The 115,343-nt window shown below is 37.5% G+C and carries 102 protein-coding genes, 2 tRNA genes and 4 pseudogenes (1 of these 108 running past the window's edge); 59 read left to right on the top strand and 49 right to left on the bottom strand.

The genetic code is table 11. From position 1 onward, the window contains the following. Together K2F26_RS05130 and K2F26_RS05125 are read right to left on the bottom strand one after the other, a co-directional pair. Nucleotides 1–392, bottom strand: the 5' portion of a protein-coding gene (locus tag K2F26_RS05130; protein WP_220610605.1) for a DnaJ domain-containing protein. The gene continues 1,411 nt to the left of window position 1, outside the view; the window shows 392 of its 1,803 coding nt (coding positions 1–392); the start codon lies at nt 390–392; the stop codon falls past the left edge of the window. 178 nt (nt 393–570) lie between these two features. Beyond that, nucleotides 571–643 (bottom strand) — tRNA-Ile (locus K2F26_RS05125). A 292-nt stretch (nt 644–935) separates the two neighbouring features. Between K2F26_RS05125 and K2F26_RS05120 the strand changes: the two genes are divergently transcribed. Continuing rightward, the gene (locus tag K2F26_RS05120; protein ID WP_220610604.1) at nt 936–1,634 is read left to right on the top strand and encodes a hypothetical protein; all 699 of its coding nucleotides are present in this window, start codon (nt 936–938) and stop codon (nt 1,632–1,634) included. 217 nt (nt 1,635–1,851) lie between these two features. Continuing rightward, nucleotides 1,852–3,192, top strand: coding sequence for a hemolysin family protein (locus K2F26_RS05115; RefSeq protein WP_220611784.1), 1,341 nt, complete (start codon nt 1,852–1,854; stop codon nt 3,190–3,192). A gap of 411 nt (nt 3,193–3,603) precedes the next feature. On the opposite strand, the gene K2F26_RS05110 is transcribed toward K2F26_RS05115, so the two are convergent. Together K2F26_RS05110 and K2F26_RS05105 are read right to left on the bottom strand one after the other, a co-directional pair. After that, nucleotides 3,604–4,536, bottom strand: coding sequence for a cobalamin-binding protein (locus tag K2F26_RS05110; protein ID WP_220610603.1), 933 nt, complete (start codon nt 4,534–4,536; stop codon nt 3,604–3,606). Between the two features lie 466 nt (nt 4,537–5,002). Then, on the bottom strand, nt 5,003–5,503 hold the full coding sequence (locus tag K2F26_RS05105) for a hypothetical protein (RefSeq protein WP_220610602.1): 501 nt from the start codon (nt 5,501–5,503) through the stop codon (nt 5,003–5,005). A 128-nt stretch (nt 5,504–5,631) separates the two neighbouring features. On the opposite strand from K2F26_RS05105, the gene K2F26_RS05100 reads away from it, so the two are divergent. Genes K2F26_RS05100 through K2F26_RS05090 form a run of 3 tightly spaced genes read left to right on the top strand, consistent with a single transcriptional unit; the run spans nt 5,632 to nt 6,957 of the window. Next, nucleotides 5,632–5,898, top strand: coding sequence for a hypothetical protein (locus tag K2F26_RS05100; protein ID WP_220610601.1), 267 nt, complete (start codon nt 5,632–5,634; stop codon nt 5,896–5,898). Between the two features lie 10 nt (nt 5,899–5,908). Further along, nucleotides 5,909–6,145 carry a protochlorophyllide oxidoreductase gene (locus K2F26_RS05095; RefSeq protein ID WP_194055952.1) on the top strand — a complete coding sequence of 79 codons (237 nt, stop codon included), beginning with the start codon at nt 5,909–5,911 and terminating at the stop codon, nt 6,143–6,145. Nucleotides 6,146–6,162: 17 nt separating this feature from the next. Further along, a complete protein-coding gene (locus K2F26_RS05090; protein WP_220610600.1) occupies nt 6,163–6,957 on the top strand; it encodes a PIN domain-containing protein in 795 nt (264 codons plus the stop codon). Between the two features lie 243 nt (nt 6,958–7,200). Here K2F26_RS05090 and pruA read toward each other — a convergent pair whose 3' ends face one another. Further along, nucleotides 7,201–10,185 carry an L-glutamate gamma-semialdehyde dehydrogenase gene (gene pruA, locus K2F26_RS05085; RefSeq protein ID WP_220611783.1) on the bottom strand — a complete coding sequence of 995 codons (2,985 nt, stop codon included), beginning with the start codon at nt 10,183–10,185 and terminating at the stop codon, nt 7,201–7,203. A 271-nt stretch (nt 10,186–10,456) separates the two neighbouring features. Between pruA and K2F26_RS05075 the strand changes: the two genes are divergently transcribed. The 5 genes from K2F26_RS05075 (at nt 10,457) to K2F26_RS05055 (ending at nt 15,370) form a co-directional block, all read left to right on the top strand. Next, on the top strand, nt 10,457–11,485 hold the full coding sequence (locus tag K2F26_RS05075; protein WP_220610599.1) for a molybdopterin-dependent oxidoreductase: 1,029 nt from the start codon (nt 10,457–10,459) through the stop codon (nt 11,483–11,485). Beyond that, nucleotides 11,482–12,945, top strand: coding sequence for an adenylate/guanylate cyclase domain-containing protein (locus tag K2F26_RS05070; RefSeq protein WP_220610598.1), 1,464 nt, complete (start codon nt 11,482–11,484; stop codon nt 12,943–12,945). Before K2F26_RS05075 ends, K2F26_RS05070 begins: the two co-directional genes overlap by 4 nt. Before the next feature lie 36 nt (nt 12,946–12,981). Continuing rightward, nucleotides 12,982–13,188: a hypothetical protein gene (locus tag K2F26_RS05065; RefSeq protein ID WP_096572855.1), complete on the top strand. Its 207-nt coding sequence runs from the start codon at nt 12,982–12,984 to the stop codon at nt 13,186–13,188. A 124-nt stretch (nt 13,189–13,312) separates the two neighbouring features. After that, a complete protein-coding gene (gene purM, locus K2F26_RS05060; RefSeq protein WP_220610597.1) occupies nt 13,313–14,341 on the top strand; it encodes a phosphoribosylformylglycinamidine cyclo-ligase in 1,029 nt (342 codons plus the stop codon). Nucleotides 14,342–14,683: 342 nt separating this feature from the next. After that, nucleotides 14,684–15,370: a PHP domain-containing protein gene (locus tag K2F26_RS05055; protein ID WP_220610596.1), complete on the top strand. Its 687-nt coding sequence runs from the start codon at nt 14,684–14,686 to the stop codon at nt 15,368–15,370. 104 nt (nt 15,371–15,474) lie between these two features. Here the strand turns inward: K2F26_RS05055 and K2F26_RS05050 are convergent, their stop codons facing one another. From K2F26_RS05050 to K2F26_RS05040, 3 genes are all read right to left on the bottom strand, one after another. Beyond that, on the bottom strand, nt 15,475–15,726 hold the full coding sequence (locus K2F26_RS05050) for a retroviral-like aspartic protease family protein (RefSeq protein WP_367890324.1): 252 nt from the start codon (nt 15,724–15,726) through the stop codon (nt 15,475–15,477). Between the two features lie 290 nt (nt 15,727–16,016). Next, the gene (locus K2F26_RS05045) at nt 16,017–17,114 is read right to left on the bottom strand and encodes an McrC family protein (RefSeq protein WP_246605524.1); all 1,098 of its coding nucleotides are present in this window, start codon (nt 17,112–17,114) and stop codon (nt 16,017–16,019) included. 204 nt (nt 17,115–17,318) lie between these two features. Then, on the bottom strand, nt 17,319–17,708 hold the full coding sequence (locus tag K2F26_RS05040) for a GxxExxY protein (RefSeq protein ID WP_220611782.1): 390 nt from the start codon (nt 17,706–17,708) through the stop codon (nt 17,319–17,321). 291 nt (nt 17,709–17,999) lie between these two features. On the opposite strand from K2F26_RS05040, the gene K2F26_RS05035 reads away from it, so the two are divergent. Continuing rightward, complete coding sequence (locus K2F26_RS05035) at nt 18,000–18,890, top strand: DUF5895 domain-containing protein (protein ID WP_220610594.1); 891 nt, start codon at nt 18,000–18,002, stop codon at nt 18,888–18,890. A 99-nt stretch (nt 18,891–18,989) separates the two neighbouring features. On the opposite strand, the gene mltA is transcribed toward K2F26_RS05035, so the two are convergent. The 4 genes from mltA to ybiA form a co-directional block, all read right to left on the bottom strand. Beyond that, nucleotides 18,990–20,240 (bottom strand): murein transglycosylase A, encoded by a 1,251-nt coding sequence (mltA, locus tag K2F26_RS05030; RefSeq protein WP_194056007.1) that lies wholly within the window; start codon nt 20,238–20,240, stop codon nt 18,990–18,992. After that, a complete protein-coding gene (locus tag K2F26_RS05025; protein ID WP_220610593.1) occupies nt 20,240–20,488 on the bottom strand; it encodes a hypothetical protein in 249 nt (82 codons plus the stop codon). The genes mltA and K2F26_RS05025 overlap by 1 nt, the downstream gene beginning before the upstream one ends. 257 nt (nt 20,489–20,745) lie before the next feature. Next, the gene (locus K2F26_RS05020; protein ID WP_220610592.1) at nt 20,746–21,516 is read right to left on the bottom strand and encodes a hypothetical protein; all 771 of its coding nucleotides are present in this window, start codon (nt 21,514–21,516) and stop codon (nt 20,746–20,748) included. A 998-nt stretch (nt 21,517–22,514) separates the two neighbouring features. Further along, nucleotides 22,515–22,988, bottom strand: a complete 474-nt coding sequence (gene ybiA, locus K2F26_RS05015; RefSeq protein ID WP_194055926.1) for a riboflavin biosynthesis intermediates N-glycosidase — start codon at nt 22,986–22,988, stop codon at nt 22,515–22,517. A gap of 239 nt (nt 22,989–23,227) precedes the next feature. On the opposite strand from ybiA, the pseudogene K2F26_RS05010 reads away from it, so the two are divergent. From K2F26_RS05010 to K2F26_RS04985, 6 genes and pseudogenes are all read left to right on the top strand, one after another. Further along, nucleotides 23,228–23,499: pseudogene (locus K2F26_RS05010) on the top strand (DUF2243 domain-containing protein); the annotation flags it as partial. A 38-nt stretch (nt 23,500–23,537) separates the two neighbouring features. Further along, nucleotides 23,538–24,146: a DUF4129 domain-containing protein gene (locus K2F26_RS05005; protein ID WP_220610591.1), complete on the top strand. Its 609-nt coding sequence runs from the start codon at nt 23,538–23,540 to the stop codon at nt 24,144–24,146. 86 nt (nt 24,147–24,232) lie between these two features. Next, nucleotides 24,233–25,345, top strand: coding sequence for a DUF4350 domain-containing protein (locus K2F26_RS05000; protein WP_220610590.1), 1,113 nt, complete (start codon nt 24,233–24,235; stop codon nt 25,343–25,345). Between the two features lie 102 nt (nt 25,346–25,447). Further along, nucleotides 25,448–26,398 carry an AAA family ATPase gene (locus tag K2F26_RS04995; RefSeq protein ID WP_220610589.1) on the top strand — a complete coding sequence of 317 codons (951 nt, stop codon included), beginning with the start codon at nt 25,448–25,450 and terminating at the stop codon, nt 26,396–26,398. A gap of 349 nt (nt 26,399–26,747) precedes the next feature. Then, nucleotides 26,748–27,680: a DUF4344 domain-containing metallopeptidase gene (locus K2F26_RS04990; protein ID WP_220610588.1), complete on the top strand. Its 933-nt coding sequence runs from the start codon at nt 26,748–26,750 to the stop codon at nt 27,678–27,680. A 254-nt stretch (nt 27,681–27,934) separates the two neighbouring features. Continuing rightward, complete coding sequence (locus K2F26_RS04985; RefSeq protein ID WP_220610587.1) at nt 27,935–29,263, top strand: DUF58 domain-containing protein; 1,329 nt, start codon at nt 27,935–27,937, stop codon at nt 29,261–29,263. An 80-nt stretch (nt 29,264–29,343) separates the two neighbouring features. On the opposite strand, the gene K2F26_RS04980 is transcribed toward K2F26_RS04985, so the two are convergent. Continuing rightward, nucleotides 29,344–30,309, bottom strand: a complete 966-nt coding sequence (locus tag K2F26_RS04980; protein WP_220610586.1) for a stage II sporulation protein M — start codon at nt 30,307–30,309, stop codon at nt 29,344–29,346. 81 nt (nt 30,310–30,390) lie between these two features. On the opposite strand from K2F26_RS04980, the gene K2F26_RS04975 reads away from it, so the two are divergent. Both K2F26_RS04975 and K2F26_RS04970 read left to right on the top strand, forming a co-directional pair. Next, complete coding sequence (locus K2F26_RS04975) at nt 30,391–31,239, top strand: DUF975 domain-containing protein (protein ID WP_220610585.1); 849 nt, start codon at nt 30,391–30,393, stop codon at nt 31,237–31,239. 27 nt (nt 31,240–31,266) lie between these two features. Continuing rightward, entirely contained in the window at nt 31,267–32,046 is a 780-nt protein-coding gene (locus K2F26_RS04970; RefSeq protein ID WP_220610584.1) for an RDD family protein, read from the top strand. A gap of 141 nt (nt 32,047–32,187) precedes the next feature. On the opposite strand, the gene K2F26_RS04965 is transcribed toward K2F26_RS04970, so the two are convergent. After that, nucleotides 32,188–32,976 carry a DUF1868 domain-containing protein gene (locus K2F26_RS04965; RefSeq protein WP_220610583.1) on the bottom strand — a complete coding sequence of 263 codons (789 nt, stop codon included), beginning with the start codon at nt 32,974–32,976 and terminating at the stop codon, nt 32,188–32,190. A 157-nt stretch (nt 32,977–33,133) separates the two neighbouring features. On the opposite strand from K2F26_RS04965, the gene holA reads away from it, so the two are divergent. After that, the gene (gene holA / locus K2F26_RS04960; protein ID WP_220610582.1) at nt 33,134–34,120 is read left to right on the top strand and encodes a DNA polymerase III subunit delta; all 987 of its coding nucleotides are present in this window, start codon (nt 33,134–33,136) and stop codon (nt 34,118–34,120) included. A gap of 206 nt (nt 34,121–34,326) precedes the next feature. Next, nucleotides 34,327–34,821 (top strand): DUF4168 domain-containing protein, encoded by a 495-nt coding sequence (locus K2F26_RS04955; protein ID WP_220610581.1) that lies wholly within the window; start codon nt 34,327–34,329, stop codon nt 34,819–34,821. 107 nt (nt 34,822–34,928) lie between these two features. Here K2F26_RS04955 and K2F26_RS04950 read toward each other — a convergent pair whose 3' ends face one another. Further along, complete coding sequence (locus K2F26_RS04950) at nt 34,929–37,637, bottom strand: DUF3536 domain-containing protein (RefSeq protein ID WP_220611781.1); 2,709 nt, start codon at nt 37,635–37,637, stop codon at nt 34,929–34,931. A gap of 483 nt (nt 37,638–38,120) precedes the next feature. Between K2F26_RS04950 and cax the strand changes: the two genes are divergently transcribed. After that, nucleotides 38,121–39,215, top strand: coding sequence for a calcium/proton exchanger (gene cax, locus K2F26_RS04945; protein WP_220610580.1), 1,095 nt, complete (start codon nt 38,121–38,123; stop codon nt 39,213–39,215). 267 nt (nt 39,216–39,482) lie between these two features. On the opposite strand, the gene K2F26_RS04940 is transcribed toward cax, so the two are convergent. The 3 genes from K2F26_RS04940 to K2F26_RS04930 form a co-directional block, all read right to left on the bottom strand. After that, entirely contained in the window at nt 39,483–39,788 is a 306-nt protein-coding gene (locus tag K2F26_RS04940; protein ID WP_437441043.1) for a hypothetical protein, read from the bottom strand. Nucleotides 39,789–39,821: 33 nt separating this feature from the next. After that, on the bottom strand, nt 39,822–40,490 hold the full coding sequence (locus K2F26_RS04935; protein ID WP_220610579.1) for a glutathione S-transferase family protein: 669 nt from the start codon (nt 40,488–40,490) through the stop codon (nt 39,822–39,824). Nucleotides 40,491–40,781: 291 nt separating this feature from the next. Next, the gene (locus tag K2F26_RS04930) at nt 40,782–41,012 is read right to left on the bottom strand and encodes a hypothetical protein (protein ID WP_220610578.1); all 231 of its coding nucleotides are present in this window, start codon (nt 41,010–41,012) and stop codon (nt 40,782–40,784) included. A 535-nt stretch (nt 41,013–41,547) separates the two neighbouring features. Between K2F26_RS04930 and K2F26_RS04925 the strand changes: the two genes are divergently transcribed. Together K2F26_RS04925 and K2F26_RS04920 are read left to right on the top strand one after the other, a co-directional pair. After that, the gene (locus tag K2F26_RS04925; RefSeq protein WP_246605523.1) at nt 41,548–42,123 is read left to right on the top strand and encodes a hypothetical protein; all 576 of its coding nucleotides are present in this window, start codon (nt 41,548–41,550) and stop codon (nt 42,121–42,123) included. Between the two features lie 103 nt (nt 42,124–42,226). Further along, on the top strand, nt 42,227–44,056 hold the full coding sequence (locus K2F26_RS04920; RefSeq protein ID WP_220610576.1) for a peptidoglycan D,D-transpeptidase FtsI family protein: 1,830 nt from the start codon (nt 42,227–42,229) through the stop codon (nt 44,054–44,056). A gap of 269 nt (nt 44,057–44,325) precedes the next feature. Here the strand turns inward: K2F26_RS04920 and K2F26_RS04915 are convergent, their stop codons facing one another. Next, nucleotides 44,326–45,438 (bottom strand): glutamate--cysteine ligase, encoded by a 1,113-nt coding sequence (locus tag K2F26_RS04915; RefSeq protein WP_220610575.1) that lies wholly within the window; start codon nt 45,436–45,438, stop codon nt 44,326–44,328. 250 nt (nt 45,439–45,688) lie between these two features. On the opposite strand from K2F26_RS04915, the pseudogene K2F26_RS04910 reads away from it, so the two are divergent. Continuing rightward, nucleotides 45,689–46,005: pseudogene (locus tag K2F26_RS04910) on the top strand (Mo-dependent nitrogenase C-terminal domain-containing protein). A 619-nt stretch (nt 46,006–46,624) separates the two neighbouring features. On the opposite strand, the gene K2F26_RS04905 reads toward K2F26_RS04910, so the two are convergent. The 3 genes from K2F26_RS04905 to K2F26_RS04895 form a co-directional block, all read right to left on the bottom strand. Then, entirely contained in the window at nt 46,625–46,858 is a 234-nt protein-coding gene (locus K2F26_RS04905) for a TniQ family protein (RefSeq protein WP_220610574.1), read from the bottom strand. Next, on the bottom strand, nt 46,827–47,027 hold the full coding sequence (locus K2F26_RS04900; RefSeq protein WP_220610573.1) for a hypothetical protein: 201 nt from the start codon (nt 47,025–47,027) through the stop codon (nt 46,827–46,829). The genes K2F26_RS04905 and K2F26_RS04900 overlap by 32 nt, the downstream gene beginning before the upstream one ends. A gap of 77 nt (nt 47,028–47,104) precedes the next feature. After that, a complete protein-coding gene (locus K2F26_RS04895) occupies nt 47,105–47,485 on the bottom strand; it encodes a hypothetical protein (RefSeq protein ID WP_220610572.1) in 381 nt (126 codons plus the stop codon). A 113-nt stretch (nt 47,486–47,598) separates the two neighbouring features. Here K2F26_RS04895 and K2F26_RS24595 point away from each other — a divergent pair, with 113 nt between their 5' ends. From K2F26_RS24595 to K2F26_RS04880, 4 genes are all read left to right on the top strand, one after another. Beyond that, the gene (locus K2F26_RS24595) at nt 47,599–47,844 is read left to right on the top strand and encodes a transposase domain-containing protein (RefSeq protein ID WP_246605522.1); all 246 of its coding nucleotides are present in this window, start codon (nt 47,599–47,601) and stop codon (nt 47,842–47,844) included. Nucleotides 47,845–47,925: 81 nt separating this feature from the next. Next, the gene (locus tag K2F26_RS24590) at nt 47,926–48,300 is read left to right on the top strand and encodes a hypothetical protein (protein WP_246605521.1); all 375 of its coding nucleotides are present in this window, start codon (nt 47,926–47,928) and stop codon (nt 48,298–48,300) included. A gap of 154 nt (nt 48,301–48,454) precedes the next feature. Next, nucleotides 48,455–49,597 carry an IS4 family transposase gene (locus K2F26_RS04885; RefSeq protein WP_220610571.1) on the top strand — a complete coding sequence of 381 codons (1,143 nt, stop codon included), beginning with the start codon at nt 48,455–48,457 and terminating at the stop codon, nt 49,595–49,597. A 5-nt stretch (nt 49,598–49,602) separates the two neighbouring features. Next, a complete protein-coding gene (locus K2F26_RS04880) occupies nt 49,603–49,776 on the top strand; it encodes a hypothetical protein (protein ID WP_246605520.1) in 174 nt (57 codons plus the stop codon). A gap of 303 nt (nt 49,777–50,079) precedes the next feature. Here K2F26_RS04880 and K2F26_RS04875 read toward each other — a convergent pair. From K2F26_RS04875 to K2F26_RS04860, 4 genes and pseudogenes are all read right to left on the bottom strand, one after another. Further along, nucleotides 50,080–50,322: pseudogene (locus tag K2F26_RS04875) on the bottom strand (transposase); the annotation flags it as partial. 475 nt (nt 50,323–50,797) lie between these two features. Beyond that, on the bottom strand, nt 50,798–52,189 hold the full coding sequence (locus K2F26_RS04870) for a malic enzyme-like NAD(P)-binding protein (RefSeq protein ID WP_220610570.1): 1,392 nt from the start codon (nt 52,187–52,189) through the stop codon (nt 50,798–50,800). Between the two features lie 149 nt (nt 52,190–52,338). After that, nucleotides 52,339–53,142 carry a Uma2 family endonuclease gene (locus tag K2F26_RS04865; protein ID WP_220610569.1) on the bottom strand — a complete coding sequence of 268 codons (804 nt, stop codon included), beginning with the start codon at nt 53,140–53,142 and terminating at the stop codon, nt 52,339–52,341. A gap of 1,130 nt (nt 53,143–54,272) precedes the next feature. Beyond that, complete coding sequence (locus tag K2F26_RS04860) at nt 54,273–54,842, bottom strand: DUF1802 family protein (protein ID WP_220610568.1); 570 nt, start codon at nt 54,840–54,842, stop codon at nt 54,273–54,275. A gap of 146 nt (nt 54,843–54,988) precedes the next feature. Here K2F26_RS04860 and K2F26_RS04855 point away from each other — a divergent pair, with 146 nt between their 5' ends. After that, entirely contained in the window at nt 54,989–55,948 is a 960-nt protein-coding gene (locus K2F26_RS04855; RefSeq protein ID WP_220610567.1) for an aldo/keto reductase, read from the top strand. Nucleotides 55,949–56,738: 790 nt separating this feature from the next. On the opposite strand, the gene K2F26_RS04850 is transcribed toward K2F26_RS04855, so the two are convergent. Beyond that, the gene (locus K2F26_RS04850) at nt 56,739–57,653 is read right to left on the bottom strand and encodes an alpha/beta fold hydrolase (RefSeq protein WP_220610566.1); all 915 of its coding nucleotides are present in this window, start codon (nt 57,651–57,653) and stop codon (nt 56,739–56,741) included. Nucleotides 57,654–57,751: 98 nt separating this feature from the next. Further along, nucleotides 57,752–58,489, bottom strand: coding sequence for a sterol desaturase family protein (locus K2F26_RS04845; RefSeq protein WP_194057718.1), 738 nt, complete (start codon nt 58,487–58,489; stop codon nt 57,752–57,754). A gap of 586 nt (nt 58,490–59,075) precedes the next feature. Here K2F26_RS04845 and K2F26_RS04840 point away from each other — a divergent pair. Together K2F26_RS04840 and K2F26_RS04835 are read left to right on the top strand one after the other, a co-directional pair. Beyond that, entirely contained in the window at nt 59,076–59,522 is a 447-nt protein-coding gene (locus K2F26_RS04840; RefSeq protein WP_220610565.1) for an Hsp20/alpha crystallin family protein, read from the top strand. 336 nt (nt 59,523–59,858) lie between these two features. Beyond that, nucleotides 59,859–60,767 (top strand): shikimate dehydrogenase, encoded by a 909-nt coding sequence (locus tag K2F26_RS04835; protein WP_220610564.1) that lies wholly within the window; start codon nt 59,859–59,861, stop codon nt 60,765–60,767. A 170-nt stretch (nt 60,768–60,937) separates the two neighbouring features. On the opposite strand, the gene K2F26_RS04830 is transcribed toward K2F26_RS04835, so the two are convergent. Further along, the gene (locus tag K2F26_RS04830; protein WP_220610563.1) at nt 60,938–62,965 is read right to left on the bottom strand and encodes a hypothetical protein; all 2,028 of its coding nucleotides are present in this window, start codon (nt 62,963–62,965) and stop codon (nt 60,938–60,940) included. Nucleotides 62,966–63,548: 583 nt separating this feature from the next. Here K2F26_RS04830 and K2F26_RS04825 point away from each other — a divergent pair. The 3 genes from K2F26_RS04825 (at nt 63,549) to K2F26_RS04815 (ending at nt 66,268) form a co-directional block, all read left to right on the top strand. After that, the gene (locus K2F26_RS04825) at nt 63,549–64,766 is read left to right on the top strand and encodes a succinate--CoA ligase subunit beta (RefSeq protein WP_220610562.1); all 1,218 of its coding nucleotides are present in this window, start codon (nt 63,549–63,551) and stop codon (nt 64,764–64,766) included. 128 nt (nt 64,767–64,894) lie between these two features. Next, nucleotides 64,895–65,779 carry a succinate--CoA ligase subunit alpha gene (locus tag K2F26_RS04820; protein WP_220610561.1) on the top strand — a complete coding sequence of 295 codons (885 nt, stop codon included), beginning with the start codon at nt 64,895–64,897 and terminating at the stop codon, nt 65,777–65,779. A 33-nt stretch (nt 65,780–65,812) separates the two neighbouring features. Beyond that, nucleotides 65,813–66,268 carry a DUF29 domain-containing protein gene (locus K2F26_RS04815; RefSeq protein WP_194057706.1) on the top strand — a complete coding sequence of 152 codons (456 nt, stop codon included), beginning with the start codon at nt 65,813–65,815 and terminating at the stop codon, nt 66,266–66,268. Between the two features lie 144 nt (nt 66,269–66,412). Here K2F26_RS04815 and K2F26_RS04810 read toward each other — a convergent pair whose 3' ends face one another. After that, nucleotides 66,413–68,245, bottom strand: coding sequence for a tetratricopeptide repeat protein (locus tag K2F26_RS04810; RefSeq protein WP_220610560.1), 1,833 nt, complete (start codon nt 68,243–68,245; stop codon nt 66,413–66,415). Nucleotides 68,246–68,567: 322 nt separating this feature from the next. Here K2F26_RS04810 and K2F26_RS04805 point away from each other — a divergent pair, with 322 nt between their 5' ends. From K2F26_RS04805 to K2F26_RS04770, 8 genes and pseudogenes are all read left to right on the top strand, one after another. Next, entirely contained in the window at nt 68,568–68,789 is a 222-nt protein-coding gene (locus K2F26_RS04805; RefSeq protein ID WP_496560033.1) for a hypothetical protein, read from the top strand. A 189-nt stretch (nt 68,790–68,978) separates the two neighbouring features. Continuing rightward, nucleotides 68,979–69,920: pseudogene (locus K2F26_RS04800) on the top strand (ABC transporter ATP-binding protein); the annotation flags it as partial. A gap of 109 nt (nt 69,921–70,029) precedes the next feature. Beyond that, nucleotides 70,030–70,842 carry an ABC transporter permease gene (locus K2F26_RS04795; protein WP_220610557.1) on the top strand — a complete coding sequence of 271 codons (813 nt, stop codon included), beginning with the start codon at nt 70,030–70,032 and terminating at the stop codon, nt 70,840–70,842. A gap of 28 nt (nt 70,843–70,870) precedes the next feature. Beyond that, nucleotides 70,871–71,089, top strand: a complete 219-nt coding sequence (locus tag K2F26_RS04790; RefSeq protein ID WP_220610556.1) for a hypothetical protein — start codon at nt 70,871–70,873, stop codon at nt 71,087–71,089. Continuing rightward, a complete protein-coding gene (locus K2F26_RS04785; RefSeq protein ID WP_220610555.1) occupies nt 71,073–72,782 on the top strand; it encodes a GldG family protein in 1,710 nt (569 codons plus the stop codon). Before K2F26_RS04790 ends, K2F26_RS04785 begins: the two co-directional genes overlap by 17 nt. Nucleotides 72,783–72,880: 98 nt before the next feature. Beyond that, nucleotides 72,881–73,654 (top strand): DUF4340 domain-containing protein, encoded by a 774-nt coding sequence (locus K2F26_RS04780; protein WP_220610554.1) that lies wholly within the window; start codon nt 72,881–72,883, stop codon nt 73,652–73,654. 151 nt (nt 73,655–73,805) lie between these two features. Then, nucleotides 73,806–74,657, top strand: coding sequence for a formyltetrahydrofolate deformylase (purU, locus tag K2F26_RS04775; protein ID WP_220610553.1), 852 nt, complete (start codon nt 73,806–73,808; stop codon nt 74,655–74,657). A gap of 189 nt (nt 74,658–74,846) precedes the next feature. Then, complete coding sequence (locus K2F26_RS04770) at nt 74,847–75,500, top strand: hypothetical protein (RefSeq protein WP_367890323.1); 654 nt, start codon at nt 74,847–74,849, stop codon at nt 75,498–75,500. A gap of 172 nt (nt 75,501–75,672) precedes the next feature. Here K2F26_RS04770 and K2F26_RS04765 read toward each other — a convergent pair whose 3' ends face one another. From K2F26_RS04765 to K2F26_RS04745, 5 genes are all read right to left on the bottom strand, one after another. Then, nucleotides 75,673–76,941, bottom strand: coding sequence for a RodZ family helix-turn-helix domain-containing protein (locus K2F26_RS04765; RefSeq protein WP_246605519.1), 1,269 nt, complete (start codon nt 76,939–76,941; stop codon nt 75,673–75,675). A 214-nt stretch (nt 76,942–77,155) separates the two neighbouring features. Then, on the bottom strand, nt 77,156–79,093 hold the full coding sequence (gene mnmG, locus K2F26_RS04760; RefSeq protein WP_220610552.1) for a tRNA uridine-5-carboxymethylaminomethyl(34) synthesis enzyme MnmG: 1,938 nt from the start codon (nt 79,091–79,093) through the stop codon (nt 77,156–77,158). Between the two features lie 479 nt (nt 79,094–79,572). Continuing rightward, complete coding sequence (locus tag K2F26_RS04755) at nt 79,573–80,232, bottom strand: type II restriction-modification system restriction endonuclease (protein ID WP_220610551.1); 660 nt, start codon at nt 80,230–80,232, stop codon at nt 79,573–79,575. Nucleotides 80,233–80,248: 16 nt separating this feature from the next. Then, nucleotides 80,249–80,515 (bottom strand): DNA cytosine methyltransferase, encoded by a 267-nt coding sequence (locus tag K2F26_RS04750; RefSeq protein ID WP_246605591.1) that lies wholly within the window; start codon nt 80,513–80,515, stop codon nt 80,249–80,251. A 99-nt stretch (nt 80,516–80,614) separates the two neighbouring features. After that, on the bottom strand, nt 80,615–81,421 hold the full coding sequence (locus K2F26_RS04745) for a DNA cytosine methyltransferase (RefSeq protein ID WP_220610550.1): 807 nt from the start codon (nt 81,419–81,421) through the stop codon (nt 80,615–80,617). A gap of 325 nt (nt 81,422–81,746) precedes the next feature. On the opposite strand from K2F26_RS04745, the gene K2F26_RS04740 reads away from it, so the two are divergent. Further along, the gene (locus K2F26_RS04740) at nt 81,747–82,574 is read left to right on the top strand and encodes a D-alanyl-D-alanine carboxypeptidase family protein (protein ID WP_220610549.1); all 828 of its coding nucleotides are present in this window, start codon (nt 81,747–81,749) and stop codon (nt 82,572–82,574) included. Nucleotides 82,575–82,723: 149 nt separating this feature from the next. Here K2F26_RS04740 and K2F26_RS04735 read toward each other — a convergent pair whose 3' ends face one another. Continuing rightward, the gene (locus K2F26_RS04735) at nt 82,724–82,918 is read right to left on the bottom strand and encodes a type II toxin-antitoxin system HicB family antitoxin (protein ID WP_220610548.1); all 195 of its coding nucleotides are present in this window, start codon (nt 82,916–82,918) and stop codon (nt 82,724–82,726) included. A 372-nt stretch (nt 82,919–83,290) separates the two neighbouring features. On the opposite strand from K2F26_RS04735, the gene K2F26_RS04730 reads away from it, so the two are divergent. After that, the gene (locus tag K2F26_RS04730) at nt 83,291–83,866 is read left to right on the top strand and encodes a TIGR04376 family protein (protein WP_220610547.1); all 576 of its coding nucleotides are present in this window, start codon (nt 83,291–83,293) and stop codon (nt 83,864–83,866) included. Nucleotides 83,867–84,167: 301 nt separating this feature from the next. Here the strand turns inward: K2F26_RS04730 and K2F26_RS04725 are convergent, their stop codons facing one another. Together K2F26_RS04725 and acsF are read right to left on the bottom strand one after the other, a co-directional pair. Beyond that, nucleotides 84,168–85,637, bottom strand: a complete 1,470-nt coding sequence (locus tag K2F26_RS04725) for a collagen-like protein (RefSeq protein WP_220610546.1) — start codon at nt 85,635–85,637, stop codon at nt 84,168–84,170. Between the two features lie 319 nt (nt 85,638–85,956). Then, nucleotides 85,957–87,033, bottom strand: coding sequence for a magnesium-protoporphyrin IX monomethyl ester (oxidative) cyclase (gene acsF / locus K2F26_RS04720; RefSeq protein WP_220610545.1), 1,077 nt, complete (start codon nt 87,031–87,033; stop codon nt 85,957–85,959). Nucleotides 87,034–87,302: 269 nt separating this feature from the next. Between acsF and K2F26_RS04715 the strand changes: the two genes are divergently transcribed. Then, nucleotides 87,303–87,797 (top strand): TM2 domain-containing protein, encoded by a 495-nt coding sequence (locus tag K2F26_RS04715; protein WP_220610544.1) that lies wholly within the window; start codon nt 87,303–87,305, stop codon nt 87,795–87,797. Between the two features lie 55 nt (nt 87,798–87,852). On the opposite strand, the gene K2F26_RS04710 is transcribed toward K2F26_RS04715, so the two are convergent. Further along, nucleotides 87,853–88,308 carry a DUF2996 domain-containing protein gene (locus K2F26_RS04710; RefSeq protein ID WP_194056557.1) on the bottom strand — a complete coding sequence of 152 codons (456 nt, stop codon included), beginning with the start codon at nt 88,306–88,308 and terminating at the stop codon, nt 87,853–87,855. 116 nt (nt 88,309–88,424) lie between these two features. Between K2F26_RS04710 and K2F26_RS04705 the strand changes: the two genes are divergently transcribed. After that, on the top strand, nt 88,425–88,784 hold the full coding sequence (locus K2F26_RS04705; protein ID WP_220610543.1) for a hypothetical protein: 360 nt from the start codon (nt 88,425–88,427) through the stop codon (nt 88,782–88,784). 215 nt (nt 88,785–88,999) lie between these two features. Then, nucleotides 89,000–89,989: an adenosine kinase gene (locus tag K2F26_RS04700; protein ID WP_220610542.1), complete on the top strand. Its 990-nt coding sequence runs from the start codon at nt 89,000–89,002 to the stop codon at nt 89,987–89,989. A 204-nt stretch (nt 89,990–90,193) separates the two neighbouring features. On the opposite strand, the gene K2F26_RS04695 is transcribed toward K2F26_RS04700, so the two are convergent. The 3 genes from K2F26_RS04695 to K2F26_RS04685 all read right to left on the bottom strand — a co-directional run bounded on the left by K2F26_RS04695 (nt 90,194) and on the right by K2F26_RS04685 (nt 92,312). Further along, nucleotides 90,194–90,469 carry a MoaD/ThiS family protein gene (locus K2F26_RS04695; RefSeq protein WP_220610541.1) on the bottom strand — a complete coding sequence of 92 codons (276 nt, stop codon included), beginning with the start codon at nt 90,467–90,469 and terminating at the stop codon, nt 90,194–90,196. A gap of 106 nt (nt 90,470–90,575) precedes the next feature. Then, nucleotides 90,576–91,880 carry a threonine synthase gene (gene thrC, locus K2F26_RS04690; RefSeq protein ID WP_220610540.1) on the bottom strand — a complete coding sequence of 435 codons (1,305 nt, stop codon included), beginning with the start codon at nt 91,878–91,880 and terminating at the stop codon, nt 90,576–90,578. Nucleotides 91,881–92,051: 171 nt separating this feature from the next. After that, nucleotides 92,052–92,312, bottom strand: coding sequence for a MoaD/ThiS family protein (locus tag K2F26_RS04685; RefSeq protein WP_194056599.1), 261 nt, complete (start codon nt 92,310–92,312; stop codon nt 92,052–92,054). Between the two features lie 76 nt (nt 92,313–92,388). Here K2F26_RS04685 and K2F26_RS04680 point away from each other — a divergent pair, with 76 nt between their 5' ends. After that, nucleotides 92,389–93,717 (top strand): aromatic ring-hydroxylating dioxygenase subunit alpha, encoded by a 1,329-nt coding sequence (locus tag K2F26_RS04680; RefSeq protein WP_220610539.1) that lies wholly within the window; start codon nt 92,389–92,391, stop codon nt 93,715–93,717. Nucleotides 93,718–93,779: 62 nt separating this feature from the next. Here the strand turns inward: K2F26_RS04680 and K2F26_RS04675 are convergent, their stop codons facing one another. From K2F26_RS04675 to K2F26_RS04660, 4 genes are all read right to left on the bottom strand, one after another. Continuing rightward, nucleotides 93,780–94,394 carry a J domain-containing protein gene (locus K2F26_RS04675; protein ID WP_220610538.1) on the bottom strand — a complete coding sequence of 205 codons (615 nt, stop codon included), beginning with the start codon at nt 94,392–94,394 and terminating at the stop codon, nt 93,780–93,782. Nucleotides 94,395–94,489: 95 nt separating this feature from the next. Further along, a complete protein-coding gene (locus tag K2F26_RS04670) occupies nt 94,490–95,083 on the bottom strand; it encodes an ATP-dependent Clp protease proteolytic subunit (RefSeq protein ID WP_096571907.1) in 594 nt (197 codons plus the stop codon). Between the two features lie 341 nt (nt 95,084–95,424). Further along, on the bottom strand, nt 95,425–96,087 hold the full coding sequence (locus tag K2F26_RS04665) for an ATP-dependent Clp protease proteolytic subunit (protein ID WP_187041865.1): 663 nt from the start codon (nt 96,085–96,087) through the stop codon (nt 95,425–95,427). A gap of 86 nt (nt 96,088–96,173) precedes the next feature. Continuing rightward, nucleotides 96,174–96,247, bottom strand: a tRNA-Pro gene (locus tag K2F26_RS04660). 125 nt (nt 96,248–96,372) lie between these two features. Between K2F26_RS04660 and lipA the strand changes: the two genes are divergently transcribed. The 4 genes from lipA (at nt 96,373) to K2F26_RS04640 (ending at nt 100,971) form a co-directional block, all read left to right on the top strand. After that, nucleotides 96,373–97,242, top strand: a complete 870-nt coding sequence (gene lipA / locus K2F26_RS04655) for a lipoyl synthase (RefSeq protein ID WP_220610537.1) — start codon at nt 96,373–96,375, stop codon at nt 97,240–97,242. 143 nt (nt 97,243–97,385) lie between these two features. Next, nucleotides 97,386–98,309, top strand: coding sequence for an NAD(P)H-dependent glycerol-3-phosphate dehydrogenase (locus K2F26_RS04650; protein WP_220610536.1), 924 nt, complete (start codon nt 97,386–97,388; stop codon nt 98,307–98,309). A 738-nt stretch (nt 98,310–99,047) separates the two neighbouring features. Further along, on the top strand, nt 99,048–100,298 hold the full coding sequence (sigC, locus tag K2F26_RS04645; protein ID WP_220610535.1) for an RNA polymerase sigma factor SigC: 1,251 nt from the start codon (nt 99,048–99,050) through the stop codon (nt 100,296–100,298). A gap of 217 nt (nt 100,299–100,515) precedes the next feature. After that, a complete protein-coding gene (locus tag K2F26_RS04640; RefSeq protein ID WP_194057250.1) occupies nt 100,516–100,971 on the top strand; it encodes a Fur family transcriptional regulator in 456 nt (151 codons plus the stop codon). A gap of 271 nt (nt 100,972–101,242) precedes the next feature. On the opposite strand, the gene cobN is transcribed toward K2F26_RS04640, so the two are convergent. Then, on the bottom strand, nt 101,243–105,097 hold the full coding sequence (gene cobN / locus K2F26_RS04635; protein ID WP_220610534.1) for a cobaltochelatase subunit CobN: 3,855 nt from the start codon (nt 105,095–105,097) through the stop codon (nt 101,243–101,245). 215 nt (nt 105,098–105,312) lie between these two features. Between cobN and K2F26_RS04630 the strand changes: the two genes are divergently transcribed. Together K2F26_RS04630 and K2F26_RS04625 are read left to right on the top strand one after the other, a co-directional pair. Beyond that, on the top strand, nt 105,313–107,274 hold the full coding sequence (locus tag K2F26_RS04630) for a GAF domain-containing sensor histidine kinase (RefSeq protein WP_220610533.1): 1,962 nt from the start codon (nt 105,313–105,315) through the stop codon (nt 107,272–107,274). Between the two features lie 88 nt (nt 107,275–107,362). Beyond that, nucleotides 107,363–108,043, top strand: a complete 681-nt coding sequence (locus K2F26_RS04625; protein WP_220610532.1) for an N-acetylmannosamine-6-phosphate 2-epimerase — start codon at nt 107,363–107,365, stop codon at nt 108,041–108,043. Nucleotides 108,044–108,410: 367 nt separating this feature from the next. Here the strand turns inward: K2F26_RS04625 and K2F26_RS04620 are convergent, their stop codons facing one another. Beyond that, nucleotides 108,411–108,650 (bottom strand): hypothetical protein, encoded by a 240-nt coding sequence (locus K2F26_RS04620; RefSeq protein ID WP_220610531.1) that lies wholly within the window; start codon nt 108,648–108,650, stop codon nt 108,411–108,413. A gap of 71 nt (nt 108,651–108,721) precedes the next feature. On the opposite strand from K2F26_RS04620, the gene K2F26_RS04615 reads away from it, so the two are divergent. From K2F26_RS04615 to K2F26_RS04600, 4 genes are all read left to right on the top strand, one after another. After that, nucleotides 108,722–109,327: a DUF3318 domain-containing protein gene (locus K2F26_RS04615; protein ID WP_220611776.1), complete on the top strand. Its 606-nt coding sequence runs from the start codon at nt 108,722–108,724 to the stop codon at nt 109,325–109,327. Nucleotides 109,328–109,457: 130 nt separating this feature from the next. Then, on the top strand, nt 109,458–109,796 hold the full coding sequence (locus K2F26_RS04610; RefSeq protein WP_246605518.1) for a carbon dioxide-concentrating mechanism protein CcmK: 339 nt from the start codon (nt 109,458–109,460) through the stop codon (nt 109,794–109,796). Between the two features lie 197 nt (nt 109,797–109,993). Continuing rightward, nucleotides 109,994–113,248 carry a type ISP restriction/modification enzyme gene (locus K2F26_RS04605; RefSeq protein WP_220610530.1) on the top strand — a complete coding sequence of 1,085 codons (3,255 nt, stop codon included), beginning with the start codon at nt 109,994–109,996 and terminating at the stop codon, nt 113,246–113,248. Nucleotides 113,249–113,466: 218 nt separating this feature from the next. Beyond that, nucleotides 113,467–113,670, top strand: coding sequence for a hypothetical protein (locus K2F26_RS04600; protein WP_246605517.1), 204 nt, complete (start codon nt 113,467–113,469; stop codon nt 113,668–113,670). Nucleotides 113,671–114,064: 394 nt separating this feature from the next. Here K2F26_RS04600 and K2F26_RS04595 read toward each other — a convergent pair whose 3' ends face one another. Next, on the bottom strand, nt 114,065–115,195 hold the full coding sequence (locus tag K2F26_RS04595) for an aldo/keto reductase (RefSeq protein ID WP_220610528.1): 1,131 nt from the start codon (nt 115,193–115,195) through the stop codon (nt 114,065–114,067). Nucleotides 115,196–115,343: the final 148 nt, after the last annotated feature.

Genomic DNA, 115,343 nt, shown 5'->3' with positions numbered 1-115,343 from the left:
TGAGAATTATCTAATACTTTAAAAACGCCATAAGCAGCAAGTCCCAAAACCGCACCTATTCCCGTCATTGATGCAGCACCAATACCATAGGCTAAACCAATTTTAGGTGCTACAAATCCTATGCTACCAACAATTTGCGAAAAACCAAAACCACCAATAGCACCTATTCCCATTGTGCTAAAAGGGGCTTGATCACCTGTGGTTATACCTGTAAATGCACCGTAGAGAGCAGCACCCACAACCCCACCCGCAGCAGTAACAGCAGTTGCACCTATTCCCACTGCACCAAAGCTTCCAGCAATTCCCATACCTCCCACTGTGGAGGAGATACCCGCACCTGTGATAGTTCCAGTAGTAATGAATGTTACGCCTGTTTTGGATGTTGGTTGCATGGTATGATATTAAGTTACGATAATTACTTAATCATAATCCTAAGTAAAATATCACGCCCCATTGTGCTGCACAGGGAATAGCTAGGGAGAGTAAAAAAGTGGCAATTAACGGAAATTAGGTAGTTAAGTAACTACTCACCAAATCCAAAAAACTTATCATATATAGGTTTTCATTAAATGCGCCCTGCTGGAATCGAACCAGCCTGAAGACGAATTATGAGTTCGTTGCCTCCCCAATCGGCCAAAGGCGCTTGTTGTGTTAGATTTGTCTTCTGTTTAAGTAGGCTTTAAGCTCAACTCTCTGTTATGATTGTAGCTTGAGCAACCTATTTTTGGCATTTGGACAAACACACATCTATGAGTATAGCATGATTTTACCATCTGACGCATAATTAAAAAAATTTTTAGTTTAGGTTTGGTAATTGGTAATTGGTAATTGGTGGTTGGGAAAACTCTTACCCAGTCACCAGTCCCCAGTCCCCAGTCCCTGCTTTTCTTGACTAATATATAGACTATGTTTTTTTCTGTAATAGCTTGTCAGCGATGAAAATAAATTCCACTGTAGTTCTGACGTTGATTTTGTTAACCCTAATGCTGGGAGCAGGTTCTGTGAGCGCATTTTTGGGTTTTTCGATGGGAAGTTCTGCTCTCAAAGGTGTTTCGTCACCAGATGGTCGCCCCACTAGCAAATTTGCCAGCAATAGGAATAATAATGCCGAATCGGACAGAGTAAATTTATTAAAAGAGGAAGATATTATCAAAGCTGTAAAAGCGCGGATTCAAGATAATAAAACTGATAACAAGGCAAAAAAACGAGAGGAAGAAGAAGAAATCACAGCCAAAAAATCTGAAGCTGCCCAAAAGCCAGAAGAAGTGGCAGAAGAAAAACTAGAACCAGGATTTCCGGTTGTAGCTGAGAGCGAAGGCGTAACAATGTCTGTACAATCGGTTCGTTATTCTGGTGGTGATTTAATACTAAGAGTCAAAATGCAGAATCAAGCTAATGATACTGTTAGGTTCTTGTATAGTTTTCTAGATGTCACAGATGATAAAGGTAGAACATTGAGCGCCATCACAGAGGGGTTGCCCGCCGAATTACCAGGTAAAGGTCCAACCTTTACCGGTACAATCAGCATTCCTACAGCTTTACTAGATGATGTGAGCAGCGTATCACTGGCGTTAACAGATTATCCTGCCCAAAAGCTGAAATTGCAGGTATCCGATATTCCTGTGGAAAAATAGAAATGCTATTATTAGCGTTTTAGTATAACCATAATGTTGAAGGTTAGTAGCAGGACTTTTAGGTTTTCGCCTTTGGATTTTGAACCCAATATTCAAAATTTCAGATTGAAAACAAACCCCTGACTGTAGATAGTTTAAACTTTAGCCAATATGGGGTCAATCTAAAATCTAAAATCTAAAATCCAAAATCCAAAATTTTTTGACACGAGCTAGAGAGGTGAGTGCTTTTTCTCAGTTAATTTGGACAGATATAGGGTTTAAATTGTTGTCAGTGCTACTGCTGATAGCGATTAATGCATTTTTCGTCACCGCAGAATTTTCAATGGTGACAGTACGGCGAACTCGCATCCATCAGCTAGTTCAGGCTGGTGATATACCTGCGATCGCTGTAGAAATGTTACAACGTAGTATTGACAGGTTGCTATCTACTGCCCAATTAGGGATTACCCTCTCTAGTTTGGCATTAGGTTGGATTGGAGAAAATAGCATTGTCGTCATAGTAAACGCATGGTTACAGTCCTGGCCTTTACCGGGGAATTTGAGTAATTTTCTGGCTCATTCTCTATCAATTCCCATTACCTTTTTCTTACTTGCCTATTTACAAATAGTTTTAGGAGAATTATTTCCTAAATCAGTGGCCATGTTGTATTCCGAAAAACTGGCCAGGTTTTTGGGTCCTTCTGTGAAAGCTATAGTCCGATTTTTCAGTCCAGTAATTTGGATTCTCAACCAATCAACTCGTTACCTGTTAAAATTATTTGGCATTGAATACACAGGTCAAAGTTGGAGACCTCCAGTTACACCTGAAGAATTACAATTAATTATATCAACAGAACGGGAATCAACAGGTTTAGAATTATCAGAAAGAGAACTGTTAAATAATGTCTTTGAGTTTGGAGAAATTACCGCCCAAGATGTAATGATTCCCCGCACCAACATTATTACTTTACCAGAAGATGCTACTTTTCAAACATTATTACAAGAAATGACATCTACTGGACATTCTCGCTATCCCATCATTGGTGAATCTTTAGATGACATTCGTGGTATTGTTTATTTTCAAGATTTAGCACAACCCCTATCCATCGGTAAAATGACCTTAGAAACACAAATTTACCCTTGGATGCGTCCCCCCCGGTTTGTCCCAGAACAGACACTTCTGAGCGAATTATTGCCCATGATGCAGCAAGAAAAACTGGCGATGGTGATTGTTGTTGATGAATTTGGCGCTACTGTGGGAATAGTGACAATTCAAGATGTAATTGCTGAAATTATTGGTAATGCAGGTGAACCAGCAGTTACTGATGATTTGCTGGTGCAAATGTCAGAAAAACAAACATTTTTAGTGCAAGCACAGATAAATCTAGAAGAACTAAATGAAGTTTTACATATTAATTTACCCTTAGCCAGAGAATATCAAACCTTGGGTGGCTTTTTACTTTATCAGTTGCAAAGAATACCCGCCAAAGGGGAAATATTCAACTATGAAAATCTAGAATTTACTATAGTCTCAGTTAGCGGTCCACGCTTGCACCAAATCGAAATTAGAATATTATAGCAGGAGTCGGGAGTCGTAAGGGCGAAGCATTCGGGGGAGCAATTATCAATTTTATGAACAGCCTATTTTCCCAATGCTTCGCCCCTACTTCGCCCCTACTTCGCCCGTACAGGAGTCGGGAGTCGGGAGTAAAACCCTTTTGTAGTCAGAGTTTCATGATTATTTGCTCTCTTAAATAGGGGTTGCTGAGAAAGTCTTTTCGTGATGGCATAGGAGTCAGGAGTCAGGAGTTAGGAGTCAGGAGTCAGGAGGAGAATTAAAAACATTTTTTCATCTCTGGCTGCCCACAAAAGTGCAAGGTTTTTTAGACTCAAGACGCTATAACGAAAGCACCTACCGTCTTTTTTATGAGCCTCAAACCTTTGATTTATCAGGCTTTTGTCTTTATTCAGCAAGCCCTAAATACTCTTCTTACTTGTGTAAAGTTTGCCACCCAGTACCTTGATAACCATAATCAAATATTTCTGGGTGCAATATTTCTGCTAAAATTTCCACAGAATCAACTAAACGCGGTCCAGGTCGGTTAAAATAAGCATTACCATCAGTGATGAAAACTCTGCCAGCTTTGACAGCGTGCAGTTTTTCCCACTCTGGACGCTGAGTTAATAATTTCGCTTCTTCCTGAGTCCGTTGTAAATTAAAGCCGCAGGGCATAAAAATAATTACATCGGGGTTAGTAGCAACCAAGGTTTCCCAGTTGATGTGAGCAGAAGGTTTACCCGTAACACTAAACAAGGTTTGTCCACCTGCCAAATTAACTAACTCAGGTATCCAATTTGCAGCCGTCATCACCGGATCAGTCCACTCGATACAAGCAACTGTAGGCATTTCTGCTACAGACAGTCCTTGAATTTTCCGGTTACAAATTTTTACTCTTGCTTCTAAATTCTCCAGTAATTTTACTGAATCTACTCCAAAGGTTTGACCTATTCTCTCAATGTCACCCCACACATCCCGCAGTGTGTTAGGTTGTAAAGAGATAATCTGCGGTGAACTGTGGGTCAGTTGGGTGACAGCTTTCTCTACTTCTGGTAAGCTGACTGCACAGACATCACATTGAGCTTGAGTAAGAATATGGGTAGGTTGCAATTTCTCTAAAACATCTAATTTGATGTTGTAAATACTCAAAGCAGATTGTAATATCTTGTTTACTTGATCATGAATGATATTGCTAGGAGCTTTACCATTTAACCGTGCTTGTGTGCAAACTGGAAGATGAGAAATTTCTGGGGGATAGTCACATTCGTGCGATCGCCCGACAATAGCATCTTGTAAACCCAGTGTAGCAGCAATTTCCGTCGCACTAGGAATTAAAGAAACAATTCTTATATCTGTATCTATCATAAGTATTACCTCCTGGGGATAGGAGTTACAAAAGTAAAGGAGTACAGGAGTTACAGGAGTAGGGGTTTAGCACTGCTAAACCCTTACAGCAGTCAGTAGTTAAGAATAAAAAACGGGTTCAATTTTTTTTACATTTGTTGCTACTTTTATTGTTGCATACTTCAAGAGAGAAGATATCTATCTTGAGAATGTTAGCATTTTTGTTTAGCGCCCATTCGCGACAATAAGTAAAAGCGATGTAAAGGCGCACAGGTATATAAAGTTTGAGTAAATTTTGCTTGTTTTTATCTAGACGCTGGTAAAAAATGACATTATGATTGAAAAGTAAAAGCTTATAGGTGTATCTGTGAAAAACTCTACAATATTGAAAGCCTCAATTATGGAATGGGCATATTACCCATCCTTTGTTATTGAATTATTAATTAAATCTCATGATGATGATTTTGTCAGAATCAGGATATGCTGATTAAGCACTTTCATGAATTGATTTACATTCCCAAAACATTCCAGGACCAACGATCAAAATTTGCTCATTTGGCATTATTAATTCCCAATAAGCAAGACCAGAATCATCTTCTAAATCTGGTTTTAAAACAAGTTCGTAACCTTTTTCAAAGGATAAGGTTAGTTCAAAATTATTAGGATCAATGACAAAATTAGTTAGTTTTTTGTTTTCTAAATCTTGTAAAATTATTTGAGCATGATCTGTAGTTAATTCTGGTGCAGGAAGAAATAAAAACATATTATTATGCATTAAATACCAAGGCGTTGCCCTGGTATTAAGTCGCCAGCTTCCTTTGCGTAAATGTTTTAATTTAGGATGATTATAAGGTTTCATTTCACCAAAATGTAACCGTAATTCATCCCCATAACTAAATCTAACTTGATGACAAGTTTCGCCAATAATTGGTTGAATAATTTGATTTAGATTTTGTATGGAATTGGCAACAGATGTTTTAGGAGTCATAATTAATATCCATTAACCGCTTAATTTATTATAAATCTTGATTTTTTTTGTGAAAGACTCAGATATAAAGGTATAATTTTGAAATTATAAAGTAAGTATCAGAAAGGTGTAAAGCAAATTGACTACTATTGGAAGTTATATGGTTGATTTGGTATGCAACAAAGGTTGCTTTTGAGTTTTGTCAAGTCACACCAGTTGAATCTTTCGTTTGGCTGGAATCTTTGGATAAAGCTGTGCCATACTATAGAGATAAGGTACAAATGGAGTATCTTGGTTTTTCACGCAGCACTGCTAGTGGAGAAGATTTATATGTATTCAGATTTTCACGAACCGCAGCAGCAGAATTTTGTCAGCGACATGAAACAAGATGGGGAAAACCCAAGCTATATGAGTAGTGAGGAAATAATGGCAGGGTCAAAAGAGATAATGACTCATGCTCAAAGACAAGCTTTTCTGAAAACATCCCATCTAGGAAAATTACTTGGTGTTGCACATTTACTTCCCGAAGTTATAGAGGTAACAGAAGAAAGAGCAGAAAATTTACCACACCTAAAACGAGTACGCGGACTATTCAAGTCTGAAGAACAAAAAGATCAACAATATAATTCTAATAATACCGAAGTTGCTAAACGTGGAAATTAGCATTGAGAGCAACACTCATGATCAAAAAGGTTTTATTAGATGATGATATTCTTCTAGATATTTTGCTCGAACGAGAACCATTTGTAGAAGATTCATCAAAAATTTGGGAATTGATTGAGGCTAAACAAATAGAGGGTTATGTAACACTTACAACCCTCAATAAAATTTTTGATGTTGGCAGAGATAACGTAGGGTTTGAGATTGCTTGGGAGGCAATATCTGAAATTCGATCTGTAATGGAAGTTTGCATTATTGATGATAAAATTTTAGAAATAGCTTATTCCTATCATCTTAAAGATTTTGAACAATCTATACAATTAGCTTGTGCAAAATCTTTTAAATTAGACTATGTTCTTACTAGAAAATTTGAATATATTGAACCTTCTCTTCAAACTTCTCTTGAAAAATTATCAGATTCTTATAAAGAATTTTTTTCTGTAGTCAAACCTACCTCATTTTTGTTGATTTACTTTCCTAGTCATTTAAGTCATGGTTTTTGCAACTCTCTGGAATTTTACCAGATTCGTTTTCTATATTACAGACAGCGTATGGAAATCATTACCAATATTACCAATAAAAAAGACATTCTAGTTAATTATTCATTAAAATATCTCTTAGATTCTATTTCTACTCAATCAGTCGAAATACAAAATCAGCTAGAATCTGAAAAAAAAATTGCTGTTGTCAAGCGAGATATTGTAACTATTATACGCTATATAATATATGCAATTTTAGCTGAAAAGGTAACTTTAGATGATAATTATATCAATAGTTGTTTTACAGAATGTAAGTCTCTTGCTATATCACGTTAAGTTTTAAGTATTGCTTTACAACATACGAAAGAATTAACTATTAAACTTACTACTCAACTAGCTAATCAAGATATTGATTTTTCTGACTTGAATTATAATATTTTGGTTAATGAGATAAGCAGATATTTTGATCAATTTATAATTAAACTCACATCATCTTAATTTTATATCCCCAATCTCTTAAAGAAGTCGGGGATATTGATAATCTATCGGGTTTAGCATTGCTAAACCCCCACAAATTAATTATTCATTACCCTCTATTGGTGCAAAACCTTGACGTTGAATATTCTCCGTAATACTCCTTGGTTCTAAAAACTGCAATAAATAATCTGGACCACCTGCTTTTGAACCTACACCAGAAAGTTTAAAACCGCCAAAAGGTTGACGGGACACAATTGCCCCGGTAATATTGCGGTTAATATACAAATTACCTACTTCAAATTCTGCTTGTGCTTGTTCAATGTGGGAAGGTGTCCGAGAATAAATACCACCCGTTAAAGCGTAATTTGTGGAGTTGGCAATTTCCAAAGCTTGCCTAAAATCCTTAGCACGAATCACCGATAAAACAGGACCAAAAATTTCCTGCTGTGCAATAACCCCATCTGGAGGAACTTGAGAAAAAATCACAGGTCCGATAAAATAACCTTGATTGGGTGCAGATAACTCCAAAGCTAAACTAGCTTCTTTTTTCCCAATCTCAATATATTCTAAAATGCGATCGCGTGCATTGCCATCAATCACCGGACCGACTTGGGTACTGGGTAACTCCGCTTCACCAATGTTTAAAGACTTCGTAGCTTCCACCAACCTTTCTACAAAAGCATCATAGATAGGTTGTAAAACAATAACCCGTGAACAAGCAGAACACTTTTGACCACTATACCCAAAAGCAGACTGCACAACCCCCACAACAGCCTGGTCTAAATCAGCACTTTCATCAACAATTATCGCATTCTTTCCTCCCATCTCCGCAATCACCTTTTTAAGATGCTTTTGACCAGGTTTTAAAATTGCTGCTTCTGCGTAAATTCGACATCCCACTTCTTGAGAACCAGTAAAAGCAATCACATGAGTATCAGGATGATTCACCAAATAAGCGCCAACTTGAGAACCCTTACCAGGCACGTATTGAAAAACACCTTTGGGTATTCCCGCTTCAATCAAAATTTCCGTCAACTTAGAAGTTATTACAGAAGAAGTTTCCGCAGGTTTGAGTAAAGTACAATTTCCCGAAACCAAAGCAGCAACAGTCATCCCGCAAGCGATCGCTAAAGGAAAATTCCAAGGAGAAATCACAACCGCAATTCCTTTAGGCTGGTAAATATAACGATTAGTTTCTCCAGCAACATCATAAATTACACCTTTATCCAGACGTTCCATCTCATCAGCGTAATAACGACAAAAATCAATCGCTTCCGAAACTTCCGCATCAGCTTCCTTAACAGGTTTACCAACCTCCAAAACAATCCAAGCTGATAACTCAGCGCGTCGCTGTTCCATCAAATCCCCAGCTTTTCGCAGAATATCAGCACGTTGCTTAACCGGGGTTTTCTTCCAACCAGGAAAAGCAGCTTTAGCAGCTTTCATTGCTTCCTCAGCTTGTTCAACGCTGATAAGTCCAACCTTGCCCACAACCTCACTAAAATTAGAAGGATTCAAAGAATCAATAAACGTCGTCGTATTTACAAACTCACCATTAATCAAAGGTAAATAAGTCTTACCCAAATGCTGACGCACATTCGCAAAAGCTAAACTAGACCTTTTCCGTTTCTCCTCCTCAGCATAATCCGTATCCGCAACACCAACAAAACCCTCTTCTTCCTCTCTGCGTCTCTGCGTCTCTACGTGAGAAAAATCTATAATTGGAGGAGCTAACAACTCATCAACAGGCTTATTTTCCAGATTTTGCCGTAAAAACGAACTATTTGCCGTATTTTCCAACAATCTGCGAATTAAATAAGCCATTCCCGGTAACAAGTCACCATAGGGACAATATACCCGCACCCGATAACCCTTATCTACCAAAGCTTTAGCAATCTTATCACCCATGCCATAAAGCACTTGCATTTCAAAACGACGACGGGGAACATTGAGACTTTCTGCTATTGCGATCGCCCTAGATTGGGATCTAACATTATGACTACCTATGGCAGAATAAACATACTCGTGATTTTCTAACAAAAGTTGAGTTATTGCCTCAAAATTGGCATCAGTTGCCACTTTATCATTAAAAACCGGTTGTTTCCAGTGTTTTTGTTCAGCTTTAATAGTCTCCTGATCCCAATATGCACCTTTAACCAAACGGATAGTAAGAGGATAACCGCGCTGTTTTAACCATGCAATGACATCTTTTGCATCTTGTTCACTGTCACGCAGATATGCTTGGATGGTGATCCCGATATCTGTACGTTGACGAAACTCCTCTTCCATTAACAGCTTTTTAAGAATTTTTAAAGTGATATCTTTATAGGCGTATTGTTCCATATCAAAATGGACTGCTGCACCTAATTCCTTCGCACGACGGAGTAAAAGCTTAATGCGATCGCTCACCCGTTGTTCACTACCATCAGCATTTAACGGATCAAACTGGGAATAAAACGCAGTTAATTTTACTGAAACCTGTACTTTAGGGATCATCTCCCCATCAGCTTCATCAATAGCGGGGATATGCTGCCATTTTTTCGATGCTTCAACTAATTGCTGCATCAATTCCAGGTATCTTTCTAAATAAGATTGTGCCTCTATTTCCGTAATTACCGCTTCCCCAAGTAAATCAATAGTGAAAGCCATCTTTTCTTTTCTCAGCTTTTCCACCGTTTTAATTACTTGTTGGATATTTTCCCCAGAAATATATTTATGTGCTAAAGTTTGTACCGCAGTTTCCACAGTTGTCGCTGCTACTTGTCCTGGCATAGAATCAGGGTTAGCAAAATTCAGTAAACTTTTCAATGCTGTGGGTAATTCTACTGACGCATCACCCAAATAAGCTTGCAAATGGGAGGCAATTTCTGATTTACTATGTAAAGCGGGTAAAGTGTCAATAAATCGAAATAACTGGACTCTTAACCCAGGATTACTCATAGCCCAAGCGAGTAATTTATCATCCCAGCGCATTTGATCCCGTATAGCAGCGAAAAAAGAGCGACTTTCCCCAGTTGCAGCGAGAACCTGTTTAGCAATTTCCTGGGTTTTCGCTTCGTAAGTGTTATTTTGTACCTGTAATACCATAAAATTTGTTAGTAATTGGTAATGGGTAATTGGTAATGGGTAATTGGTAATGGGTAATTGGTAATGGGTAATTGGTAATGGGTAATTGGTAATGGGTAATTGGTAATGGGTAATGGGTAATGGGTAATTGGTAATGGGTAATTGGTAATGGGTAATTGGTAATTGGTAATGGGTAATTGGTAAATTTATTACTGTCACCTGTCACCTGTTACCTGTCACCTGTTACCTGTCACCTGTCACCTGTAAACCTTCTCAAGTAATAGTTTGGAATGTGGTTATATTGAAAGTCTGGAAAAACTTGGCTTTAGTATCTTTGGGTATAGCTATGGTCTGCTTGGGAGGTTGTACAAAAAGACCGACAGATAATGAATTGGAATTATTGCGTAAAGAAGCCAGCGATCGCAATGCTGAAATTGTGGCACAAAAAGTCAAAAACAACCAGGAAAGGGAATGGAACTTAGTTATACAAGGTCAGACAGCAACAGGGAAAACTGAAACATTAACATGGAAACAGTTACAGGAATTAGCTACAGTAAATATCAACACTGTTGATGCTAATAACATTGTCACCCCCAAAAAGGTATTTAAGTTTACTGGAATAAACGTAAATTCACTATTACAAAAATTTGCCATTCAAAGCGGTGTTACGGAAATTACCTTTGTCTGTTATGACGCTTATCAAGTAACTATCAAAGTAGAAGATTTACTCAAGTACCCAATTATTTTAGCAGTTGCCAAAGATGATCAACCAATTCCTCGTGAGGAAGGAGGACCGGTTTATTTAGTCTTTCCCTACAGTCAGCATCCAGAAATTAGAAACAAGTATAATGAGGGAATGTGGGCATTTTATGTAACCAATGTCATATTTGGTACAGAAAAAGCCAAGGTAACAATAGGCGATCGTCAATTTAATCTAGCAGATTTAGATAAATTACCCCAAGTTACCCTCACCGAAAATGTTGGTTATCGGGTGTGGTGGCCGAGTGGTAAAGTTAAATTACAGGGTGTAAGATTGCGAGATGTTCTCTCTTTAGCTGGTATCAACTTAAACTCTAATAATTCCGTCATCGTGCGTGGTAAACCACCAGTTTACCAGAAAAATTCCCGACCGATAGAATTAGCAACAGAAGATATACTCAAATGCGATATTATTTTAGCTACTAGATGGGGAGAAGAAAAACAACGAATTACGGCAAAAATGGGGGGTCCTGTTACTTTGGCCTTTGGTGATAATTGTTCCAGCAAAACCAAAAATCAACGATGGGTGACTTTTGTAGAAGAGTTAATTCCACAACCATGAAAATATTAACTTTTCGTTCTATTCGCACCCAAATTTTGACTTCTACCACCTTATTAATTTTAGGTTTGGTTGCTGCTATAGTTGCAGTTTGGGCAAAAAGTGAAAGCACTCTTTACCGTCAAGAAAAACTCAATGACGCGAAAATCATATCTAATATTTTAAGCTATACCTATTCTAACGAATTTTCCGAAGAGAATTGGAGTCAGATCCGCTTAAATTTAGATTTATTAATGCGAGAAAACGAAGAAATTGTTTATGTAATGATATCCGATTCATCTGAAGATCATAAAATAGTTGCTGCTTCTCCCAGTGAATTTCAAAACAATTATATTCCTGATATTGTACCTTTAAACATAACAAATAATGTCATCAAAAGCGAACAACATACTAAAATAGCCGAGACATTTCTCCTGCGTGATATTTATTTTGCCAACAAATTGCGGGGAAAGCGGGGAGAAACGATACTGGAAGTAGCTTCAGATATTCGCACCCTATCTGATAGAAAACTCGGTAAATTAAGAATAGGAATATCCTTAAAAAAAGTCAATCGTGCAGTTAATAATGCAGTTAATCAAGCTTTAATAGTAGGTTCTATAGGATTAACCATTGGTTGGATTTGTGCATATATTTTAGCACGCCAGTTAAGTGTTCCCGTGCAGCGTTTACAAATGAGTGTGGCAAAAATTGCCGATGGAGATTTGCAGCATCGAGCAGATATTCATCATCGTGCAGATGAAATTGGTGCGTTAGCAAATTCCGTTAACGAAATGTCAGCCGCATTGCAAATATCATTTAGTAAATTGCAAAAAACATTAGCATCATTTGAGAAATTTGTCCCAAATAAATTTGTTTCTGTGATAGCTCCTGACGGCATAGAAAATATTGAAGTAGGTATGGCTTCAACGCGGAAAATGACAATTTTATTTTGTGATATTCGCGGTTATACTTCTATGTCAGAAGCAATGACACCGATGGAAATTTTCTTATTCTTAAATGACTATTTAGCTTGTATGGGCAAAGCTATAGATGAACTAGGAGGCTTTATTGATAAATATATAGGTGATGCTATTATGGCGCTGTTTGATGATGAAGCTACAGACTCAGCTTTAAAAGCAGCAATTTTGATGCAAGAAGTGTTAGAATTATTTAATTATGATCGTTCTCGAAAAGGTCTACCAATAATTTCTGTTGGTATTGGCATTCATCGTGGTACAGTGGTTATGGGTACTGTGGGCTTTACCTCCCGTATGGATTCTACAGTGATTGGTGATGCTGTGAATGTTGCTTCTAGAATTGAAGGATTAACAAAACAATATAATTGTGATATTTTAGTTACAGAATCTGTAGTTAACAGCTTATCCAAGCCCGAATCATTTAAATTGAAACTGATAGATAAATCTGTTAAAGTTAAAGGTAAAGATGCACCAATAGCGATTTATCAATTGATAATTGATAATTGATAATTGATAATGAAAGATAAAAGAAATTGGGGTTTTATGGATAGTAAAGAATTAGCACAATATTTAGAAGCTACAGATAGTATTTCTAAACCTTGGTTATTAGTACAACTGCGGCTGAAAAAATTACAAGAACGACGAGATACAATATCACCGGAAGCTTATGAGCAAGAATTGGCAGATATTCACCAAGATTTAATGAATTTAGGTGAATGGTGGCGAGGTATTGAAGATCAGGTATTTTGAGGTGATAGGTGATAGGTGACAGTAATAAATTTACCAATTACCAATTACCAATTACCCATTACCAATTACCAATTACCCTATAATAAACTGGGTTGAAAAAAGAATGATCACGGTGTAAACAGTCATGGATTATCGGGATGCAGGTGTTGATGTTGAAGCAGGTAGAGCTTTTGTAGACCAAATTCGCAATTTAGTTCACAGTACCTTCAGATCAGAAGTATTAGGTGGTTTAGGTGGCTTTGGGGGCTGTTTTCAACTGCCTACAGGTTATACAGAACCAGTATTGGTATCTGGTACAGATGGTGTGGGTACAAAGCTGAAAATTGCTCAAATTCTCAACCGCCATGACACTGTAGGTATTGATTTAGTGGCGATGTGTGTTAACGATGTGCTAACATCAGGAGCAGAACCGCTATTTTTTCTCGATTATGTAGCTACTGGTAAGCTGGATAAAGAGCAGTTAACTCAAGTTGTGGCAGGAATAGCTACTGGTTGCAAACTAGCTGGTGCGGCTTTATTGGGCGGAGAAACCGCAGAAATGCCCGGTTTTTACCAAGTGGGTGAATATGACTTAGCGGGTTTTTGTGTGGGGATAGTCGAAAAAAGCAAAATGTTAGATGGTTCTCAAGTGCAAGTTGGGGATGTGGCCATCGGTTTAGCTAGTGCAGGTATTCACAGTAATGGTGTAAGTTTAGTGAGAAAAATTGTCAGTGATGGCGGTTTTGCTTGGGATGATACCCCAGAGCTATTAAATGGGCAAACTATCGGTAATGCTTTTCTCACTCCTACCCGCATTTATGTTAAATCTGTATTAGCAGCATTGAAAAACGGGTTAGAAGTTCACGGCATGGCACATATTACTGGTGGGGGTTTACCAGAAAATTTACCCAGATGTCTGGGAACAGGTCAAGCTATTAAAATTAATCCTGGTAGTTGGAATATTCCCCCTGTGTTTCAGTGGTTAGCTCAAGCCGGTTCTGTTGGTGCGGAAGCTATGTATAATACATTTAATATGGGTGTGGGATTTATGCTAATACTGCCCCCCGAACAAGCAGAACAAGCAATTAACCATTTTCAATCACAGGATATTCCTGCTTTTACCATTGGTGAAGTTGTCACTGGTTCTGGTGAATTGATGGGTCTTTTTGCGTAGAGATTCAGCGAAAATTCAAGATAGTTTTGGGCTTGATATCGGAAATATCTCTGATCAGGCCACAATTTATTTACAACCTTGAGATAAAATAATAGCAGTATTTATATAATTTTCCCTAAAAATTTAGCATTTCTTTATATAAGTAATCAAAAATACTCATGACTGTAATGATTGAGATTTGCTAACGTAGTTTTAACAAATCGCAAAAAAATCATTACTGTAGTCTAAAAGGTAGCTTTAAATACTAGCCGAATGTGCTAGTAATTTCTCTGTTCTATTTCTTGTATGTAAGTGTAGCGTGTTGGTTTATTCAGAATCGTATATTTTGGCTCAGAGGGGGTTATGGTTGTAAATTTTGCCCGGACTACTGCTTCCACAGAACTGTTAAAACAAGTCTTCCAAAACCTTGATGCTCAAAGCTGTCCCAGGTTTTTCAACTTTCATTTACACACGGTATTTTCGGATGGTAGATTGCATCCACATATACTGATGGAACAGGCGATCGCCATTGGTTTGAAAGGACTTACAATTACTGATCATCATGCCATTGGTGGGTATCAAGCAGCACGAGAATGGTTAGAAGACTGGAAATGGAATCATCCTGATAACAACATTCCTCACCTGTGGAGTGGTGTAGAAATTAATGCTGGGTTGTTAAATGCAGAAGTTCATATTTTGGCTTATGGTTTTGAAATAGAACATTCCAGCATGAAACCTTATCTGCAAAGAAAAGCTTCTACAGGTATAGATTATCAAGCAGCTAACGTTATTGCAGCGATTCATGACGCTGGTGGACTAGCTGTACTTGCTCATCCTGCACGTTACAAGCGATCGCACTTTGATTTAATTCCTCAAGCTGCTGAATATGGTATTGATGGGGTTGAGACTTTCTACGCTTATAAAAATCCTAACCCTTGGAAACCTTGCTCTGTAGAAACGGAAAAAGTCAAAATGTTAGCAGAAGAATACGGTTTATTTAACACCTGTGGAACTGATACCCACGGCTTAAATATACTGCAACGATTATAAATAGGAGTCAGGAGTCAGGAGTCAGAATAATTTTAGATCCCAGATTTTAGATTATTACCTGTCACCTGTTACCTGTCACCTTTCATCATACAAATTATCCAAGATTATCGAGGATAAAACTCAATTTGATTAGCTAGGATTTTGATATCATATTTTTCAAAGAAATCATGACCTAGTAAACCTATTTGAGCTTTGGGAGCGATCGCAACTTTAGCATTGTTCATCACAGCACCACCCACAGCAATTGCCGATACAGTGCTAGTTTTAAATTCTACTATAGAACCATCGGCAATACTAGCTCTCATAGTTCCCGAAGATTGAAGTTTCAGAGTTTGAGCCATTTTTTCAGTGATCAAAATATCAGAAGCTTTAATTCTAGGATAATCGAAAATTATTGATTATACATACAGCAGAAATTTTGATCTTTACGGAAATAGATCAAAAATCCGCAACTTCTTTGTTAAATTTATGGTGTTGATGAGTCTTTTTGTCTGAATCAGGATATCCAGGATTTAAGGATGTACAGGATTTAGGATGGAGGGGATTATTTTCACAGTATCATAATATAAAATTTTAGAAATTGTAGGTTGGGTTAAGCGACAGCGCAACCCAACACCGAATTTTCAATTATCAACATCTAGACAATTTAATCAAAAAGTTGTTTTAAAAATGCTTTTCCCCCATCTTCTAAATTATCATCAAGAGAAAAAGTAAGACTACGAACTTTAATATTTCCAATATATTGATTAAAAGAGTTATTTAACTCTGTAGGATAAACTAACACTGCTTCAGGACAATGTTTAGAAACTGCATAAGCTACTACTTGGGCTAAATCATCTTTAGACATATTTTCTGGATTTTTATATTTAGTATCGAGAATATATTTAGGAGTTAAAGTTTGAGAATCATAGATAATTAAATCAGTTTGAAAATATATGTTTTTGTCTATGATAATTCTTTCTTGAGTCTTCAGCTTTAAATCTTCTGGTGGTAAATTTTCCCTTAACCATTCTGCAACAAACATTTCATAAAGTTTCGCCATATTTACCAAAAATGGTAAACTTGTATTTTTACCATGTTCGTGACTGGGAATGGAATTATCTAAAAAGAATCTACAAAGTTGATGTAATGTATAATAGTCATTATTCAAACGGTGGTAATTTCGCTCAAGACAATCTTTTGAAGTACAAGGTTGTAAAGATACCATTCCTTGCATAGCGTGGTAAGCTTTTCTAACTATTTGTGATACTTTATCTGAACAGTAACCGCTATGGCCAATATGAAAAAGAGTCCAAAATAAAATTTGATTATCTATAATATCCGCAGTGTGTTCTTGAAATGTACATTGTAATTTTACATCCCAAGGTTTTTTAATGATTTCTCGAACATTCAACCTACCTCGTACATAAGTTAATTTCTCAGTTTTAGGTACATAACTACGATATAAACCTTTACGACAACGTTCTATAATTTTATCTGCTAAACTTTCAGCTAGTTTATTATAAAAATCCTGTACAGAGTCACAACTCATTAAACCATCAAGAAATTTAAAACTTTTTAAATCATAAGCATATTCCAACATTCCAAATAAATTTTTAATAGGTACTTTGGGATTAATTTTTAAAGCAAAATCAGCATTTACAGGAATATAACCTACCCAACCTTTAGCAGTTAATTTCCATTGATGACGAGTTTTGTAACTAGGAAATTCTACATCTACTTGGTTTTTATATTTTTCATACATATAATATAATTCCCCATTCTTCAGAAATATCAGACTTGTTAAAATATTTAGGTTGATATTCGGTAATTTCAATAATTCGTAAATTTGTTGAGTTCATATAGTTAAATGTTGCTTGATATTTATGACTGATACACAAGTTAGTAAAAATAAACCACGAAGACACGAAGAACACGAAGGAAGAAAAGAGAAGAAGAGGAAGAGAAGTTAAGAAGAAAGGATAATTCGCTTAATGCCTTCTTTGAGAATGGGAACATTAAAATTAATCAGAAGACCAAGAGGGCAATTAGTCATTTTTAAATAAGAAATAACCTGCGCTTCATGAATAGGAGATAACTTTTCCACCGCTTTCAATTCAACAATAATTGAATCACCAACCAAAAAATCTAACTCCCCCTCACCCACCGGATGACCTTTATACCTTATCCCTACCAAATGTTTAGACCTATGAGGTATACCACGCAAACGAAACTCAGTAACTAACGCCTCATGATATACCCTCTCCAAAAAACCCGCCCCCAATACCCGATGTACCTCAATAGCAGCACCAATCACAGCATAACCCAACCCCTCCACCTCATCACTAAACCACCTCATCCTTCTTTCTTCTTCTCTTCTTTCCTCTTCCTTCGTGTCTTCGTGGTTCATTCCCTCTGATCCTTCCCTGATACAACACAACAAATTACCCTTAAAATAGACGCTTATCACCCATGATATAAAAATTATACCCACTTACCCCCACTTCACCCCAAACCAACCACCAGCGAACCGAAATTGTTAAAATCTAATTCAGAAAGTGCCACACATCCCAGATGAATGGTACAAAAGATGGTACAAAAGATTGTAGAAAAGATAAACTTGTAAAATAAAACACACGGATATCCTCAAATGGTTAAAGCATCTGCTAATGGTAATCATGCTAAGTTCGACTTTGAAGACGAAAAATTTAACGCCCCACCATCCCAAACCCTCCCTTGGTGTCAAATGATCAGTCCCCGCTATGGTGAGGATGGTTTACAAAGTTATGGTTTAGCCCTTAAACTCGATAACGCTCAAGCTGTTGGTTTTCAACCTGATGATAATTGGCAAGAAATAGAACATGAATTTAGTACGGGAGAAGTAGACACATTTTTTATTACCACTACTCCCAGATTAGTAATTATCCGTCGTGGTCCTTTATCTGTTCAAGACAGAGACACAAAAATTAGATTAGGTACTTTTAAAGATTACAAAGATGATTTTTTAGCTAATAAACTAAAATTTAAAGTTTACACTCGCCATCTGATTTTTTTAGTCGGTGAAGATAAAAAGTTTTTACATCATTCACCTTTACAATTAACTCTCAGTGGTGCAGCGGGCGCAAGTTTTGGTAAGAGTTATTCTGAATATCAACAAGGTAGACTGACTGGCGGTTTTGCCGGAGAATTAGAAAAAGCTTATGCCGGTTTTCAAAAGAAACCATTAACTCCCAAGGGTCCTTTATTTCATGCTCACGGGATTTTTTGCCCGATCATTGAATGTGAAGAAAGAGGTATTGAACCGAATATTGCTTTGGTAGCTTCAACTGTAGATTACAAACATCCCACAGTTTCTAATTTAACAGAATATATGATTGCTTCTGATTCTCCTGAATCGGAAAGAATTTGTAAGGCTTTTGAAGAATATAAAGAATTTGGTAAGGAAGTGATGAAACCAGATGTTTCTAAAGCAGAAATAGCTGGTGTTACCAATTCTTATATTTATGCTGATGATGATGATTTTGCTTATCCACCGTATTAGGTAATGGGTAATGGGTAATGGGTAATGGGTAATGGGTAATGGGTAATAATTTCTTACCAATTACCAATTACCAATTACCAATTACCAATCACCAGTCACCTATTCCCTCAACAATAAATAATACAGTGATCCATTGCCTCCGGTAATTCCAGCGCGATCGCCCGCTAATTTACCAGTACCCATAAAGTAATCTACTCTACCTGGTCCCCTAATTGCGCTACCTGTATCTTGATCTAATACAAACCGATCAACTCTGCGTCTCTCTAACCTACCTCCACCCGCAGGAAAAGGAAACGCATTTTGAATCAATGCTAATGCACCAGGAGGCATGAGAGATTTATCTGTGGCAATGGAACGTTCTGCGGTTACAGGAACGTTAATACTACCTGTTGCTGGCGCACCGTTGGTTTCTTGGAAGAATACAAATCTTTCCCAGCGTGGTAAATAATTATTCATTTCTCTGGGATTTCTGCGGAAATAACTAATTAATTTAGGCATGGTTAAACCGCTTAATGGCAATTTACCATCTTTTGCTAGTTCTCCTCCGATGCTAGTCCAAGGATAATCCGTTCCTCCGGCAAAACCTACAGAAGTTCTCTGTCCATTGGTTAATCTAATTTGGGCAGAACCTTGAATTTGAATCATGTAAGGTTCAAGGCGATCGCGGAACCACAACATTTCTAAACCGCGTAATCTGCCTTTATGTCCTTGTAAACCGTCTTTACCTTCCAATTCTACCCTTTTGGGATGGGGTTTTTTCCATTCTTTAAAATCCGGTGGTACTCTATACATGGGATATCTGTATACAGAAGTTCGCACCCGGCTGGCAGTATACACAGGCTCATAATAGGCAGTAAATTTAACCGTACCCTTGCCATCGTTCCCTGTAGATTGATAAAAAGCAAACTCCCGATGTACAGCCGCTTGTAGTTCTGCTGCTGACTTAGAACTCACTACCAATTGCCGGAAGCGTAATAAACTCCGACGTACCCGATCTAAGGTAATTTCTTTAATCGGGTAATTAGCATATATTTCAGCCGCTCTATTAGTTCCCAGATAACGCAAACTATGATCAATGGAAGTTAACAAAGCTTGGCGATCGCCATTTCTCCCCCACAGTTGCTCATCCCAACCCAAGCATCTTTGAGAATTACAAGCAGTTTCCGGGGAAATAGGTTGCAGTGCTGGTACAACTTCAGGTGTATTCGGTGGTGGAACTGGTACTGGTACTGGTTCTGCTGCTGGTGCTGGTACTGGCAGAGGAATGGTAACTTGAGCTAAAACTGAGCTAACAGGATTTGTACAGGCAATTCCCAGACTCAAGGAAAACAAAGCAAGGGTTTTTCTCATCATCTTTCAATACTAGAGCTAAAAATCGGTTCTACCCGAATCCCTACAATCTTAGACGGGCGTACCACCATATATTCACCTTGAATATTTTTAATCGGTACGTTAATAAAGTCATTAGAAGCAGACTTTGGTACAAGTTCACCACTATACCACTTTTGAAAATCTTGAATAGTGGGAAAGCGCACTTCTTCCCGATGTCCACTTTCTAAAAGCAGGTGAACTGCATATTCGTTTGGAGTTCTAGGCATAAATTCACACCATTTTTAATACATCCAACCTATTGTTAACCACATTACCCCCCAATGAAAAGGGTAAGCATACGGGAGAAGTGCCAGATGTACCAAAATACGGCAACGAACCGTAATTTTACTTTCCCAAAATGACGCTGACTTCCCCCTCAACAGTTCCCGACTTCTCAAAATTAAGATCCCTGATTTCTCACAGAAGTCGGGTATCTGAAATGGGCTGAAAAAATTTAAGAAAACAGTTTTCAAATAAACAGTTGTCAAAAAAATAGTTTAAATCGTGCTAATTGATTTTCCATAGTCACGGTGAGGATTTTATTCAGTTCTGCACCGTCCCTAAATTGTAAAATTTGCTGTGTAGGTAAATCAAAGGGAAATTGTCCTTCTAATTCTGGACGTTGCATTTGTGCTAGTACAATTTGTTCAGAACGTTTATTTTCCATTGCATAACCAATTTCTACACAGACGTTAGGACTAGGAATTAATTGACAAGTTTCTTTCCCATCAATGCTAGTAATAGGTGTGGTATCCGCAATAAATAATAAACTCTTACGGATTTTCCGCATCATGGTACGATTTAACCTTAACGGTGCATGACTGGGACGGGATGATTCTATTAATGTTAGGGGTAGACGAGATTTACCATTTAAAATTTGCAAACTTTCTTGCAGTTGTTCTCTGAGCAAATCACTAGATTTTGCATATTCAGTTTGATAGCACAAAAAAATCGTTGGTTCTAACTGCGCTAACAAACTTTGTTTAGTTAAATAGATTTCATGACTAATTAAGTCAATGTTCGCTACACAATAACCACCACTACCCTCAATATAAAATTCTATATTTTCACCTTCCAAATAGCGCCTAAACCAAGTTGATGCTTTGACTTCATCGCTATCTTCTAAAAAATCCGCACGCAACCCCGATTTTAGCAAGCTTTTTTTACTCAAACGAATATCTGGAGGGCGTTTCTCCAATTCCGTAATCGGTTCATAATCCTGTAGATACCACGCTCTGAGCGCAATAATTGACATAAATCACTATTTAAACTGGCTTTTTCTATTCAATTGTAGTACAAACTTACGCATTGGTGATTGGTGACTCGTGATTGGTGACTGGTAGTAAATTATTACCCATTACCCATTACCCATTACCCATTACCCAAACACAACAACACCCAACATCTACTAGCTTGGTGTTTCCCTCCCCTTGTTTATACTATCCAGGGATGTACTTTCTTTCATCACCTTGATCAACAAGGAATGAAAACCAGTTACATTGCCCCCTGATTCTCACTAATTTGAGGGAATATAAGCTTTCGCGTTGGGTGTTGCGGTGTTTCGACGAGACAGATTGTAATTTAACAGCGTTTTCAACCTCTTACTACTTTCGTTTTCAACTCTAACTTTATCACTAGCTGTTTGATCTGCCAGGGAAGCTTTTTTCTTTAGCTTCAATTATTAAGATATCACCTCAAAAATTATTTGTCTATAGTTTTTCTCTTTTTGCAATTAAACTTTACTTTTATCGGAAAAATGATTTAAGAAAAGTTGAGTAAATAGGTCAATTACATCCAGAAATATTTTATTAGCAAGGGTTTATAGTTTATTACTATTTTATAGTATTCACTCATTTATATTTTAAGTTTTGAAACAAACCTATTTAGGGTTTGCTGAAAAAGTTATCTGTGAGGGGACAGGAGTTCAAGGAGTATGGCTACGCTACGCTTCGCTATCAAGGAGTTTTTTGATTTGGAAATTGTGCCAACACTAACAAAGTACAAGCTTTCTTAGGCTCACAGTACCTAAAACCTTGCACAATTTTAATTTTAATCATCCTCAATCCCTTGATTTATCTAGGTTTTACATTTATTCAGCAAGCCCTATTTACGCAGTGCTGTACTAGCTACTAACCCTCTTTTGGTAGTGTGAAATTTAGATTGGACAAACAAGAGATGCTAACGGCGCACGTAACATTATATTGCGTGCTTTGAGAGATTCCTCCTTTACCGTCAGCAATGATGGTATTGCTATCAAGAATTGGTAATTGCTGTTAACAACATTAACTGACGGATTTGTTCACGCACACTCATGAGGATTTTACCTAGATGATTTTGACCTGTTTTATCTACTCCACAGCCCCAAAAATAATCTGTGGGTGAATTTTCCACCAAAATTTCATCCCCAGTAACTAAAAGCACTTCTCTGATGTCTGCATGAGTGAGAAATTTTTTTAGTACAGCTGCTCGCATCACATTAGTTTTTACCAGATCCCAATCTGAGCGCAGTTTGCGATCGCCACATCGACCTAAAGCAGCCGCTTCTTCAGGGGTAGGTGCAGCATAGATTAAGGGTATAAAAACCTCATCTTCACTACCAGCAAACTTTTGCGCTTGATAATAATGTTCAACTGTTGGCCAGTAAGTACCGTCAATTTCGATAGGGTGGGGAGAAAAGTTAGAAAAACAGCCATAGGGCTGCCAAACTTTGTAAAAGTAAATAGTCATTTGAAAATTTCTCTTTTATAGCAGTCAGCAGTCAGCTATCAGTTATCAGCATTAAAATCCGTTGGCGACCAGGATTTATAATTCAATTTTGTACTTCATTCATTTAGCTGTAATACGCTGTATATTAAATTTTATATTCCTGTTGACTTCCGTGCAGCCGTACTAGCCTTAAGACAGAAGATATCACTCAGACAATAGTTTTATTTTGGTAGCCAAAATAATGAATTTCTGAGGTTCTTATGAAGGCCAAGAGTGAGGCAAGTAACGGCAATACAATACTAATCGCTGCGGGAATTTTCCTGGGTTTAGGATTGGAGGCTTTGTTGATGGCATCTTGCTACATCAAATTCTCCAATGGCATCACATGATCAGTAACGTTCAACCACTTACTACCATCTCAAATATAGATTTAAACATGGTCTGGGATGGTTTATTTCATGCTTTTGACTGGATATTGACTGTGATAGGTATAATTTTACTGTGGCATTGGAGGCAGGAGGCAGGAGGCAGGTGAGAAAATTAACAATTACGAATTACGAATTACGAATTATGAACACTGATGCTTTTGAAAAAACAAACTGGGGTTGGCAGTTTTATTTATTTCAGGAACAAGTAGGAGAATGGTTGGAATACCAATTTTCCCGCTTTCAAAAAACCCTGCCAGAATTACCTCCTGGTTGGTCAATTAGTCCTTGGGTAGCTGAATTACTAAAAATTCTATTTTGGCTGATACTGGGTTTATTTGTCGTTTGGGTAATTTGGCGTTTATGGCAAGAATTTAATCCTTACATTTATGCTTGGCTGGCAAGATTTGATCATGGCTTTATTTCCCAGAATAAAAATCAAGCTAATGAGTTATCTATCAGCTTGTTGTTAACTAAAGCCCAGGAATTTCACCAACAGGGTAACTACCGGGAAGCTTGCCGTTATCTATATTTAGCGATGTTACAGCAATTGCATGAAAAAGCGATCGCACCTCAACAACCTAGCCGCACAGACGGCGAATATCTGCAATTAGTAACTTCTAGTGTAACTCCTGTTCAACCTTATGAAACCTTAATTACCACCCATGAACAATTATGTTTTGGTAATAATGAAATTTTGGCAGAAAATTATCAACAGTGTCGTCAAGCCTATCAAGAACTTTTTAATTCATAATTAGTTATTAGTCATTAGTCATTAGTTATTAGTTATTAGTTATTTTTACCCAGTCACCAGTCACCAGTCCCCAGTCACCTAAAAATATGAAACGCCGTAACCGCATTATTTGGCTAGGTGCGATCGCTCTAGCATCCATAATTTTACTTAGCATAACAGTTGCTCCTAGCAGTAAAATCAATAGTGGTTCTAGTTATAATCGCGCACCTGAAGGTTATGGTGCTTGGTATGCTTTTATGCAATCTCAAGGAACAAATATCCAACGTTGGCAAAAGCCTTTTAGTGATATTGAGGCGCAAACCAACCCTTTAACTTTACTACAGGTGAACAGCACTTTAAGAAACCCAATGTTATATCCACAACAAATTGAATGGGTAAAAAAAGGTAATACCTTAATAATTTTGGGCGTAAAAAAACCACCAACAGCAGCAGAATTTAGCAGCAATCAAAAATCAGCTTTGGGTGATGTTAAGATTGACACTAGCAGAAGATATCAAAAATCTCAGTCAGAACAAGAGTTAGAACAAGTTTTGTTGGGCGATCGCTATGGTGCTGTAGTCTGGGAAGAGAAATATGGCAAAGGCAAAGTCATTTTTGCTACCACTCCCCATTTAGCCGCCAATGCTTATCAAGACGAAGCTAATTTTGTATACTTAGCGGATTTAGTTACCAAAGGTAAACAAAAAATACTTATAGACGAGTATATCCACGGTTACAAAGATTCTGATATTAGAGAGAAAGAACGAGAAGGCGATTTATTAAGTTACTTGGCGAAAACTCCTTTATTTCCAGCATTAGTGCAAGTAGTTTTACTGTTATTAGTGCTAATTTGGTCTGAAAATCGCCGCTTTGGTAAACCCGTAACTTTGGATACACTAGTTATAGATAACAGTCAGGCTTACATACAAGCATTAGCAGGAGTTTTACAAAAAGCAGAATCTAGCGATTTTGTTCTGGAAATGATAGGTAAAGAAGAACAACTGCAACTACAAAAAGTATTAGGATTAGGTCAAATACCTGTAGAAAATGAAGTTTTACTCAAAGTTTGGCAAGATCACACAGGTAAAAATCCAGCAGAACTGGAAGCAGTCTTAAAACTACAAATAAAAAAACACCGTATCAGTGAACAAGACCTGATAAGCTGGTTAGAGAAATGGCAAAGCCTACGGAAAAATCAAAATTCAAAATCTAACATCTAAAAATTAATCTTTAACTCAAGATTTGATAATCTACTGATCTATCAAAAATTCTGACTCCTGACTCCTATTTCTTGATTAGCAACTTACGTTATCCATAAAAATATGAGTGCAACACATCCTGCATTAATTCGCCTTGGACAAGGACTAAACCAAATAATTGTAGGACAATCCCACCTAGTCAAGCAATCGCTAATAGCATTGTTAGCAGGTGGACACATAATTTTAGAAGGAGTACCCGGAACTGGTAAAACACTCCTAGTCAAAGTCTTAGCACAGTTAATTCAAGCAGATTTCCGAAGAATTCAACTCACACCAGATGTTTTACCCTCTGATATTACTGGTACAAATATTTTCGACTTAAATAGTCGCAATTTCTCACTCAAAAAAGGTCCTGTTTTTACAGAAGTTTTACTCGCTGACGAAATTAACCGCACTCCTCCCAAAACTCAAGCTGCACTACTGGAAGCAATGGAAGAAATGCAAGTCACCTTAGATGGTGAAAGCTTACCATTACCAGATTTATTTTGGGTGATTGCAACACAAAACCCCCTGGAATTTGAAGGTACTTATCCCTTACCAGAAGCGCAGTTAGATCGGTTTCTATTCAAACTAGTTGTAGATTACCCAGATCAAGCAGCAGAAAAGCAAATGTTACTAAATCGACAAGCGGGTTTTGCAGCTAGACGCTTAGATATTGCCAAGTTAAAACCAATCACTACAGTAGCTGATATTTTAGAGGCTAGGCAAGCCGTTAAACAAGTTCAGGTATCTGAAGCTATAGTTGATTATCTCTTGGAATTGGTGAGAAAAACCCGTCAATATCCTGATTTAGCTTTAGGTGCATCTCCTCGCGCTGCTGGTGCTTGGTTACAAACATCTCAAGCATCCGCTTGGTTAGCGGGTAGAGATTTTGTCACACCTGATGATATCAAAGCTGTTGCTTCCCCACTGTTGCGTCATCGTTTACTTTTAAAACCAGAAGCAATGCTGGATGGTTTACAAATAGATGCGGTAATAGCTGCCATCATTAATCAAGTTCCAGTTCCCAGATAATCAGCAAATTGCTGTTTTTACCAGGAGCATCCCAATTTTGAAAAGATAACCGCAGCAACACGAAAACATCTCTTAAACTCTCTTACCTTTGTGTCCTTTGCGTCCTTTGCGGTTCAATCATATCAGGACTTTGGATCATTTTTCCGTTAGATAAAAATAAATTTACACATTGGGGATGCTACCGTTTTTATCTGCCATTAATTTAGGGTTTACAAATTAGACTTTACAAATTAGACTTTACAAACATCCTCTCATTGTTCAGCAACTGATTGATCAAATTGATCAAAAATTCTGACTCCTAACTCCTGACTCCTTACCAAGTTTTCAATCATATTGTATATACCACAGTATGTCTTACCTATTGAAATATTTAAAACCAATTAGTTTTAAACTAAAAATTTTCCTGTTAGTCAGTATTTTAGCTTTAGGTATAATTGTTATTTCTATCAATCCTCTTGTTAAGCAAACGCCAGTTAAATTAGTTGGCAATACTAATGAAATAATTAGGAACAGTAATAATAGTAATAATGTAGATGCTAAAGGAAAATTTCAAGTAGTTTATACTCCTTTACAGCGGAAAGATTCTATTAAAAAACAAGAAAGATTACAAAAATATCAATCATTTGAAAAATTAGCTCAAAAGCTAAATAGAATTTTCATGATGCCCAATGATGTGAAAATTATTTTGGGTGACTGTGGTGCTGTCAACGCCTATTATAAACCTTCTGAACATAGTATTACTCTTTGTTATGAATTAATAGATAAATTTACAGATGTATTTATAAACTACTATCAATACAGGGAATTGAATATTAATGAACCGGAAATAGTTAATAAAGTTAATCGTCGGGTAGCAGGTACAACTGTTTTCACTTTTTTCCATGAATTAGGACATACACTCATCGAAGAATTAGATTTACCTGTAACTGGTAAGGAAGAAGATACAGTTGATGAATTTTCGACAATTTTATTATCAGAATCAGGACAAGAATTTGCAGCTTTAGCTTCTGCTATTCAATTTGGTTTATCTGGAAATCGGGAAATGGAAAGTGTAAGTCAAGATTTATCTTTTTGGGATGAACACTCTTTGAATTATCAGAGATTTTATAATATTATTTGTTTGGTTTATGGTAAAAGCCCACAAGAGTATGATGTTTTGGTAGAAAATATAGGTATCCCACCAGAAAGACAAACTACTTGCCGAATAGATTACAATAAAAAGCTGAAGGCTTGGCGAACTTTATTAAGTCCTCATTTAAGAGAAGGAGTCAATTTATTATAATCAGAGTTGGAAGAATTTAGGAGTCATACCAATTCTTGATAAAGATGCGCTAAATTCAAGAATGAACTAACCGCAAAGGACACAAAGGACACAAAGAAAGAAGGAAATAAGAAATTCAGAATTTAGGCGCAGCTTCATAAAAAATTGTATCAGAGGTCACTTAACTGTTAACGGTTAACAATCAACCATGAACACTGATAACTAATAACTATTCAATCTTTTCTGTCACCTGTCACCTGTCACCTGTGAACTATATGATTCCATCTAAAAAAGTTTATTTTTTATTAGGTTTAGCAATTGCTGTATCACCCATTTTATCTATGATTGTGGGTATTTACCAAAGCATCGCTTTAACTTTGGTATTTGATGCTGTGGTTTTAGGATTGATGGTTATTGATAGTTTAAAAGTGAGAAAATCTCGCGTTAAGATTAGTCGGGAATTACCCTCACGTTTATCTATTGGTCGTGATAATCCAGTAGTATTAAAATTAGAATCGGGAAATACAAGAAATACAAATAGTATTATTCAAATTCGTGATTACTATCCGACAGAGTTTGCTGTTTCTACGTCTACTCTCAGCATTAATCTTTCTGCAAATAATACCCAAGAGATAACTTACACTGTACAACCAAACCAAAGGGGAGATTTTCCGTGGGGAAATATTCAAGTACGACAGTTGGGAAATTGGGGGTTAGGGTGGGATGATTGGCAAATTCCCCAAAATACACGAGTGAAAGTGTATGCTGATTTAATGGGGTTGCGATCGCTCTCGATTCGTCTGACATTACAATCATCTGGTTCTATCCGCAAAGTTCGTCAAATGGGTATAGGAACAGAATTTGCAGAACTGCGGAACTATCGCAGCGGTGATGATTTGCGGTTTGTCGATTGGAAAGCTACCGCTAGACGTGCCTATGGTAACACAGGTCCATTAGTCAGAGTTTTAGAACCAGAACAGGAACAAACTTTACTGATTTTACTAGATCGTGGGCGATTGATGACCGCCAAAGTCCAGGGTTTACAGCGATTTGACTGGGGTTTAAATACTACATTATCCTTAGCATTGGCTGGTTTACACCGGGGCGATCGCGTTGGTGTAGCTGTATTTGATCGTCAAGTACACACCTGGATACCCCCAGAACGGGGACAACATCACCTTAATCAACTAATTGATCGACTCACACCTATTGAACCAGTATTATTAGAATCTGATTATTTAGGCGCTGTCACTCATGTAGTCCAACAGCAAACCCGCAGGGCGCTAGTAGTGGTAATTACTGACTTAGTTGATATTACTGCTTCTTCAGAACTTCTGGCAGCACTCTGCAAATTAGCACCCCGTTATTTACCCTTTTGTGTCACCCTCCGCGATCCCCAAGTTGACCAAATAGCACACACTTTTACTGACGATATCACAACAGCTTATACTCGTGCAGTATCTCTAGATTTATTAGCACAAAGACAAGTTGCTTTTGCCCAATTAAAACAAAAAGGTGTTTTGGTTCTTGATGCACCAGCAAATCAAATTTCTGATCAATTAGTTGAACGATATTTGCAACTTAAAGCCAGAAATCAACTTTAGCAGGAGTCAGGAGGAAGAATTACCCTTACTGCTAAAATATCTTCCTCTTCATTCCTTTTTAATTTTTAATTTTTAATTTTTTATCCCTTAACCAATTTATTTTTACGATTACAATACAGCACTAAAAATATAAATAATCCCATTCCTGCTAAATATTTAATCGGGTCTGGAATCATGGGATTAGGTGAGAAAAAACCTTCAATAATTCCAGCTATAATTAACATCGGCACAATTCCAAATACTAATTGTGCAGCTAGAGAACTATAATAGTTAATTGCATCCCGACGGCGATATTTACCAGGAAATACAATTGCTTTGGCTATTAAAAGTCCTGCTCCACCTGCGAAAAAGATAGCGGGTAATTCCAAAGCACCGTGAGGAAATACAAACGCCCAAAATGGATAAGCGAGATTATTTTGACCGACTAAAGTAGCAACTGCACCAATTAATAAACCGTTAAATATCATTATATAAATTGTGTATAACCCGGCGGTAATTCCTCCAGCAACAGCAACGAAAGAAACGGAAATATTATTAATCATAATATTGCTGGATGCTAAAGGTTCAATACCGACAATAGAACCCATCCATAACTCACCTTTATCTCTGACTTGGGAAATTATCTGATTTGGTACTATCAGCGACATAAAACTGGGATCTTGCCAAGCATACCACCAAGCGACTAAACCACCGAAGATAAATAAAGCTGTGGCGGCGGCTATGTATGGAAATGTTTGCTGCACTACAGCCGGAAATCCAAAACGGTAAAATTCTACCGCTGCTTGCCATTCTTGTTTGCGTGAACCCTGATAAATTTGAGTATAGGCGCGAGTTGTGAGGGATTGTAAACTTTGAATTAAAGTATTCCCTACTTCCTGGGTACGAGCGCGGGCTAAATCTGCGGCTACGGAACGATATAAGCTGGCTAACTCTCTAATTTCCCCAGATTTGAGAGATTTTAACTTTTTTTGTTCTACTTTCCGTAATAGAGAATCTAGACGTTGCCAATTTTCCTCTCGTCTGCCGATCCAACGTTTAATATTCATAAAATTTCCGGGTACTGAGTTTAATTTAGCTTAATATGGCCTCAAAATTGCCAACTGTAATTTTAAGGAACATTTACTACTATGTCTGACAACTTGGGTTATACCAGTAATGCTGAACCATTAAGTATTGGTAATGTAGTCAGTGCCGGTGTACGTTTGTATCGTTCTCACCTCAAAGAATATTTTTTGTTGGCGTTAAAGGCTTATCTTTGGGTACTTATACCAGTTTATGGCTGGGCAAAGTTTTATGCTTTATCAGCTTTGATTGGTCGTTTGGCCTTTGGTGATTTGGTGAATCAACCAGAAAGTGTTCATTCGGGTGAGCGGTTTGTTAATTCCCGCCTTTGGAAGTTTTTTGGGACATTGATCTTAATGTTTTTTATCGGTGTTGGTATTGGTATCGGTTTTTTAATTGTAGGGAGTTTGTTGCTGGGTATTGTGGCTGCGGTTTTAGGAGTACAAAATGGCAATATTTCTAATATCGGGATTTTTGTGTTGATAGCGATTTTAGTCAGTGTTGTTGGTATTGTGGGGACTGTCTGGTTGGGAACTAGATTTTATGTAGTGGATCTACCCCTAGCTATTGAAGAAAATGTTGATGCTACTTCTACTATTCAACGCAGTTGGGAGTTAACTAAAGGCTATGTGGGCAGAATATTTATAATTTCTTTTGTAGCCCTTTTAATCACATTGCCACTGCAAATTTTAATACAGATTATTACAACTGTGATTCAGCTAATTTTCACAACCCTATTAGCTGATGGTTCTCCGGTTTTTTCTTTGATATTTATTGTTTTATTTCTAGGTATAATTATATCTAGTAATGCTGCAATTTTACCTTTTTTACAAACTGTCAAAGCTGTAATTTACTATGACCTAAGAAGTCGGCGTGAGGGTTTAGGTTTGGAGTTACGTGACCGAGAAATTTAAATCAAAATTGAAAAATAATTTCAAATCATGCACCTTTTCAACAGAATCAAATTCAGCACCCCGGAAAGCGTTGAGTTAGAATTTACCTTAGCTGGTATAGGAAGTCGAGCTTGGGCGTTAATTATTGACTATCAGATTTTGGCTTTAAGTTTAGCTCTGTTTATCGCAGTCTGGGCATTTATTTCTAATCAATTATATGATATTGGTTCAGAGATTTTTGGCTCTGGTTTTGGTTTATGGATGACTGCGATCGCTTTCCTGATTCTTTTCTTTATTTACACAGGTTATTTTGTTTTTTTTGAAACTCTCTGGCAAGGACAAACCCCTGGTAAACGTATTGCCAAAATTCGTGTAGTGCGAGATGATGGCAGACCTTTGGGTTTACAACAAGCTGCACTTAGGGCTTTACTGCGTCCTATTGATGAAACTTTGTTTATTGGCGCTTTTTTAATTATGTTTAGTAAAAGTGAAAAGCGTCTTGGTGATTTAGTCGCAGGAACTATAGTAATTCAAACCCAACAAGTTAATAAATCTGCCAATCTTACTATTTCAGATGAGGCCAAGTCATTTTATATCAGTTTACAAAAAATCTCTGATTTATCTCAATTATTGCCTGATGATTTTGCCATTATTCGTGAGTATTTACAACGCCGCAATGGAATGTCTAAAAAAGCTCGGTCTTCTTTATCACTAAAATTATCCGAACAGGTAAAATCTATTATAAATTTAACAATTTTACCTGTTGAAATTTCCGCTGATGTGTTTCTAGAAGCTGTTTATTTAGCCTATCAACAACCTGAATTTTAGGCAGGAGGCAGGAGGCAGGAGTTTTTTTATTTTGGATTTTGGATTTTGGATTGTTTTTGTTAGCTCCAATCTAAAATCTAAAATCTAAAATCTAAAATTTTCTTCCCCAGTCCCCAGTCCCTATTCCCTGACAACTAACAATTAAAACTCTAAACTCGTAAAGTCAGGTTGACGATAATAATTTGTCATATTATCAAACTTCCGTAATTCAGCCCGATGGACTACAATTTCTGGAAAATTTAACAGCCATTGTTGATTTAACTCTGACAACAAATTACTAAGTTTTACCCGATCTAGGTCAGCAGTAATTTCGCCAAAATAGCCTAATGTAATATGGGCTGTAAAGTGATAATGTTGTTCAATACCCAAACCCATTAATTTGCGATTTTGATAAATTAGTCGGCGGAGTTGAATAATCTCCTCATAGCTCCTTTCATCTTTGGGTATTAAACACACTGCTAAAGCTCTTGGCATAACTATTAATCCTAACATTTGCCAAGAAATAGGATGACTTGTTTCACCTCTTAATTCGTTATACTGATCAAACAAATTCCCTAAACAAGAGTTAAACTCCTCTTCAAATTGGGGATTTTTCTCAGTAGCATGAATGTACGCATGATCCCAAATTAAATCTGCCAAGGTGAAATGAAAACTGGCAGGAGGTAGAGGTACAATCAAATCGGAGTTGATTGGTAAATTTAACAGCGATCGCTGAAAAGTCTCAATTTGGCTGTAAAAATCAGCGTTATTGGTATCTTCTGCTGCTGGTGGGGTAATCAGTGTATAACCAGGAAATGGTGCTGGTTTTCTGACTCCATCAACAGGTTTAAATTTATAAGATTCCTGGATATGCTGAACTTGGGTTTTGTAAGATTCTGGTAGCGTCATGCGTGCTACCCGATTTAAATAGGTTTGGTAGTTGTCGTCCAATCTTCTTAGCCTCGCGCTCTCTTGATAGATTGTAGGAAAATTTACATAATTTGACCAAGTTATTTTATTAGGAGGCAAGAGGCAAAAGTTAATATTCTCCCCCTGCTTCCCCTGCTTCCCATCTCTACTGTCACCTGTCACCTGTCACCTAATTCTTATGCCAATCTACGTTTACTGGGGTGAAGATGATTTTGCAACGGAAAAGGCGGTTGCAGCTTTACGCGATCGCATTCTTGATCCTCTATGGATCAGTTTTAACTATACCGCTTTCCCCCCAGATCAACCTGATGCAATAATTCAGGCTTTAAATCAAGTTATGACTCCCGCTTTCGGTGCTGGTGGGCGTTTGGTTTGGTTAGTCAATTCTAATTTATGCCAACAGTGTCCAGAAAATGCGTTATCAGAATTACAACGGACTTTACCCGCAATTCCTGAAAATTCCTTTTTATTGGTAACAAGCCGCAGTAAACCTGATGAACGTCTCAAAGCTACAAAATTTATCAAACAATTTGCCGAAATCCGCGAGTTTTCACTTATTCCCCCCTGGAAAACTGAATTGTTGGTACAAGCTGTCAATGAAGTTGCTCAAGATGTCGGTGTAAAATTAACTACCCAAACTGCGGAAATATTAGCGGAGTCTATAGGCAACGATACCAGGCTTCTCTATACAGAAATGGAGAAATTACGCCTGTTTATGGCAGGTAGTAATAAGCCATTAGATGTGAAAACTGTAACTCTGTTAGTCAGAAATACTACTCAAAACACCTTGCAATTAGCAGCGGCTATTAGAACCGGTGATACAGCTAAAGCTTTGGGTATTGTCGGGGATCTAATAAATGCGGCTGAACCGGGTTTAAGAATTGTTGCCACTTTGATAGGGCAGTTTCGCACATGGCTATGGGTAAAGATTATGATGGAAACAGGAGAACGCAACCCCCAAGCGATCGCCCAAGCAGCGGAAATCAATAACCCTAAACGTATCTACTTCCTACAGCAAGAAGTCAAATCTCTTTCTGTACAACAACTAATTTCATCTTTACCCCTACTGCTGGAATTAGAAGTTAGCCTTAAACAAGGAGCGTCGGAAACATCAATCCTACAAACTAAAGTCATTGAACTTTGTCAAGTATATCAGAAAAGGTAATGGGTAATGGGTGATTGTTGATTGGGAAAAAGTGATAGTTGATAGTTGATAGTTGATAGTTGACTGAGAAACATAAAATTGATTACCCAGTCCCCAGTCACCAGTCCCCACCTGGATCAAAATTTCGATTTTACCGGAACTTCTGATTCCTAAAATAATTCAAACCTACTATCATATCTCTACTATTATTCTGTGTCATCTATCGTATGCAGGAAAATTATTTTGTCTTTTTGCGAACTTCAATTAAGCACAAACTTTCTGAGTCCTTGGTATTTGCAACTCTCACCGCTGCGAGTTTAATTGCTACTTTGGGTTTGACTGTGAAAGCAGATGCTCAAATTCCGCCAGTTGACAATGCAGAAGTTACTAACTATGCCCAGTCTGTATTAGAAATGGAGCCAAAACGCCAAATGGCGTTTAAAGAAATTAAAAAACTTATTGGTGGAAAAGAAATTCCCAAAATTGTCTGTAATGACCCTAACAGCATGAATTCCCTACCAAACAAGGCCAGGGAGATAGCTGTTAATTATTGTAACGATTCTCAAAATATAGTGTCAGCCAATAATTTAACCATTGAACGGTTTAATCAAATTACTGTCGAAGTTCAAAGCAACACCGATTTGAAACGTCAGATATATAATACTTTGCTGCGGTTGCAAAATGAATCTGCTTCTAAATCGGGTGCGCGTAATAGCCGTTAGATATTGGGGAAGGTAGGGAGCAGGGAGCAGGGAGCAGGGAGCAGGGAGCAGGTAGAAATTATTTGTATTTTCCCAATCACCAATCACCAGTCACCAGTTACCAGTCACTAGTCACCAATCATGCTGACATCAACGGCTAATTTTTGCCCTAGTTTCAACAACTGACGACAATGAGTAGCTTCGGCTGGGTTGTTCAAGTTAGTGAGACACTGGGGAATTATTTGACTATGCAAACAGCTAAAGTAGAGTTCTTGGGATTTTTCTAAGGAAATACCCACATTTAACTGATATCCCACATCAATCAGCTTTTCTAAGCGTTGGATATCTGTACCAAAAGAACCATTAGCATCGTGTAACAATTGCCACAGCAAGCGCACAATTAACTGTTCTAATATCTGTTTGCCTTCTGGTATATTTAGCTGACAACGCAAATGTTTAGCTTCAGTGGCGATCGCCTCTAATTCTAAGATATGATTCCAACTTAACTGGGTGTCTGTAATATCTTGTTCTAGGCTACGCAAGGTATTCATACAGCGATAACCTAAAGCTATTTCCGCCGCTACCTGTAATTCTTGGGGAACTGTTAACCCATCCCGATGAAAAGCCATAATCACACCGTAATTTTCCCGGTATGTCTGGGTATATAATTGGTCTAATCTGTTTAGTGTTTCCTGACTCAACAACCTCATGATCCGATGGCGTTCTTCTGCAAACAGATTTTGCAAACTAAAAGCTTCATCACCAAAAATCTTTGTCATTGCCAAAATAGCATGAGCCGCGCTTGCCTGTTGCAAAGATGTAAATAGCATTTCTTTGATGTGACTATAATCACGTCTGCCTGTAAACTGTTGAATGCAGCAGTGAAAATCCCAACCGCCTAAATGCAGCACCGCAAACACTAAATTTTCACTTTCCCAAGTAATTTCTGACACCAACTTCAAATGTCCCACCGCCATAGTTAACGCGCCCATGCGTTGCATTTGGTAATCTAACTCATTGGCTGTGTAGCAATAAACGCGCTTTTGGTAAGTTTCCAAATTTTCCGATCTATCTTGTGTGGAGATGGCATTATTGTGATGATTGAATAGGGAAGTAATCGCATAGTGGGCAGCAACTTGTTTAAATCCGATTTGGGAGGTTAACACCAATTGACGATAAACTTCAGCACCATGTTTAAAGTGTTCCACATTGCTGGGAGCTAAACCCAAACGTTGGAGGAAACCTTTTTCTAACTGCACACCTGCCACATCTCCAGCTAATTCTAAAGCACGAGCAGCATAACGGAGAATTTGCGTTCCTTCGGGTCTGGATAACTCTTCAAAAAACCAGCCGCAACTGGTAAACATAAATAAAGCATGACGCTGCATTTCCAACAACCGCAAAGCGTCTACCTGTTCTGTGGCGGTAAGTTTATGGGTTTGATGAAGGGAGAGAAAACGGGCAACATTAGCAGCAGAGCGATCGCGTAAAACTTCAATATATTCATCCCTTGCTAACCAGGGATCACGAAATAACTTTCTCCCATATTCCTCATACACCTCAATTAACTGATCCCGCAACCAGTTCAACGCACTGCGTAACGGCTTACGCCATTTTTGATGCCAAACACCCCCTTCACCTCCACAACCACAATCATCTTGCCATCTATCCACACCATGAGCGCAACTCCAAGCGGTGACAGGTTTTAACTCCACTTCCCAACTCGGATGATTTAAACTTAAATAGTGAGCAAAATTGGTGACAGTCCAACCATGACGGGGAAACTCACCAATAAAAGCATAGGCTAAAGTTTTCTCAGTTCCCTTTTTGTGATGTCCGAAAGTCTCCCCATCGGTAGCTACAGATATTAACTGTGCGGGACGATGATCCCCCCGTATTGCAGCACCCACTCTACCTGCAAAGTGGTGAGAACTATAAACCACATCACTAAAACCCATATCCCGTGATATCGGTCCATCGTAGAAAAAGATATCAATATAAGGTAAACCTGCTGTGTTTTCTCTACTTTCTAAAGGAGTGGTTTTAGTCACACTCAAAGGTGAAGATGTGGTTTGCAGAGTTGGTTTTAAATAACAACGATAGGGACGAGTAGGATCAATTTGACTACCACCAACTTCATGCCATTGAGGGTGGGGATCATGTTCTGTGGGGAACGGACGACAACGTTGAGCTTGAGAAGGTGCGAGGACAATAAAACGAATACCCTCAGAAATGAGAGCTTTTATAGTTGCATAATCAACGGCTGTTTCTGCTAACCAAATACCTTCGGGATCACGACCAAAACGAGATTTAAAATCTGCTTTACCCCAGCGAATTTGGGTATATTTATCTCGTTCATTAGCTAAAGGCATGATAATGTGATTATAGACTTGGGCGATCGCATTGCCATGACCATTTAACCTTTGACTACTCTTAACATCAGCCTCTAAAATTCGCTGGTAAACTTCCATGTCGTAGCGTTCCAACCACGACATCAAAGTAGGTCCTATATTAAAGCTCATGTACTCATAATTATTGACGATCCCCAATAATTCACCTTTGTCATTTAGCACTCTGGCAAAGGCATTAGGGCGATAACATTCCCAATGAATGCGCTCATTCCAATCATGAAAAGGTGCAGCACTGGGTTGACGTTCAATGGCATCTAAATAAGGATTTTCTCTGGGTGGTTGATAAAAATGTCCATGCACTGTCACGTATACACCACGGGGTTTTTTCAGGGGATCATTTTCATTCAGGTGTTGAGAATCTGGTTCTAATTGATTTAATGTGAATGTGGAGCCTGAGTTTACTGGTAATTCAGCAGCAGATGTCATCATATTTTTATCCCAAGTAAAATTACAGTTGTCAAATTGCAATTGTGGTGAAAGTGTATGTTATATGTACCTTTTTACAGTTGTTTTATTGTCAAATCCGCTTTAAACAACAGCTTGAAAATCAAGCCGAATCAGAATTTTGGCAAAAATTGTCTTAATATGTCAGGAAATCTGCATTCTCGCGCAACTGTTCCCTCGTATGTGAAAAATGATCAAAGATGGCATAAAATTTCATATTGGGGATTCTATCACTGGCAACACTAATCAGCCAAGACAATTAACGGTATTGTAATCTATTAAAACCCATTTTTGTGATAAAACCCAAGTTGAAAGTCATACTTTTGCAACAAAATATTGCAATATTGAATTAAATCGTCATCTTATTTTATATATCTGCGGAAATCATTGAAACAGTAGAATTTCCGAAAGCTTGACAGTATCCTATATCTTGGTTATACCTATCCAAAATTCGAGATCATAATAATGTCAACTAAAAACATCATTTTTCTTGGCCTATTAGTTTTTATCCCCATTTCCCTAGCAGCGCACTTTTTAGAGTGGGGAGACTTGGTAGTATTCATCACCGCAGGATTAGCTATTTTGCCCCTCGCAGCTTGGATGGGTGCAGCTACCGAAGAAATTGCTGTAGTTGTCGGTCCGGTGCTGGGAGGGTTATTAAACGCCACCTTTGGTAATGCTACAGAATTGATCATAGCCTTGGTTGCCCTCAATGCTGGACTGATAGAAGTCGTTAAAGCCAGTATCACAGGTTCAATTATCGGTAACTTACTGCTAGTTATGGGTCTTTCTATGTTATTAGGCGGACTACGTTACAAGGAACAAACTTTTGAATCGGTGGTAGCAAGGGTAAATGCTTCGTCCATGAATTTGGCAGTCATAGCCATTTTGCTACCCACAGCTATGAACTATACATCCATTGGCATTAGTGAAAAAGTAGTACAAAATCTGTCTCTAGCTGTGGCTGTAGTCTTAATTTTAGTTTATGGCTTGACACTGCTATTTTCTATGAAAACCCATGCCTATTTATATGATGTAGGTGTAGCAGAGATAGAAGAAGCTGAAGAAACTCCCCATGAAAAACCCAATCTTTGGTTGTGGAGTGGTGTACTGTTAGTTTGCACTTTGCTGGTAGCTTTAGAGTCAGAATTATTGGTAGATTCTTTGGAAGTAGCTACTTCTAAACTAGGTTTAACAGCTTTGTTTACAGGGGTAATTTTAGTTCCCATTGTTGGTAACGCTGCTGAACACGCTACGGCTGTAACTGTGGCCATGAAAGATAAAATGGATCTTTCTTTATCTGTTGCAGTGGGTTCAAGTATGCAAATAGCCTTATTTGTTGCCCCTGTTTTGGTTATTGCAGGTTGGTTTATGGGTCAACCAATGGATTTAGATTTTAATCCTTTTGAATTGGTAGCTGTAGCGGTATCGGTTTTAATTGCTAATAGCATTAGTTCTGATGGTAAGTCTAATTGGTTAGAAGGAACTTTACTTTTAGCTGCTTATACAGTTTTAGGTTTCGCTTTCTATTTCCACCCGGTTACTAACGGTATGGGTTAGTAATTCAATTGATAATTGACAATTGACAATTGATAATTGTTTCATTCAAGGTTTAAAACCTCCGCATCAATTGATAATTGATAATTGACAATTGATAATTGTTTCATTCAAGGTTTAAAACCTCCCCATTCCAGGGGAAAAACCAAAAAAAATCCGCTTTTTCAATCCTCTCCCTTGAAGGGAGAGGAAATTGTCAATTGTTAATTGTCAATTGTCAATTGTCAATTGTCAATTATTGAAGAGGCTTTTTGGTTTATTCAGCAACCCCTAAATATCTAAAAACGGGAAAAGCTGTAATAATGCCTGACGTATCCTTAACAGGAATATTTGTTTTCGGATTTGAGCATTAAGTTTTGGTGGGGGGCTGGTTTGTAGTTGCGCTTGTAGTTGGGCATATTCAGCAGCAGTTAAGAGTTTACCATCAATAGGCGATCGCCCAATCGTAATCATCTCTGTCCGCAATATCTCTTCTGGTATATCCTCCACAGGTGGTAATGCCATTACCCCATTTCCCCAATAGCTACTAACCACCACTAACATAGCGGTACTTATACCCAAAAACCAAAATTTCATACATCTTATTTTTGACTTTTGACTTTTGACTTTTTAAAGTCCTGGTGGTAGTGCTTCACCACACAATTGATGAATTTTGACAATGCGTTCAAACAACCAAGGATATCCTTGACGGTATTGAGGAATAAGTGCTAAAGGACTCAATAAAGCTGCTGCGGCAATATCAGCTACACTCAAATGATCGCCTACTAAATATTCGCTTCTTTGCCAACGATGAGATAATTCTTCTAGGGCAATTGTCAGCCTTTTAGTAGCTAATTTTACACTGGCATTGTTAATATCATATTGTTTCCTCACTACTCCAATCACTATTTGACTGGATAATGATGGATCAATTTGTTTACCTTCACCAGCCCGAAAATGATAATATACAAACCTTGTAGCAGTACCAATGCTTTCATCTAACCAGTCTTCTAGCATCAAAGCTTCTGTTTGTTGTTCCGGGTTCCTGAAAAATAATGAAGGTTCTGGTTGATAAGATTCTAAAAATTTGACAATCTGTGTCGAGTCGCCAATAGCTGGGGGTTGTCCCTCGATTTGCGGTAATAAAACAGGCAGAGTAGTTAAACCTGTTAACGGCTTCACCTTGAGGATGTGCAAACCAGGAGTGAGATTTTCTACCTGATAATTAATACCCTTGTAACCTAAAACCAGTCGAGCTTTACGACAATAGTGAGATGTACTGAATTGCAGTAGCAACATAAAGCTACTTTCCGAGTAAAGACAATTTTTTTAGACAATTTTTTTAATAATGGACAATGAACAATTACTGAAACAACTATCAATTGTCAATTATCAATTGTCAATTATTAATTGATAACCATAAGCGGATCGATTCGATTTTATCACAGTCGAGTCGCTCCGCTTTGGGTTTAATTGTCCTGCCCAGAAGGTTATTGTATGCTGTTTACCATTCTGGATGCCTGATCAAATTATTTATGTGATAGCGATGTACTGAGGATCGCTATCCTAAATAAATTATCGTATCAAGTCCTAGTTAGGAGTAGTAGCGGGGGTAGCTGCTGGTGTTGTAGTAGCAGCAGGTGTAGCTCCTGGTGCTGTAGTAGCAGAAGCGGGGGTTGTACCAGTATCAGCAGGTTCACCAGCAGCTGGTGTAGCAGCGGGAGTAGTGGTAGTACCAGCAGGTCCACTATTACTTTCACAAGCTCCAAGCATAGTAGCCAGACTTAACATGAGAGCCAAACCAAAGATTTTTGTTTTCATAACTCCTCTTTCACCAATAAAGGCAATACTCAAGATTACTCCTGTTGAATACGATAGCTTATTTGTTGATTTTTGTTAAATGTTTTGAGAGTAGAAATTTCCACCCAACTTTTGGGCAATCTCTAAACGTTATGAGCAGGTAGGTAGATAGGGACTTTAGGGTAAACCAATATTAGGTATTTAGGGGATCCAGGACCTTTGTGAGGACCCTTGACTGGGGACTGGGAAAAAATTTTTAGATTTTAGATTTTAGATTTTAGATTGGATTTGACAAAAATAATCGAAAATCCTCGCATCCAAAATAAAAAACTCCTGCCTTGCTACCTTCTGCCTCCTGAATTATGCTGTAAATATTGCTTCTGACTGCTCTACATTGTCATAATTTTAAATGTATTGACTTTAAGTACAAAATCTATCATTTACAACAATCATGACTGCTGTCCGCAAATCAGCTGTTTCTACAAAAAGTTCTTGGTTCAGGCGAAATTTGACCCCACCTTTGGGTCAGGGACGCTCTAGTAACCTGTCAGAAAATATGCAAACAAATTCTAAATCGACCAGTGCATCCACAGTAGTGCGCCCTAAAAGAAAACGTAATTCCCCTAGAAAAATATCAACTCCTCTAGTCAATGAGGCAGTAGTATCAACATTGGAGAAAAATTCTAGGCAAAAAACAGTCACAAATACCACAAATGTGAATGGGCAGTCCAAGGATGAACACTTACATGAGATGTCTACTGCTGCATCCACACCGATATGGTTGCTACGCTTGCACGCTGTCTATCGTTATTCCTCAGCTGCGACATTTGTGTTTGTGGCTGCAACACTGGTGGTTTATGGTTGGACTGTCTATTCTCAAGAGCTTTGGAGTCAATATTACCGCACTCTGCAAAGCCTACAACGTCATGAGCGGCAGTTGAACACAACCAATGCAGCACTGATCAAAAAGATGGCTGAAGAGGGAGAAAAAGCAGAAGCAGGACTAAGATTACCAACTCCAGGGGAAACAATTTTTTTGCCACCAACATCCCCTAGTCCAAAGTCAGCATCTTCAACTGCAACTACCAATTCAGAAGCACAGACCCAAACTTCCTCTCCATTAGGATATTAAAATTTAAAGAGATTGGTGATTGGTAATTGATTACCTCTGTTACCTGTTACCTGTTACCTGTTCCCTGTTCCCTAAAAACTGACAACTGACACAAAAAAACCCAATGCAGAAGTCACCAAGCCGAACAAAGTTGAGAAATTTGCAGAATTTACAGTTCACCAGGCGGCGCAAGTTCTACAAACAAGCTGTTCCAGGGAATGGTTCTCCTAAAACTCAAGCTCAACTGGCAAATCCCAAGTCTCGACTGTTGATAGTTTGGGGTATCTTGGTTGCTGCTGGGTTGGGGTTGGCTTTCAATTTGTATCGACTGCAAATTATTGATGGTGCAAAACTTACTCAAAGGGCAAGAAACCAGCAAATGGTGAATTTACATCCTTTTATGCCCCGTCGCCCCGTGGTTGATCGCAATAACAATATTTTGGCCATTGACCGTCCAGTGTATACTCTGTACGCCCATCCCAAACTATTTGATAAGTCTAAGAAGGAAATAGCAGAAAAAATTGCACCCATTCTCAACAAAGATGCTCGTCAGTTAGTAACAACATTTGAAAGTAGAAGCAGCGGTATTCTGATTGCTAATGGTATTGGCGAAAATATTGCTGATCGCTTGATTTCATTCCGCTTGAATGGTTTGGAGTTTATTCAAAAATATTCCCGTTTCTACCCACAAGATGATTTGGTTGCTAATGTGGTGGGTTATGTTAACCTGGATCGTCGCGGTCAGGCAGGAGTTGAATATAGTCAGGAAACACTATTGGAACGCTCTAGACAAACGGTGCGTCTCAGTCGGGCTGGTAATGGGGCAATTATGCCAGATCATGCACCAGAAGGATTTTTGCATTCTGATGATTTAAAACTCCAACTCACTATTGATAATCGGTTGCAACGGGCTGCCCGGACGGCACTCAAAGAACAGATTGACAAGTTTCAGGCTAAACGCGGTGCTGTAATTGTGATGGATGCCACCGATGGTTCATTATTGGCCTTGGTTTCTCATCCTACCTATAATGCAAATCAATATTCCAAAGCAGATATTTCACTGTTTAGAAATTGGCCTGTCGCGGATCTTTATGAACCAGGTTCTACTTTTAAGCCTTTAATTGTGGCGATCGCTCTGGAAAATGGTGTCATCAAACCAGATGATGTATTTAATGACCCTGGTACTATTAAAGTTGCTGACCGCATTATCAAAAACGCAGAAATTAACAGTTTTAGACGAATTAATATTGCCGAAATTTTACAAACTTCTAGCAACGTTGGTATGGTACAAATTATCCAACGTCTGAAGCCCACTTTATACTATAACTGGTTGGAAAAACTGGGACTAGGACAAAAAATGGATACAGATTTGCCTTTTACAGTCAGTGGCAGTCTCAAAAGGCAAGAAAAATTCCTATCCTCTAATCTAGAACCAGCAACTACTTCTTTTGGGCAAGGTTTTTCTCTGACACCTTTACAACTGGTGCAAATGCACGGCGCTTTGGCTAATGGTGGTAAATTGATAACACCCCATGTAGTTCAAGGCTTGATTGATAGTCAAGGTAAAATTCACTACTCACCTACCCTACCAGCACCACGCCAGATTTTCTCACCTACAACTACCCAAAAGGTAGTAGACATGATGGAAACGGTGGTTTCTCAGGGCAGTGGTAAAGCCTCTCAAATCAAAGGATACGGTATTGCAGGTAAAACCGGTACAGCCCAAAAAGCCTCTCCTCGAGGTGGATATATTCCCGGTGCAAGAATTACTAGCTTTGTGGGTATTGTCCCAGCAGAAGCCCCCCGTTATGTAGTTTTGGCAATTGTAGATGAGCCAAAGGGCGAAAACGCCTATGGTGGAACTGTAACAGCACCTATTGTTAAATCTGTGATGGAAGTGCTTATTCCTATGCAGAAGATTCCACCAAGTCAGCAGGTGACAGGTGACAGGTGATAATTGATAATTGATAATTGATAATTGATAATTGATAGTTGTTTGTACCCAATTACCAATTACCAATTACCTCAAACTTCAATAATGGACAATTGACAATGACCTCTCCCTGAAAGGAAGAGGATTGAAAAAGCGAATTTTTTTTTGGTTTTTTTCCCCTTGAAAGGGGAGGTTTTAAACCGTTCGGCACTTCGGCAAGCTCAGTGACCGCAACCTCAGTGACCACTGACGCTCACGGCGGAAGCCTTGAATGAAACAATTATCAGTTGTCAATTATCAATTATCAATTGATAAGTTCTCTTGATTGTTTCTTCAATTGAACCTAGATTTTCAAACATTTCAATTAGTTGATGAGATTTGGTTTTGCGATTTGCCAAAATATCTTTTAATGGGGCTAAAAATATAATATCTGGATCATTTTCTAGGGCAATTTCAGCAGCTTGTAAAACTTTGGTTGCATTCAGAAAAATATCATTATGATCAAATCCTGCTTGGGCTGAAATTTGGTGTAAAGTTGTATCAGGTACAATAGCTCTACCTTCTAAGGTTGTATCTAAGGATAACCCTTTTAATAATGCCAATAACCCTGCATAAATAGAAAAATCATCACAGCTATCACAGGCTTTAAATTCGATTCTTCCTACTTCTGCGGGAATGCGGGCAATTTTGGTTAATGGAGGTACACTTTTAATTAGATGTTCCTGCTTTTCCACAAACACTAATGTTGCTGATCTTTTTCCAGTTCTGATAAATGTCCTCACTGATAAACCTTGCCATAAACTGCCATTATAAAATGGAGAACTGTAACTAAAAGGAACAATAAAAGGACTGTAATAAGTCAGTTTCTTGCCAATATCAATTACATCTTCCATAGGTAAATTTGCGATGGAAATATTTAAATCTGGACCATAGGAAACCATGTAAATATGGGCAGTTTGTTCATCTGGATAAGCTTGTAATTGCCTAAGTTCAAAATCATTTAATGGTGGTTGGGGTTCAAAAACACAAGTATAGGGATTAAAACTGACTAAAACAGGCTCAAAACCAAAACTAGCAGCTACCTCACGCAGTAAAGAAAAACTGGCTGTTAATTCATCAATTGCACCTTGAATAGTAGAATTTATAGTAGTTCTAATTTCGATGCCCTTAGCTAAACAATCAATTACTTCTTCTGAATCAGCAAATCTTTCAAAACCCTCAATATACCATCGCTTCTTTTTAATACCAGCATCACCAACCCTTAATTGTGGGTAGTCATTGGGGTAAAGAGGTAATTTGTCAACAATTCGCTGAAAATCAGCAAATTTTGTACAAGAGAAATCAGCAAACTTTCCTTCATGGTTAAGAAAAGCAACTTCATGTTCAATTCCGAAAAAAAACATAGGTGATAGGTGATAGGTGATAGGTGATAGGTGATTGTTGATTGGTGACTGGTTACTGGTTACTGGTTACTAGTTACTGGTGACTGGGGAAAAATATTTCCCTTCTGCCTCCTTTAAGGTAGTAAATAGAAAAAATTATCAACAATCTTTGTAAAAGGGATTTTAGCGCAAAACAGACGATTGGGGTAGTTTAGAAATGAATGATTGATAATATCTTGAATGTCTTGAATATCTTGAGGCGTGAGTTTTTATGACAAGTGCGGTTAAAACCCCCTACAGTAGCGAACAAATTACGGTTTGGTTACGTGGACTACTAACTATTGCTTGGGCTGATGGTAATTTTGATGCCCAAGAACAGGAGTTAATTAACAGCATTACCAAAGATGAATTAGCCCCTTGTCTTAACTGGACTTCATTAGAGATGTCACCCTATTTGGTAAGAAAATAGTGCATATTCCGCCAATGTGCAAAATCAACCCATTGTATGAGCAATTAGTAGGTTTACGCTTCCGCGCTCTTTCCTACCTTGCAGACGAATGTCAGGAGGATGTTTCACCGTATATTTAGGCATGTGGCATGGGGCATGGAAGATTTTTTATGCTCTATTCCCGCCCTTAGAGGGTGTTTGAAAAGTTTTTGGCAGTCAAAATTTAAGCAAGTCTGTGACTTGAAGAAGATTTTGCACAGGTTGTCCAACTTTACCTTCCAAAAACCCATGTCCAACTTTACCTTCCACAAAAAACGCTAAATAACATAAAGGCAAACTAAAGGAAAAGTTGACGAGGAGAAATATTTAAGTAACGAAAAATAGCATAGAAAAAATCCAAAGAAGTGCTAAAACAGGATAAATCTGTGCATTTTTGAGGTGAGCGAATCAATTCCAGCCTTAACCAGAAAGAATCGTCAAAAACCTTTGACTCTTGCTCGTTAAGATGAGAATAATAGTCATGAAGATAGATATAGACATCCTTCATTCGAGGTGGTCGTGATAAAAAAGGTGTAATCTGAATCAAGTCCTGTAAACAATGAACTTTTTGTTGGTATATATTTAATTGTTCTAATGAAGAAAAAGAATCAGCCAAATTAAGAGGGGGATGTTTTCGTCCTAACCATTGTCCACAATGGGAACAATAACCAGGCTGACAAAAATTCAACATTTTTTGACAACAATAAGGACAAAAATTCTCTAACCTAATGTGATGTATGGGGCAAAACTTAACCTCGTTAAACAATGAGTGTAAAGTTGCCAAGGTCGAAGATGATGATGTTGTGCTAACCTTTGCAAATAGCTACTCAAACTTTCAGTATAAGGAGTTCCCAACCCAATGGGTTGCAAAGAATAAAGTCGGCTTCGAGGTGGTAAATTAGGAATCTTTAAATCCCATTGCTCACAAGGAATGAAAGGAGTCTGTGGCTTCATCCTCCTTTTTTAAGGGATAACGACGGGGCGAAGTTTGTGCAATAGGCTTTTTAGTTTTTTTAGGTTGAGTTTTGTCGTGAGTGTATGTCTTTGACGATAAAGGTGTTAATTGTAAAGCCTGTTGTAGTTTGATTAAATCTTCATCACATTCTTGTAATTGTTGTTCCAATACTGCTCGGTTAAGGAAAAAGAGGGAGTAAGATCAAGGGAAATGTGTTCGCGTTATGATTACGAGAACTAGAAAATTTACTTTTTCTCTTTGAGGCTATCGTATAATTCAACCCAATTTTGCCTAAGAGAATCAATACAAGACTGCAAGTGGTCAATTTGGTTTCGTCTGGCAACCGAGAGGACAGCATGAATATGATTTGGGCTGCCAGCTTTGCCTAAATGCTTATATTTGCTGAGTTTATCAGGTTGTTGAGTAGGAAAGATAGGTTGATTAGCCTGCAACTTGTAATACCAGTAAGTACCCTGTTTACCCCGTGCTTGGTAACGCAAAACACAACACCCAGGAGGCGCTACCTCCCCAGAAGCCTGAATTTGTTGAATAGATAGTTGTAAAGTCGCAATAGCTTGTTGTATTAATTCGGCTCTAGAAATAATATCTGAGTCTTTTGCAGGCATTGACTTACGGAGGGAATGAGAAAAAATAATTTGTTCGCGGAATAATTAAGAGAACAAATGCCTATTCATTTTATACTATTTTACAACTAAAATGAAACTCAACAGGGGTGCAAATGTCACTAATCAACTTTGAAGTCATTACAGCATCAGTGGCCAAAGCGCAATTGCTTGTGGCGTTAGAACAAGTCATTCCCGCTCAAACTATACATAGGGCAATCATCAATACTTCGTCTCAAGAGCGAAGAGAACGAATACTACCCACTCACGTAGTTGTAGCTTTAGTCATTGCCATGAGTTTTTGGTCAACTGACTCCATAGTTGATGTCTTCAAAAATTTGATTCAAGGTTTGAGTAGTTGACAAATACCCCATCGTCTACGTTTTACTGCACCAACTTCCTCATCCATCAGCGAAGCACGTCAAAGAATCGGTCCTGCTGTGATGACTCGTTTGTTTGAAATGGTAGCAAAACCCCTAGCTACAATACAAACACCAGGTGCTTTTTTGGGAAACTTAAGATTGATGGCTATAGACGGAACAGTTTTTGATGTTCCTGATACTCCAGCCAATGCTAAAGTATTTGGTTATCGCAGTGTTGGGGAAGGAATGTTGTTAATGTGGGATAGGGGATTGCATTCTTTTAAAATGGTTCATGCCGCAATCCAACAAAAGTGTCATATCCTTGGTCGTGTGCCAGCGAATGTGAAATTTGAGGTAGTTAAGACTTTGGCTGATGGTTCTTATTTGTCTTGGATTGCACCTGATGGTAAATCTAAAAAGAAAGGTGCAACCTTCAGGGGGCGACAAGCAAAGTGAAACCAAGACAGGCAAAGGGTTACAGATGATAGACTCTCTGAAAAAAGTTGGTGCTTATTGACAATAATGTGAGGTTATTAAGCAGTTATCTAGAGGGTGCAGTTTGATGGTAGAAAAGAATGGTCTCGTCAAAATAACAAGACCACAAAAATAAATGCTACCATCATTTTATCAAGAAATCCTCGAAAAATACCTGAGCAACAGACAGTTCATCACCCTAAAAATGCTGGTGTGGGTACTTCAAACACAGAAAGAAGTCAGAATAGAAAGATTGGCTGCTAATCTACCCTTACCAATACAAGAAAATAGCCGTCGTCGTCATATACAAAGATTTTTGAACTCTAATAAGTTGAGTGTAGTGTTGTTATGGTTTCCAATTATTACAGCCATTTTAGCACGATTCTTTAAACCGCTCTCCCAATTGGTAATTGCTATAGACAGAACGCAATGGAAAAACAATAACATTTTGATGGCAAGTGTAATTTATCAAAAAAGAGCATTACCAATATATTGGTGTCTGCTAGATAAAGAAGGTTGCAGTAACCTCCAGGAACAACAAAAAGTATTACGTCCGGTAATTAGGTTATTGAAAAATTATCAATTAGTCATTATTGGCGATAGGGAATTTCATGGTGCTGAATTAAGAAAATGGTTACAAGGTCAGGGTTTGAAGTATATCTTCAGACAGAAAAAAGATACCACATTTCAAGAAAAAAGACAAAAATTCCAACCATTGAGTACAATTCCAATTTATCCGGGAGGTCGGAGATTTTATGAAAATGTTAATCTCACACAGGAGAAAGGTTTTGGTCGTTGTAATTTAGCCGTTTATTGGAAACGAAAGTATCGCGGTAAGCAAGAATTAGAACCTTGGTATTTATCAACTAATCTCACAGATATATCAACAACTATCAAAATATATAGCCAACGTTTTGGGATTGAGGCTATGTTTAAAGATTGTAAAACTGGGGGTTATAATTTAGAAGGTTCTCAGGCTTCTCCTGATAGACTTGTGCGGATAATTTTATTGATTGCTTTAGCAATGACTTCTGCATGGTTACAAGGTAAAAAAACTCAATCTCAAAGACAACAATCTTATGTTTGTCGGATGAGTGAACATCAAAGAACTAGAAGAAGACATAGTGATTTTTGGATAGGTTTGTATGGTTCTAGTTGGATAGTTTCTATGAATGAGTGTCAAGAATTGGTCTTGGAGATGATGGCGTTAGTTCGCAATAAGATGCCATTTTATCAGCAGGGTATGAGGGCTGTGATCCTTATCCAGCAACCTCTTTAACTCCTTTGTCGCCCCCTCAAGGTGCAACCAGAATTCCTATTCGTGTGATTGAATATGTAATTGAAGATAATGGTTCTGAGAAAGTATACCGTTTGATTACTGATTTAATGGATATTTCGGCTTTTCCAGCACTGGTTTTAGCTGTGGTAGTACCACTATCAATCAACCTTCTTTTATGATTAAAAAAACTGCTAGTTAGTCTTATCATATTTTCGCGTTCTTACCTTTATATTTGAGCAATTAAATATTATTTTATTCATAGGGACACTGTTTTGTGTTCATGGTGTGGCTTTTCTGTTTTCACTTGGCTTCTAGTTATCGTAAACACTACGCGAACTCTTTTCTCCTGATCTTACTCCCTCTTTTTCCTTAACCGAGCAGTATTGCACTTTCTTCTTCTATTTTTTGGATTATGTCCACTTCTTTCTTCCATACTGACTCTGACTCGATGCTTTCTTTAACGATATAATCAGTATTTCAGCTTACAACTTGTCCAACTTCTTCTTCCAAAACCTGTCCAAAATCTTCTTCAAGTCACAAAGTCGCCTCACCATAATACGGATCATGGCAAGGTAGATAAAAGTCTCAGAGGTTTCGGGTAATAACTCATAATCTCTGACTAATCGCCGACACCCCATCAACCAACCGTAAGTGCGTTCCACCACCCAACGTTTTTTGAGTAAAGTAAAGCCTTTGGTCTGCTCTGGTCGAAGAACTACCTGAATCCGACTTTCCGCACTTCAAAATGTAATACGTTAATACTTCGATAAATTTTACAAAAAATGTTGATATTATTCAGTATTTAAACGTATGAATTATAGCCCTTCGGCGATCGCTATTCAACCACCATTAACCCCAATTTTCGTAATCTTAATGTATTACAAAGCGAAGTGCGGAATGTGGGCTTAACAGGGAACAGGGAACAGGGAACAGTTTCAGCTATCTGTCATCCCCAAATTTTTGGATTTTCGGTTTCCAAAATGCACAGTTTTTCAGGTCTAATCTTCAAAAATCTTGCACTTTGTTTCCCATCAAATAGCCTCACACCTGTGATTTATCTGGGTTTTACATTTATTCAGCAAGCCCTAAATAAAGTTAAAATCTCTGCTGCTAAACCTATAACAAGTGAATATTTCATGGCTGTTTTGTTGTGAAAATATATGAGAATTGTAAACCCACATTTGTGGGTTTGTCATTTTCTTAACTCTGAGCAATACCTTCTTTCCGTGCAGCTTGTTTGACAGCAGCTGCAACAGCGGTAGAAACACGCTCATCAAACACCGAAGGAATGATATGTTCCCGATTTAAATCAGAAGGTTTGACTAAAGAGGCGATCGCATTAGCAGCTTCTAAACACATATTAGTTGTAATTGTTTTCGCTCGACAATCTAACGCCCCACGAAATACCCCAGGAAAAGCGAGAACGTTATTAATTTGATTGGGGTAGTCACTACGGCCAGTGGCCATGACTGTAACATTTTTAGGTACTAATTCTGGTTGAATTTCGGGAATGGGATTGGCCATTGCAAACACAATTGCATCCTTTGTCATACCTTGTACCATTTCTGGTGTTAAAACTCCAGGTCCACTCAACCCAATAAATACATCTGCTCCTTGGGTAGCACCTGCTAAAGTTCCTTGTGCTTTAACAGCAAATTCCCTTTTTTCTTCGTTCAAATCTGTGCGATTAATAGAGATAATGCCTTTAGAATCACACATCCAAATTTGTTCTGCACCGGCTTTTCTCAGTAAGCGGGCAACTGCGATCCCCGCAGCACCAGCACCATTAATGACAATGCGGATATCTGCAATTGATTTATTGACTAATTTTAACGCATTCAGTAAAGCAGCTAAAGTGACAATTGCAGTACCATTTTGATCATCATGAAAAATGGGTATATCTAATTCTGCTTGCAGTCTTTTTTCAATTTCAAAACAACGAGGTGCTGCTATATCTTCGAGGTTCACACCACCGAATACAGGGGCGATATTTTTGACTGCTTTGACAATTTCTTCTGTATCTTGAGTATCCAAACAGATGGGGAAAGCATCTATACCTGCAAATTCTTTAAATAACATGGCTTTACCTTCCATCACGGGTAAAGCTGCTGCTGGTCCTAAGTTTCCTAAACCTAAAACCGCGCTACCATCGGTGACAATGGCGACGGTGTTTTGTTTAATGGTGAGGTGATAAACTTCTTCTGGGTTTTGGGCGATCGCTTTACAAATTCTTCCTACTCCTGGAGTGTAGGCCATTGCTAAATCAGAAACACTTTTTAAAGGAATCCTACTCGCAATACTGATTTTCCCGCCACGATGTAAATTAAAAGTCCGATCATAAACATCTATGACTTTAATATCAATTAGCTCTTTTACCGCTTGAACAATAGTTTCCGCTTGTTCTGTACTTGCTGCATCTACAGTAATATCACGGATAGACTCTTGGCGGGTTTGTTCAATTAAATCTATTTGTCCGAGATTACCACCACTGGTTGCGATCGCCTGTGTTACAGATGCTAACATTCCCACCCGGTTGGGAATTTGTAAGCGTAGTGTCACACTGAAACTAGAATTAGGAGTGAGATTTGTCATGGTGCGATAGTTAGATTTTGAATCTTAGATTTTATATTGAATTGCTAGTAAAATTGCAACTTTGATAAAAAATATGACATTTCATGTATAAGATTCACATCCCGGACTTCTTAAAGAAGTCCTGGATCTATCAAAGGTTTACTTTACCTTTAAGTAGGTAAATTATTCGGATCAATACCTTGGGAAACTAAAAAAGCTATTAATCTCTCCTTTTCTTGTTTTTCTTGTTCTGCACGTTCCCGTTCTCGTTCCGCACGTTGTCTTTCTTGTTCTGCAACTTCTTTTTCTTTAGCAATTTGTTCTAAACCCCAAGGTAACAAATTACCATCTTTATCCCACCACCTTAACCAATAACCGTTTCTACCTTCTTTTTCACCTTGCCAAGTTCCTAAAAATAACCCCATGTTTTCAATCCAATGACGACCATTTTCATCTGGTAATTGCAATTGATAGCGGTCATTTTTTAATTCATAAAATTCTAATAAACCCCCATTAGGTTCAAAAATCACGTAAATAGGAACTTGTAAAACCTGTTCATAAAAAAACCATTTTCCTGGAGGAAAACTCCTTTTCACAGAATATTCTCCCCCATCATTATGAGATAAAAATTCCATGACTATTAAGGGAAATTCACCTTCTAAATATGATGTATAACTTCTGCGTTCTGGCAAAACTTCTTTCACAGATGGTATATATAACCAATCTGGTGCTTTAACAACAATTTCACCATTAACTGTCGCACAAAGTCCAAAATTAGAAACTATTAGCATTTCTGGTTTGATAAAACCTGCTATTTCTAAACTTTCCCGTAATGCACCTGCTAAAAGGGGTTGTCCTGTATTTTCCACCGGTTCATCCTCTAACTGAAAATCATCGGGTAAAGCTTCCCAAGAGATTACCAGTTGTTTGACTGTTTTCGGTGCAGTTGTTGGTTCACTAAGTTGGGTTGCCATTTAGATTACCTCTGGTTGATTTATTTTTATTGTATACTAGGAGTCAGGAGTTCAAGAAGTCAGGATGTCCAGAATTTTGATTGATGATTTTTGATTGTTTAAGATTTTTATTTGTCTGAATCAGGATGTCCAGGATTTGAGGATTTTCAGGATGTGATTGATTAGTCGTCTGTTGGTGTTGAAGATTTTTATTTGTCTGAATCAGGATGTCCAGGATTTGAGGATTTTCAGGATGTGATTTATTAGTTGTTTGTTGGTGTTTAAGATTTTTATTTGTCTGAATCAGGATGTCCAGGATTTGAGGATTTTCAGGATGTGATTTATTAGTTGTTTGTTGGTGTTTAAGATTTTTATTTGTCTGAATCAGGATGTCCAGGATTTGAGGATTTTCAGGATGTGATTTATTAGTCGTCTGTTGGTGTTGAAGATTTTTATTTGTATCATATATTATTTATATTTTATATAATATAAAAATTAATAAATTAGTAAAATTACATCTTGCTTAATTTACAAAATTAACAAAATTCAAAATCCTCAAAATCCCCACATCCCAAAAATCAAAACTCCCACCAAAAAACCCACATCCTGTAAATCCTTAAATCCTGAACATCCTGATTCAGACAAAATCCAAAATCCTCAAAATTCCCACATCCCAAAAATCAAAACTCCCACCAAAAAACCCACATCCTGTAAATCCTTAAATCCTGAACATCCTGATTCAGACAAAATTCAAAATCCTCAAAATCCCCACATCCCAAAAATCAAAACTCCCACCAAAAAACCCACATCCTGTAAATCCTTAAATCCTGAACATCCTGATTCAGACAAAATTCAAAATCCTCAAAATCCCCACATCCCAAAAATCAAAACTCTCACCAAAAAACCACATCCTGTAAATCCTTAAATCCTGGACATCCTGATTCAGACAAAATCCAAAATCCTCAAAATCCCCACATCCTAAAAATCAAAACTCCCACCAAAAAAACCCACATCCTGTAAATCCTTAAATCCTGGACATCCTGATTCAGACAAATTATCTAATGAAATGCAGATGAACGCAGATGAACGCAGATTTTTAATTTTTAATTTCTCTCCTATCTTGTAAATCCTATAATCCTGGATATCCTGATTCAGACAATAATTCCACGAATAGTCTCAACTAGCTTACCATAAACATCATCCGATAAAACCGCTTTTGAACCTTCTAACTGCACTTGTTGATTTAAATCAATCCAAGATTTACAACCACCATATTCAGGCAAATAAGGAATATACTGCACCTGGGGTAGTTTATAAGTTCGTAATAACAGAATATATAAAGGTTGACGTGCTTTCCATTTCAGGCGATCGCTAATAAAATACTCGTTCCAAATATGAAAAGGCAATAATTTACTCACAATAGACTCATCCGCTACAGGTAAAATATCCGTAATTTCCGCCCAACTACCAATGCGAGTTGTTTCTGGATGCCATCCTGATGTAACGGGATACACCAAATCAGCATATTCAGCTTTGAGCATAAAAGATTGTTGATGCTCGTAAGTAGGATAAAGTAAAACCTGTTCATGAGCAACGGTAAAGCGTCCCCCTCTTTCATGAATACCACCTTTACGTAGTAACATAATTGTTTGTCCGCTTTCTAAAGCATTTACGGCTACAGACCATTCTTTGAGAGCGTGAAAAGTGGTAGTCAGTTCCATGAGCGTCTTTTATTAGGTGACAGGTGATAGGTGATAGGTGATAGATGACAGGTTACAGGGAATAGGTTAAAAGTTTATTGGTTTCCTAATTACCTTAGCTTTTGTCAGAAATTAGAGCAAAATTAGAGCAAAATTAGAGCAAAACTATGGAAAAACGCACACTGGGTACATCCACCGTTAAAATTACACCCATTTTAATGGGAACTTGGCAAGCAGGAAAGAGAATGTGGGTGGGAATAGAAGATGCAGATTCAATTAAAACCATTCGCGCTGCTTATGAAGCGGGAATAACAACTATAGATACTGCTGAAGTTTATGGTGATGGACATTCTGAACAGATTGTAGCCCAGGCTTTGTCCGATGTACGCGATCGCGTGGAATATGCTACTAAAGTTTTTTCCAATCATCTCAAATATCCACAAGTGATAGAAGCTTGTGAACGTTCTCTAAAAAATCTCCAAACTGATTATATCGACCTTTATCAAATTCATTGGCCATCTGGTTCTTTTAACAGTGAAATCGTTCCCATAGAGGAAACCATGAGTGCCTTAAATCACTTAAAAGAACAAGGTAAAATTCGCGCCATCGGTGTTTCTAATTTTTCCCGTGAACAACTAGCACAAGCCGCCCAATATGGCAGAATTGATAGTTTACAACCAGCTTACTCTCTATTTTGGCGGAATGTAGAAACCGATGCCATGCCTTATTGTGTGGAAAATAATATTTCAATTTTGGCTTATTCACCCTTAGCACAAGGATTGTTAACTGGTAAATTTACCCCAGGACATAAATTTGATCCAGAAGATAACCGAGCGAAAAATAAGTTATTTCAAGGAGAGAATTTTGAACGCGCTCAACAAGCATTAGACCAACTTAGACCAATAGCAGAAAAACATAATTGTAGTTTAGCGCAGTTAGCATTAGCCTGGTTAATAGCCCAACCCCAAAGTAATGCGATCGCAGGTGCAAGATATCCTCAACAAGCACAAGACAACGCCAAATCAGCAGAAGTCAAGCTTTCTGCTGAAGAAATAGCCCAAATAGACAATATTGGCCGCATTGTCACCAGCCATTTCGACAATACCGGAATTATGTGGGAATGGTAATGGGTAATGGGTAATGGGTAATTGGTAATTGGTAATTGGTAATTGGTTTATTAACCTTCCCTATTCCCTCTTACACTGTCACCTGTCACCTGTCACCTGTCACCTGTCACCTGTCACCTGTCACCTGCTCCCAATATTGCTAAATGAAACAAAACATCAACTTTCGTAAACAAGTCATTGCATCAGAAAAAAAGAATGCTAGATTATATTCATAAGTTCAGAAGGACACAGAACAAGAACAACCAACCCCATTGGGCAATGACATAAGTGTCCCCCGTCACCCGCCCAAACAAGTTCTAGTATTTACAAATTGAAGTGGCATTCCGACTGTTGTGTTGATAGTCGCGCCAAATCCCTAAGCGGAAAAACAGGAAAATGCTAAACTTGTAAGATTGTCCACCCCTAGTTATTGAATTTCAATCACTTACTTAATCCCAAAAATTTGAAACTAATCAATTCGCTAGAACCTGGTCAACCCTGATCAGGTTTTTAGGTTTTTATCAATTGACAATGTACAATTGACAATTGACAATTAACTTTCCCTAGAACGTCGATTCAGTAATGCTAGGTAATCTGTTTTTACCTTGTAGGGGCGAAGCATTCGGGTGATAACCTATCGCTGAAACCAGTTCATATTCTGTCCGAATGCTTCGTCCTTACGATTAATGAATCGGTGTTCTAGAAAGAAGAGGATTGAATGGAAAAATGCAAAGGTTTTATCTTTTTCCCCATAAAAAAGGGGAACTTTTAACCTTGAATGGATCAATTGTCAATTGTCAATTATCAATTATCAATTAGTAATAGATAAAACCCAATCTCGGAAAAGAGGGTTTATTTGATCAGGTGCTTCATCATGGGGACAATGACCAGCATTGATAAAATATTCTGTTAATTGCGGATAATATTCATGGAATTTCTGGGAACGTTCCCGCGCTTTCATCCAAGGATCAGCTTCACCCCATAACAATAATAAAGCACAAGTTAATTGCTTGAGTAAAACATCAACCTTTTCCCCTTGGGGAGTGCTAAAAACAGAGACGAAAACATCTAAAGCACCTGGATCAAAAGCTGGACGTTGAATTTCTGCAACTAATTGATCAGTAATTGCAGTTTTATCTAAATAAACCTTTTCCAAAGTACGACGAATTACCCAACGTTGACGCACATATTGAAATAATAAAGCTTGAAATAACTTTTGTTTAAAAGTCCATTTGACAGTGTTACCAATTAATTTCTGTACAGGATTTTGTGCAGGTTGCATTTGTACTTGTTCCCCTTCCGCTTGCGAAAATGGACCCGCACTATTAAGTAATACTACCCCCGCCACCAGATCAGGATATTTTGCACCTACACATAAACAAGCATAACCACCAAGAGAGTTACCCGCTACAACTGTTTTTTCACCAATGACTTCACTAATAAAATCTCCTAGTTGTTCACGCCATAGGTCTCCACTATACTGTAATTTTGGTTTTGCTGAACGTCCAAACCCTAAAAGATCAATAGCAAATACTTGAAAATCTGCACAAAGTCCGGTAAGATTTTTACGCCAGTGGTCTGTAGAAGCACCAAATCCATGTACTAAAAGCAAAGAGGGGCGCTGGGGTTGTTTTTCTCCCGCTTGTACATAGTATACATTGTGTCCTCGCCATTGCCAGTATTTTCCAGAAATTGCATTTGTAGAGGGTGCTATATTTGTCTGCATTATCTAAATTAAAGTTAAGTGTTTTTTGATGTATGTATTTTCATTTTACTGTATAAAATAAAAATTTCTACAGTTTTTACGTATTATAATATATAATACTAATTATTCATCACATCTGTTTTCATCAACTTATCCCAAAAGCGAAAATAAAGACCATAATTGCAATTAAACTTGTGATGATGCAATGTGTGATGGGTAGGTGTAATCCAATATTGATTCCAAAAACCCAGCATCCAGGAACTTGGGTAAACCTCATAACCTGTGTGATTAATCACGCCAAATAATGTCATCAATATCAATAACAAAACTACCATACTAATGTGAATGGGAATGATCAAAAGCAAAATGGGAATAATAATTGCTTGAATTATGCTCTCAAATGGATCAAAGCAAAAGGAAGTCCAGGGTGTTGGGTTAATAGATTCATGATGAACCTTATGAAACCGCCGATACATTTTAGGTTTATGTAACCAGAAATGTGTCCAATAAAAATAAGTATCGTGCAAAAACAAATATATAAACAAGCTTAAAGGTAAATATAACCACCCATATTCTAGAGGATCAAAATAAACTTTGGTATGTCCCGTTTCTATTATTTTCATCGTCAAAGCAACTAGAGGTGAAAAAATAAGACAGGATAAAATTGACCATTTAATTTCAGTGGAGATTTTGTTCTTGCGTCTATTGATATCTTGAAGACGACGATTTTCCCAAGACTTTGGTCTGCGAATCCACAGCAACCAATATAGTAAAAAAGATACAATCAGGTATCGCAGGGAAAGAGAAAAAAATATGACTAAAGTCAAAATAGTAAATTCCGTAATTATAGGTAGCATGGTGTTAAATTGTATAAATTTGTTTATGTGTTTTGTTTTTTGATTTATTTCGTAATCATTCAATAAAATTGTATGCACTTGTATAATATATCAGGTATGATAATTTACAGTTAATTTTTTCATTATTAAATATAAATAAACATAATTATATATATTTTTATATAACTAAACAATAAACGAATGAAGCTCACAGCAATACGGTTCGGTTAACGAGATTTACGTATTGTAAATATTAGATATCCCCCATTATATCCCTGAAAAAAGGGGAAACAAACGGATTTTTAGGCATTCTTTGAAAGAGAGGTTGGGGGGATGAAAACCTTAACGGAAAAGTATTGAGGTGAATTTTTGATCAGAGTCACCCATCTGGTTAATTTTAAATTGATATTTGTCGTGTAAACCGAACCAGAAATATTCGCATAAACCGAAAATATTTATAATCGAAAATATCGGTTCGGTAATCATCATTTAATAAGTGATAAAAACCGAATTTACATTATTTTTGAACCTCACTAAGATAATAATCAAAGAGTTGATAAAAACAACTCAAACGAAGAAACAACCAACAATATAGAGGTAAAAGTATATGACAGTTATTCGTTACAATCCCTGGAAAGAAATCGACACCTTAGAACGTCGCGTTAATCTTTTAGTAGAAGGATTTATACCTAATACTTTGAAAGAGTTAACTAATGTTCCAAAAATTCCTGCTGCGGAAATAATTGAAACTGATGATGCAGTAATTCTCAAGTTAGAAGTTCCTGGTATGGAAGCTAAAGACTTAGATATTCAAGTTACAGAAGATTCAGTTTCTATTAGCGGTGAACGGAAGTTTCAACACAAAGAAGAAGATCAAGCTAAAACCAGAAGTGAATTTTATTATGGTCAATTTCAGCGTGTAATTCCTCTGCCTGTACCTATTCAAAATACCAAAGTTACCGCCGATTATAAAGATGGTATTTTGCATCTGAATTTACCCAAATTGGTAGAAGAAAAGAATAAAGTTGTGAAAATAAACTTGGGTAAAAATTAAGATTTAGGTAAGGATTCAGTAGGGGTTTAGCACTGCTAAACCCGTACAGGAGTCAAAATATTTTAGGACTTGACTTACGCAAGATTGAACTCAAAACCTGATTCTTGCGTAGGGGTAATTCATGAATTACCCTTACTTTTGTATTGACTATTTCATCATCGGTGATCAAGTGGAAGTGTGAAGTGTTGTTTGGGTTGATGTATTAATTTAATCTCATTTAATCTCATTTAATATCTGGCATTTAGCCTGGTTGTTTAATGCAACTGGGTTATTTTTTTGGGTAAGTTACCAAAAATAAGTATAATTGCAATACGTTTTAAAAAAAACATGATGTTTATGAATAACCAAGATCAGAAACAAGAAAATAATTATTGTCAGCAAATAACCGGAAAATCTAAACTTTTGGGAGTTATTGGCCATCCTGTAGAACATTCCCTTTCACCAGTGATGCACAATGCAGCTTTGAGTAAATTAGGATTAGATTATGTTTATTTACCTTTTCCTATTGCACCAGAAAATTTAGAAATTGCGATCGCTGGTTTTGCAGCTATTGGTGTTGTCGGTTTTAGTGTAACAATTCCCCATAAACAGGCAATAATACCTTTATTATCAGAAATTTCCCCCATTGCTCAAGCTATAGGTGCAGTTAATACCGTCACTCGTCAAGGTGACATTTGGGTAGGAACAAATACCGATGTACAAGGGTTTATCGCACCTTTACAAACCACCTATCATCAAGATTGGAGTCAGAAAACCGCAGTAATTTTAGGAAATGGTGGCGCTGCAAGGGCGGTTGTTGCAGGTTGTATTCAACGAGGTTTCTCAGAAATTCATGTAGTAGGAAGGAACATATATAAGTTAAAAGCATTTAATGAAAGTTGGCAAAATTCACCCTTTGCAGATAAATTTCAAGTTCATTCTTGGGAAGAATTACCAAACCTAATTCCCCAAGCTAATTTGTTAGTAAATACTACTCCCATCGGGATGTATCCTCATGTCAATGAATCTCCTTTAAGTGCAGAGGAAATGGTTAAATTACCTTCAGGTGCAATTGCTTATGATTTAATTTACATTCCCAAACCAACAAAATTTTTACAACTAGCAGAAAAACAAGGTGCAATTGCCATTGATGGTTTAGAAATGCTAGTTCAACAAGGTGCAGCAGCATTAAAAATCTGGTTACAAAATGAAGAAATTCCTGTAACCGAAATGCGCCAAGCTTTACAAAATCATTTGGGTTTTTAGGGATGGGTAATTGGTAATTGGTAATTGGTAATTCAATGAAAGGATTTTGGATTTTGGATTTTGGATTGTTTTTGTCAAATCCAATCTAAAATCTAAAATCTAAAATCTAAAATTTTCTTCCCCAGTCACCAGTCACCAGTCACCAGTCACCAATCACCAATTATGAATTATTACGGATTCCTCATATACCTTTCTTCTCCTTGGGAATTGTAGAGAAATAGGGGGAGGTTGGCATTTTCACTGATGACTCCTAAAGCCTGTTGCAAAGTTTGGAAGTGATTCTGCATATCCGCACCAACAGTTAGCAGTTTGCGATCATACTCTGGAGTTAGACGGACGACAATACGCATTTGTGGTTTTTTTTCAATTGTGAAATTGCATAAACGTATGCCACTGACGCAGGTTTTTCCTAAATCAGCGCGACTTTGTGCCAAGTTACCATAGAGTTGCTGTTTTTCCAGTGTCTGTGCTAAACCAGTAGAATAGGTTTGAATGAGTGACTGTGCTTGATTATAGATGGAACTATCTTGAGAAACCTGTTTAGCCGTCTGTATAGCTTGTTGCCAAGATGCTATTGCTTGTGTCCATTGATTTTTCGTCTCGAATGCTTTAGCTTGATTTGCAAAGTTGGTAGCTTGTTGAAAAGAGGAGGCTGCTGCTATTTCTATGGTAGCGCGGTTGCGTGCCAGTATGAGTTTTGGTTGATATTCCGCTAACAGTTTTTTGGCTTCCTCATTTGCTGTGCTGGTGGCGGGGATACTTTTCAAATCATTAATTACTTGTTGCCAAGCAAATTGTACTCTTTGCCAATCATTACCGGATTTAGCAGTAGCTTGACGCTGGTTGGCTGAATCAGCCACAGTTTTGGCTGTGGTAAGTTTTTTCTGCCATGATTCTTCATTTAACAACTGCTGATTGATCACTTTTAAATTGCTTTGATATTTGGGTAATTTTGCCTGCACCAAACTATATAGTTCATGACTAGGTTTAATAGCTTCCAGTGGTGTAATTGCTTGTCTCCATAAAGTTTGTCTGCTGCGGAGTTCATCTAAGCTAGTTGCGGGAGTTTGAGTTTTTTGCTCTGCGGCGGATGCGGCTTGTAAAGCTTTTATCACTAAGTTAATTTTTGTTGATTGGTCAGAAAAACCTAAAGTCAGTTCCTGTGCTGGCTGATAACGAGGAGACCATTGGGGAATTACTTTGATATCTGAAATAACTTTATCTAGTTGCTGTTGTAATGCTATTAGTTCTTGTGCAGATTTAGCTTTACGGATTAATTCTTCAGACTCGCTTTTAAATTGCTCGGCTACTTGTAATTCTTTGCATTCACCAATCACACAAACGCGATTTAAAAAGAAAGCACCGCCTCCCACAATCACACTCACCCCCAAGACTCCTCCTAAGAGGACGGGTAAAGGTGGTAGTGATATGGATGGCCTTTTACGTTGGGGAAGGTTTTCTACCCCAGCAAATGAGTCCAATTTTTCTTCTTCGGCTAACTCATTCTCACTCTCATTGAACAATGAGCTATTTGAGCTAAATGTAGCATCCGAGTTAAATGATGTCTCTGATCTTAGTATGGTATCTGAATTTAATGAATTATCTGAGCCAAATGAAAGATCAGAACTAAAGGTAGAATCTGAAATATTTTCTTCGGTTCGGGAACTCAATGGATGATCCGAGATATGGTTATCTTTTAGTGAAGCAAATGGATTATCCGAAATGTGATCATCTTTTAGTAAACTAAATGGATTATCCGATATATGAACATCGGTTACAGGAGATGAGAGATCAGAAATTTCCAATGGGGGAAAAATTAGCTGGTTCTTAGCAGCACCTTTATTAAAGCCATTGTTTGTTTCTAAGGATGGAATTTGCTGGTTTTTCTGTATTTCCTTAGCCTTAATGGTGATTGATTGTTTAGCATAGGGTAGTTTTTTTCCTGAAACCCTGACATAAAATTGCACGCTTTCATTATGGTACTGAGATTGCCACTGGAGCGATTCCTCAAGGATGGCAAAGATTTTTTGGCTATCAACTGCTATACCTGGAGGGTGCTGAGTTAAAATCATCAGTTCGTCTTTCTGGACAGCGCATCTCACCTGGAGAACTGGGACAGATGGAAATTTTACCAGTAGTTTTTCCTGTAAAATACTGGTTAAAACCTGGATATCTTCTTTTGGGAATTTATCTTTCATAATGTCTACTGCTAATGTTGTATGTAGTTTTATAGTTTTTATTATCTTGGAGTAGATGAAATAAAGTTCTGGTCTTTGTCACATTCAGAATAGATGGTTTTACTAACTGTTTGACAAAACCCAATCATATACTGATACTTTAATATACAAGTATTTGATTTTGCTCAAGGCTGAACCTTGGTTTCCTGTCCCAGAGAACTAGTTTGTAACACAAAGTTGCATCTGTAACCAGAAAGCGAGGAAGCAGCAATGGTTTAGGATTCTGCTTTTTTATACTACTAGATCATAAATTAGACAATACAAATGCGAGTATAAATTATCCAGGAAAAAATATATAAGAAGATCCAAGTAATTTTTTAGACTGGCAAGTTGACCAAGGAGGATCAAAAGGTCTAATCAACCAAATAGCAGCGGTTGGGGTTTGAGAATAGAATGTACCACTATGACTTAATTCGATAAAATTGATTATTGCCAAATCAATTTTCTAGCCAACCGAAGCGTGATTATATAAATAAAGTGCTGTGCAAACGACGGGACAGCAATAAAAATTAGCTTTGAAATTGTTAATACAAGGTGTGTACCAATGGATTTATTGGAGTACCAAGTTAAAGAATGGTTTGATAAGATGGGCATTCCTGTCTTACCATCTCAACGAATTGACCATCCTACAGATTTAAAACGGTTAAAAATTAGCTATCCGATTGTACTCAAATCGCAAGTACACGCAGATGAACGGGCTAAAGCTGGTGGAGTCAGAATTGTGGAAACCACCATTGATGCGATCGCTGCTGCCCAAAATATCTTTAATTTACCAATTTGGGGAGAATTGCCAGAGGTTTTACTGGCAGAAACTAAGTATAATGCCAAAGATGAATTTTATCTGGCCGTAGTTTTAGATACCGCTATCTGTCGTCCTGTGCTTTTAGGTTGCAAAGAACCAGATATTGATTGGGAATCTCCAGGGGAGAAAATGCAATATGTGGTGGTAGAACAGGAATTTTCGCCATTTTATGCCAGAAGACTGGGTTTGAAAATGGGCTTACAGGGTGCGCTGATGCAGTCGGTAAGTGATATTGTAGAAAAAATGTATAAGTTATTTGTGCAGAAGGACTTAGATTTAGTAGAGATAAATCCTCTAGCTGTTAGTGTTTCTGGGCAAGTTATGGCACTCAATGGTAAAGTTACAGTCAACGAACGCGCGATTAACCGACATCCAGAAATAGCCAAAATGGCGGCAAAAATGATTGGCCGTCATAAAAATAGCAAGATCAACAGCATCTTGGGTAATTGGGATGGGTTGGAAATGCAAGGCAAAATCGGTATATTAGGCAATGGTACTGGTTCGTTGTTGACAACCTTGGATGCAGTTTTTAATGCAGGTGGTAAACCTGGTGTGTCTTTAAATTTACGACATTCTTTTTTGATTGATACTGAACCGACGACATTTTGCGATCGCCTGGAAACAGGTTTAAAAATGTTAGCTGCTGATAAAAGCATTCAAGTGATTCTGATTAACTTTTTGGGTTCTATTCCTCAAGTTTCCCAAATGCCAGAAATCATTGGTCATTTTATGCAACTAGATCCAAAAGAACTGACATCTTATATAGCCAAAGGTAGTAAATATAAACCCAGAAATTTACCGCGCTTGGTTGTCCGTCTTGCTGGTTCTGATTTTAATGACGCTAAGAAATATTTAGCTCAACTCAAGACTGAAACTGAGACGCTGATAGTAGTGGAAAATTTAGACGAGGCCGTAAAACAAGCAGTACGTTTGGCTAAGTTACCAGCTTACAAAAGGTAGTGATTGGTGACAGGTAACAAAGCAATTAAAAATTAAAAATCAAAAATTAAAAATCAAAAATTTCTCTTTTCCTGTTCCCTGTTCCCTATTCCCTATTCCCTATTCCCAATAACTAATAACTAAATTTTATGAACTTAAAACCAGACAGTAAAGTTTTAATTCAGGGTTTTTGTGAATTTATATCAGCAACTCATATTGCTCAAATGAAGGTTTATGGCACTAATTTAGTAGCTGGTGTTGATCCTGGATGTGGTGGACAGAAAATCTATGGTTTGCCAGTGTTTGATTTAGTAGAAGAAGCTATCTCACAATTTGGGCAAATTGATACGACAATTATTTGTGTCCATCCTTATCAAGTTTTGGATGCAGCTTTAGAAGCGATCGCCTCTAACATTAGACAGATAATTATTATTTCTGCTGGTGTACCACCTTTAGATATGGTGAAATTACTCTGCACTACAGAAAGTCATGAAATTTTGCTAGTAGGTCCTAACAGTCCGGGAATTATTGTTCCTGGTAAAATTCTCTTAGGCACTCAACCTAGTGAATTTTATACCCCTGGATCTGTGGGAATTGTTAGCCGTAGTAGTACCCTGACTTATGAGGTAGCCTGGGAATTAACCAAAGCTGGTTTAGGTCAGTCGATTAGTGTCAGTATTGGTAGTGATGCTATTGTCGGTTCTTCCTTTTCTCAATGGTTGCAAATTCTCGATGAAGATGAAACCACAGAAGCAATAGTTTTAGTCGGCCAACCAGGGGGAGAAAGTGAGGAAACTGCTGCTAGATATATTACTGAAGCTATTGATAAACCCGTTATTGCTTATATTGCAGGTAGACACGCACCACCAAACAAATATTGGCATCAAACAGGAAATATAGCAACCGTTGTGAAACGTGATCCTAATTTTGGCACAACACAAAATAAATTAGCAGCTTTCCAAACTGCACAAGTTCCTATAGCTGAATCTCCTGCACAAATTCCCCAGTTGTTGAAGAAGGTAATACATAATTGAAAGTAGAAGAAGCGAATTAGGTTGAGGTCAGCAATGAAAATCACAAATGATTTAGCATCTCTTTATGAGATTGAATATGATCAATGGTTAGAACAAACGATTACAGTTTTAAAACAAAACCAATGGGAAAAATTAGACAAGGATCATTTAATTGAGGAATTGGAAGAATTGAGTCGGCGAGAAAAGAAAACATTAGAAAGATTCCTTGAACAAATTATCAGACATTTACTACTGCTGCAATATTGGCATACTGAATATGATTATAATGCTAATCATTGGCAAGCAGAAATTTTGAGTTTTAGGACTCAACTCAATGAAGATTTAACCAAAAACTTACACAATCATTTACAGGAAAATCAATTCATAATTTATGAAAAAGCACTCAAATATGTGAGACAAAAAACAGGTTATAACATTTCCTTTCCAGAAAAATGTCCTTACACCCTCCCACAATTACTAGATATTAACTGGTTGCCAGAAAATAATTAAATGATCAGATCCCCTACATTGTTGACGCGAAACCTAAATCAAAATGTGGTTTATTTACCTGAAAATAGCTGTAAAAATAAAACTCTTGTGGGGTGAGCATCCTGCCCGCCCTGGTGTACCTCATCCAGATGAAATATGGTGTAACTAATATCTTGCTAATAAATCAGGTAAATAATCATAACCGTCTACACCAATAACAGAAATGATCTTAGGGCGGTTTTGTTGCAATAAAACTTGAAATTTATCTTCTCCCAATTGTCTTTTGATTGTGGTTAATAAACCTGCGGGTTGTTGCCATTCTTGGGATGAAATTTGCTCTAATAGATACATTCCCAAACAACCTGTATAAATGGCTTTTTCAAAGTTGAGAAGGTTATAATAAGCTTCTGATAAATAAGCTAAAGTTCGACCTTGAATATATAAATCACCAGAAACTTGCGCTGTTCTAAAACCCTGTTCTAAATATTTGATTGCTTCTTGATATTGAGAAGTGACTAAATAGGCAATTCCCAAACTACTAAAACATAAAGATTGAGTTTGAACATCACCAATTTTTTCGGCTAATTTTAAACCTTGTTCTAAATAATTAATTGCTGATTCATAAACTTCTGGTTCAGTGTTTTCTAATTGCTGTGCTTGCATGACTTCGCTGTAACCTAAGTTTACGAGGGCGTTAGTTTCTCCGGTTTTGTCTCCTGTTTGTCTACTTAATATTAATGCTCTTTGACTATTATTTATTGCTTCAGCATAATTTTTTTCTTGGACATAGGTACGACTGAGGTGGTTAAGATTAGCAATTTCGCAAGCTGTGTCTTGAGCATTTCTGGCAATTTCTAAAGCTTGTTGATGGAAATTTATGGAGCGCGGATAATTGCCTAAAGCTCGTTGAGAATAACCCAATAATGTTAAGATTCTGGCTTTTTCTTGTGTTCCTTCCGCATAACGCAATGGTTCATCTAAATAATCCAGTGCATCCCGTAAATAACTACCAGAAAAGGAAGCGAAAATCCCACCATAGAGGGGAAAATAGGGACGTTGGGCAAAGGTTCGCAAAATTTGCAGCATTATTTGTGAAGCGCCATTACTATATATTATTGATTGATTTTGCCAACCGTTTGCTAATTGACTCCAAATGACAGCAAAGGTTAAAAATGTGGAAATAGATAATTTTGGACCTGCTTGAATATCATAAGCTTGTTGATCAAACCAACTAACTAAACCTCGTTGTAGGAATTGTAAAACTATTGTTAATTCTACCCAATCACTGAGGGTAAGGTTTTGTTGTTTTTGGGTAAATTCTATTGGAGATTGTTCTATTGCTAAAGTCTGAAAAAATGATTGCGGTATTTCGCTTTTGACTAATTTCGCCCAACTTGCCCAAGGTCCTTTTTCACCAGGTACACCACCAAAACCGAGAGAGGTTTTTTGTTCATACATCCAACTGAGGAGGTTTTCTTGGATGCGTTGCCAAGCGGCGATCGCCTGAGTTATGCCTGTGGATATCTGTGTTAAATCTGAGTTTGCTGCACCAAATTGTTGTAAGGATTTGCCTAGTTGTTGTATTTGCGATAAATTTAAGGGATATTTCTGATTGGGATCGGTGTAGCGCAGGAATACGGCTAAACGCTCCTCATTACTAGCAAGGGTAATTTCCCGTACTGCTGAAGCTATGATTTCGGTGGCTTTGTTTTGTTCTTGCCAGCGTTGCCATTGTGTTTGAATAGTTTTAATTGCTCTTAAACTACGGGTGGCTTTGGCTTTTTTGAGTTCGTCTGTTTCGTTGTCTACTTGTGTTTGGATGGTATTCAGGCGATCGCTCAAAGCTAACTCAAACACTTCCCCCGTACCGGAAGCAATACCTTGGAGTAACATTTGATATACTTGCTCTACAGAGCTAATTTTGCCTTTCAGGGTGGTTTCGACTATTTGATCAATTAAAGCGAGATAGTGATCGCGCAAAGGTAAAGATTCAGACACTTTAGCAAATAGATAACATGACAACAATTCTAATTTTATAACCCTTTGGACAACTAGGTCTACTGTGGAGATTTTGTTTAACAAGTAGTTGATTAATAAAACGTATCTATCAACCATATCTAGAAAACTCTAATTCATTCTCAATCCTGTATCCTGAATTGTTACCAAACAACTACCCCTATCCTCTAATATCAATTTTCATTGAGCTTGCACAGAATTGAAAATCTTAAAATTCAGATATAGCAATAGTTTGGAGTTGTCTTAATTATGTGCAGCTTCAAAGTAAAATGATATCAAGTCAAAACTGGAAAAGTCTGCTATTTTGACATCAACTGCATCATCCTTAAATATTATGTCTCCAGAATGGATTTCTGAATTAAAGACTGCTGCTAGTAGATGCAGTAATCGTCATTCCTTAGCATTAATTTCTCAAATACCAGAAACTTATCATGATTTGTCTCAAGGATTGACAGATTTAGTTCATAGTTTTGACTTTGAAAAAATTGTCCAATTATGTGTACAATCCACATCGGATATAGACTAAAGTCCTAGTACAGCTATAGATGCGCTTTATTCCTGGATGTAGAGATGCAAAAGCATACTTTTTCAGAGGGTTGGGGAGTTAAAATCTTGATGGAAAATATATATTTTTGACCAGTCCACAAGATTTTGAGGAAAATGTCAATATTGTTTATGCTATGTAAACATTATCGCTCACATCCATCACATCCAAATGATAGAAGTTGAACATCTGAGTAAAATATATGGTTCTACCGCAGCGATAACCGATGTCACCTTTAACGTAGAACCAGGAGAAATCTTAGGTTTCTTAGGTCCCAACGGTGCAGGTAAAACCACAACCATGCGGATTTTAGCCGGTTATCTTCCAGCTACCAAAGGAACAGCCAAAATAGCTGGGTATGATGTCCATGAAAATTCTTTAGCAGTGCGGCAAAAAATCGGCTATTTACCGGAAACACCGCCTTTATACCCCGAAATGACGGTAGAGGGCTTTTTGCACTTTGTAGCTCGAATTAAAGGGGTATCCGCTGGCGATCGCCCCCAAAAAGTGCAAGCTGCTATGAAACGCTGCAACCTCACAGAAAAGCGTAAAGTCATTATTCGCAAGCTTTCCAAAGGTTTTCGCCAAAGAGTGGGAATAGCGCAAGCAATAGTCCATGATCCTCCAGCCATTATCCTCGATGAACCCACCGTAGGACTAGACCCCCGGCAAATTATCGACGTGCGAAACTTGATCAAAAGTCTAGCCGGTACACACACCATCATCCTCTCTACCCATATTCTCCCAGAAGTGAGCATGACCTGTAGCCGCGTAGCCATCATCAACCGTGGTAAAGTCGTAGCTACCAACACCCCAGAAAATTTAATGACACAGTTAACCGGAGGTTCGGGTTATGAGTTAGAAATTTCTGGAGAAGTTACCCTAGCAAAACAGGTATTGCAAAATGTAAAGGACGTGATTTTGGTAGAATCAATGCCGATAAGTCATGATCATCGTCCCCTACTCCGTGTTATATCTCAACCAGGCACAGAACCAGGAAAGGATATTGCATCCGCATTAATTCGGGGAGGATTTGATTTATATGAAATGCGGCGGGTTAGTGCTAGTTTAGAAGATGTATTTTTACAACTAACAACCGAAGAGAAAAATTTACTTCCCCCAGCAAAAGAAACACCAGAAACTACACTAGAAAATACACCAGAAAACACACTAGAAAACACACTAGAAAATACACCAGAAACAGAAGGAGAAAACGCATAAAATGGGTATCGTCATCGCTAATATAATTGCCATTTATCGCCGAGAATTACAAAGTTATTTTGTATCACCCTTGGCTTATGGTATAGCTGGCATCTTTTGGTTTATTTCTGGGTTATTTTTGGTGATGATTTTAATAGGACCAGGGGGAATTTTGCCCACAGTTGCAGCTTATGATGTCCAAGGGCAACAATTAGGAGTACCCGTTCCCCCCATAGATGTACCCTATGAATTTATCCGGGCATTTTTAGATAGAATCAGTTGGTTATTATTGTTTATTTTACCCATACTTTCAATGGGACTTTATGCCGAAGAACGCAAACGCGGAACATTAGAATTATTAGCCACATCACCAGTTACTAACTGGGCTGTAGCCGTAGGTAAATTATTAGGAATTTTAACATTTTTCATGACAATGGTATTACCATTACTCGGATTTGAAGCCATAGCTATTAGCGGTTCAAATCCTCCCATGTCTCCAGTTATTCCTATTCTTGGTCATGTAGGATTGATATTATTAGCAGCAGCAATTTTATCATTAGGAATGTTCATTTCCTCCTTAACAGACAGCACACTTTTATCAGCCGTTCTCACCTTTGTTGTGGTCATTTTACTATTATTAATAGATTCCATATCTAAAGCTATACCAGGTCCGGTGGGAGACAGTTTAGCTCATCTATCCCTACTCAAACATTACAACACATTAATTCAAGGAATTTTTGATAGTAGCGCCTTCATTTTATTTATTAGTTACATTATCTTAGGCATTTTTCTCACCGCCCAATCAATAGATGCACTGCGTTTTCAACGGCAATAGTTAGGAGGTGACAGGTGACAGGTGACAGGTGACAGGTGACAGTAAAGAAGTTTGTACCAATTACCAATTACCAATTACCAATTACCAATTACCAATTACCAATTACCAATTACCAATTACCAATTACCAATTACCAATTACCCATTACCAATTACCCATTACCAATTACCAATTACCAATTACCAATTACCAATTACCAATTACCCATTACCAATTACCCATTACCAATAATGAAAAAAATACCTAAAAAAAATTTCGCTAACCTACTATTTTTGCTTGGTCCATTCTTATTAGCCCTTGGTTTAACAGTTGGGGTAATATTAGATAAATGGGATATATTACCTCTAGTATTTATCATCGCAGGTCTTTTGATTTGCATTGGTTGGGTATTTTTCCAAGCCCAAAAAAATCAATTATGGAAACAACGTTCTACCGTATCTACGACTAACGCCTTAGTGGCAACTTTGGCAGTATTAACAATATTAGGATTAATCAATTTTTTAGGTACACGGTATCAGTTAAGATTAGATTTAACAGAAACTCAATTATTTACCCTCGCACCCCAATCTCAAGAATTACTGCGTACTCTACCCAAACCTGCAAAAGTCTGGTTATTTACCAGAGAACAAAATCTGCAAGATGAACAATTACTAGAAAATTATCGTCGTCAAACTCCTAAGTTTAACTTTGAATATATCGACCCCCAAACCAGACCAGGACTAGCAGAAAAATTTGGTGTGAAAGATTTTGGCGAAGTTTATCTAGAATTTGATAATCAGCGCCAATTAGTACAAACAGTCAATGAATATGAACGTCTATCAGAAGTAAGATTAACTAGCCGTTTACAACAAATCACTAGCAACAATACCGCTAAAGTTTACTTTCTGCAAGGTCACGGTGAACTAGAATTTACAGATGCTAAAAACGCAATTTCTCAAGCTGTTCAAGGATTAGCAGACAAAAATTTTACAGCTTTACCTCTGAGTTTAACAGAACAAACAACAGTTCCTGAAGATGCTGCTGTTGTTGTTGTCGCAGGTCCAAAACGAGAGTTATTAGCAGGTGAAGTTACAGCTTTACAAGATTATCTCAATCGTGGCGGTAATTTAATGTTAATGGTTGACCCTAATACTGACCCAAAAATTGATGACTTATTGCAAGATTGGGGTGTAAAATTAGATAATCGTTTAGCGGTTGATGTTTCTGGAACAACTTTAGGACTAGGTCCTGCTGCACCTGCTGTTACAGAGTATGGACAACATCCCATCACTAAAGATTTTGGTAATGGTATTTCTTTCTATCCCCTTGCACGTCCTATATTAATTGAACCAACTCCTAATGTTCAATCTACTCCTTTACTCAGAACTAAATCATATCCTAATAGTTGGGCAGAAACTGACCAACAAAACGAAAATTTAGAGTTTAATGAAGGTCAAGATTTAAAAGGTCCTTTAACTTTAGGTGTAGCATTAACTAGAACTTTATCATCCCCATCTCCCACATCTACCGCTTCCCCATCTCCCACACCTACCGCTTCCCCATTCCCCACACCTACCGCTTCCCCATCTCCCACACCTACCGCTTCCCCATCTCCTACATCTACTCTATCTCCCACACCTACCCCATCTCCTACAGTTTCCCCAACTAAGGAAAATTCTCAAAATCAAAGCAAAGAATCTCGCTTAGTAGTGTTTGGAAACTCAGATTTTGCTAGAGATGGTTTATTTCAGCAACAATTAAATGGAGATGTATTTCTCAACTCAGTCACTTGGTTAAGTCAACAAGATCAACAACCTCTTTCAATTCGTCCCAAAGAACAAACAAATCGCCGTATCACTATGTCAACTGCAAAAGCCAATTTATTAAGTATTTCTTCTTTGTTGCTTTTACCTTTCATTGGTTTAGCTACCGGCGCTATTATTTGGTGGAAAAGAAGATAATTGATAATTGATAATTGATAATTGATAATTATCAATTTATCTACCTGTTTCACCTACTTCCTCTTCTCTGTCACCTGTCACCTGTCACCTATTTCCAAATGAAACGCACAACTTTAACTTTAGTAATTTTAGCCTTGGGTTTAAGTGGTTTTGTCTATTTTGATGAAATTAGACGGAAAAATCAACCACAGCAATTTGCACAAAGTCACCTCAATAAAATAAATCAGGGAAATCGGCAAAATCAGCAAACTCAGACCACTAAACAACAGATTTTCTCATTTAATGTTGAGGATGTTCAATCTATAGATATTAAAACCAAGGACTACACTTTAAATTTAGAAAAAAGTCAGAAACTAGAAGCGCCAAAGTGGTCAATTAAATTACCAAAATCTCCCAAACCAGAACCTGCAAAAGAGGCTATAGTTTCTTATTTAACGGATTTATTGGTGAAAGGTAAAAGTGAAAGTAGTGTATCAATTTCACCTAATCAATTGAGTGAATTTGGTTTAGATAAACCTCAAGCTACTATTGATATTAAATTGAAAAATCAAAAAAACCATCAAGTAATTTTAGGGAAACCTAATTTTAACAACTCTTTCTTATACGTCCAAGCTGATCCTGTGATTGACAATAATGGAAATACTCAGGTTTTATTAGTTTCTAAAGATTTCGCTAATGCTGTCAATCGGGAATTATCAGAATGGCAAGAAATATCTCAAGCATCTGCTAACAAAGCTAATGAAAAAAACAGTGAAAAATCTGGTAAACAACCCAGTGAAGAACCTGATCAACAAGCTAAACGAGCTGAACAAAATACTAAATTAGAACTTGCACCAATACCCATAGATCCTAATCCCGCCCATACTAAATAATTAATATTAATTACTCTCACCAATTACCCATTACCAATTACCAATTACCAATTACCAATTACCAATTACCAATTACCAATTACCAATTACCCATTACCCATTACCAATTACCAATTACCAATTACCCATTACCCATTACCCATTACCTAAAATGAACCCAACAGCAACTTTACTGATTTCTTGCCCTGATCAAAAAGGATTAGTCGCAAAATTTGCTAATTTTATTTATGCTAATGGTGGTAATATTATTGATGCTGATCAACATACAGATTTTGAAGCTGGTTTATTTCTCACTCGTATAGAATGGTTGTTAAATGGTTTTAATTTACCCAGGGATTTAATTGGTGCTGCTTTTAATGCGATCGCCCAATCTTTAGGCGCTAAATGGGAATTACATTTTTCTGATACTGTTCCCAGAATTGCAATTTGGGTAAGTCGTCAAGATCATTGTTTATTAGATTTAATTTGGCGACAAAAAGCTAAAGAATTTAATGCAGATATACCTTTAATTATTAGTAATCATCCCCATTTACAAGCTGTAGCCGCACAATTTGGTATTGACTATTATCACATTCCCATTAATAAAGATAATAAACAAGAACAGGAAATAAAACAATTAGAATTATTGCGTCAATATAATATTGATTTGGTAGTTTTGGCTAAATATATGCAGATAATAACTGATAATTTTATTCAGCAATTCCCGCAAATCATTAATATTCATCACTCATTTTTACCTGCGTTTATTGGTGCTAATCCCTATCATCGAGCTTTTGAAAGAGGTGTAAAAATTATTGGTGCAACTGCCCATTATGCAACTGTTGATTTAGATTGTGGTCCAATTATTGAACAGGATGTAGTTAGGGTAAGTCACCGGGATAATGTAGATGATTTGATTAGAAAAGGTAAAGATTTAGAGAGAATTGTGTTAGCTAGGGCAGTGCGATCGCATTTACAAAATCGCGTTTTAGTCTATGGTAATAAAACCGTAGTTTTTGAATAATCTTGAGAGTTAGGAGTCAGATGTTTTTTGTAGGGGTTTAGCAATGCTAAACCCTTGCTGATCAGAAATCGCTGTCATACCCCGTCCCTCTCCTCTATAGGGCGGGGAGCGTCAATAATTCATTAATAATTCAATTCATTGTGAAGAAATTGAATATTAACGTATCCAGTAAATAGCAAATACTTTCTGATGTCAGTATACTTAAAGGAAAGCACTAATGAAAAATTAAGAATTTATACAGTTAATATGTCTAAACAATTGCCACCATCAAGTGATTTAACAAAATTGCCTACAGAAGCCGAAAGAGAAGAACAACTGATGCAAGATGTCCTGGTTTTGTTGGAAAATATTGTTTGCAGAGAGGAAGCAACAGTTAAGCTGATCTTGAATTGTCTTTATGATGTTGCGTCAACTAATTTGATTAACCAAAAGTTCCAGTCTCGCACTCTCAATAGAACCCTGAAATTGATTTGCAAAATGTCTAAACCTGCATTCAGAATGATTGCTTGGCAATGGTTTAAGAAGAATTGCCCTAAATTGATCACAGATTGGTTGCGAAGCCAGATTGAGTTTAAAAAAGTTGAAACTACAAAAGTAGAGATAGTAGTAGAAGACCAAAAGACCAACTTAAATTCTCTTGACCAGACTCAAGATCAGACGTATGAAGTCAAACAGCTTCGCTCTCAAGTTAAGTTGTTAACTGGTGTTTTAGTGGTAGTAGTGACAGTGTTAACTAGCAGCTTTGTTTGGGCTGGATATTTACTAGAGCGATCGCATTTACAAGTAGTAGAAGAATTACAAACTCAGGTAAAAACTCTTGAGGCTAGTGTGAATAAGCATTAACTTGATACTTACTGTTGACATCTGTCAATTAATGTCAATGCTTACTCCAGTCAAATGTGTTTTGGTTTGAAGCAATAGTTCTGCGCCAGGCTGTTCTCCCTCTTGCAAGATTCAGCATTTTTTGTTCAACTATATCAGGTAACTGCTCCCAGGACAGGTCTCCTGTTATCTGTCACAACTTTTGACCTGCATAAATTGAGCGCACCTCACCATTACGGCGGATAATCGCCTCACCGTTACTTACGTCTACTAGAGTCCAACCAGTAGCACCAATATTTTCTCCCAGGTTAATCCGGCGAGTCACACCATCAATTTTGAACAAAGCCGCAGATTTGCTACCTAACTCTAACAATCCTTCCAACTCGGCTGAATAGGCAGGTAAATACACCTGTTGGGTAGTTGTGGGTGTAGTTGTGGGTGTAGTTGTGGGTGTAGTTGGTAATGTTTCTGGTTGCGGTAATGATGCAGTTGCGATCGCCGCAGGTAGTTTTGGTGGTGCTATAGCTGGTAGCTTAGAAGCATCTACCCGCTTCACAGTTGTCGGTAAATTTTTTGCTGGTATGGGCTTGGTTGCTTGTTGCACATTACTGGGGGAATCTTGGACAAACTCAGGTGGTGATACCTGCGCTGACATTGGGGAAACTTCTGGTAATGGGCGTATAGCTGGAGGTGCTTGATCAACAGGGACATATATTCTCTCTACCACATTTGTTACCCGACTAGGAGCAGGTGGGGCATTGTTAGCCGCCACTGGTAGGGGTAAAGTGCCAACAGGTTGGTTACTGGGCAAAGGTAAAGAGTCTGTTTGCTGGGGATTAACATCACGTAACCCAGATTTAACAGGTATTTGATCATTACTAGAGCCTTGCTGGTCTATCACTGCCAAAGCCTGCAACATATAATTAACTAATTCACCATGAGGATCTGGTTGTACAGGTACTGGTGATTTTACCTGATCTGTTGGTAGTGTATGTGGAGTAAATTGGGCAGTGATATTGGTGAAGAATGTCGGCTGTGCTAGGTAGACTGCGCCCACCATTCCCACACTTAAGGTTGAGCCTAACACGAGCAGGTTGCCTAATCCACCGCTGTGCTTTTGATTCCTTTTCCTAATAGCAGTCACAGAGGGAGGATTTAAAACCAGTGTACTCGGTTGCGGCTTTTGGATGGGTGCAATTGCCTTGGTTGCTCGGTATACTGTCTGTGGCAACACAACTTCTTGCATCTTCACCGCCACTGTTTGCTTATGTGGTACATATTCTGTTCTGATGGTTTTAGCAGAGTCTTTTCTACCACAATCTAGTATGTTGTCGATATCGGTGAAGAGTTCATCTATCAAGCCTTCAGCGTAAGTCTCTATCGACAGGGCTTCACTGGGGAGTAAGTCCTCTAGTGCTTCAGAAATCATTAGATGGGTGCTGGCTTCTGTTATCATAGACATTTTCTTTGTGGCTGCTAGAAAGGGAAAGGAAACCCAATGATGTCCGGGAAATCACTTTCTTTAAATTACACCACTAACCTTAATTTGGCAGTAATTTGGCAGTAATTTGGCAGTGGTATTAAATTCTACTGTGATTTAGAAATGATTCAGAATTTTACTTCAAAAATCTATGTAGTCCATCATACTAATCCCCCACCCTATACTATACCCATCCTTAATGAATTTTTGTATCTGCTAATAAGGAAAACTCATTCTGGTCCTTGTTTTTACGGATTTCTAAATAAATTAACAGAGCATTGATATCCGCAGGATTAACACCACCAATTCTTGCTGCTTGCCCAATTGTCAAAGGTTTTACTTTCGCCAGCTTTTCTCTGGCTTCTTTGGAAAGAGTATCAATTCCTACATAATCCAAATCTGCTGGCAATGTTCGATTGGCTTGACGAGCTATTTGCTCAATTTGGTTTTGCTGTCTGGCTAAATATCCCGCATATTTAATGTCTATTTCTGCCCCTTCTTTTTCTGCTTGGTTGAGACTGGTGTTACTTAGTGCGTATCTTTCTAAATCAATATAGTGTATTCCCGGACGACGCAACAAGTCAGCCAGGGTGATTGAACCTTTGATCGCTTGTTGAGTTTCTTGGGCGATCGCCTTCCCTATGTCTTCATGTTCTTTAATTCTCGTCGAATGCAATCTTTCTTTTTCGGCTATAATTTGCTCTTGCTTTCTCGTAAATAAATCCCACCGTCTGTCATCAATTAAACCAATTTCCCGTCCTAACGGTGTCATCCGTTGATCGGCATTATCTGAACGCAGCAATAAACGATACTCTGAACGACTCGTAAGCATACGGTAAGGTTCACGCAAATCCTTGGTACACAGGTCATCAACTAAAGTCCCAATGTAACTTTGCTCACGGGAGAAAATAATCATTTCCTGATTTCGCACAAACCGCGCCGCATTGACACCCGCTACTAAACCCTGTGCAGCAGCTTCTTCATAACCGGTAGTACCGTTAATTTGTCCAGCACAGAATAACCCTTCAACTTTTTTAGTCATCAATGTGGGATAACACTGAGTTGCGGGTAAATAATCGTACTCTACAGCATAGGCAGGACGCAACATAAAGCAGTTTTCCAAACCGGGAAGACTTCTTAACATCAGGATTTGCAGATTTTCTGGTAACCCCGTAGAAAATCCTTGGATGTATAATTCTGGTATATCCCGTCCTTCTGGTTCAATGAAGATTTGATGACTTTCTTTATCGGCAAAGCGGACTATTTTATCTTCAATACTCGGACAATAACGGGGACCCTTAGCATCAACCCAACCACCATAAACCGGTGATAGGTGTAAGTTTTCTTGGATTAATCTGTGGGTTTCTTTAGTGGTTCTTGTCATGTGACAGGGGATTTGTTCCCGTTCTACCCACGCTGTGGGGTCAAAACTAAACCAGCGAACTTCTTCATCCCCTGGTTGCAGTTCCATTTTCGAGTAGTCAACGGAACGCTTATCAACTCTTGCAGGTGTACCTGTTTTTAATCTGCCGGTTTCAAAACCCAAGCGGTTAAGGGTTTCCGTTAAACCCACGGCCGCAAATTCTCCTGCGCGGCCAGCTTCCATAGACTTGTTACCGACCCAAATTCTTCCACCTAAAAACGTACCAGTGGTTAAAATTACGGCTTTACATTCAAAAGCAACACCAAAATAAGTTTCAACGCCTATAATTTGATCATTTTTTCCTAAGATTAAATCTGTAACCATGCCTTCACGAATTGTCAAATTTTCTTGATTTTCGACAATTCCTTTCATGACTGCTGCATATTCGCGTTTATCGGTTTGCGCCCGTAACGCCCACACTGCTGGACCTCTAGAAGAGTTGAGGATGCGTTTTTGTAAATAGGTGCGATCGGCGATTTTCCCTATTTCCCCACCTAAAGCGTCTACTTCGTGGGTAAGTTGGGACTTAGCTGGTCCACCAACTGCGGGGTTACAAGGTTGCCAAGCAATTTTATCTAAGTTAAGGGTTAACAGCAGAGTGCGACAACCAAGACGGGCGGTAGCTAAAGCTGCTTCACAACCGGAGTGACCTGCACCGACTACAATCACATCATAAGCGTCTTGAAATTCTACGGTATTGGGCATGGTCATAAGTAGTTAGGAATTAAAAGTTAAAAGTTAAAAAAGTTAGTTACTGTGGGTATTTTAGCGTATATTTGGTTAATTGTCAGAATCAGGATGTCCAGGATTTCAGGATTTACAGGATGTTTGCCTACTTCCTTTCTACTCCAAGATTTTTCATGTTTTTTTCTCTGTGTTCTCTGCGTCCTCTGCGATTCGTTATTAAAAAATTTAAAAATTGTAAACCCACAACTGTATTCGGTAGTTGTGGGCTTTATTTTAGATAGGTTTTTATTAAAAACCCATCTATAAATTTTCTTGTTAATGTTATTTGACAGGCGCAGGGTATTTCAACCTTGCCATAACTTCCCATGCAGTTCGGTATACCTTATCATACTTTATATCTATAATAGCACGGGAGCATCACAATTTTGCAAAAATGCAGAATCAGTATTTAAAAAAAATCCTCTTCTTTTTTCTTACCTTCGTGTCCTTAGTTTTATTGCCATTTATGGTAATAGATTTTCTATCCCTGTTGTTGTTCTGGTTGTAGAAACTTGAATCACTCTACTATATTGCAGTCGCCATTGTAAAGCATTAGAAATAGTCAGATAACCCATTTCTGGACGTTCACGCAAAATTCTTTCTGCTAGTGCTTCTCTACCAATTTCATCTAATGGAAAATTCCGCTCTTCTAAAAAAGCTATCACATCATCTTTATTACCATTACGGCGTAAAATTTCTTGTAAGCCATAAGTTGTCTGATAATCCCCAGTACGCTTTTTATCTACAAAAACAACATTTTGAAAGTTTAAATTAGCAGTGCAAGAAGTATGATCATCAAATTTTTCATAAGCAAATATTAACAAATGATAACCCAGTCCATAAACTTTCTGACTGGCATTTCTAAATGGACATGAAGACTGTGGTTGCCGAATTGATATTACTTTTAAATCAACTTCTAAACTAGGAAAATCAATTCCTAATGCGGCACTACCAAGAGTGTAATTATATCTGTTAGATAAGTATTGATTAAAGGTAGACTCTACATAAGTTCCCACAGCTTTACCATCTGTAACTCCATACAGATTTTTAATTGCTGTTGTACTTAGTCCTAAACAAAAGTTACTTGCTGCCGTTTTTAAAGAATCAAGTGTTAATAATTCCATACTTGCTAATGATCAATTAAATAGCTAAACTTAATTGTTGAGAAGTGGATTGAGCAAATTCAATATTTTTTCTACCAATTCTCTTACATACCCATTCTACACAAACAGGAACAATCGCATTACCAAATAAAGCATACTGATCATAAATTCTTGCCTCTCTACACCAATCATCAGGAAAACCCATCAATCTAGCATATTCAATATTAGTTAAACGCCGAAATTTATCACCTACTTTATAACGTTCATAGTGTCTTGATGTGGAAGCGGTTAATGTTGATGCAATGCCATTAATTCCAAATATTGTATAACCTAATCTTGAACCACCTTCCTGATTATATAATATTTCTACACCCTGACAATAACGATTAACAAACTTACTTTTTTAAATTCGTTCTAAGGTATCCTGTGTAAAGTCAAAACTATGATTCACTATTGCTTCATCTTGCAGAATATCTTTCAGTTTTTTTCTGGGTTTTATATCTGTTAACATAGATAGATTTCTAGTAAACATCTTATTTTTATAGGCAATACCCCAATTACCATTCTTGCCTTTGTTTGCAGTTATAGGTAACATATATTTTTCTATTAATGATTCTATATCATCTAAATAAATTAAATCTTCTTGGTTTAACAAAACAGATTTATTTGCTAAGACATGAGAATTTATATCTGGTAAATCTAGCTTAGTTCCAAAAATAAAAATTCTTTCTCGATTTTGGGGAATACCAAAACTGATAGGACTAATAATTCTCCATTCAATCAAATAATCTAACTCTGATAGCGCATTTAATATAACTCGGAAATGAGAGCCATTTTCCATTGTTACCAGTCTTTTGACATTTTCTAAAAAGAAATATTGTGGTTTTTTGGCATCTATAATTTCTACAATGCGTTCAAATAAAGTACCTCTAACACTATCTCTAATACCAAGTTTTTTACCAGCAGGGCTAAATGGTTGACAAGGGAAACCAGCAGTTAAAAGATTATGGTTAGGTATATCTGATAAAGAAATATCTTTAATATCACCTAAAACAATTGAGTCTTTACCAAAGTTGCTTTTGTAAACTTTACAACTTAATTCATTTATATCATTTGCCCATATAGTTTCTATATTGGCATATTCTAAACCCAGTCGAAACCCACCAATACCAGCAAATAATTCTATGGCTGTCAATTCTTGTGTTTTCATTTATACGGCACAAATGATTTATGAGTAGGGTTTTTCACACCTTATTATATATTATATTTGACATTTTTTAAGTAAAATTTGGTATATATAGCGTTTCCCAGTCTCATGAGGTACACCCTAACTTATTTACTGTTCCCTGTTCCCTTTTCCCTGTTCCCTAAGACTAAACAACTCTGTACCTCACTAGCTTGGTAAATGCTATATCTTTAATATGTGTTCTATTAAATAATATAGAATCAAAAAATACACATCTTCCCACATTTCAAACATTTCTATAATTTTGTTATATGATTAAATCGCAGTTATTCCCATAATTGGATTTTCAATGAAACGTCAATCTAAACTCAAACGCCGCTTCAGAAAACTAACATTTATTTCTATCATTATCTTCCTATTTTTTACCCTAGTTGGCAGCAGTAATATTAACTACTATCAGCAAATTCAACATACTGTAATGAGAAATAACATCAATAAAACAGCATCTACAAATACACCATTTATTCCCGATCCAGAATTAGATGATCAACAACGTTTTTTAGATACAATTACACATCAAATACCAAATACTCCTCAACCTAATACCTATGAATATATATTACTTCGTGCCTATGGTACGGTATTTATTAATCAAAATCCAGAAATTAAATTACCATCAAAAGTCATTTTAAACAACGAAGAAGAAACCCTAAATTTTCAGGATAATTTACAATTAACCCTAGTGGAAGGTACACAAGAATGTTACTTACAAAAAGTAGCCGCAGATGCTTTTAATCAAGCCAGAAATATTATAGATATACCTTTAAAATCAGGATATTCTGGTGATTGTACACGCAGTTATGCTACTAATTTACGATTTTGGCGAAAATACACTAACAATCAAACTTTAGAAAGAGTAAAACAAGGAAGAGAAACTACAATTCTTGGTGTAGTTGCACCACCAGGAACTTCACAACATTTGTGGGGTTTAGCACTGGATTTAAGTGTATCAAATTCTGCCCAAAGAGAAGCATTAAAGCAAAATGGTTGGTTTCAGACAGTAGAAAATGATGTTCCGCACTGGACATATTTAGGTTGGGATGAAGAGAGTTTGCGGAAGTTTGGTTTACAGGAGATAACTGTGAGAGGTATTACCTATTGGGTGACACCAATCTAGGTAATTGAATGTGATTTATATCAATTTTCATTGAGCTTGCACAGAATTGAAAATCTTAAAATTCAGATATAGCAATAGTTTGGAGTTGTCTTAATTATGTGCAGCTTCAAAGTAAAATGATATTAAAATAGAAAATACAATTAAAATTATTACTGCACATCTATATAATAAAATTCGGCATTTTTAGCAACTTCATCAAATCCTTGTAAGTAGTCTTTAATGACATCTTTGATTTTTTCCAGTGCTTCTTGTTCTGTATCACCTACAGTCCAGCATCCGGGTAATGCAGGACACCAAATAGCATAAACTTGATCTATTTTGTTCAACTTGACTTGATAGCGCATATCCTACATTTTATGGTAACTGCTATACTCCTAATTCTATAATCTTTATTAAGTTTAAAAGGAATCCTGTGATACTGTACTAGCGAAAACTGTCATTAAAATAGGATAAAAGTGTAAAACTAATCTTCAGCATTCAGCCGTCAGCAATCAGCAGTCAGCAAGACCCTGAAACCATCAATAATAGGTTGTAAATTGCTCTTATTAACAATGGTGTAATTTGACAAACCGAGAGGATATTTGTTATTAAATTAATCTCTCTCTAGAGAATAGCTGATTACTGATAGCTGAAAGCTGAAAGCTTTTGTAAATGCCACTGTAGATAATAATTATTACAATAAGATAATCACACCACTTTAATTTGGAGTTATCACAGTGGGTTTATTTGATGATTTAAGTCGGTTTTTAGAAGCTCGGTTAGAAGAATTTTTGCGAAATAACCCCCATTTGGAGTTAGAAATGCTGTCAGAACAGCTACGAGAGCAAGAAGAGGATACACTAAAATTGATTGCAGATTTACAACTACAGGAAAAGCGATCGCAAGATGAAATACTAGAAACAGCACAAGAAATACAACGTTGGCATATCCGCGTACAAAAAGCCAAGGCCGCAGGTAGAGAAGATTTAGCCATACCAGCGCAAGCAAGAGAAGATGCACTTTTGCGGGAAGGAAATCAAAAATGGGGACAAATGCAAGGTTTAAAAGAACGCATTACCCAATCTCAAGAATTACTACGCAAAATTCAACAGCGTCGTCAAGAAGTGCAAGCCAAAGCAGCAGAAGCACAAAAAGCAAGAGCAAAAGATCAAAACCAGCAGCGTTTAGAAAGCAATGCTTGGCAAACTCCAGCTAGTAGTTATTATAGCAAGTTTGACGACTTAGAAGAACAGTTTCGTCGTTGGGAAACTCAAGACGAGTTAGAACAAATGAAGCGAAATATGGGTAAATAATTGTCAGGAGTCAGGAGTCAGGAGTTATTAATTTTGGATTTTGGATTTTGGATTTTGGATTGTTTTTATTATCTCCAATCTAAAATCTAAAATCTAAAATCTAAAATTTTCCTCCCTGTTCCCTGGGGAGCATCCCAAATGTGTAAGTTTATTTTTATCTAACAATAAAAAATTACCCCTCGCTTAATATGATTGAACCGCAAAGGACGCAAAGGACACAAAGGTAAGAGAGTTGAGCGATAGTTTTTGAGGTGGACAGGTTTATTTTTTCAAAATTGGGATTTTAAGACATTTAATTAATTCAGCGAATTGTACTTTGCCATCTTAAAGTTTGTTGTGCAGAACGTCCACCTAAAGAACGTATTACAGTTAATTCAATATCTACATCTGTACCTGAACTCAGAGCATCATTAGGTATTCTCAATTTCCCTAAATCGAGAATAAAACGATTGTATTCACGAGTCACTAAATTAGCAGGAATTTCCCCTTCATAAAAAGTTTGGAAATCAAAAGCACCAGAAAAACTATCTTTTGCCCGATATTTTATTTTAAATTGAGTGTTAATTAAATCAGACCTTCCTGCTAAATCTACTATTTTCAAATTTAGATTTTTACCTGAACCAGAAAACTCGGAAACTGCTAAATTTGTAACTTCTTTTTCAGGAATGGCATAGTTAACAGTGTACTCAGTTAATTGACCCTGAATTTTGGCATTACCGTCAACCCACATATTTTCTAGAAAGTCAATTTCTATTTGTTGATTATCATTTAAAGTCAGGGTGACATTTTGATCAGCAAAGTTCGCTATGGGCTTTTTTTCTTGCCAAATTAATTTAAAAGTTCCTTCTAAACGCCGATCAAATTCTCGATATTCATCAGCAATAACAGAACCAGTAGCTAATAAAGAAACTGCACCTTGACGCTGTAACCATTTATTTTTGGAAAGGTTAAATTGTTGAGTTGCTAATTCAGAAATTGCTACTTTACGAGTTGGTGTATCATCTCTTAATGGTTCTTTGCTATTAATGATGGTTAAAGTTCCTAAACTTCCACGTTTACCATCCCGGCCATCATTCCCATCACTCCCATCGCTACCGTCATAACAACGATAAACTGTATTAGTACATTTATGGTCAGGACTACCGGGAGTTCCTTTGCAAGTTTTTACTTCCCAACTGCGACGACGACAGTTACAACCGTTTGTACCTTGACCACCACGGCCACCACGTCCACTTTCTCCTCCAGTAGAACGGACAAAAATTTTCTTTAAATCTGCCAAGTTGCTGTAATAAACTGTGAGAGAACCACCATTTCCCCCATTTCCACCTTTACCACCAGTACCACCATTACCACCATCAGGGGCGTGAATATTTCTGTTAACGTTTTCTCTGTAGTCTCTACCACATCTGGGACGAGAAGCATTTTCTCCATCTTCCCCATCTTCGCCGTTTGTGCCTGAGAGGTCAAGATTTATGGGTGTACTTTCAGGTGAAATGGTTATTGTTTGGTTTTGTCCACTCCTTCCATCTCTACCCCCACGGCCATTACTTCCGCTGTATCCATCTTGATCATAATATTTGCGATATCGTTCTCGATCTGAGTCATGATCGCGATCGCTAATTTTACCGCTAATTTTATTAGTAATTTTATATTCTCCTTTAGCTAGGTTTTCTGCACAAATATCTACAGCGATCGCAGGTGAAAAGTTATAACTATTTAATAAGCAAAAAGATAGTAATATTGGCAGTCTTTGACTAAAATTGTTGAGCATGATGATTATACCTAAACCTTCAATTAAGATACAATTGCTGACGCTTATTTTCTAGATTTGCTCCCTAAATATACTTAATCATATTCCAATAATCATAAAAAAAAGTGGCTTTGTTGTGTACAAAACCACTATTATTTTGATGAAATTTAATCTCGTTCCCAGTCTCAGACTGGGAATGCTATTAAAGAGGCTCTGCCTCTGGTATTGTTGAAGGCAGAGCCTTCTATAATTCATTCCCATACAGAGTATGGGAACGAGAAAACGAGAAATTCCCATACAGAGTATGGGAACGAGAGAACATCCAGAAAATTAAGTACAATTATCTAACTTGACCATGAGCAGAAACCGCATCAATGGGTTTCATCAGGTACAAGTTCAATAACTGCCAACCATGAGAAATGTAAATAGGCAGTTTTTGGAAGAATTGCAGGAATTTAGGAGTATTAGAGTTGGAAATTGCGCTCAATTTTTCGTTATTCTTGACACAAACATCCAAACGCTCGTAAAACTTGGGATTATCCACATCTAACATGACGGGGAAGACACGGCCAGCAGTTTCATTAGTCTTCTTAATCACATAAATGTCATATTCCCGTGCATCTAAACCGATAGCAGCATAAAAATCTTTACGCTGAATATCATTAAGATACATGGTAGCAAATACTGACAACAGGAAGAAGCGACTCCAAAGTTTAGCCTTCCAGTCATTGAGCATTTGGGGTTGCGCTCTCATGATGGCATCAAAGAAGTCACCATGACGGTTTTCATCCTGACACCAATTTTCAAAGAAGCGAAAAATTGGGTAAATTCTATCTTCAGGATGTTGCTCTAAATGACGATAAATGGTGATATAGCGCCAATAACCAATCTTTTCAGAAAGGTAGGTAGCGTAGAAGATGAATTTGGGCTTAAAGAAAGTATAATTGCGGCTCTTGGTCAAAAACCCTAAATCTAAGGATAGATTAAAGTCTGACATTGCCTTGTTTAAAAACCCAGCGTGACGGGCTTCATCCCGTGACATCAAGTTAAAGCATTCAGCCAATACAGGGCTTTTATCTTTCAAGCGGCGGCCGAGTTCTTTGTAAAGTAAAAAGCCGGAAAACTCCGCAGTACAGGAACGTTCCAGAAATTCAATGAACAACTGGCGAGTTTCCCCATCAATATGGTCCCAGGATTGTTCAAATTCGGCATCCCGGACAAAGTGATGGCGGTTATAGTCAACGCGAAATTCTTCAAGGATGGCTTTTAACTCGTCTTCGTTGACGGAGATATCCATCCGCGCCATTTCATCAAAATCGGTTGTGTAAAACCGGGGTGTTAAAAGGGTTTCTTTAGAGGGTACTTTCACCCCAGGACGCATTTCTTCAAAGCCTGGTTTTTTTAGGGAATCTACCATGTTTGCTTGCAGTGAGTGTCTTTCTTAATTTTGAACTAAGGACAATAATGACATTTGTATGAAATCCAGTGTACCAAGGTCTAGGCATGAAAAGGGAAATAAATCATTAAGAGTTGCAACAAATCTTTAGCTATTGCGGAATCAGAAGTTGAAAATTGGTAGTTAGTTGGGATCACTGATGCCAGCCTGGACTTTACTTGTTAAGTTATTATGATTATTAATTAGCTTAAATAAATAAATCAGTAGATAATAGGAAGGTTACACATAATATGAATACACAAAATAATCCTCATAAAGACCGACTTGTTGCCTCTTACATTCTGTGTGCGGCTGGTTTTTTGGGTATTGGCGGCTTGCACCGCTTGTACAATGGCAAAATTGGCACTGGTTTATTATGGTTGTGTACTGGTGGTTTATTATATATAGGTCAGTTAGTGGATTTACTGCTGATTCCCGGCATGGTAGATGAATATGAGCAAAATTTGCGACTAAAAGCAGGTTTGTCACCGCTGGGTTTACCAGTAAATCAACCTATTGTTAACTCTCAAGTTTACCGTCCTACTGGCAACCAATTGATGGTACAATTGCTAGAAGCCGCAGAAAGCAAAGGTGGTAGTTTAACTGTGACTCAAGGTGTCAAAGCTACTGGTGCTAGTTTTGAGGAAGTGGAAAAAGTCCTCAAAGAAATGCTGAAATCAGGTTATGTGCGAATAGACAACGACCCCATCACTGGAGCCGTTACCTACCACTTTCATGAATTGTAGCACCAAAAGGCACTGATACAACACCAATTATCAATTGTCAATTCTCAATTGATAATTAATTTCTACCTAGCCATTTTTGACCGTTTAAACGGTAAACTAGGCGAGATACCAATAAATCAAGGGTAATTTTGCGTTCATCTATTAAGAAAGATTCCAAGGTACTGGGTTTTTTACCTTCGTTACAGGAAAAACCCTTTTTACCTTGAATGTCTGCATCGGGGAAATAGACGTTAAACTGTTTTTGTCCGTTTTGCCAAGAACCAATAATTTGCCAGCATTCTTCCGCTGAGTCAAAGCCAATAATAGGATACTTCTGCTTGGCAAAACTTAGCTGTGCATCAGGTACTCCTTCATTTGCGATCGCCTTTTGCAAAGCTGGTAAATAATGTTGCTGCATAAACTCTTCAAACGGTTTATCTTCTACCGCAGGAGGTTTTTCTTTTTTGGCCGCAGGTTTAGCAGCAGCGGGTTTTTCGGTTTCTGCTTGATTTTTATTGGTTTCTTCTGCCATTGCTCAGGTCAATCCTTTATCTAACTGTGCTATAGTCAGTCATTCCTATTTTTACATATCATGTTCTTGGGGTTGGTGATTGGGGAAGAAGTGATTGGGAATCCAAAGGATAAATTATGCAATTAAGTATTTTAAACAACTCTTTGCAAATAGAATTTACTTTCACAGAAAAACTTATAGCGGTTCGCTTTCATAAACTTTGGCAAATACCCCTAAATCATATTATCTCTGTCACGACAAACATACCACCAAAAACACTGAAAGATTTACGCGCCCCTGGTACTTTTGTACCGGGATTAATTAAAGCCGGAACTTATTATACAGACAGAGGTAAGGAATTTTGGTATGTGACAAGAAAAAATAATTTTGGTCAGGTTTTAAACATGGATTTAATTAATGAAACCTATCAGAAAATAGTTTTAAATAATATCGAAAATCATCAAGAATGGCAACAACAACTAACTCAACGCAAATGAATATATAGCAGGAGTCAGAAGTCAGGAGGAGGTTTGAAAATTTCTTTGAGTAATATCATGTCTGCCCAATCACTTACGATATAGCTGTTTCATTATCGTATTGCCTTTTCCAAATTACCAATTACCAATTACCAATTACCAGCCTCAACAGATATAATAAGTGTTCAACCAGATATGATATAAGATAACAAACAATAATTTGTGAGGAGCTAAAAATGGGTAGGAAATATGATGTTTATGGTGTGGGTAATGCCTTGGTAGATATAGAATATGAAGTATCTCCAGAGTTGCTAGAAAAGCTCAACATTGATAAAGGTGTAATGACACTACTAGATGAAGATAGTCAAAATCTTATGTTAGAAAATCTCAAACATCTTCATTGTCATAAAAGTTGTGGAGGTTCAGCAGCAAACACAATAGTGGCTATTAGTCAACTAGGAGGAAAAACTTTTTATTCCTGTAAAGTTGCTAATGATGAATTTGGAGAGTTTTACATTCAAGATTTACTGAATTGTCAGGTAGATACTAACTTAAAAAATGCTGATTTGCAATCAGGAATTACAGGTAAATGTTTAGTATTAGTTACTCCTGATGCTGATCGTACCATGAATACATTTTTGGGAATTACAGGAGAATTTTCGAGTCAAGAATTAGTTCCAGAGGCGATCGCAGATTCAGAATATTTATATATCGAAGGTTATTTAGTCACATCTCCCACAGGTAAAGCAGCAGCTATTCAAGCTAGAGATATCGCTAAAAATGCCGGAGTTAAAACCACCATGTCCCTATCTGATTACAACATGGTAAAATTTTTCAAAGATGGTTTATTAGATATCATCGGACCTGGTTTAGATTTCATTTTTGCTAACGAAAGTGAAGCGTTAGGTTTAGCAGAAACAGAAGATTTTCAGGTAGCTGTAGATAAACTGAAAATTCTCAGCCAGAAATTTGCTATTACTCGCGGTTCTAAAGGTTCAGTAGTATTTGATGGGGAAAAATTAATTGAAATCTCCGCACCTCAAGTTCATGCTGTGGATACAGTGGGTGCAGGTGATATGTATGCAGGAGCTTTTCTTTATGGTATCACCCACGGAATGAGTTATGAAGCAGGAGGAAAATTAGCATCTACCGCAGCTTCTCAAGTAGTCACAACCTACGGACCAAGATTAAAAAGTGAGGATTTAAAGGCACTATTGACAGCTTAGTATTTTGCTGCAAAATTAATCTTGGTTTTTTTGATTAATTAACCTTTTTTTGTACTTGTAGGGTGTGTCAGAATTTCATATCTGACGCACCTTTATTTTCTTCGTGTTGTTGAGATTTTTTGGGATTTATTAACCGCAAAGTTCGCAAAGTACACAAAGGAAGATAATCAGTTATTTTGTGGCGGAAAATTATCAGTCAGTAGCTTAACCACCTGCAACAGCAGGAACTATACTCACTTCATCACCATCTTTGAGAGGTGTTGCTGTATTATCTAAAAAGCGGATATCTTCGCTGTTGACATAAAAATTCAAAAATCTGCGGGGTTTGCCTGCTTCATCACATATTACTGATTTAATACCAGGACAAGCTTTTTCTAAAGAGTCAATTAATTCAGCAATAGTGCTACCGCTACAGGCAAGAGTAGCTTGGTTATTTGTATGTTTTTGCAGAGCAGTGGGAACTAAAACTGTTACGGCCATAGTTTCAAAGTTTATTTTTTAGTTTTCAATTGAGAGTTACAAGGAGTTCAGCATTTGCTAAACCCCTAAAGATCAGTGGTTAATTCTAATTTACCAATCACATCGACTAAACCAGAACTTGTTGCCATTCTAGGCGATCAAGTGTACGGGATCTTTCTAACGCCCGTTCAAAACTATCAAGTTTAGCATCAATAGTCAAAGGTTCACCAACATAACCTTGTACCGCTTCTTGGGTTTTCAAACCGTTGCCAGTGATGTACACAACTGTAGTTTCATCTGGATCAATTTTACCAGCTTCTACTAATTTTTTCAGCACGGCGATGGTTGTACCACCTGCGGTTTCGGTGAAGATACCTTCGGTTTCTGCTAACAGTTTGATACCTTCGATAATTTCTGCATCATTAACTGATTCAATATTACCGCCTGTTTTTTGGGCGATTTCTACAGCATACACCCCATCCGCTGGGTTGCCAATGGCAATAGATTTAGCAATTGTATTCGGTTTTACTGGTTGGATAAAGTCGCGTCCTTCTTTGAAGGCTGTAGCAATGGGAGAACAACCTTCTGCTTGTGCGCCACTAAAGCGAACTTTTTTACCTTCGACTAAACCAACTTCAGTAAATTCTTGAAAACCTTTGTAAATCTTGGTGAACAATGAACCAGAAGCTAAAGGTGCAACTATATGATCTGGTAGTTCCCAGCCTAGTTGTTCTGCAACTTCAAAACCTAATGTTTTAGAACCTTCGGAATAATAAGGACGAAGATTAATATTGACAAATCCCCAACCATGTGTATTAGCAACTTCTGAGCAAAGGCGGTTTACTTGATCGTAGTTGCCTTTGACTGCCATTAAGGTGGGGCTGTAAATTAAACTACCTAAGACTTTACCAGCTTCTAAGTCAGAAGGAATGAATACACAGCAATCTAAACCAGCATGGGCAGCGATCGCAGCGGTTGAATTTGCCAAGTTGCCGGTACTAGCACAGGAAACAGTTGTAAAACCTAATTCTCTAGCTCTGCTCAGTGCTACAGACACCACCCGATCCTTAAAGCTCAGGGTGGGCATATTTACGGCATCATTTTTAATATAAAGTTTATTTAGACCCAGGCGACGGGCAAGACGATGAGAACGCAATAAGGGAGTCATCCCTGTTCCCACATCTATATAGTTGTCGGTAGCAACGGGTAAAAACTCACGATAACGCCAAATGGAATTAGGACCAGCTTCAATAGTTTCTCGACTGACAGACTGACGCAAAACATCATAGTCATATTTAACTTCCAATGGACCGAAACACAACTCACAAACATGAGTAGCTTGGAGTTCGTATTCTGCACCACATTCTTTACACTTGAGTGCTTTCAATATGGAAGTGTTGGCTTTGTTTAAGTTTGCGATGGCCTGAGTCATAAACTAGCTTTCCCCGTATATCCGTCAACTTTGAAAAAGATACTAACACGACCCAAAATACTCGTCAAACATACCCGACAAAAATAGTCGGGATTTGTGATTGGTGACTGGTGACTGGTGACTGGGTTAACCTCCCTTTCTTCCCCTGCTTCCCCTGCTTCCCCTACCCCTTCAACCTCCACTAACGGGGGGAATAAGTACGACTTCATCACTATCTTTGAGAGGGGTGTCGGGTGCAACAAAGATCAAATTAATGCCATAGCGGGTAACATCACGCCATTGGTTCAGTTCTGGGTGTTCTGATATGAGGCGATCGCATACAGCTTTGACTGGTGTACCATGAGGAAATTCCAGCACCAATTCCGAAAGTCCATAAGCTTCTTGATAAGCAGCGAACAATTTAACGGTTACAGAAATTACAGATTCAGAAATTACAGATTCAGACATACAATAATTGTTCTCAAATTTTTTTCACGCCCTGGTTAATTGAATTATTACAAGAAATAGAATGCAAGCCGAATTTAACTTTTTTCAGCACTGGTATCCTCTTTCACCAATTGAAGACCTTGATCCACAACGTCCCATCCCGGTAACATTGTTAGGAATACGCTTAGTAATTTGGAAACCCAGATCATCTGCAAATTACCGGGTATTTTTAGATCAATGTCCTCACCGTTTAGCACCTTTAAGCGAAGGTCGTATTGATGACAAAACAGGTAATCTAATGTGTAGTTATCATGGTTGGCAATTTGATGATCAAGGTATCTGTACTCACATTCCCCAAGCGGAAAATCCCGAAATTGTAGCTAAAAATCAAGAAAATTTCTGTGTCCTTTCTTTACCAGTACGTCAGGAAAATGACTTACTTTGGGTGTGGCCAGATGCAAAAACCCCGGAACTAGCAGCAAAGACACCTTTACCTTTATCACTACAAATAGACGCTAGTAAAGGATTTGTTTGGACTTCTATAGTCCGTGATTTAGAGTATGATTGGCAGACATTAGTAGAAAATGTAGCTGATCCTAGTCATGTTCCTTTTGCTCATCATGGAGTACAAGGTAATCGAGACAAAGCACAACCCATACCTATGAATATAATTAAATCAACCATTGATTTAATTGAAGTTTCTATTCCCAGAGGTTTACCAACAACAATCACTTTTGAACCACCTTGTCGTTTAGAATATGCGATTAGTCTAGGTCAGACAGAAAAGAAATTAGGACTGATAGTTTATTGTGTACCTGTATCTCCAGGAAAATCGAGAATTGTCGGTCAATTTAGTCGTAATTTTGCGAAAACATTTCATTATTTAACACCCCGTTGGTGGGATCATATCACTAATAGAAATGTAGTGTTAGATGGTGATATGATTTTGTTAAATCAGCAAGAATATTTATTGCAACAAAAACAATCTAGTGAAAGTTGGAAAAAAGCCTATAAACTACCTACCAGTGCAGATAGGTTAGTAATTGAATTTAGGACTTGGTTTGATAAATATTGTCAAGGTAAACTACCTTGGGAAGAGGTAGGAATTAAGGATACAGAAAGTAAAATCAATGATAATCGTCTGGTGATGTTGGATCGTTATCAACAACATACTCAACATTGTAGCAGTTGTAGAACCACAGTTAAAAATTTAGAACGTTTACAAATAGGACTTTTAGCTTATTTTGTCATAGTTGTATCTGGGGTGGCAATTCTTCCTGATGCTTTCTGTCTAAAAGTGGGTTTACCATTAATAATTACAGCACTTTTGGGCATGGGAATTTACGCCTGGTTGAAACTTTGGCTGATTCCTAAATTCTACTTTGTAGATTATATTCATGCTGATAAATAATTCAAAACTCCTGACTCCTGACTCCTGACTCCTGACTCCTGACTCCTGACTCCTGCTATAAATTAAAACTTAATCCCTAACCGTTCAAAATCGCGCTGGACTTCGTTAAACAGAGCTTTATTGTGGGGGTCTGTCTTAATAGCTTTTTTCAGATAAATTCTGGCTTTTGGTAGTTGTTTTTGGGCAATTAACGCCCGTCCCCAGATTTGATAAGATATAGCTTGCCATTGTTTTACTTCTATATCTCCTGGTAATCTAGCGGCTAAAGCTTCAACCAGAGCGATCGCTTGGGGAAAACGTTTTTCTTGTAAAAACCGCTGCAACTGTTCATAAGTCTTCCACTTTAACCGCTGTTCTATATCCTCTACCGTAGGTGGATGTGGCATCACCGTTGTTGTTGATACTGACGGTTGGGATGCTACCTGGGTAGAACTATCCTCAAACACTGATGAAGGGGATGAACTATGTGATTTTATGGCTATTTCCTCTGGCGGTACTACCGTTTGTAGGAATTTATAAGCCTCCGTCAAGGCAATAAATTTTTCTTTACACTTTTCATCATCTGGGTTGAGATCGGGATGATATTGCTGTACCAGTCGGCGGTAGGACGCTTTAATGTCAGCAAAAGAAGCTCCTGACCTTAACCCCAATAAACGGTAGCAATCTCCGATATCCATGTTGCTTTACTCCGATTCAAAATTCAAAATCAAAAATTCAAAGTTAAGATGCTTTTGAATTTTTAACCTTGAATTTTGAATATATTTTGCGCTGTTTAGATGCGTTCTTCAATCACACGGTCAATTAAACCATATTCCTTGGCTTCTTGAGCAGACATGAAGAAATCCCGATCCATGTCTTTTTCAATTTTAGACAAAGCTTGACCAGTGTTATTAGCATAAATCTGATTCAACTGGCTACGAATTCGCAGAATCTCTCTAGCTTCAATTTCAATATCAGAAGCTTGTCCGCGAGTACCGCCAGAAGGTTGGTGAATCATGATCCGGGAGTGAGGTAAAGCTAAACGTTTACCTTTAGTACCAGCAGCTAATAAGAAAGATCCCATTGAAGCAGCTAAACCAACGCAAATAGTGACAACATCAGATTTGATGTGTTGCATGGTGTCATAAATTGCCAAACCAGATGTCACCATTCCACCAGGGGAATTGATGTACAAATAAATATCTTTACCTGGATCATCAGAATCCAAATAAAGCATAACGGCAATAATTTGGTTAGCAATTTCATCATCTACATCTCTTCCGAGGAAAATAATTCTTTCCCGGTAGAGACGGTCATAAATGCTAATCCAATCTGTATATTGTCCTCCGGGCATCCGGTAAGGAACTTTTGGCACGCCTATAGGCATTTTTACGACTCCGTTGGTAATTTGTCAGTGGTCAGTGATGATTAGTTATTAATAACCTACAGTAGCAAGAAAAAACAAAGCTGATATGTGTCAAGTTAAATTAAAAATGGCTTATCTGTTGGCTGCCACACCCGCCCAGAACTGATAGCGTAGCGTGGCGTAAGCCATAGTTCCGGGCTAATAGCCAAAGTTTACTGAAGTAAACTTTGGATTTCTCAGGTTTTTTAGTCATCTTTAGATGACTTCTGCTATTAGACTGGGAATTCATTCCCAGTCGGGATATCGGTTTTACCTTAGGTTGACACTGGTGAGCTTTGTGCTTTCCCCTGACAACTGACCAGTTAAAGCACACTTGCAGGAAGTGGGGGGTTGGCGAGTTCTTCTTTTTCAAACACGCGGTCTATTAAACCGTATTCCTTGGCTTGGTAAGGAGTCATGTAGAATAGACGATCCATGTCTTTGGTGATTTTTTCTGGTGCTTGTCCTGTGGTGCGTGACAGAATATCCACCATTGAAGCTTTATTCGCCAAAACTTCTTTAGCTCGAATTTGAATATCTGTAGCTTGCCCTTGGGCGTAACTCTTGGGCTGATGCAAGATAATACTAGAGTTAGGTAAACTCGCACGACAACCTTTTGTCCCAGCACTCAACAACATGGCAGCCATACCCATTGCCGAACCAATACAAATGGTGTGGATGGGAGGTTTAATGTATTTCATGGTGTCATAGATAGCGAAGGCTTCGGTTTCAAAACCGATAGGTTCGCCACTGTAACCAGATGTTCCAGTAGAGTTGATATAGATTTTAATGGGTTTTTCTGGGTCGTCGGATTGTAAAAATAGTAGTTCAGCGATGATCAATTCTGTAACCGCAGGAACTAATGGCATTCCCAGATAAACTATTCTCTCCTTTAACAGCAGAGAAGGTAAGTCTGGGGGTGGTGTGCGGTAGGAATTTTCGCCGTAATAGGCAGCTTGTACAGCTTTGATGGGGAAATGTTCCATAGAATCTCAATCGCCTGAAACTATGCCGTTAACTGTATTACATCCTAGCGCGATCGCAAAATAATTAAAGGGTGTGGACATAAAAATCGGGATGACTGGATTCGAACCAGCGGCCCCTTCGTCCCGAACGAAGTGCGCTACCAAGCTGCGCTACATCCCGTAAAAAAAATATGCTTATCAAGACCAGTATATCATAACCATAGCCAAATAAAAAAACAAAATATTTTATAAAGGACTTTGCTTGCTAGGATTATATTTGTATAACTTCAGTAAACAAAGCGGATTGTGACTGTAAAACCAGACTGGTTGCGGGTAAAAGCACCGCAGTGGGAGCGCGTTGGTAACGTTAAAGAAATTTTACGGGATTTAGCCCTGAATACAGTTTGTGAAGAAGCATCCTGTCCCAACATTGGCGAATGTTTCAACGCTGGAACTGCTACATTTTTAATTATGGGTCCAGCCTGTACCAGAGCTTGTCCTTACTGTGATATTGACTTTGAGAAAAAACCCAAATCCTTAGATCCCACCGAACCCGCAAGACTCGCGGAAGCTGTTCGCCGAATGCAGCTAAATCACGTCGTGATTACTTCCGTGAACAGAGATGATTTAGCAGATGGTGGCGCATCCCAGTTTGTCAAGTGTATTAACGCAGTTCGTGAAGTATCCCCCAAAACAACCATTGAAGTGCTAATTCCTGATTTATGCGGAAACTGGGATGCACTAGAAATCATACTCCAGGCTAAACCAGAAGTCACAAACCATAATACGGAAACCGTCCCACGTTTGTATCGTCGAGTACGTCCCCAAGGTGACTATCAAAGAACGATGGTTCTGTTAGAACGTACTCACCAAATTTGCCCTAGCACCTACACCAAATCTGGTATCATGGTCGGCTTAGGTGAAACAGATGCCGAAGTTCGCCAAGTCATGCAAGATTTACGATCAGTAAAATGTGATATTTTGACCATTGGGCAATACCTCCAACCCAGTCAAAAACATCTGCAAGTTACTGATTTTATTACTCCTGAACAATTTGCAGCTTGGCAAGCTTATGGAGAAGAAATCGGATTTTTACAAGTTGTTTCTTCACCCTTGACAAGAAGCTCCTATCATGCTGAACAAGTCAGGGAATTAATGAAACACTATCCCAGATAGGGGACTGGGGAAGAAAATTTTAGATTTTAGATTTTAGATTGGAATTGACACAAACAATCCAAAATCCAAAATCCTTTCATTGAATTACCGATTACCCATTACCAATTACCCATTACCAATTACCAATTACCAACCAATTACCAATGACTAAAACGATCGCTATTTTAGGTGCAGGTGCTTGGGGTACAACCCTGGCAAATTTAGCGCGGGTAAATGGTCATGAGGTGCGTTTATGGTCACGCCAGGGTGATCTTTCCTTAGAAGATGTTGTTAAAAATGCCGAAATAGTCCTATCCGCTATTTCCATGAAAGGTGTACAGGATGTAGCTTTATTGGTTAAATCTTGTCAAGTATCTCCACATACAATATTTGTCACCGCTACCAAAGGTTTAGATGCGAAAACAACCCGTACACCTTCCCAAATTTGGCAAACCGAATTTCCTGATCATTCCGTAGTTGTCCTTTCTGGTCCAAATTTATCTCAAGAAATTTCCCAGGGTTTACCCGCTGCTACCGTAGTAGCCAGCAAAAATACCGCTGCTGCCCAAGTCGTGCAACAAATCTTTTCTTCTGGACGTTTTCGTGTGTATACTAACTCTGATCCGGTAGGTGTGGAACTAGGTGGTACACTCAAAAACGTGATGGCGATCGCATCTGGTGTCTGTGATGGTTTGCATTTGGGAACTAATGCCAAAGCAGCTTTAGTAACTCGCGGCTTGACAGAAATCATTCGTATTGGTAAGGTTTTGGGCGCAAAAACGGAAACTTTTTATGGTTTATCCGGTCTAGGAGATTTGTTAGCCACCTGCAACAGCCCCTTAAGCCGTAATTATCAAGTCGGCTATCAGTTGGCCAGTGGAAAAACGCTGACAGAAATTCTCGCCTCTTTACCGGGAACCGCTGAAGGTGTAAACACTTGTCAAGTTTTGATGCAAATATCCCAGCAGCAAAATATTACTATGCCTATTACTGAGCAGGTTTATCGGTTATTGGAAACTCAAGTTACACCCAAACAGGCATTAGATGAACTCATGTTAAGAGATACTAAGCCAGAATATCACCAATAAATTAATGGCTTGCACCATGCTCCACTATAAGCATTATTTCGTAACTCACATCTGCTAATTACCAAATAATCACTAAAGAAATTGTTAAATCGTCAGGAAACTACTTCCCCCGTCATGTAAATATAACTATGTAGTTTATCAACAGCAAAATTACTAGGGATAGAATTGTACATAGTTATGAAAATAACCGTAAATATTCCTAGAACATCTCAGTTAACTAAGTCAGTGATTACCGCATAAAGCAGGTCAATGAAGTCAACAATTGATGTACTTTTTATTTACTTTCCCTATGTACCAAGAAGGTTTGACTGCTATACAGACGTTCGGCCTTAGAGAAGTTCCACCAGAACATCTCTACATACCGCTACTGTGTTTCCAGCCTGGCTGTAGCTAGAAACGGCTATGAGTTCAATCAAAAACCTACAGTCACCAAAAAAATTCGGTAAAAGTGTATCCCTAAGTGCGTTAAAGAATCTAATTTTATACCATTAATAAATTTGGTTGTAGCTTGGGCAGGGTAAGTTGAGTTGTGTACTAGCGAATTATATTCGCCACCTACTTTTCAGACAGCCCCGCAGAATTAGTACAATCTTGCTTCTGCAAAGAATTGTACCGCAAAGTTCAATTGTGTTATTTGATCGTGAATTACGGGAACAATAGCAACAGTTGATGATCTGACCGTAATTTTAGCGATTTTAGCTGACCCTAATCTATTAGTACCTTCACAATTAAGACATTATGCCCGCAACATCTTTTCACACAGATGCAGCCTACAATTCCCAACAGTCTAACCTAACATTAGACTCTGATCTCAATATTGATGAGGGTGATTTGTCGTTAGATGATCTGCAAGATATAGAAATAGCTGCTGTTGATCCTCAGAACTTAGCTGCAAATACCAATCGTCGTAGTACAGACCTAGTACGTTTATACCTTCAAGAAATTGGCCGAGTACGCTTATTAGGAAGGGATGAAGAAGTTTCTGAAGCTCAAAAAGTGCAGCGTTATTTGCGGATGCGGATCGTACTTGCTAACGCAGCAAAACAAGGTGACGCTGTAATTGCCCCTTATCTGAAGTTAATAGAAGTTCAGGAGCGTTTAGTATCAGAACTAGGACATCGCCCCTCATTGGAAAGATGGGCTAATACTGCTGGTATCAAATTAGCGGATCTCAAACCTACATTATCAGAAGGCAAACGTCGTTGGGCAGAAATTGCCAAGTTGACAGTGGAAGAACTTGATGAAATTCAATCTCAAGGACTTCAAGCCAAAGAACACATGATCAAGGCTAACTTGCGCCTTGTGGTATCTGTTGCCAAAAAGTATCAAAATCGTGGCTTGGAATTATTAGATTTAGTGCAAGAAGGTACTTTAGGATTAGAACGAGCAGTAGAGAAATTTGATCCGACAAAGGGTTATCGTTTTAGTACCTATGCTTATTGGTGGATACGTCAAGGAATAACCAGAGCGATCGCCACTTCTAGCCGGACAATTCGCCTTCCTGTTCATATTACTGAAAAACTCAACAAAATCAAAAAAGCACAACGGAAAATTGCTCAAGAAAAAGGTCGTACACCTACTTTAGAAGATTTAGCACTTGAACTAGATATGACACCTACCCAAGTGCGGGAAGTATTGTTGCGTGTACCCCGTTCTGTTTCACTAGAAACCAAAGTCGGAAAAGACAAAGACACCGAGTTAGGGGAATTATTAGAAACTGATAGCGTTACCCCAGAAGAAATGTTAATGCGAGAATCTTTACATAAAGATTTGCAGCATTTACTAGCAGATTTAACCACCCGTGAACGTGAAGTTATTCTCATGCGGTTTGGTTTATCCGATGGACATCCCTATTCATTAGCCGAAATAGGACGTGCTTTAGACTTATCCAGAGAACGGGTAAGACAAATAGAATCCAAAGCCTTACAAAAACTTCGCCAACCCAAGCGCCGTAACCTCGTCCGCGACTATTTGGAGTCTTTAAGTTAGATGAGGGAACAGGGAACAGGGAACAGGGAACAGTAAGAAGGCAAGAGGCAAGAGGCAAGAGGCAAGAGGCAAGAGTTTCTTCTTACCAATTACCCATTACCAATTACCCATTACCCATTACCAACTAACAAATATTCTCAATAAGTTAGGATTGTTGCAAATTGCTCCCAACATTTGTTATATTCTCAATTAACAGGCTTTGTTGAGAAAATTTAGTATGACTGTCTACACAACTGGTTCACTTAAGGCAGAACTAAACGACCGAGGCTGGCGTTTAACTCCCCAAAGGGAAACAATTTTACATATTTTTCAAGAACTTCCCCAAGGTGAACATTTAAGCGCCGAGGATCTTTATCATCGTCTAGAAACTGATGGTGAGGGTATCAGTTTATCAACCATCTATCGCACCCTCAAGTTAATGTCCAGGATGGGAATTTTACGGGAACTAGAGTTGGGTGAAGGACATAAACACTATGAAATTAACCAACCCTACCCCCATCACCATCATCATCTGATTTGTGTTCGTTGTAATACTACAATTGAATTCAAAAACGATTCAATTTTGAAAATCGGTGCAAAAACAGCCCAAAAAGAAGGTTATCACTTATTAGATTGTCAATTAACTATTCATGCTGTTTGTCCCAAATGCCAACGGGCATTAATGCCACTTTAGCTAATGTGTCAGGAGTCAGAATATTTGATTAATCAGCAGATGAATCAATAAGTGATTTTTGATGTAAATCTGAAAAAGCTGATTGCTGAATACTTACGCTAATTTGATGATAGATGATCTGATAATCTGTGGTGATCGGAGGCAGGTAAATTAGTGGGGGAATCTTTCTGCATTGTCGAAGCGGAAGTATAAAAGCTTCCGCTTTTGGCATATTAGAAGGCAGGAGGCAGGAGACAGGAGGTAAATATTTCACCCCTACACCCCTAAACCCTTATTTTTCCTCTATTGCTGCTTCTGCTTCATGTACTAGATTTCTTAAATTTTCCAAAGTTTCTAAATTCACATCTTGCCATAAACCCCGTTGGTTGGCTTCTAACAACCTTTCAGCTATATCACGTAAAGCCCAAGGGTTTTTGTGGTGAATAAATTCACAAACTACGGGATCTTGTAAATAATTATCTACAATTCCTTGATACATAAAATCTTCCACACATTGGGCGGTGGCATCGTAGGCAAATAAAAAATCTACCGTTGCTGCCATTTCAAACGCGCCCTTGTAACCATGACGCATTACACCTTCTATCCATTTGGGGTTAACCACACGGGAACGATAAACCCTGGTAATTTCTTCTTTGAGTTTACGGACTTTGGGTTGAGATGTATTGGCATTGTCGCCAAAATAGGTTTCGGGGTTTTTTCCTTGGAGAGAACGAACCGCAGCAGTTAAACCACCTTGAAATTGATAATAGTCGTCAGAATCAAGTAAATCATGTTCTCGATTATCTTGATTATGTAGGACAACTTGCATTTGTTTTAAACGTTGTTCAAATACTTCTTGAGAGGTGACAGGTGACAGGTGACAGGTGACAGTATTATTATTTTCTGTTCCCTGTTCCCTGTTCCCTGTTCCCTTGTAAGCGTAGGAACTCCAATTAATATAAGCTTGGGCTAAATCTTGATCAGTTTGCCAGTTTTGGGAAGAAATTAAACCTTGAAGTCCAGCACCATAAGCACCGGGTTTAGAACCAAAAACCCGATAAAGCGATCGCTCTTTGGCATCTTCTAAACTTAAACCTTGTTGTGTCCATAAATCAATATCTTGCTTCACCGCACCTACTAACGGGTTTTCCTCTTCTGGTTCATCTAAACTGGCAACTGCTTCCACCGCTTGAGAAAATAGATCAATTAAATTAGGAAAAGCATCACGGAAAAATCCCGAAATTCTCAAAGTGACATCAACACGGGGACGACCTAAAATTGATAAAGGTAGAATTTCAAAATCTACTACTCTTCTAGCTGCACCATCCCAAACCGGTTGTACACCAAGTAAAGCTAAAGCTTCCGCAATATCATCTCCTCCGGTTCTCATGGTAGAAGTTCCCCAAACTGATAAACCCAGAGTTTTGGGATATTCTCCATGTTCTTGAGTGTAGGTTTCAATGAGATTTTCTGCGGCTTTTCTGCCCACATCCCAAGCGGTTTCTGTCGGAATAGCGCGAATATCTACAGCATAGAAATTTTTACCCGTGGGGAGAACTTCTGGCCTTCCTCTTGTCGGTGCGCCAGATGCAGCACTGGGGACGTATTTACCATCAAGTCCTTTGAGTAAGTTGGTAATTTCTTGGGTTGTGTTTTTTAATGCTGGGAGAAGTTTTGATTCTATCCAGTTAAGGACTTTCTTTACTGTTCCCTGTTCCCTGTTCCCTGTTCCCTGTAATAGTTTTTCAACTAAAAAAGCGGCTTCTTCTTCTAATAGTTCAATAACATCGCCGTGGGTACGACAGGAGTTAATTGGCACGCAGAGACGCAGAGGCGCAGAGAGATTTTGAGGAGGGGTGAAGGGGGTGGTGTATTCTGTTGTTAAAGGATCGAAATCTAAACCCCAATCTTCTGCGATCGCACGGGTGATTCCGATAGAATTACGGTTGGGAATACGGGCGATCGCAATGATTAAATCTCTTAGTTGTCTACCTTGGGGAACTTGTCCGAAAATGTGTAAACCGTCTCTAATTTGCGCTTCTTTGAGTTCGCACAAATAACCATCTAAGGAGTTTAAAATTAAACTTTCAAAGTTTACAATGTCTTTTTCGTCGGTGATACCTAAATCTTTGTAGAGATTTTCTTTGATGACTAATTCTTGAATGCGATCGCGTAATGTGGGTAAACGAGAAGGATCTAATGTTTCTGCTTCGTAATATTCATCAATTAAATTTTCTACCTGTTGTAATGCTCCATATAATTCCGCCCGTGTCATGGGTGGTGTAAGATGGTCAATGATTACTGCTTGGGAACGACGTTTAGCTTGTGAACCTTCACCTGGATCATTAACAATAAAAGGATATAAATGAGGCATTGGACCAAAGGCTATTTCAGGATAACAAGTATTAGATAAAGCCACACTTTTACCTGGTAGCCATTCTAAATTGCCATGTTTTCCGACATGAACGATCGCATCACTGCCAAAAATTTCTCTCACCCAATAATAAAAAGCTAAATAATTGTGAGTTGGTTCTAAATCTGGTGCATGATAATTTAAACTCGGATCATTTTCATAACCTCTTGATGGTTGAATACCTACAAAAACATTACCAAATTGAATCCCAGAAATCGGAAATTGGTGATTGGTAATTGGTAATTGGTGATTGGTGATTGGGTTATTTATTTCCCCATCTCCCCATCTTTCAATTATTCCCTTTTGTACAGGTGCGGGTAATGTGGAAAAATACCTTTGGTATTCTTCTACAGAAAGACTTTGGTTGACTGGTTTCCAATCTTTTCCTTCTGGGTCATTGGTAACACCAGCAGTTAAAATTTTAATTAACTCATCACCATCTGCGGGGATATCGCCCACATCATAACCAGCCGATTTTAAAGCCTTGAGGATTTCTACACAACTAGCAGGAGTATCCAAACCTACGCCATTAGCCAGCCTACCATTAGTGTTGGGGTAATTTGCTAAAATTAGAGCTAGATGACGTTCTGAGGGCATTTTATGGCGTAATCGGACCCAATTTGCAGCCAGTTGGGCAACAAAATCAATGCGATCGCTCACTGGTTCATAAACCACTACATCAGTTTCTAGGTCATCATTGCGAGTTTGCCAACTTTTAAAAGAAACCGCCCTAGTAATAATCCGCCCGTCTACCTCTGGTAAAGCCACATTCATGGCCATATCACGAGGTGTTAAACCCTGTAACTGTGCTTCCCACTGTTCCACAGAACTAGCGCAAAGAATCACCTGTAACACCGGCACATCTAATTTTTCCCACAGTTCAATTTGCGGTGTTTCCGTCTCTAAACGTGCTAGAGAAAAACTGGTAGTGTTTAATAACAAACTTATAGGTTCAGAATCTTCAGGTTGAAAAAATTTGATCAACTCATCAGTTACACCCGGTTCACGTAAAGAAGAAACAAAAATCGGTACTGGTTGTAAATTTTTTTCTCTCAAAGCAGTACATAAAGCCTCAATCACCTTAGTATTTCCCGCTAAATAATGGGCGCGGTAGAATAAAATACCTATTTTAGAAGGTGACAGGTGACAGGTAACAGGTGACAGTGTAAAAGAAGTAGAAGAAAACTTGCCTTTATACATTCCCACACGGGGAACAGGTTGTGGTGGTGGGGGGTTGAATGTGGTTAATAGGGAAATATCAGCGATAAAAAGTAGAGCATTGAGGAAATTTTCTATACCACCTTCCCGGAAATACTGCCATACTTGGTTAACAAGTTCAGTTGAAATAGTTGATTTTGATATTAAATCTGGATCAAGAGCGTCGTCTCCAGGCATTACAATTAGAGTTATGCCATTACTTGCGGCAATTTCCTGCACCACTTTCAAACCATACGCCCAATAGGAACTTCCTCCTAAAAGGCGCAAAACAATTACTTGAGCAAGTTCTAAAACTTGTTCACCATAAGTATCAATGCTGATTTGTTGCTGTAGTTGCAGCAGGTTGGCAACTCTAATTTGAGGAAATTCAGCAGGTAATTTTGGTACTGTTGCTGCTAAAGTTTGAATGTCGGTGTCAGCAGCAGTAATCAAAACGAAAGGGGCTGGGGTTTGTTCTAGAAAAACTAAACCGTCTGACTGATTCCATCCGCCTGGTGTGGCACTTATACGATGCATAATTTTCTATTAGTACCTTAAACTGTTGATTAGTACACAATCACAAAAAACCAGGAAAAATCCTGCAAGTCCTACGAACAGGCTACGACGATGGGAAGATAGGGAGATGGGAAGATGGTGAGATGGGGTGGTAAATAACCCCATTACCCATTACCCGTTACCCATTCCCCATTACCCTACTTAGGTATTCAGCCCATCTCATTAGAATTTTGAAAATGCTTAGTTCTCCCGATTTGAGCTTTTCTCGAACCTTGCCTTTAAGTATATTTAATCGGCTTGGTGAGTTGTTGCACCAGATGGCTCAAGCAATAGGCAGTGCTGCTTTGGTACTTACAGAAGCTGTGCTGGCGCGGATTCTCATTCCTGTTGAGTGGCAACAACAACGGTTTACGCTTGTAGTTTCTGAGCGATTTAGTGCGCTGTTGTTAGGCAAAATAGAAGCAGGGGAGGAGGGAAGTAGGGTAGCACAGAAGGAAGATGTTACCTTAGATTCCTTAAATGCTAGTTTGACATTTAATTCCCAAGCGATCGCTGCTTTTGTCTCTAATTTAAGAAATTTATTTGAGTCTCATTCTTACACTTACAAAAACATCACACAATATCAACAAGTTCTTGCTCCTAATGATGCAACGCTGCAAAGTAAATTTACTTTATTGTTATTGGAATATCTTCTCCCACTGGTTAACAATGAGGTAAAAACACCTACAGTTTCCATTCGTCCAGAGGGTTTTAGTTGTAAACTTGTAGAAGATGCTCTCACAAAACAAATTGCCCAAGAACGGCTGTTAAATCAGGTAACAACGCAAATCCGTAAAAGTTTAGATTTGCCTGTAATTATGGACACGGCAATTACTCAAGTACGTGAGTTTTTGGAATTAGATAGATTAGTCATCTATAAATTTTTGTCATCTCCAGATAATACGCAAAACACATCTCTTAACTGTCAATATTTAGCACCTACTGTAATCAACTCTAAACTTACAGAACAAGACTGTCAACAGTATGGGGGTTGCGTAGTATATGAATCTCTAGGACAAGATTCTATTACCTCTGTTTTGAATTTGCAAGAAGAAAACTGTCTGAATCGAAATTCTGGATCTTGGGAAAAATATCACCAAGGTTTTACTTTAGCAGTAGATGATGTAGAAAAAACCTATTCCCTAGAAGATTGTTTATTGAATTTTTTAAGGAAGAATAAAATTAGGGCGAAGTTGGCAGCCCCGATTATTTTTGAAGATAAACTTTGGGGTTTATTAATTGCTCATCAATGTCATACTCCTCGTCATTGGAGTGAAAGTGAAAAAAGCTTGTTGTCATCAGTTGCAGAACAGTTAGCTATAGCTATTCATCAATCTGAATTAATGGGTTCTTTGCGAGAAGCTACACGCACTTTGACTCAAGAAAAACAAACTTTAGAACAACGAGTAATTGAACGAACAATGGCACTGCGAGAAGCACTTTTAGCAGCAGAAGCAGCCAGTCGTCTCCGCAGTGAATTTCTCGCTACTATCAGCCATGAATTATTAACTCCTTTAACTTATGTTATTGGGATGTCTTCTACATTATTGCGCTGGCCTTTGGGTGAGTTGAGTCAAAGACAACGGGATTATTTACAAACTATCCATGACAGCGGAGAACATTTATTGGAAATGATTAAAGATATCCTCGATTTATCTCAGATTGAGGCGGGGAAAACAGTATTAAATATTTCTGAATTTTCTTTAGTGAAGTCAGCAGAAAAGATATTAGACTCTTTATTAGAAAAAGCAACCAGTAAAAAAGTTACTTTGAAACTTGATTTACAAATTAATCCTACCAGTGATATTTTTCAAGCTGATTCTGGAAGAATAGAACAAATTCTTTGGAATTTATTAACTAATGCTATTAAGTTCACCCCAGAAGGTGGTAATGTCACGTTACGTCTATGGGTAGAAGAAAATACCGCTGTATTTCAAATAGAAGATACTGGAATTGGTATACCAGAAGAAAAATTACCATTACTGTTTGAGAAATTTCAACAACTTGATACTCCCTATCGTCGTCGCTATGAAGGTACAGGAGTTGGTTTAGCTTTAACTAAACAACTGGTAGAACTTCATCGGGGTCGAATTGAAGTAGAATCAACTGTAGGTATGGGTTCAATTTTTACTGTTTGGATACCAAAACAACTAAAATAATTGATAATTGATAATTGATAATTTGGAATTCAAAAAACTCCAATTACCAATTACCAATTACCAATTACCAATTACCTCAACATCAAACATGATTAATTTAGAAAAAGGTTTAATTGTTTCCTGTCAAGCACCTGTAGACTCACCATTACATGATCCTTATGTTATTGCCGCAATGGCACAAGCAGCAGTTAATAATGGTGCTGTAGCTGTGAGAATTGACACACCCAATCATATCAAAGCCGTGCGGGAAAAAGTCAATGTACCAATTATTGGGCTATGGAAACAAGTAATAGCAGGTTCTGATGTATATATTACCCCCCAGTTTCATCATGCTGTAGCAGTGGCTGAAGCTGGTGCTGATATTATTGCTATAGATGCAACTACTAGATATCGTCCTGGTGATGAAAAATTAATTGATATTATTACCCGTATTCATCAAGAATTAGGTAAACCAGTCATGGCAGATGTGGATACATTTGCTTCTGCAAAATTAGCTGTTGACGCAGGTGCTGATATTGTTGGTACTACTCTTTTTGGGTACACTGCGGAAACTAAAAATTTTACTCCTCCTGGTTGGGAACTTCTGACACAGATAGTAGAAAAATTAGATACCTTTGTTATTTGTGAAGGTGGTATTTCTTCCCCAAATGAGGCAAAAAAAGCCTTGAATTTAGTAGGTGCTGATGCAGTTGTAGTTGGTACTGCAATTACTGGTATTGATTTGCAAGTTAAAGCTTATGTAGGGGTTGCTGAGAAAGTCTTGTCGTGATGACAGGTGACAGGTGACAGGTGACAGGTGACAGTTTCAAGAGTTGGATAGGAACGATTTTTCCTTTGAGTAGGAATTAAATGCAAGGTTTTTAAGTTTCCACCCCGTAAAAGCTTGCACTTTTTTAACTTCCAGCAGGCTAAGACCCTTTACCTGTAATCTTTTCATGTTTATTCAGCAAGCCCTATGTAGAAGAGGTAGGGGCAACCCCCTGTGGTTGCCCTCTTGAGTCAGGAGTCAGAAGTTAGGTGAAAAATAAAGACTTTGCGTCTTTGCTCCTTTGTGTCTACCCCTGCGGGATCTCCTAACGGAGATGGCGCGAAACTTGAGAATAGGGAGCATATCCCGCTGATGCGGGATTCAAAATCTAGATGAGTTTGCTGGGAGGTTTGCGATCGCTACTCCAAGCCCACCAAGCACAACCACAATGACAAAGGTAAAATTCTTGCCATTTGCGACGATTTTCTGGTGTTGTCACAGGCGATCGCCTATTTAACCAAACTTGTACTGCTTCTCTACTGCTAGAGTGACATTTAGGACAGCAAAATTCATAAGCGTGAACTGCTTGATCTGTCCATTCTGGTGGTGTGGGAGCAAAAGCGTCCATATAAATATTTTCAGTAAAGTTTTAGTAGTAAATTAATATACATAATAATATTATCTCTAATAATGAAAATGATAGAGCCAAATATTGAAATTCGCCGTTTGTTAGATGTCATGCCAGCTTCTGGGCGGATGATGACGAAAATCGTCAGTAAACCAGAACAAAGTCAAGTCATAGATGCCGCTTTTCCCTTACCCTGGAGTCAGGATAGACCAATATATATTAATTTTGATCTTTGGCGACGCTTGACAAAACCACAGCGAGATTTATTACTGTTACATCAGGTAAGTTGGTTAACAGGGGTGAAGTGGATACAACCAAACATTTATCAAGGAGTATTTTTAGCAGGGTTATTAGGTGGAGTAGTGGAAGTTTCTCAGTCTGATGTGATAGGTGTAATTATATCTGGGGGATTAAGTGCTTTAGCTGGGGTGCGAATCTGGCGCATGAATCAATCCCAAGCATCACAATTAAAAGCCGATAAAACAGCCGTTTTTATCGCCCAAAGACGGGGTTATTCAGAAGCAGAAGCTGCCCAACATTTGTTAACTGCTATTGAAACAGTAGCAAAAATTGAAGGGCGTTCTGGTTTAGATTTTAATGAATTAATTCGTTGTCAAAATTTAAGAGCGATCGCTGGTTTATCACCTGTAGGTATTCCAGAAAACTATAGTATGTGACAGGGAACAGGTGACAGGTGACAGTGTGAAAATTCTTTGGGAATTGAGGTTTTATTAATGGTTTACGCCAATTTGAGCTAACAAAATTTGAGCTAACAAAATTTGAGCTAACAATAGGAGGAAAACAACATTGACATTAGCATTAGGCATGATAGAAGTATATGGTGTTCCCACAGCAGTGGAAGCAGCAGACGCAATGTGTAAAGCTGCTAGAATCACATTTGTAGGTTATGAAAATACAGATTTAGGCAGAATTACAATTTTAATTCGTGGTGATGTGGCTGAAGTGAAAATGGCAGTTACTCAAGGATTAGAATCTGTTGTAAAAGTCAATGGTGGTGAGATACTTTCCCATCACATTATTCCTCGTCCCCATGAAAATTTAGAATGTGTTTTACCAATTTATCAAAGTTCTAGGATTAACCAATTTAATTCAGATATCCGTTTTCCTCCCCCATTAAGTAATTAATTAAGTTTTTTACATAAATCCTTTTTTGACTTGGGGACAGTTTTTTCTCACGCAGAGAACGCAGAGAGAGGAATTGTTATTTTTTAATAAGATTTTATCAAAATTGAAAAAAATGTTATAAAAATATCTTTATGTCCAGATCCTCGACTTCTTTACGAAGTCTGGGATCTATATCCACTTATTTAGTTCATCAGATTATGTCAGATTTTAATAATTACATCCAAGATTTACAAGAAAAGATTAAACATGGTGGTGAACGTAGTCATTACTCTAGTTTAGAACGTTTGATTGAGGGTTTAATTATTGGTGTTAATGTCATAGTTGAAGAAAAAGGTAATCAAGCTGGTATTCCTGATCTGACTATCAGAAAAAATGACAGGGTTGTGGGATATATTGAAGCTAAATATGTTACTATTGATATTAGTAAGTTAGATAAATATGAACAAATTAAACGTTATTTGGAATCTAATATTGGTTATAATTTTATATTAACAAATTATCTAGATTTTCGTTGGTATGTAGATGGTGAATGTGAAAAAATAGCTAAATTAGCTAATATCAAAGACAATGAAATTTCTTTGGTTGATGATTTACAACCGATTACGGAATTATTACAAGCATTTATTAATCAAAAAGCTAAAGATATTAATAACTATTATGATTTAGCTAAAGCAATGGCAACTTATACTAAAACTATCAGAAATGCTATTGAATCATCTTTGATTATTGAAACAACAACTGATGAATTAAAGGAATTAAAAGAAACTTTTAAAAAATTACTACTTTTAGATATAGATAACGCTAGTTTTGCGGATATGTACGCCCAAACTATTGCTTATGGTTTATTTACTGCAAAGATAAATCATGCACAAAACCCAGGAAATTTTGTTTTTAACCGCACCAATGCTAGTATTTATATTACTGAAAAAATACCTTTTTTAAAAGGATTTTTCGATATAGTAATTAATGCTAATGGTGCTAATAGTGTTAGTAAAATTCACAAATCAATTGAAAATTTAATAGAATTATTTAACACAATAGATATGACCAATATTTTAGAAAATTTTGGTCGAGAAACGCGAACAGAAGATCCAGTTTTGCATTTTTATGAAACATTTTTAGCAGCTTATCAAGCATCATTAAGAAAAAGTCGCGGTGTTTATTATACTCCTGAACCTGTAGTTAATTTTATTGTGCGTGCAGTTAATGATATTTTAATTGATAGAAATATTTTTGATTTAGAATACGGGTTAGGTAATAGACGAGTAACAATTCTTGATCCTGCAACGGGAACAGGGACATTTTTATATGCAGTCATTAAACAAATGCGTGATAATGTTGCTAAATATGGTGTTGATAGATGGAATCTGTGGTTAAAAGATGCAGAAGTTTTAAATCGTTTATTTGGATTTGAATTATTAATGACTGCTTATACAATAGCACATTTAAAATTAGGTTTATTATTAGCAGATTTTAAATATGAGTTTGCACCGGATGAAAGGTTAAAAATATATTTAACTAATGCTTTGGAAGAAGGGATCAAACAAGGTGATTTAATTCCTGGAATTACTCAAATTATAGCAGAAGAATCTAGTCAAGCTGCAAATGTGAAAACAGAAATTCCCATTATGGTAGTATTGGGTAATCCTCCCTATTCCGTGAGTTCACAAAATGCGAGTAAACGCAAGAGAATTTTAAATCAAGATGAGAAATATTTAGCAGATGTGGAATATACGGGTTTGGTGTGGAATAGAGTTTTGAAAAATGGTAAAGCTGGGAAAACAGTTACAGAATTAACCCATATTGGGGAACTTTTAGAATTATATAAAGGTAGGGTGAGATTAGAAGGTGAGAAAAATATTCAACCTTTAGATGATGATTATATTAAATTTATTCGGTTTGCACAACATCAAATTCAAAAAACTCCTCAAGGTTATGGAATTATCGGTTTTATTACTAATCATTCCTATATTAATGGTTTGATTCACCGAGGAATGAGAGAGGAGTTATTGAAATATTTTGATACTTTATATATCATGGATTTACATGGTAATTCTTTACTGAAAGAAACTGCACCAGATGGTGGTATTGATGAAAATGTTTTTGATATTCAGCAAGGGGTAGCGATTTTAATTGCTGTCAGGGAAAAAAGCGCACCTGATTATTTTTCTACTGCTTATAAATCTAGAGATGGGGTGAAGGAGTTAGCGCAGGTTTTTTATTATGATTTGTGGGGATGTCGGGAGGATAAATATAATTTTTTAGAGTCTACAAGTTTAGATAATGTTAATTGGATAGAGGTGATACCTACAGCACCTAATTACTTTTTTGCACCGAAAAATTTTGATTTAGCTACAGAATATAATCAAGGTTGGAGTATTACAGATATTTTTCCTGTAAATTCAACAGGAGTTAAGACTCATCGAGATCATTTTGTTATAGATTTTGAGTTGGAAGAACTACGTAAAAGAATAGAAGATTTTAGAGATTTAGATATAACAGATGATAATTTAGCTAATATTTATGATCTGCGAGATACTCGTGATTGGAAAATTAGTATCAAAAGAAAATTATTATCTAGTAATCCAGATTGGATGAATTATTTTACTACTTGTTTATATCGTCCCTTTGATACAAGGTTTTACTATCATCATCAGGATGTTGTAGAGTTAACTAGAAATGAAATTATGCAGAATGTAGATAAATTAAATAATATTGGTTTAATTTTATGTCGTCAACAGTCTCAATCTGGAGAATGGAGTTTAGTGAGTGTTTCTGATCAAATTATAGAATGTTGCGCTATTTCTAATAAAACTAGAGAAACTAATTATTTATTTCTCCTGTATACATACCCAAATACAGATAATGATCAAACAAATCTTTTTATAGAAAAAACTGCTAATTTATCTCCTAAATTTTTAGCAGCGATTAAAAACAAACTTGGTAAAACACCTACACCAGAACAAATATTTTACTATGCTTACGCTATTTTTCATAGTCCTACTTATCGCAGTCGATATGCAGAGTTTCTCAAAATAGATTTTCCCCGTCTTCCTTTAACCAGTAATCAAAGTTTATTTACTGCTTTAGTAACTAAAGGAGAAGCATTAGTTAATTTACATTTAATGAAATCTGAGAGACTTGAAAACTTAATTACAACATATCAGGAAATAGGAGATAATCAAATTACTGAAGTTACATATCATTCAGAATTACAGAGAGTTTATATTAATAAACAGAATTATTTTACAGATATTCCTCAACATATTTGGGAATTTAAGATTGGTGGATATCAAGTTTTAGATAAATGGTTAAAAGATAGAAAAAACGCTAAACGCAAATTATCAGATGAGGAAATTATCCATTATCAAAAAATTGTGGTTGCGTTAACTGAAACTTTACGTATTATGGGAGAAGTTGATAAAATTATTCCTGGGTTTCCTATTGATTAAATGAGGTTTTTGTCAGAATCAGGATATCCAGGATTTGAGGATTTTCAGGATTTTTATTTGGATGTTTTGATGATGATTGAGAGATTTTATTTGTCAGAATCAGGATATCCAGGATTAAAGGATTTTCAGGATTTTTATTTGGATGTTTTGATGATGATTGAGAGATTTTTTTGTCAGAATCAGGATATCCAGAATTTGAGGATTTTCAGGATTTTTATTTGGATATTTTGATGATGATTTGGAGATTTTTCTTGTCTGAATCAGGATATCCAGGATTAAAGGATTTTCAGGATTTTCATTTGGATATTTTGATGATGATTGAGAGATTTTATTTGTCAGAATCAGGATATCCAGGATTTGAGGATTTTCAGGATTTTTATTTGGATGTTGTTCAAGATGATTTGGATATTGTAATAATATAGTATTTATAAAAAAACATTCAAAAGCTTTATATCGAAAGTAATATAATCATATTCTGAAAATATTAAATATCTCCATCCTGTACATCCTTAAATCCTGGACATCCTGATTCAGACAAAAAATATTTATTTAATGTTTTAATCCTGAAAATCCTCAAATCCTGGACATCCTGATTCAGACAAGATATATCTCCAAATCATCATCTAAATGTCCAAATATTAATCCTGTACATCCTCAAATCCTGGACATCCTGATTCTGACAAAAAATATTTAATGTTTTAATCCTGTACATCCTCAAATCCTGGACATCCTGATTCTGACAAATATATTAAATATCTTAAATGTTTTAATCCTGAAAATCCTCAAATCCTGGACATCCTGATTCTGACAAAATATCTAACTCCACAACCTCCTTCCCGCTTTCCCATTTAATCTTTCATGGGTATCATTTAACAAAGCAGGAATATCTAAATTTTCAGGACATTTCGGTAAACAATCACCGCATTCTGTACACCGATTTCCTTTCATTCCGGGAAACCAATGACCCGCATTTTCAAACATTCCATAACGATATTTTCCATAATCAATCATATCATAAGCAACTGCTAAATTTCTTAATCTTAAAACTTCAGGAATATTGATGTTTTCAGGACAAGGTAAACAAGCATAACATTGACTACATTTATCAGTTTCTAAAGTTTGATTTTGTTTATTTTCTAAGTTTTTAAAAACTTTTATCTCTTCCGTTGTTAACTCATTAATATTATGAGAAACTGCCAAAGGTGCAATTAATTCTTCTGGAGTTGCAGCACCGACGCTTAAAGTTGTAATTCTTGAATCACTCAATAAAAACCGATAATTTAATTCTAAAGGTGTGAAAGGTTGACACAGTTCTTTTAATTTATCTGGTGGTGTGTAAAGTCTTCCTCCTTTATCAGCAGGAGAAATTATAAATACACCCATATCTTTTTCGGTTGCTGCTTCAATAGCTAAATTATTACGTTGGAAAAAATAATAATAATGAAGATTAACAAATTCAAAAAAATCTGTATTAATTGCTGCCAAAATAATCTCTAAAGCACCATGAGTAGAAAAACCAATATGTTTAATTCTACCATCATTTAATGCTTCTTGTACAGCTTGCATACAGCCATTTTTAGCTTCTACCCATTTCAGATGTTGCTGAGTATTTAAACCATGAATACCTAAACAATCTAAATAATCTATATTTAAACGTTGTAAAGATTCATCAATACAGCGCCTCATGGTGTCAGCATCAGCACAGGGAGGAATTTTCGTAGTGATATATAATTGATTTCGTGGTACTGATAAACCTGTTTTAATTGCTGTACCTAAATACTCCTCACTTTTCCCATAACCCCTAGCAGTTTCTATGTGATTAATTCCTAAAGATAAAGCTTTTGCAATGGTTTTATGGGCAGTTTCTACGCTATTTAAATAACGCATTGTCCCCAGAGAAAAAACCGATAATTTTAAATTTGTTTTACCAAAACGGCGATATTGCATAATGGGTGATTGGTGATTGGTGATTGGTGATTGGTGATTGGTGATTGGTGATTGGTGATTCAATTTTGGATTTTGGATTTTGGATTGTTTTTGTCAATTCCAATCTAAAATCTAAAATCTAAAATCTAAAATTTTTCTCCCCAGTCAC

The organism is Sphaerospermopsis torques-reginae ITEP-024, assembly GCF_019598945.1.
In the GTDB taxonomy this organism is placed as follows: domain Bacteria; phylum Cyanobacteriota; class Cyanobacteriia; order Cyanobacteriales; family Nostocaceae; genus Sphaerospermopsis.
Note: the sequence above shows the minus strand (reverse complement) of the source record. Positions and strands in the feature narration are given on the sequence as shown.

Bases quoted from the DNA above. Each gene is read 5' to 3' on its own strand.
- K2F26_RS04850 (WP_220610566.1), bottom strand. From the start codon at position 57,653: ATGCAGACAAATATAGCACCCTCTACAAATGCAATTTCTGGAAAATAC.
- K2F26_RS04970 (WP_220610584.1), top strand. From the start codon at position 31,267: ATGCACCTTTTCAACAGAATCAAATTCAGCACCCCGGAAAGCGTTGAG.
- K2F26_RS04640 (WP_194057250.1), top strand. From the start codon at position 100,516: ATGACTGTCTACACAACTGGTTCACTTAAGGCAGAACTAAACGACCGA.
- K2F26_RS04885 (WP_220610571.1), top strand. From the start codon at position 48,455: ATGCTACCATCATTTTATCAAGAAATCCTCGAAAAATACCTGAGCAAC.
- K2F26_RS04905 (WP_220610574.1), bottom strand. From the start codon at position 46,858: ATGAAGCCACAGACTCCTTTCATTCCTTGTGAGCAATGGGATTTAAAG.
- mltA (WP_194056007.1), bottom strand. From the start codon at position 20,240: ATGAGAAAAACCCTTGCTTTGTTTTCCTTGAGTCTGGGAATTGCCTGT.
- K2F26_RS04675 (WP_220610538.1), bottom strand. From the start codon at position 94,394: ATGGATATCGGAGATTGCTACCGTTTATTGGGGTTAAGGTCAGGAGCT.
- cax (WP_220610580.1), top strand. From the start codon at position 38,121: ATGTCAACTAAAAACATCATTTTTCTTGGCCTATTAGTTTTTATCCCC.
- K2F26_RS04780 (WP_220610554.1), top strand. From the start codon at position 72,881: ATGAAACGCACAACTTTAACTTTAGTAATTTTAGCCTTGGGTTTAAGT.
- K2F26_RS04825 (WP_220610562.1), top strand. From the start codon at position 63,549: ATGGATTTATTGGAGTACCAAGTTAAAGAATGGTTTGATAAGATGGGC.
- thrC (WP_220610540.1), bottom strand. From the start codon at position 91,880: ATGACTCAGGCCATCGCAAACTTAAACAAAGCCAACACTTCCATATTG.
- K2F26_RS04975 (WP_220610585.1), top strand. From the start codon at position 30,391: ATGTCTGACAACTTGGGTTATACCAGTAATGCTGAACCATTAAGTATT.
- K2F26_RS05025 (WP_220610593.1), bottom strand. From the start codon at position 20,488: ATGCCTAGAACTCCAAACGAATATGCAGTTCACCTGCTTTTAGAAAGT.
- K2F26_RS04925 (WP_246605523.1), top strand. From the start codon at position 41,548: ATGCAAACAAATTCTAAATCGACCAGTGCATCCACAGTAGTGCGCCCT.
- K2F26_RS05035 (WP_220610594.1), top strand. From the start codon at position 18,000: ATGGTTAAAGCATCTGCTAATGGTAATCATGCTAAGTTCGACTTTGAA.
- K2F26_RS04930 (WP_220610578.1), bottom strand. From the start codon at position 41,012: ATGAAAACAAAAATCTTTGGTTTGGCTCTCATGTTAAGTCTGGCTACT.
- K2F26_RS05000 (WP_220610590.1), top strand. From the start codon at position 24,233: ATGAAACGCCGTAACCGCATTATTTGGCTAGGTGCGATCGCTCTAGCA.
- K2F26_RS05055 (WP_220610596.1), top strand. From the start codon at position 14,684: ATGGTTGTAAATTTTGCCCGGACTACTGCTTCCACAGAACTGTTAAAA.
- K2F26_RS05040 (WP_220611782.1), bottom strand. From the start codon at position 17,708: ATGAGGTGGTTTAGTGATGAGGTGGAGGGGTTGGGTTATGCTGTGATT.
- K2F26_RS04920 (WP_220610576.1), top strand. From the start codon at position 42,227: ATGCAGAAGTCACCAAGCCGAACAAAGTTGAGAAATTTGCAGAATTTA.
- K2F26_RS05005 (WP_220610591.1), top strand. From the start codon at position 23,538: ATGAACACTGATGCTTTTGAAAAAACAAACTGGGGTTGGCAGTTTTAT.
- K2F26_RS24590 (WP_246605521.1), top strand. From the start codon at position 47,926: ATGACTCGTTTGTTTGAAATGGTAGCAAAACCCCTAGCTACAATACAA.
- K2F26_RS04765 (WP_246605519.1), bottom strand. From the start codon at position 76,941: ATGTCTATGATAACAGAAGCCAGCACCCATCTAATGATTTCTGAAGCA.
- K2F26_RS04625 (WP_220610532.1), top strand. From the start codon at position 107,363: ATGATTAATTTAGAAAAAGGTTTAATTGTTTCCTGTCAAGCACCTGTA.
- K2F26_RS04605 (WP_220610530.1), top strand. From the start codon at position 109,994: ATGTCAGATTTTAATAATTACATCCAAGATTTACAAGAAAAGATTAAA.
- K2F26_RS05095 (WP_194055952.1), top strand. From the start codon at position 5,909: ATGGCAGGGTCAAAAGAGATAATGACTCATGCTCAAAGACAAGCTTTT.
- K2F26_RS04670 (WP_096571907.1), bottom strand. From the start codon at position 95,083: ATGCCTATAGGCGTGCCAAAAGTTCCTTACCGGATGCCCGGAGGACAA.
- K2F26_RS04620 (WP_220610531.1), bottom strand. From the start codon at position 108,650: ATGGACGCTTTTGCTCCCACACCACCAGAATGGACAGATCAAGCAGTT.
- acsF (WP_220610545.1), bottom strand. From the start codon at position 87,033: ATGGTAGATTCCCTAAAAAAACCAGGCTTTGAAGAAATGCGTCCTGGG.
- K2F26_RS04785 (WP_220610555.1), top strand. From the start codon at position 71,073: ATGAAAAAAATACCTAAAAAAAATTTCGCTAACCTACTATTTTTGCTT.
- K2F26_RS04755 (WP_220610551.1), bottom strand. From the start codon at position 80,232: ATGGAATTATTAACACTTGATTCTTTAAAAACGGCAGCAAGTAACTTT.
- K2F26_RS04740 (WP_220610549.1), top strand. From the start codon at position 81,747: ATGAAACGTCAATCTAAACTCAAACGCCGCTTCAGAAAACTAACATTT.
- K2F26_RS04695 (WP_220610541.1), bottom strand. From the start codon at position 90,469: ATGGCCGTAACAGTTTTAGTTCCCACTGCTCTGCAAAAACATACAAAT.
- K2F26_RS04895 (WP_220610572.1), bottom strand. From the start codon at position 47,485: ATGCCTGCAAAAGACTCAGATATTATTTCTAGAGCCGAATTAATACAA.
- K2F26_RS04830 (WP_220610563.1), bottom strand. From the start codon at position 62,965: ATGAAAGATAAATTCCCAAAAGAAGATATCCAGGTTTTAACCAGTATT.
- K2F26_RS05020 (WP_220610592.1), bottom strand. From the start codon at position 21,516: ATGTCAATTATTGCGCTCAGAGCGTGGTATCTACAGGATTATGAACCG.
- K2F26_RS04725 (WP_220610546.1), bottom strand. From the start codon at position 85,637: ATGCTCAACAATTTTAGTCAAAGACTGCCAATATTACTATCTTTTTGC.
- K2F26_RS04815 (WP_194057706.1), top strand. From the start codon at position 65,813: ATGAAAATCACAAATGATTTAGCATCTCTTTATGAGATTGAATATGAT.
- K2F26_RS04820 (WP_220610561.1), top strand. From the start codon at position 64,895: ATGAACTTAAAACCAGACAGTAAAGTTTTAATTCAGGGTTTTTGTGAA.
- K2F26_RS04950 (WP_220611781.1), bottom strand. From the start codon at position 37,637: ATGACATCTGCTGCTGAATTACCAGTAAACTCAGGCTCCACATTCACA.
- K2F26_RS04935 (WP_220610579.1), bottom strand. From the start codon at position 40,490: ATGTTGCTACTGCAATTCAGTACATCTCACTATTGTCGTAAAGCTCGA.
- K2F26_RS04795 (WP_220610557.1), top strand. From the start codon at position 70,030: ATGGGTATCGTCATCGCTAATATAATTGCCATTTATCGCCGAGAATTA.
- purM (WP_220610597.1), top strand. From the start codon at position 13,313: ATGGATTATCGGGATGCAGGTGTTGATGTTGAAGCAGGTAGAGCTTTT.
- K2F26_RS04835 (WP_220610564.1), top strand. From the start codon at position 59,859: ATGAATAACCAAGATCAGAAACAAGAAAATAATTATTGTCAGCAAATA.
- K2F26_RS04650 (WP_220610536.1), top strand. From the start codon at position 97,386: ATGACTAAAACGATCGCTATTTTAGGTGCAGGTGCTTGGGGTACAACC.
- K2F26_RS04700 (WP_220610542.1), top strand. From the start codon at position 89,000: ATGGGTAGGAAATATGATGTTTATGGTGTGGGTAATGCCTTGGTAGAT.
- purU (WP_220610553.1), top strand. From the start codon at position 73,806: ATGAACCCAACAGCAACTTTACTGATTTCTTGCCCTGATCAAAAAGGA.
- K2F26_RS04980 (WP_220610586.1), bottom strand. From the start codon at position 30,309: ATGAATATTAAACGTTGGATCGGCAGACGAGAGGAAAATTGGCAACGT.
- K2F26_RS04665 (WP_187041865.1), bottom strand. From the start codon at position 96,087: ATGGAACATTTCCCCATCAAAGCTGTACAAGCTGCCTATTACGGCGAA.
- K2F26_RS05090 (WP_220610600.1), top strand. From the start codon at position 6,163: ATGATCAAAAAGGTTTTATTAGATGATGATATTCTTCTAGATATTTTG.
- K2F26_RS05070 (WP_220610598.1), top strand. From the start codon at position 11,482: ATGAAAATATTAACTTTTCGTTCTATTCGCACCCAAATTTTGACTTCT.
- K2F26_RS05045 (WP_246605524.1), bottom strand. From the start codon at position 17,114: ATGTATGAAAAATATAAAAACCAAGTAGATGTAGAATTTCCTAGTTAC.
- K2F26_RS04840 (WP_220610565.1), top strand. From the start codon at position 59,076: ATGACAGTTATTCGTTACAATCCCTGGAAAGAAATCGACACCTTAGAA.
- K2F26_RS04865 (WP_220610569.1), bottom strand. From the start codon at position 53,142: ATGGCAACCCAACTTAGTGAACCAACAACTGCACCGAAAACAGTCAAA.
- K2F26_RS04705 (WP_220610543.1), top strand. From the start codon at position 88,425: ATGCAATTAAGTATTTTAAACAACTCTTTGCAAATAGAATTTACTTTC.
- holA (WP_220610582.1), top strand. From the start codon at position 33,134: ATGCCAATCTACGTTTACTGGGGTGAAGATGATTTTGCAACGGAAAAG.
- K2F26_RS04860 (WP_220610568.1), bottom strand. From the start codon at position 54,842: ATGGAACTGACTACCACTTTTCACGCTCTCAAAGAATGGTCTGTAGCC.
- K2F26_RS05110 (WP_220610603.1), bottom strand. From the start codon at position 4,536: ATGATAGATACAGATATAAGAATTGTTTCTTTAATTCCTAGTGCGACG.
- sigC (WP_220610535.1), top strand. From the start codon at position 99,048: ATGCCCGCAACATCTTTTCACACAGATGCAGCCTACAATTCCCAACAG.
- K2F26_RS05065 (WP_096572855.1), top strand. From the start codon at position 12,982: ATGGATAGTAAAGAATTAGCACAATATTTAGAAGCTACAGATAGTATT.
- K2F26_RS04915 (WP_220610575.1), bottom strand. From the start codon at position 45,438: ATGTTTTTTTTCGGAATTGAACATGAAGTTGCTTTTCTTAACCATGAA.
- K2F26_RS04710 (WP_194056557.1), bottom strand. From the start codon at position 88,308: ATGGCAGAAGAAACCAATAAAAATCAAGCAGAAACCGAAAAACCCGCT.
- K2F26_RS04955 (WP_220610581.1), top strand. From the start codon at position 34,327: ATGCAGGAAAATTATTTTGTCTTTTTGCGAACTTCAATTAAGCACAAA.
- K2F26_RS04940 (WP_437441043.1), bottom strand. From the start codon at position 39,788: ATGAAATTTTGGTTTTTGGGTATAAGTACCGCTATGTTAGTGGTGGTT.
- K2F26_RS04845 (WP_194057718.1), bottom strand. From the start codon at position 58,489: ATGCTACCTATAATTACGGAATTTACTATTTTGACTTTAGTCATATTT.
- pruA (WP_220611783.1), bottom strand. From the start codon at position 10,185: ATGGTATTACAGGTACAAAATAACACTTACGAAGCGAAAACCCAGGAA.
- K2F26_RS04870 (WP_220610570.1), bottom strand. From the start codon at position 52,189: ATGACAAATCTCACTCCTAATTCTAGTTTCAGTGTGACACTACGCTTA.
- K2F26_RS04595 (WP_220610528.1), bottom strand. From the start codon at position 115,195: ATGCAATATCGCCGTTTTGGTAAAACAAATTTAAAATTATCGGTTTTT.
- K2F26_RS04990 (WP_220610588.1), top strand. From the start codon at position 26,748: ATGTCTTACCTATTGAAATATTTAAAACCAATTAGTTTTAAACTAAAA.
- K2F26_RS24595 (WP_246605522.1), top strand. From the start codon at position 47,599: ATGTCACTAATCAACTTTGAAGTCATTACAGCATCAGTGGCCAAAGCG.
- K2F26_RS04715 (WP_220610544.1), top strand. From the start codon at position 87,303: ATGAATACACAAAATAATCCTCATAAAGACCGACTTGTTGCCTCTTAC.
- ybiA (WP_194055926.1), bottom strand. From the start codon at position 22,988: ATGACTATTTACTTTTACAAAGTTTGGCAGCCCTATGGCTGTTTTTCT.
- mnmG (WP_220610552.1), bottom strand. From the start codon at position 79,093: ATGACCATGCCCAATACCGTAGAATTTCAAGACGCTTATGATGTGATT.
- K2F26_RS04630 (WP_220610533.1), top strand. From the start codon at position 105,313: ATGCTTAGTTCTCCCGATTTGAGCTTTTCTCGAACCTTGCCTTTAAGT.
- K2F26_RS05120 (WP_220610604.1), top strand. From the start codon at position 936: ATGAAAATAAATTCCACTGTAGTTCTGACGTTGATTTTGTTAACCCTA.
- cobN (WP_220610534.1), bottom strand. From the start codon at position 105,097: ATGCATCGTATAAGTGCCACACCAGGCGGATGGAATCAGTCAGACGGT.
- K2F26_RS04855 (WP_220610567.1), top strand. From the start codon at position 54,989: ATGGAAAAACGCACACTGGGTACATCCACCGTTAAAATTACACCCATT.
- K2F26_RS04735 (WP_220610548.1), bottom strand. From the start codon at position 82,918: ATGCGCTATCAAGTCAAGTTGAACAAAATAGATCAAGTTTATGCTATT.
- K2F26_RS05105 (WP_220610602.1), bottom strand. From the start codon at position 5,503: ATGACTCCTAAAACATCTGTTGCCAATTCCATACAAAATCTAAATCAA.
- K2F26_RS04745 (WP_220610550.1), bottom strand. From the start codon at position 81,421: ATGAAAACACAAGAATTGACAGCCATAGAATTATTTGCTGGTATTGGT.
- K2F26_RS04770 (WP_367890323.1), top strand. From the start codon at position 74,847: ATGTCAGTATACTTAAAGGAAAGCACTAATGAAAAATTAAGAATTTAT.
- K2F26_RS04985 (WP_220610587.1), top strand. From the start codon at position 27,935: ATGATTCCATCTAAAAAAGTTTATTTTTTATTAGGTTTAGCAATTGCT.
- K2F26_RS04995 (WP_220610589.1), top strand. From the start codon at position 25,448: ATGAGTGCAACACATCCTGCATTAATTCGCCTTGGACAAGGACTAAAC.
- K2F26_RS04680 (WP_220610539.1), top strand. From the start codon at position 92,389: ATGCAAGCCGAATTTAACTTTTTTCAGCACTGGTATCCTCTTTCACCA.